General features: G+C 69.0%; 107 protein-coding genes, 2 tRNA genes and 2 pseudogenes (2 of these 111 cut by a window edge). 46 read left to right on the top strand and 65 right to left on the bottom strand.

All coding sequences use genetic code 11. The features are described 5' to 3' along the window. A protein-coding gene (locus ACFYRH_RS27545) for an NADPH:quinone reductase (protein ID WP_387781312.1) crosses the window boundary here: on the top strand, positions 1-598 show its 3' portion. 431 nt of this gene lie to the left of the window's left edge; 598 of the gene's 1,029 nt are visible here — the last part of the coding sequence; the start codon falls outside the window, past its left edge; its stop codon occupies positions 596-598. Here ACFYRH_RS27545 and ACFYRH_RS27540 read toward each other — a convergent pair. Next, positions 590-1,408, bottom strand: coding sequence for an AAC(3) family N-acetyltransferase (locus tag ACFYRH_RS27540; RefSeq protein ID WP_387781309.1), 819 nt, complete (start codon positions 1,406-1,408; stop codon positions 590-592). The genes ACFYRH_RS27545 and ACFYRH_RS27540 overlap by 9 nt on opposite strands. 9 nt (positions 1,409-1,417) lie before the next feature. Further along, positions 1,418-1,897 (bottom strand): NUDIX domain-containing protein, encoded by a 480-nt coding sequence (locus ACFYRH_RS27535; RefSeq protein ID WP_387781306.1) that lies wholly within the window; start codon positions 1,895-1,897, stop codon positions 1,418-1,420. Positions 1,898-1,916: 19 nt separating this feature from the next. Between ACFYRH_RS27535 and ACFYRH_RS27530 the strand changes: the two genes are divergently transcribed. After that, the gene (locus tag ACFYRH_RS27530) at positions 1,917-2,672 is read left to right on the top strand and encodes a hypothetical protein (protein WP_387781303.1); all 756 of its coding nucleotides are present in this window, start codon (positions 1,917-1,919) and stop codon (positions 2,670-2,672) included. On the opposite strand, the gene ACFYRH_RS27525 is transcribed toward ACFYRH_RS27530, so the two are convergent. Next, positions 2,638-3,996 (bottom strand): FAD-binding oxidoreductase, encoded by a 1,359-nt coding sequence (locus ACFYRH_RS27525; RefSeq protein ID WP_387781300.1) that lies wholly within the window; start codon positions 3,994-3,996, stop codon positions 2,638-2,640. The two genes, ACFYRH_RS27530 and ACFYRH_RS27525, sit on opposite strands and share 35 nt — an antisense overlap. A gap of 101 nt (positions 3,997-4,097) precedes the next feature. Between ACFYRH_RS27525 and ACFYRH_RS27520 the strand changes: the two genes are divergently transcribed. Beyond that, on the top strand, positions 4,098-5,330 hold the full coding sequence (locus tag ACFYRH_RS27520; protein WP_387781297.1) for a lactate racemase domain-containing protein: 1,233 nt from the start codon (positions 4,098-4,100) through the stop codon (positions 5,328-5,330). Positions 5,331-5,377: 47 nt separating this feature from the next. Continuing rightward, complete coding sequence (locus ACFYRH_RS27515) at positions 5,378-6,829, top strand: flavin-containing monooxygenase (RefSeq protein ID WP_387781294.1); 1,452 nt, start codon at positions 5,378-5,380, stop codon at positions 6,827-6,829. A 242-nt stretch (positions 6,830-7,071) separates the two neighbouring features. On the opposite strand, the gene ACFYRH_RS27510 is transcribed toward ACFYRH_RS27515, so the two are convergent. Beyond that, the gene (locus ACFYRH_RS27510; RefSeq protein ID WP_387781291.1) at positions 7,072-8,445 is read right to left on the bottom strand and encodes a cystathionine beta-synthase; all 1,374 of its coding nucleotides are present in this window, start codon (positions 8,443-8,445) and stop codon (positions 7,072-7,074) included. A gap of 98 nt (positions 8,446-8,543) precedes the next feature. Between ACFYRH_RS27510 and ACFYRH_RS27505 the strand changes: the two genes are divergently transcribed. Continuing rightward, entirely contained in the window at positions 8,544-9,584 is a 1,041-nt protein-coding gene (locus ACFYRH_RS27505) for an SGNH/GDSL hydrolase family protein (protein WP_387781288.1), read from the top strand. A 188-nt stretch (positions 9,585-9,772) separates the two neighbouring features. Continuing rightward, positions 9,773-10,003, top strand: a complete 231-nt coding sequence (locus ACFYRH_RS27500) for a DUF4287 domain-containing protein (protein WP_387781285.1) — start codon at positions 9,773-9,775, stop codon at positions 10,001-10,003. 55 nt (positions 10,004-10,058) lie between these two features. Here the strand turns inward: ACFYRH_RS27500 and ACFYRH_RS27495 are convergent, their stop codons facing one another. The 3 genes from ACFYRH_RS27495 to ACFYRH_RS27485 form a co-directional block, all read right to left on the bottom strand. Further along, on the bottom strand, positions 10,059-11,150 hold the full coding sequence (locus ACFYRH_RS27495) for a VOC family protein (protein WP_387781282.1): 1,092 nt from the start codon (positions 11,148-11,150) through the stop codon (positions 10,059-10,061). Between the two features lie 108 nt (positions 11,151-11,258). Further along, positions 11,259-12,086 carry a Bax inhibitor-1/YccA family protein gene (locus tag ACFYRH_RS27490; RefSeq protein WP_387781279.1) on the bottom strand — a complete coding sequence of 276 codons (828 nt, stop codon included), beginning with the start codon at positions 12,084-12,086 and terminating at the stop codon, positions 11,259-11,261. A 143-nt stretch (positions 12,087-12,229) separates the two neighbouring features. After that, the gene (locus tag ACFYRH_RS27485; protein ID WP_387781276.1) at positions 12,230-12,979 is read right to left on the bottom strand and encodes a DUF4118 domain-containing protein; all 750 of its coding nucleotides are present in this window, start codon (positions 12,977-12,979) and stop codon (positions 12,230-12,232) included. A 152-nt stretch (positions 12,980-13,131) separates the two neighbouring features. Between ACFYRH_RS27485 and ACFYRH_RS27480 the strand changes: the two genes are divergently transcribed. From ACFYRH_RS27480 to ACFYRH_RS27470, 3 genes are all read left to right on the top strand, one after another. Further along, positions 13,132-13,899 carry a class I SAM-dependent methyltransferase gene (locus ACFYRH_RS27480; protein WP_387781273.1) on the top strand — a complete coding sequence of 256 codons (768 nt, stop codon included), beginning with the start codon at positions 13,132-13,134 and terminating at the stop codon, positions 13,897-13,899. 188 nt (positions 13,900-14,087) lie between these two features. Next, positions 14,088-15,395: an NAD(P)/FAD-dependent oxidoreductase gene (locus ACFYRH_RS27475; RefSeq protein ID WP_387781270.1), complete on the top strand. Its 1,308-nt coding sequence runs from the start codon at positions 14,088-14,090 to the stop codon at positions 15,393-15,395. An 89-nt stretch (positions 15,396-15,484) separates the two neighbouring features. Further along, a complete protein-coding gene (locus ACFYRH_RS27470; RefSeq protein WP_387781267.1) occupies positions 15,485-15,943 on the top strand; it encodes a nitroreductase/quinone reductase family protein in 459 nt (152 codons plus the stop codon). Here ACFYRH_RS27470 and ACFYRH_RS27465 read toward each other — a convergent pair. Both ACFYRH_RS27465 and ACFYRH_RS27460 read right to left on the bottom strand, forming a co-directional pair. Next, entirely contained in the window at positions 15,940-16,599 is a 660-nt protein-coding gene (locus ACFYRH_RS27465) for a response regulator (protein WP_387781263.1), read from the bottom strand. The two genes, ACFYRH_RS27470 and ACFYRH_RS27465, sit on opposite strands and share 4 nt — an antisense overlap. Before the next feature lie 118 nt (positions 16,600-16,717). Then, entirely contained in the window at positions 16,718-17,842 is a 1,125-nt protein-coding gene (locus ACFYRH_RS27460; RefSeq protein WP_387781260.1) for a sensor histidine kinase, read from the bottom strand. 104 nt (positions 17,843-17,946) lie between these two features. Between ACFYRH_RS27460 and ACFYRH_RS27455 the strand changes: the two genes are divergently transcribed. The 3 genes from ACFYRH_RS27455 (at position 17,947) to ACFYRH_RS27445 (ending at position 19,100) form a co-directional block, all read left to right on the top strand. Next, complete coding sequence (locus ACFYRH_RS27455; RefSeq protein WP_387781257.1) at positions 17,947-18,453, top strand: glycine cleavage system protein R; 507 nt, start codon at positions 17,947-17,949, stop codon at positions 18,451-18,453. Next, the gene (gene def, locus ACFYRH_RS27450; RefSeq protein WP_387781254.1) at positions 18,450-18,992 is read left to right on the top strand and encodes a peptide deformylase; all 543 of its coding nucleotides are present in this window, start codon (positions 18,450-18,452) and stop codon (positions 18,990-18,992) included. The genes ACFYRH_RS27455 and def overlap by 4 nt, the downstream gene beginning before the upstream one ends. A gap of 25 nt (positions 18,993-19,017) precedes the next feature. Continuing rightward, positions 19,018-19,100, top strand: a tRNA-Leu gene (locus ACFYRH_RS27445). Positions 19,101-19,114: 14 nt separating this feature from the next. Here ACFYRH_RS27445 and ACFYRH_RS27440 read toward each other — a convergent pair. Then, positions 19,115-20,803 carry a SulP family inorganic anion transporter gene (locus ACFYRH_RS27440; protein WP_387781251.1) on the bottom strand — a complete coding sequence of 563 codons (1,689 nt, stop codon included), beginning with the start codon at positions 20,801-20,803 and terminating at the stop codon, positions 19,115-19,117. A 159-nt stretch (positions 20,804-20,962) separates the two neighbouring features. Here ACFYRH_RS27440 and ACFYRH_RS27435 point away from each other — a divergent pair, with 159 nt between their 5' ends. Continuing rightward, complete coding sequence (locus ACFYRH_RS27435; RefSeq protein ID WP_387781249.1) at positions 20,963-22,855, top strand: alkyl/aryl-sulfatase; 1,893 nt, start codon at positions 20,963-20,965, stop codon at positions 22,853-22,855. Between the two features lie 44 nt (positions 22,856-22,899). Here ACFYRH_RS27435 and ACFYRH_RS27430 read toward each other — a convergent pair whose 3' ends face one another. Together ACFYRH_RS27430 and ACFYRH_RS27425 are read right to left on the bottom strand one after the other, a co-directional pair. Then, positions 22,900-23,730 carry a uracil-DNA glycosylase gene (locus tag ACFYRH_RS27430; protein ID WP_387781246.1) on the bottom strand — a complete coding sequence of 277 codons (831 nt, stop codon included), beginning with the start codon at positions 23,728-23,730 and terminating at the stop codon, positions 22,900-22,902. Between the two features lie 107 nt (positions 23,731-23,837). After that, positions 23,838-25,274, bottom strand: a complete 1,437-nt coding sequence (locus tag ACFYRH_RS27425; RefSeq protein ID WP_387781243.1) for an MFS transporter — start codon at positions 25,272-25,274, stop codon at positions 23,838-23,840. Positions 25,275-25,405: 131 nt separating this feature from the next. Between ACFYRH_RS27425 and ACFYRH_RS27420 the strand changes: the two genes are divergently transcribed. After that, entirely contained in the window at positions 25,406-25,981 is a 576-nt protein-coding gene (locus ACFYRH_RS27420; RefSeq protein ID WP_387781239.1) for a TetR/AcrR family transcriptional regulator, read from the top strand. A gap of 711 nt (positions 25,982-26,692) precedes the next feature. Here ACFYRH_RS27420 and ACFYRH_RS27415 read toward each other — a convergent pair. The 11 genes from ACFYRH_RS27415 to ACFYRH_RS27365 all read right to left on the bottom strand — a co-directional run bounded on the left by ACFYRH_RS27415 (position 26,693) and on the right by ACFYRH_RS27365 (position 41,243). Beyond that, positions 26,693-27,592 carry an exopolyphosphatase gene (locus ACFYRH_RS27415; RefSeq protein ID WP_387781236.1) on the bottom strand — a complete coding sequence of 300 codons (900 nt, stop codon included), beginning with the start codon at positions 27,590-27,592 and terminating at the stop codon, positions 26,693-26,695. A gap of 283 nt (positions 27,593-27,875) precedes the next feature. After that, complete coding sequence (locus ACFYRH_RS27410; RefSeq protein ID WP_387781233.1) at positions 27,876-28,358, bottom strand: DUF501 domain-containing protein; 483 nt, start codon at positions 28,356-28,358, stop codon at positions 27,876-27,878. Then, positions 28,355-28,963, bottom strand: a complete 609-nt coding sequence (locus ACFYRH_RS27405) for a septum formation initiator family protein (protein ID WP_387781230.1) — start codon at positions 28,961-28,963, stop codon at positions 28,355-28,357. The genes ACFYRH_RS27410 and ACFYRH_RS27405 overlap by 4 nt, the downstream gene beginning before the upstream one ends. A gap of 19 nt (positions 28,964-28,982) precedes the next feature. Then, positions 28,983-30,263 (bottom strand): phosphopyruvate hydratase, encoded by a 1,281-nt coding sequence (gene eno, locus ACFYRH_RS27400; RefSeq protein WP_387781228.1) that lies wholly within the window; start codon positions 30,261-30,263, stop codon positions 28,983-28,985. 659 nt (positions 30,264-30,922) lie between these two features. Then, positions 30,923-31,762 (bottom strand): phosphotransferase enzyme family protein, encoded by an 840-nt coding sequence (locus ACFYRH_RS27395; RefSeq protein ID WP_387781225.1) that lies wholly within the window; start codon positions 31,760-31,762, stop codon positions 30,923-30,925. Positions 31,763-31,804: 42 nt separating this feature from the next. Then, positions 31,805-34,615 (bottom strand): AAA family ATPase, encoded by a 2,811-nt coding sequence (locus ACFYRH_RS27390; protein ID WP_387781222.1) that lies wholly within the window; start codon positions 34,613-34,615, stop codon positions 31,805-31,807. Positions 34,616-34,714: 99 nt separating this feature from the next. Further along, complete coding sequence (locus ACFYRH_RS27385) at positions 34,715-35,683, bottom strand: MazG family protein (protein WP_387781219.1); 969 nt, start codon at positions 35,681-35,683, stop codon at positions 34,715-34,717. Between the two features lie 6 nt (positions 35,684-35,689). Beyond that, on the bottom strand, positions 35,690-36,313 hold the full coding sequence (locus tag ACFYRH_RS27380; RefSeq protein WP_387781216.1) for a hypothetical protein: 624 nt from the start codon (positions 36,311-36,313) through the stop codon (positions 35,690-35,692). Between the two features lie 29 nt (positions 36,314-36,342). Further along, a complete protein-coding gene (gene mfd, locus ACFYRH_RS27375; RefSeq protein ID WP_387781213.1) occupies positions 36,343-39,975 on the bottom strand; it encodes a transcription-repair coupling factor in 3,633 nt (1,210 codons plus the stop codon). Continuing rightward, positions 39,972-40,547, bottom strand: a complete 576-nt coding sequence (pth, locus tag ACFYRH_RS27370; RefSeq protein WP_387781210.1) for an aminoacyl-tRNA hydrolase — start codon at positions 40,545-40,547, stop codon at positions 39,972-39,974. The genes mfd and pth overlap by 4 nt, the downstream gene beginning before the upstream one ends. Positions 40,548-40,595: 48 nt before the next feature. Beyond that, positions 40,596-41,243 (bottom strand): 50S ribosomal protein L25/general stress protein Ctc, encoded by a 648-nt coding sequence (locus ACFYRH_RS27365; protein WP_387781207.1) that lies wholly within the window; start codon positions 41,241-41,243, stop codon positions 40,596-40,598. A gap of 293 nt (positions 41,244-41,536) precedes the next feature. On the opposite strand from ACFYRH_RS27365, the gene ACFYRH_RS27360 reads away from it, so the two are divergent. Beyond that, positions 41,537-42,208 carry a DUF3137 domain-containing protein gene (locus ACFYRH_RS27360; RefSeq protein ID WP_387781204.1) on the top strand — a complete coding sequence of 224 codons (672 nt, stop codon included), beginning with the start codon at positions 41,537-41,539 and terminating at the stop codon, positions 42,206-42,208. Next, positions 42,205-42,822, top strand: a complete 618-nt coding sequence (locus ACFYRH_RS27355; protein WP_387781201.1) for a hypothetical protein — start codon at positions 42,205-42,207, stop codon at positions 42,820-42,822. Before ACFYRH_RS27360 ends, ACFYRH_RS27355 begins: the two co-directional genes overlap by 4 nt. On the opposite strand, the gene ACFYRH_RS27350 is transcribed toward ACFYRH_RS27355, so the two are convergent. Continuing rightward, the gene (locus tag ACFYRH_RS27350) at positions 42,815-43,576 is read right to left on the bottom strand and encodes a DUF1932 domain-containing protein (protein ID WP_387781198.1); all 762 of its coding nucleotides are present in this window, start codon (positions 43,574-43,576) and stop codon (positions 42,815-42,817) included. The two genes, ACFYRH_RS27355 and ACFYRH_RS27350, sit on opposite strands and share 8 nt — an antisense overlap. 131 nt (positions 43,577-43,707) lie before the next feature. Here ACFYRH_RS27350 and ACFYRH_RS27345 point away from each other — a divergent pair, with 131 nt between their 5' ends. Then, the gene (locus tag ACFYRH_RS27345; RefSeq protein ID WP_387781195.1) at positions 43,708-44,187 is read left to right on the top strand and encodes a hypothetical protein; all 480 of its coding nucleotides are present in this window, start codon (positions 43,708-43,710) and stop codon (positions 44,185-44,187) included. 52 nt (positions 44,188-44,239) lie between these two features. Here the strand turns inward: ACFYRH_RS27345 and ACFYRH_RS27340 are convergent, their stop codons facing one another. Both ACFYRH_RS27340 and glmU read right to left on the bottom strand, forming a co-directional pair. Beyond that, positions 44,240-45,220 (bottom strand): ribose-phosphate diphosphokinase, encoded by a 981-nt coding sequence (locus ACFYRH_RS27340; protein ID WP_387781192.1) that lies wholly within the window; start codon positions 45,218-45,220, stop codon positions 44,240-44,242. A gap of 29 nt (positions 45,221-45,249) precedes the next feature. Continuing rightward, positions 45,250-46,728 carry a bifunctional UDP-N-acetylglucosamine diphosphorylase/glucosamine-1-phosphate N-acetyltransferase GlmU gene (glmU, locus tag ACFYRH_RS27335; protein WP_387781189.1) on the bottom strand — a complete coding sequence of 493 codons (1,479 nt, stop codon included), beginning with the start codon at positions 46,726-46,728 and terminating at the stop codon, positions 45,250-45,252. A gap of 158 nt (positions 46,729-46,886) precedes the next feature. Here glmU and ACFYRH_RS27330 point away from each other — a divergent pair, with 158 nt between their 5' ends. Continuing rightward, a complete protein-coding gene (locus tag ACFYRH_RS27330; protein ID WP_387781186.1) occupies positions 46,887-47,384 on the top strand; it encodes a DinB family protein in 498 nt (165 codons plus the stop codon). A 111-nt stretch (positions 47,385-47,495) separates the two neighbouring features. Here the strand turns inward: ACFYRH_RS27330 and ACFYRH_RS27325 are convergent, their stop codons facing one another. Then, the gene (locus tag ACFYRH_RS27325; RefSeq protein ID WP_387781183.1) at positions 47,496-47,804 is read right to left on the bottom strand and encodes a hypothetical protein; all 309 of its coding nucleotides are present in this window, start codon (positions 47,802-47,804) and stop codon (positions 47,496-47,498) included. Positions 47,805-47,914: 110 nt separating this feature from the next. Between ACFYRH_RS27325 and ACFYRH_RS27320 the strand changes: the two genes are divergently transcribed. Then, the gene (locus tag ACFYRH_RS27320) at positions 47,915-48,745 is read left to right on the top strand and encodes an alpha/beta fold hydrolase (protein ID WP_387781180.1); all 831 of its coding nucleotides are present in this window, start codon (positions 47,915-47,917) and stop codon (positions 48,743-48,745) included. Between the two features lie 9 nt (positions 48,746-48,754). On the opposite strand, the gene ACFYRH_RS27315 is transcribed toward ACFYRH_RS27320, so the two are convergent. The 4 genes from ACFYRH_RS27315 to ACFYRH_RS27300 form a co-directional block, all read right to left on the bottom strand. Continuing rightward, positions 48,755-49,081, bottom strand: coding sequence for a hypothetical protein (locus ACFYRH_RS27315; protein WP_387781177.1), 327 nt, complete (start codon positions 49,079-49,081; stop codon positions 48,755-48,757). Between the two features lie 53 nt (positions 49,082-49,134). Continuing rightward, positions 49,135-50,139, bottom strand: a complete 1,005-nt coding sequence (locus ACFYRH_RS27310) for a hypothetical protein (protein ID WP_387781174.1) — start codon at positions 50,137-50,139, stop codon at positions 49,135-49,137. Positions 50,140-50,158: 19 nt separating this feature from the next. Then, a complete protein-coding gene (locus ACFYRH_RS27305; RefSeq protein WP_387781170.1) occupies positions 50,159-50,746 on the bottom strand; it encodes a hypothetical protein in 588 nt (195 codons plus the stop codon). A gap of 66 nt (positions 50,747-50,812) precedes the next feature. Next, on the bottom strand, positions 50,813-53,164 hold the full coding sequence (locus ACFYRH_RS27300; RefSeq protein ID WP_387782538.1) for a glycoside hydrolase domain-containing protein: 2,352 nt from the start codon (positions 53,162-53,164) through the stop codon (positions 50,813-50,815). Positions 53,165-53,368: 204 nt separating this feature from the next. Between ACFYRH_RS27300 and ACFYRH_RS27295 the strand changes: the two are divergent. Then, positions 53,369-53,758, top strand: a pseudogene (locus tag ACFYRH_RS27295) (PLP-dependent lyase/thiolase); the annotation flags it as partial. 337 nt (positions 53,759-54,095) lie between these two features. On the opposite strand, the gene ACFYRH_RS27290 reads toward ACFYRH_RS27295, so the two are convergent. Then, positions 54,096-54,578: a GNAT family N-acetyltransferase gene (locus ACFYRH_RS27290; protein ID WP_387781167.1), complete on the bottom strand. Its 483-nt coding sequence runs from the start codon at positions 54,576-54,578 to the stop codon at positions 54,096-54,098. 55 nt (positions 54,579-54,633) lie between these two features. Here ACFYRH_RS27290 and ACFYRH_RS27285 point away from each other — a divergent pair, with 55 nt between their 5' ends. Then, positions 54,634-55,071, top strand: coding sequence for a GNAT family N-acetyltransferase (locus ACFYRH_RS27285; protein WP_387781164.1), 438 nt, complete (start codon positions 54,634-54,636; stop codon positions 55,069-55,071). On the opposite strand, the gene ACFYRH_RS27280 is transcribed toward ACFYRH_RS27285, so the two are convergent. Further along, a complete protein-coding gene (locus tag ACFYRH_RS27280; RefSeq protein WP_387781161.1) occupies positions 55,068-55,601 on the bottom strand; it encodes a hypothetical protein in 534 nt (177 codons plus the stop codon). The two genes, ACFYRH_RS27285 and ACFYRH_RS27280, sit on opposite strands and share 4 nt — an antisense overlap. A gap of 58 nt (positions 55,602-55,659) precedes the next feature. Here ACFYRH_RS27280 and ACFYRH_RS27275 point away from each other — a divergent pair, with 58 nt between their 5' ends. Together ACFYRH_RS27275 and ACFYRH_RS27270 are read left to right on the top strand one after the other, a co-directional pair. Continuing rightward, positions 55,660-56,127 carry an NUDIX hydrolase gene (locus ACFYRH_RS27275; protein ID WP_387781158.1) on the top strand — a complete coding sequence of 156 codons (468 nt, stop codon included), beginning with the start codon at positions 55,660-55,662 and terminating at the stop codon, positions 56,125-56,127. Between the two features lie 43 nt (positions 56,128-56,170). Beyond that, positions 56,171-56,533, top strand: a complete 363-nt coding sequence (locus ACFYRH_RS27270; RefSeq protein WP_387781155.1) for a hypothetical protein — start codon at positions 56,171-56,173, stop codon at positions 56,531-56,533. A gap of 4 nt (positions 56,534-56,537) precedes the next feature. Here ACFYRH_RS27270 and ACFYRH_RS27265 read toward each other — a convergent pair whose 3' ends face one another. Together ACFYRH_RS27265 and ACFYRH_RS27260 are read right to left on the bottom strand one after the other, a co-directional pair. Then, positions 56,538-57,197, bottom strand: a complete 660-nt coding sequence (locus tag ACFYRH_RS27265; protein ID WP_387781152.1) for a Type 1 glutamine amidotransferase-like domain-containing protein — start codon at positions 57,195-57,197, stop codon at positions 56,538-56,540. A gap of 441 nt (positions 57,198-57,638) precedes the next feature. Further along, positions 57,639-58,127: a GNAT family N-acetyltransferase gene (locus tag ACFYRH_RS27260; protein ID WP_387781149.1), complete on the bottom strand. Its 489-nt coding sequence runs from the start codon at positions 58,125-58,127 to the stop codon at positions 57,639-57,641. Between the two features lie 650 nt (positions 58,128-58,777). Between ACFYRH_RS27260 and ACFYRH_RS27255 the strand changes: the two genes are divergently transcribed. Then, positions 58,778-59,302: a hypothetical protein gene (locus tag ACFYRH_RS27255; RefSeq protein ID WP_387781146.1), complete on the top strand. Its 525-nt coding sequence runs from the start codon at positions 58,778-58,780 to the stop codon at positions 59,300-59,302. 305 nt (positions 59,303-59,607) lie between these two features. Here the strand turns inward: ACFYRH_RS27255 and pip are convergent, their stop codons facing one another. After that, positions 59,608-60,645, bottom strand: a complete 1,038-nt coding sequence (pip, locus tag ACFYRH_RS27250; protein ID WP_387781143.1) for a prolyl aminopeptidase — start codon at positions 60,643-60,645, stop codon at positions 59,608-59,610. 292 nt (positions 60,646-60,937) lie between these two features. Here pip and ACFYRH_RS27245 point away from each other — a divergent pair, with 292 nt between their 5' ends. Both ACFYRH_RS27245 and ACFYRH_RS27240 read left to right on the top strand, forming a co-directional pair. Further along, positions 60,938-61,435, top strand: a complete 498-nt coding sequence (locus tag ACFYRH_RS27245) for a hypothetical protein (protein ID WP_387781140.1) — start codon at positions 60,938-60,940, stop codon at positions 61,433-61,435. A 473-nt stretch (positions 61,436-61,908) separates the two neighbouring features. Further along, positions 61,909-63,165: a PIN-like domain-containing protein gene (locus ACFYRH_RS27240; protein ID WP_387781137.1), complete on the top strand. Its 1,257-nt coding sequence runs from the start codon at positions 61,909-61,911 to the stop codon at positions 63,163-63,165. A 145-nt stretch (positions 63,166-63,310) separates the two neighbouring features. Here the strand turns inward: ACFYRH_RS27240 and ACFYRH_RS27235 are convergent, their stop codons facing one another. Together ACFYRH_RS27235 and ACFYRH_RS27230 are read right to left on the bottom strand one after the other, a co-directional pair. Continuing rightward, positions 63,311-63,880, bottom strand: coding sequence for an HAD family hydrolase (locus tag ACFYRH_RS27235; protein WP_387781134.1), 570 nt, complete (start codon positions 63,878-63,880; stop codon positions 63,311-63,313). Then, positions 63,877-64,254 (bottom strand): hypothetical protein, encoded by a 378-nt coding sequence (locus ACFYRH_RS27230; RefSeq protein ID WP_387781132.1) that lies wholly within the window; start codon positions 64,252-64,254, stop codon positions 63,877-63,879. The genes ACFYRH_RS27235 and ACFYRH_RS27230 overlap by 4 nt, the downstream gene beginning before the upstream one ends. Between ACFYRH_RS27230 and ACFYRH_RS27225 the strand changes: the two are divergent. The 4 genes and pseudogenes from ACFYRH_RS27225 to ACFYRH_RS27210 all read left to right on the top strand — a co-directional run. Beyond that, positions 64,199-64,885, top strand: a pseudogene (locus ACFYRH_RS27225) (replication initiator); the annotation flags it as partial. The gene ACFYRH_RS27230 and the pseudogene ACFYRH_RS27225 overlap by 56 nt on opposite strands. 34 nt (positions 64,886-64,919) lie before the next feature. Beyond that, complete coding sequence (locus ACFYRH_RS27220; RefSeq protein ID WP_387781129.1) at positions 64,920-65,357, top strand: replication initiator; 438 nt, start codon at positions 64,920-64,922, stop codon at positions 65,355-65,357. A gap of 14 nt (positions 65,358-65,371) precedes the next feature. Beyond that, complete coding sequence (locus ACFYRH_RS27215; protein WP_387782536.1) at positions 65,372-65,551, top strand: helix-turn-helix domain-containing protein; 180 nt, start codon at positions 65,372-65,374, stop codon at positions 65,549-65,551. After that, positions 65,548-66,804 carry a tyrosine-type recombinase/integrase gene (locus ACFYRH_RS27210; protein ID WP_387781126.1) on the top strand — a complete coding sequence of 419 codons (1,257 nt, stop codon included), beginning with the start codon at positions 65,548-65,550 and terminating at the stop codon, positions 66,802-66,804. Before ACFYRH_RS27215 ends, ACFYRH_RS27210 begins: the two co-directional genes overlap by 4 nt. Before the next feature lie 55 nt (positions 66,805-66,859). Here ACFYRH_RS27210 and ACFYRH_RS27205 read toward each other — a convergent pair. Continuing rightward, a tRNA-Gln gene (locus tag ACFYRH_RS27205) sits at positions 66,860-66,931 on the bottom strand. Positions 66,932-67,052: 121 nt separating this feature from the next. On the opposite strand from ACFYRH_RS27205, the gene ACFYRH_RS27200 reads away from it, so the two are divergent. From ACFYRH_RS27200 to ACFYRH_RS27175, 6 genes are all read left to right on the top strand, one after another. Continuing rightward, positions 67,053-68,051 carry an acyl-CoA desaturase gene (locus ACFYRH_RS27200; protein ID WP_387781123.1) on the top strand — a complete coding sequence of 333 codons (999 nt, stop codon included), beginning with the start codon at positions 67,053-67,055 and terminating at the stop codon, positions 68,049-68,051. 57 nt (positions 68,052-68,108) lie between these two features. After that, entirely contained in the window at positions 68,109-68,750 is a 642-nt protein-coding gene (locus tag ACFYRH_RS27195; protein ID WP_355700712.1) for a TetR/AcrR family transcriptional regulator, read from the top strand. A gap of 165 nt (positions 68,751-68,915) precedes the next feature. Continuing rightward, on the top strand, positions 68,916-70,094 hold the full coding sequence (locus ACFYRH_RS27190) for a sensor histidine kinase (protein ID WP_387781120.1): 1,179 nt from the start codon (positions 68,916-68,918) through the stop codon (positions 70,092-70,094). Further along, positions 70,094-70,759, top strand: coding sequence for a response regulator transcription factor (locus tag ACFYRH_RS27185; protein WP_387781117.1), 666 nt, complete (start codon positions 70,094-70,096; stop codon positions 70,757-70,759). Before ACFYRH_RS27190 ends, ACFYRH_RS27185 begins: the two co-directional genes overlap by 1 nt. 134 nt (positions 70,760-70,893) lie before the next feature. Then, positions 70,894-71,673, top strand: a complete 780-nt coding sequence (locus ACFYRH_RS27180; protein ID WP_387781114.1) for an ABC transporter ATP-binding protein — start codon at positions 70,894-70,896, stop codon at positions 71,671-71,673. A 1-nt stretch (position 71,674) separates the two neighbouring features. Beyond that, positions 71,675-74,137 (top strand): ABC transporter permease, encoded by a 2,463-nt coding sequence (locus ACFYRH_RS27175; protein WP_387781111.1) that lies wholly within the window; start codon positions 71,675-71,677, stop codon positions 74,135-74,137. Positions 74,138-74,180: 43 nt separating this feature from the next. Here ACFYRH_RS27175 and ACFYRH_RS27170 read toward each other — a convergent pair whose 3' ends face one another. Both ACFYRH_RS27170 and ACFYRH_RS27165 read right to left on the bottom strand, forming a co-directional pair. Beyond that, entirely contained in the window at positions 74,181-74,528 is a 348-nt protein-coding gene (locus ACFYRH_RS27170) for a VOC family protein (protein WP_387781108.1), read from the bottom strand. 2 nt (positions 74,529-74,530) lie between these two features. Then, complete coding sequence (locus tag ACFYRH_RS27165; protein WP_387781105.1) at positions 74,531-75,328, bottom strand: methyltransferase domain-containing protein; 798 nt, start codon at positions 75,326-75,328, stop codon at positions 74,531-74,533. Between the two features lie 96 nt (positions 75,329-75,424). On the opposite strand from ACFYRH_RS27165, the gene ACFYRH_RS27160 reads away from it, so the two are divergent. Continuing rightward, positions 75,425-75,922 (top strand): MarR family winged helix-turn-helix transcriptional regulator, encoded by a 498-nt coding sequence (locus ACFYRH_RS27160; RefSeq protein ID WP_387782534.1) that lies wholly within the window; start codon positions 75,425-75,427, stop codon positions 75,920-75,922. Between the two features lie 595 nt (positions 75,923-76,517). Here the strand turns inward: ACFYRH_RS27160 and ACFYRH_RS27155 are convergent. Beyond that, positions 76,518-78,338, bottom strand: coding sequence for an ABC-F family ATP-binding cassette domain-containing protein (locus ACFYRH_RS27155; RefSeq protein ID WP_387781103.1), 1,821 nt, complete (start codon positions 78,336-78,338; stop codon positions 76,518-76,520). A 49-nt stretch (positions 78,339-78,387) separates the two neighbouring features. Between ACFYRH_RS27155 and ACFYRH_RS27150 the strand changes: the two genes are divergently transcribed. Beyond that, positions 78,388-79,236 (top strand): fructosamine kinase family protein, encoded by an 849-nt coding sequence (locus ACFYRH_RS27150; protein WP_387781100.1) that lies wholly within the window; start codon positions 78,388-78,390, stop codon positions 79,234-79,236. Positions 79,237-79,336: 100 nt separating this feature from the next. On the opposite strand, the gene ACFYRH_RS27145 is transcribed toward ACFYRH_RS27150, so the two are convergent. The 9 genes from ACFYRH_RS27145 to ACFYRH_RS27105 all read right to left on the bottom strand — a co-directional run bounded on the left by ACFYRH_RS27145 (position 79,337) and on the right by ACFYRH_RS27105 (position 88,179). After that, on the bottom strand, positions 79,337-81,229 hold the full coding sequence (locus ACFYRH_RS27145) for a GTP-binding protein (protein WP_387781097.1): 1,893 nt from the start codon (positions 81,227-81,229) through the stop codon (positions 79,337-79,339). Positions 81,230-81,376: 147 nt separating this feature from the next. Then, entirely contained in the window at positions 81,377-82,309 is a 933-nt protein-coding gene (locus tag ACFYRH_RS27140) for a 4-(cytidine 5'-diphospho)-2-C-methyl-D-erythritol kinase (RefSeq protein ID WP_387781094.1), read from the bottom strand. Positions 82,310-82,493: 184 nt separating this feature from the next. After that, positions 82,494-83,372, bottom strand: a complete 879-nt coding sequence (gene rsmA, locus ACFYRH_RS27135; RefSeq protein WP_387781091.1) for a 16S rRNA (adenine(1518)-N(6)/adenine(1519)-N(6))-dimethyltransferase RsmA — start codon at positions 83,370-83,372, stop codon at positions 82,494-82,496. A 16-nt stretch (positions 83,373-83,388) separates the two neighbouring features. Beyond that, entirely contained in the window at positions 83,389-84,522 is a 1,134-nt protein-coding gene (locus tag ACFYRH_RS27130; RefSeq protein ID WP_387781088.1) for a ubiquitin-like domain-containing protein, read from the bottom strand. A 216-nt stretch (positions 84,523-84,738) separates the two neighbouring features. Next, complete coding sequence (locus ACFYRH_RS27125; RefSeq protein WP_387781085.1) at positions 84,739-85,353, bottom strand: nitroreductase family protein; 615 nt, start codon at positions 85,351-85,353, stop codon at positions 84,739-84,741. Between the two features lie 21 nt (positions 85,354-85,374). Then, complete coding sequence (locus tag ACFYRH_RS27120) at positions 85,375-85,683, bottom strand: hypothetical protein (protein ID WP_387781082.1); 309 nt, start codon at positions 85,681-85,683, stop codon at positions 85,375-85,377. 89 nt (positions 85,684-85,772) lie between these two features. Beyond that, positions 85,773-86,825, bottom strand: coding sequence for a hypothetical protein (locus ACFYRH_RS27115; protein ID WP_387781079.1), 1,053 nt, complete (start codon positions 86,823-86,825; stop codon positions 85,773-85,775). Continuing rightward, entirely contained in the window at positions 86,822-87,241 is a 420-nt protein-coding gene (locus ACFYRH_RS27110; protein WP_387781077.1) for a hypothetical protein, read from the bottom strand. The genes ACFYRH_RS27115 and ACFYRH_RS27110 overlap by 4 nt, the downstream gene beginning before the upstream one ends. A gap of 26 nt (positions 87,242-87,267) precedes the next feature. Continuing rightward, positions 87,268-88,179, bottom strand: coding sequence for a TatD family hydrolase (locus tag ACFYRH_RS27105; protein WP_387781074.1), 912 nt, complete (start codon positions 88,177-88,179; stop codon positions 87,268-87,270). Between the two features lie 149 nt (positions 88,180-88,328). On the opposite strand from ACFYRH_RS27105, the gene ACFYRH_RS27100 reads away from it, so the two are divergent. Then, on the top strand, positions 88,329-89,270 hold the full coding sequence (locus ACFYRH_RS27100; protein ID WP_387781071.1) for a type IV toxin-antitoxin system AbiEi family antitoxin domain-containing protein: 942 nt from the start codon (positions 88,329-88,331) through the stop codon (positions 89,268-89,270). Positions 89,271-89,326: 56 nt separating this feature from the next. Here ACFYRH_RS27100 and ACFYRH_RS27095 read toward each other — a convergent pair whose 3' ends face one another. Next, positions 89,327-89,743 carry an SRPBCC domain-containing protein gene (locus ACFYRH_RS27095; RefSeq protein ID WP_387781068.1) on the bottom strand — a complete coding sequence of 139 codons (417 nt, stop codon included), beginning with the start codon at positions 89,741-89,743 and terminating at the stop codon, positions 89,327-89,329. 707 nt (positions 89,744-90,450) lie between these two features. On the opposite strand from ACFYRH_RS27095, the gene ACFYRH_RS27090 reads away from it, so the two are divergent. Further along, positions 90,451-92,610 (top strand): discoidin domain-containing protein, encoded by a 2,160-nt coding sequence (locus ACFYRH_RS27090; protein ID WP_387781065.1) that lies wholly within the window; start codon positions 90,451-90,453, stop codon positions 92,608-92,610. Here the strand turns inward: ACFYRH_RS27090 and ACFYRH_RS27085 are convergent. Next, entirely contained in the window at positions 92,582-93,499 is a 918-nt protein-coding gene (locus ACFYRH_RS27085; protein ID WP_387781062.1) for a helix-turn-helix domain-containing protein, read from the bottom strand. The genes ACFYRH_RS27090 and ACFYRH_RS27085 overlap by 29 nt on opposite strands. A 77-nt stretch (positions 93,500-93,576) precedes the next feature. Here ACFYRH_RS27085 and ACFYRH_RS27080 point away from each other — a divergent pair, with 77 nt between their 5' ends. From ACFYRH_RS27080 to ACFYRH_RS27065, 4 genes are read left to right on the top strand one after another with little or no spacing between them, the layout of a single operon-like run. Continuing rightward, on the top strand, positions 93,577-94,905 hold the full coding sequence (locus tag ACFYRH_RS27080; RefSeq protein WP_387781059.1) for a glycoside hydrolase family 36 protein: 1,329 nt from the start codon (positions 93,577-93,579) through the stop codon (positions 94,903-94,905). Then, positions 94,898-95,812 (top strand): carbohydrate ABC transporter permease, encoded by a 915-nt coding sequence (locus tag ACFYRH_RS27075; protein ID WP_387781056.1) that lies wholly within the window; start codon positions 94,898-94,900, stop codon positions 95,810-95,812. Before ACFYRH_RS27080 ends, ACFYRH_RS27075 begins: the two co-directional genes overlap by 8 nt. Continuing rightward, positions 95,809-96,618, top strand: coding sequence for a carbohydrate ABC transporter permease (locus ACFYRH_RS27070; RefSeq protein WP_387781053.1), 810 nt, complete (start codon positions 95,809-95,811; stop codon positions 96,616-96,618). The genes ACFYRH_RS27075 and ACFYRH_RS27070 overlap by 4 nt, the downstream gene beginning before the upstream one ends. Positions 96,619-96,631: 13 nt before the next feature. Next, positions 96,632-97,903 carry an ABC transporter substrate-binding protein gene (locus tag ACFYRH_RS27065; protein WP_387781050.1) on the top strand — a complete coding sequence of 424 codons (1,272 nt, stop codon included), beginning with the start codon at positions 96,632-96,634 and terminating at the stop codon, positions 97,901-97,903. Between the two features lie 38 nt (positions 97,904-97,941). On the opposite strand, the gene ACFYRH_RS27060 is transcribed toward ACFYRH_RS27065, so the two are convergent. Beyond that, positions 97,942-99,123: an RNA-guided endonuclease InsQ/TnpB family protein gene (locus tag ACFYRH_RS27060; protein ID WP_387782532.1), complete on the bottom strand. Its 1,182-nt coding sequence runs from the start codon at positions 99,121-99,123 to the stop codon at positions 97,942-97,944. Between the two features lie 116 nt (positions 99,124-99,239). Between ACFYRH_RS27060 and ACFYRH_RS27055 the strand changes: the two genes are divergently transcribed. Next, positions 99,240-100,151, top strand: coding sequence for a phytanoyl-CoA dioxygenase family protein (locus tag ACFYRH_RS27055; RefSeq protein WP_387781047.1), 912 nt, complete (start codon positions 99,240-99,242; stop codon positions 100,149-100,151). Between the two features lie 118 nt (positions 100,152-100,269). Here the strand turns inward: ACFYRH_RS27055 and ACFYRH_RS27050 are convergent, their stop codons facing one another. The 3 genes from ACFYRH_RS27050 to rsmI form a co-directional block, all read right to left on the bottom strand. After that, the gene (locus tag ACFYRH_RS27050; RefSeq protein ID WP_387781044.1) at positions 100,270-101,187 is read right to left on the bottom strand and encodes an NADP-dependent oxidoreductase; all 918 of its coding nucleotides are present in this window, start codon (positions 101,185-101,187) and stop codon (positions 100,270-100,272) included. Between the two features lie 114 nt (positions 101,188-101,301). After that, positions 101,302-102,867, bottom strand: coding sequence for a methionine--tRNA ligase (gene metG / locus ACFYRH_RS27045; protein WP_387781041.1), 1,566 nt, complete (start codon positions 102,865-102,867; stop codon positions 101,302-101,304). A gap of 22 nt (positions 102,868-102,889) precedes the next feature. After that, positions 102,890-103,729, bottom strand: a complete 840-nt coding sequence (gene rsmI / locus ACFYRH_RS27040; RefSeq protein WP_387781038.1) for a 16S rRNA (cytidine(1402)-2'-O)-methyltransferase — start codon at positions 103,727-103,729, stop codon at positions 102,890-102,892. A 195-nt stretch (positions 103,730-103,924) separates the two neighbouring features. Here rsmI and ACFYRH_RS27035 point away from each other — a divergent pair, with 195 nt between their 5' ends. Then, the gene (locus ACFYRH_RS27035) at positions 103,925-105,487 is read left to right on the top strand and encodes a dolichyl-phosphate-mannose--protein mannosyltransferase (RefSeq protein WP_387782530.1); all 1,563 of its coding nucleotides are present in this window, start codon (positions 103,925-103,927) and stop codon (positions 105,485-105,487) included. Between the two features lies 1 nt (position 105,488). Here the strand turns inward: ACFYRH_RS27035 and ACFYRH_RS27030 are convergent, their stop codons facing one another. From ACFYRH_RS27030 to ACFYRH_RS26995, 8 genes are all read right to left on the bottom strand, one after another. Beyond that, positions 105,489-105,941 (bottom strand): hypothetical protein, encoded by a 453-nt coding sequence (locus tag ACFYRH_RS27030; protein WP_387781035.1) that lies wholly within the window; start codon positions 105,939-105,941, stop codon positions 105,489-105,491. 45 nt (positions 105,942-105,986) lie between these two features. Next, positions 105,987-106,661 (bottom strand): DUF1707 domain-containing protein, encoded by a 675-nt coding sequence (locus ACFYRH_RS27025; protein WP_387781032.1) that lies wholly within the window; start codon positions 106,659-106,661, stop codon positions 105,987-105,989. Positions 106,662-106,724: 63 nt separating this feature from the next. Continuing rightward, a complete protein-coding gene (locus ACFYRH_RS27020; RefSeq protein ID WP_387781030.1) occupies positions 106,725-107,957 on the bottom strand; it encodes an MFS transporter in 1,233 nt (410 codons plus the stop codon). After that, positions 107,954-108,763 carry a Rossmann-like domain-containing protein gene (locus ACFYRH_RS27015; RefSeq protein WP_387781027.1) on the bottom strand — a complete coding sequence of 270 codons (810 nt, stop codon included), beginning with the start codon at positions 108,761-108,763 and terminating at the stop codon, positions 107,954-107,956. The genes ACFYRH_RS27020 and ACFYRH_RS27015 overlap by 4 nt, the downstream gene beginning before the upstream one ends. Before the next feature lie 39 nt (positions 108,764-108,802). Further along, entirely contained in the window at positions 108,803-109,849 is a 1,047-nt protein-coding gene (locus tag ACFYRH_RS27010) for a pyridoxal-phosphate dependent enzyme (protein ID WP_387781024.1), read from the bottom strand. Beyond that, positions 109,846-111,384: an ABC transporter ATP-binding protein gene (locus ACFYRH_RS27005; protein ID WP_387781021.1), complete on the bottom strand. Its 1,539-nt coding sequence runs from the start codon at positions 111,382-111,384 to the stop codon at positions 109,846-109,848. Before ACFYRH_RS27005 ends, ACFYRH_RS27010 begins: the two co-directional genes overlap by 4 nt. After that, positions 111,381-112,154 (bottom strand): ABC transporter permease, encoded by a 774-nt coding sequence (locus tag ACFYRH_RS27000; RefSeq protein ID WP_387781018.1) that lies wholly within the window; start codon positions 112,152-112,154, stop codon positions 111,381-111,383. The genes ACFYRH_RS27005 and ACFYRH_RS27000 overlap by 4 nt, the downstream gene beginning before the upstream one ends. Positions 112,155-112,186: 32 nt before the next feature. Then, positions 112,187-112,976, bottom strand: partial view of an ABC transporter permease gene (locus tag ACFYRH_RS26995; protein ID WP_387781015.1) — the 3' portion only. 149 nt of this gene lie beyond the right edge of the window; 790 of the gene's 939 nt are visible here — the last part of the coding sequence; the start codon falls outside the window, past its right edge; it ends in the stop codon at positions 112,187-112,189.

Raw genomic sequence — 112,976 nt, 5'->3', positions numbered from 1 at the left:
GCCCGACCATCTCGGACCGGGCAGGCTCGCGGGCCGGACGGTGCTGGTGGCCGGTGGCGCCGGTGCGGTCGGCAACGCGGCGATTCAGCTCGCCCGGTGGTCCGACGCGACGGTGATCACCACGGTGAGCAGCCCGGAGAAGGGCAATCTCGCCGCGCTCGCGGGTGCCGATCACGTCATCGACTACAAGCAGCAGGACGTGGTCGCCGAGGTGCATGCGATCGCACCGCACGGCGTGCACACGATCGTCGAGGTGTCGCCGGCGGCGAACGCGGCCATCGACGCCGCGGTGATCGCGCCGCATGGCTCGGTGGCTGTCTATGCGACCGACGGCGGGCCGGCGATGGAGCTGCCGGTGCGCGCGTCGATGGTGCCGAACGCCCGCTGGCAGTTCGTGCTGCTGTACACGGCTCCGGAGTCGTGGCGACCGCGCGCCCTGGGCGATGTCGCGGCCGCGGTCGAGGCCGGCGCGGTGCGGGTCGGTCCGGAGGCCGGGCTACCGCTGCACCACTACTCGCTCGACCGGGCCGCGGAGGCACACGCCGCGGTCGAGCAGAGCGTCGTCGGCAAGGTGCTGATCGACGTCAGCTCAGACTGACGCCAATCGCTGCTGCAGCGCGGCTGCGCAGCGGCACTCCGGGTTGTCGGTGCAGAGCAGGGCTGCGGGATCGTCGAGAACGAGCTGGCGAGTCGCGTCCAGGATGGCCTGTTTGGGGATACGGCGTACCCGTGCCTGCCCGATGCGGACTTCCTTGGTCGCAGGACGCAGTACCGGCTCGATGGCGTCGAAGTGGTGGCTCTCGCCGGAGATGTTCGGGAGCTCGACCCACAGGCCGTCGGCGGATTTCGCGTAACGGTAGAAGCGCGAGCGACCGAGGTACTGCTCGGCGAGATGGATCGTGGTGTTGGACGTGTGATCGACACCGAGCAGCAGTACGTCGCCGTTCAGCGCCTCGATCGGGCCCAGCGGCCAGTCGGGACGCTGCGCCGCCAGCAACCGCTCAGCGGCGGGACCTGCCGCCTGGTAGGCGAACAGCGGATGCGAGGTGCGCAGTGGGACACCCGTCTGCCGGAACACCTCGGGGATCCGCCCCAGCCAGCGGTCGATCGGCAGATCGCTGCGAAAGCTGGTTGCCTGCGACAACTTTTCGTCGAACTCGGCCCAACTCGCCGCGTTCCAATAGGCATTGTTCGGCCGGACCAGCCCGGGCGGCGCCGGCAACCCGGTCAGGTCCCAGCTGCCGGCAGGCATCATCACGGTCCCGCACACCTCGGTCAGCGCCGCGCAAACCGCCTCCGCGCCACCGTCGACGTACCCGAACGCGCTGAGCGACGAGTGCACGAGCACCTCGGACGTCCCGTCCAGCCCGAGCTGCCGCAACCCGTCGACGATCTCGTCTGCCCGCATCCCCGCAATCTAGGACGCCTGGAACATTCCTGTCTTCCGATATTCGGCGTGCAGGCGGAGCACCGTCTCGGTGGGTGGGTGCAGCGGACCGGGCGGCACAGCGAAGAAACCAGCTTCGAGTACTTCGTCCTCGCCGGGGTGCAGCGTGCCGGTCCATCGGCGGGCCTCGAAGCACAGGGCGAAGCACTGCACCACATCACCGTTCGGATAAGTGAGGGTGTGTACGTCGGCCTGCGACACGCTGGCGAACGGGACCAGGTCGGCCTCGTCGACGACCAGCCCGGTCTCCTCCTGGAACTCACGCGCGGCCGTGGACCGGAAGCTGTCGCCGGGCTCGGCGCCGCCCGCCGGGAGCTCCCACAGTCCGGAGTCGCGGCTCCGCTGGAACAGGATGCGGTCGGCCGAATCCACCGCGAGGACCTGAGCCCCGGGCAGCAGCAGGAGCCGGGAGCCGACGTCGCGACGGAGCCGGGCGAGGTAGGAGTCCACGGGTGAGAGGGTAGGACGCGTGGAACTGGTGAGGCGTCGGGCGGGCTGGTTGCTGGGATTGGGGCTCGTGGGCGGCCTGGCGTGGACGACGGTCGTGACGTTGTCGATGCCCGGCTGGTACGACCCGTCCGCGGACTGTGTGCACAAGTTCGTCGGCGCGTCCGGCGACCCGGTGGTCCGCACCACTTGGTTCCCGCCGTCCGCGAGCTGCGTGTACGGCGACCAGGTCCGCCAGTACATGTCGACGACCCGCACCGTCGCCCTCTCGGTCATCGGCGTCCTGCTCCTGGTCGTGGTCGCCGCCGGTCTGATCCTGACCGTACGGCGACTGCGCGGCGACGCCGGACCGATCCAGCCGGTCGGAACCGTCGACCTGCGTCGGCGCCGGATCAATCACCTGCTCTTCGGGGCGCTCGACACCGCCCTGGTGTTCGCCGTCCTGACCTTCCTGAACGCAGCCGCGATCGTGTTCGGCGGGCTCCCGGGCGGCATCCTGTTCATCGTGACGGTGCTCGCCGGCCTGAGCGCGTTCGGCACCACACTCGACCGGCACATGGGTCCGCTCCCCGCCAGCGCCCTCGACTCCCGCCGCCGCGGCACGGTCGCCGGCGTCGCGACGTACGCCGTCGTTTTCGTCGCGACCGCGGTCACCGGCCAACTCCCGTTCTTCCGCTTCTGGGCGGTGCCCCTGGCCGGGATCGCGTACGCCGCGATCGCCGCATGGCAGTGGTCGCGTGCGATCAACAGCGCCACTGAGGCTCAACGTTCTGGTTGAGGTGGAAGACGTTCTCGGGGTCGTACCGGCACTTCACCCGCGCCAGCCGGTCGTAGTTCGCGGCGCCGAACGCGGCGATCATCCGGTCCCGGCCCTCGTGCCCGACGAAGTTCGGGCACACGTGTCCGGTCGACCACGGTTCGAGGTCCTCGCACACGTCGCGCGCCCAGCGGATCACCCGCGCGTCCGAACACGGATGTGTCCAGGCCCCGAACGGTCGCGCCACCCACGCCGCGTCCCGGTACGCCTGCGGCCAGTCCCCCGAACCACGGCGTACGGCGCCACCCCAGGGCAGCATCGCCTGCTGTGACGGTGACGGTACGAGGATCTCGCCGGCCCGATCACAGAACGCCCGTACGGCGGGATCCGGCAACGCGGACAGATGCTCGGCGGAGCAGTAGTTCCGGAACCCGGCCGGGCTGTCCAACGCGGACTGCAGTTCGGCGTACGGCAACTCGGCGAGGAACGCTCCCTCGGGCGACAGCGCGAACATCGGCGCGAACATGTCACGTGCCTCGTCCGCAGGACCGGCGTACACCGCGATCGCCAGGACCACGGGCTGCGCCACCAACGGCTCCGGGACGAACCCGAACGCGGGCGCGGTCAGGAACACCACGCCACCACCGAGCTCCTCGGGCGCGTCCGCCTCGATCAGATCGCGGTACATCCGCAGCACCGACGCACCGGCCGCGGCCGGCCAGACCAGCACCGCCAGTGTCGTCGTCGCGACCCGCGTCAGCCGGAAGGTCAGCGCGGTCGCCACGCCGAAGTTCCCGCCACCACCGTGCAGAGCCCAGAACAGCTCGGTGTTCTTGGTCTCGTCGGCGATCACCAGCTCCCCGTCGGCGGTCACGAGCTCGACCGAGACCAGCGCGTCGGACGCCAGCCCGAGCTTCCGTTCCAGCCACCCGGAACCGCCGCCGAGAGCCAGCCCGGCGACCCCGATCGACGACACCCGCCCGCCGGTCGTCACCAGCCCGTACTGCTGGCCGGCGCCATCCAGGTCACTCCAGGTCGCGCCGCCACCGACCCGCGCGAGTCGCCGGCCGGGATCGATTTGCACGCTGTACATCCGCCGCAGGTCGATCACCATCCCGCCGTCGCTGACGCCGTCCCCGGTGACCGCGTGACCGCCGCCGCGTACTGCCAACTCGAGCTCGTTCGCGACGCCGTACCGGACCGCGGCCTGGACGTCGGCGGCCGTCTCACATTGCGCGATCAGCGCCGGTTTGCGGTCGACCATCGCATTGAAGACCTCCCGAGCCTCGTCGTACTCCGCGTCTGTCTCGCGCAGCAGAACGCCCCCGAATCCGGTGGGTCGCATGATGAATCCCCCCTCACTCGCCGGTCATCCCCCCGGCGATTCCCCGATCGTCCGTCGTCCCCCGGTCCCGGTCAACGTCCGCAGTGGGTAGGGTCGAAGCCGTGACTGGTGCGGCGGTGATCGGTGGTGCGGGTCAGGTCCTGACCGAGGACGAGGTGACGTCGTTCGTCGGGGGTGCCCTCGCGGGCGCCGGGCTGGAGGGACGCAGCGTCTGCGTGATCGTCCCGGACGCCACCCGCAGCTGCCCGCTGCCGCTGCTGCTCAAGGCCGTCACCGGCGCGCTGGAAGGCCGGGCGAGCAAGGTCACCATTCTCGTTGCCCTGGGCACCCATGCGGAGATGACGCCGGAGCAGCTGCGCAAGCACCTCGGCGGTGACTACCCGAACGCGATCAACCACGAGTGGTGGAAACCCGGCACGTTCGCCGACCTCGGCACGATCGGTTCCGGCCGGGTCGGCGAGATCTCCGGCGAGATGCTCCGCGACGAGGTCCCGGTGCAGCTGAACCGCGCCGTGGTCGAGCACGACGTCGCGCTGGTCGTTGGGCCGGTCTTCCCACACGAGGTGGTCGGCTTCTCCGGCGGCAACAAGTACTTCTTCCCCGGCGTCGCCGGCCAGCAGGTCATCGACTTCTCGCACTGGCTCGGCGCCCTGATCACCAGCGCGAACATCATCGGCACGCCGGGTATCACTGCGGTCCGCGCCCTCATCGACGAGGCCGCCGCGCTCATCCCGGCGGAGAAGCTCGCGCTGTCCGTGGTCGCCCAGTCCGGGACCGACTCACTGCACGCGATCGCGTTCGGCGACACCACCGAGTCCTGGGCCGCGGCCGCCGAGATCTCCGCCCAGACCCACGTCCGGTACCTCGAGCATCCGGTCCAGCGCGTGCTCTCCGTGATGCCGCCGAAGTACGCCGACATCTGGACCGCGGCGAAGGGCTTCTACAAGGTCGAACCGATCGTCGCGGACGGCGGCGAGGTGATCCTCTACGCGCCGCACGTCACGCAGCTCGCCGCGATGCACCCGGAGATCGAGGAGATCGGCTACCACTGCCGCGACTACTTCCTCGGCCAGTGGGACCGGTTCCGCGACCTGCACTGGGGGGTCCTCGCGCACTCCACCCACCTGCGCGGCGCCGGCACCTGGGACCCGGTCAGCGGCGAGCACCTCCGGGTCCGGGTGACGCTGGCGACCGGCATCCCCGAGGACGTCGTACGCCGGGCCAACCTCGGCTACCTCGATCCCGCGAAGGTCGACCTCGCGGCGTACGAGGCCGACGACGACACGTTCGTCGTACCGAACGCCGGCGAGACCCTCTACCGCCTGAAGGCGTAGCCGGACCCCATTCCCATCGGGGTGACCCGCCGGTAACCTCTGGCTGTATGGCCGACGTCGTCATCATCGGGTCCGGGTTCGCCGGGCTGTGCATGGGGATCAAGCTGCGGCAGTCCGGGTGTGAGGACTTCGTCATCCTGGAGAAGGCGGACGAGCTCGGCGGCACCTGGCGGGACAACACGTATCCCGGCTGCGCCTGCGACATCCCGTCGTACCTCTACTCGTTCTCGTTCGAGCAGAACCCGCGGTGGACGCGGATGTTCGCGCCGTGGGACGAGATCCTCGCCTACCTGAAGCACTGCGCGGACAAGTACGGGATCGCCGGCAAGATCCGGTACGGCGCGGAGGTCACCGAAGCCGCCTTCGACGAGGCGACCGGTCGCTGGACCGTCACGGTGAACGGCGACGAGACGATCCAGACCCAGGCGCTGGTGGCCGGCGTCGGCAGCCTGCACGAGCCGAAGCTCCCGCGACTCCCCGGACTCGACTCCTTCGCCGGTACGACGTTCCACTCCGCGCAATGGGATCACTCGGTGGACCTGCGGGGACGCAACGTGGCGGTGATCGGGACCGGAGCGTCGGCGATCCAGTTCGTACCGCAGATCGCACCGCAGGTGGCCCAGCTGGACGTGTACCAGCGGTCGGCCCCGTGGGTCACCCCGAAGCCGGACCGCTCGATCGGCACCTGGGAACGCGCGCTGCACGAGCGCTTCCCGGCCGGCCAGCGGACGATCCGCAACGTCATCTACTGGGGCCTCGAGGGCCGCGGCGCCGGCTTCGCGGGCAACCCGAAGCTGATGAAGGGCCTGGAACTGCAGGCGAAACGGCACCTCCGCAAGCAGGTCACCGACCCGGAGCTCCGCGCGAAGCTGACCCCGGACTACCAGATCGGCTGCAAGCGGGTGCTGAACTCGAACGACTACTACCCCGCGCTCACCCGGCCGAACGTGAGTGTCGTGACCACCCCGATCGCACGGGTCACCCCGACCGGCGTGGTCACCACCGACGGCACCGAGCGGTCCTGCGACACGCTCGTACTCGGCACCGGGTTCGCGGTCGCGGCCAACCTGACCCGAATGCCGATCCTCGGCAAGGACGGCGTCGACCTCGCCGAACACTGGAAGCGTGACGGCATCGGCGCGCACCTCGGCATCACGGTCGCCGGGTACCCGAACCTGTTCCTGCTCGTCGGCCCGAACACGGTCCTCGGCCACTCGTCGATGGTGTTCATGATCGAGGCTCAGGTCCGCTACGTGATGCAGGCGCTGCACCTGCTCCGGCGCCGCGCAGCGACGTACGTGGAGGTCCGTGAGGAGGCCCAGGAGCGGTTCGTGGACTCGATCCAGGGCGAGCTCGGCGACACCGTCTGGCAGTCCGGGTGCACCAGCTGGTACCTGGACGCGACGGGACGGAACTCGACGATCTGGCCGGAGTGGACGGTGTCGTACTGGCGCCGTACCCGGCGGCTCGATCCGGCCGATTTCGCCGTCGTCCATTAGGGGATGGCCCGGACTCCTCCAGTAGGAGTCCAGGCCCTCGGATGTACGACCTTGGGATGAAGGAAAGACCGATCCGGAGACCGATGTCCGGCGAGCCTCGCTGAAGCACTCTTGAGGCATGGACATTCTTCAGATCGCAGGAGCGGCAGTCGTGGTGATCGGCATCGTGGTCACCGCACTGATCGCCATCATCCCGTCAGTCGTCGACCGCTGAGCCAACCAGCTCAGTCGGCTCGGTCGACTCAGTCGGCGGACAGATGGACCAGCAGGTCCTGCCGGGTCAGCACGCCCACCGGCTTTCCGTCGTCGAGAACCATCAGGGCGTCCCGGCCTTCGAGCAGCGCGACCGCCTTGGTGACCGGTTCGCCGGCGCCGAGCGACGGCAGCGCCGGGTCCATGTGCTGCTCGACGATGTCCGCCAGCCGCGCCTTGCCGGAGTACAGGGCGTCCATCAGCGTCCGCTCCGACACCGCGCCGGCCACCTCGGCCGCCATCACCGGCGGCTCCGCGCGGACGACCGGCATCTGGGAGACGCCGTACTCCCGCAGGATGGCGACCGCCTCGGCGATCGTCTCGTGCGGGTGGGTGTGCACCAGCGGCGGCAGGCTGCCGTCCTTGCCGGCCAGCACGTCACCGAGGGTGGTGCCCTGCTTGGCGTGCGCGAGGAAGCCGTACTGCGCCAGCCAGTCGTCGTTGAAGACCTTGGTCAGGTAGCCGCGGCCGCCGTCCGGCAGCAGGACCACGATGACGGCTTCGGGGTCGTCGAGCTCCTGCGCCAGCCGGATCGCGGCCGCTGCCGCCATCCCGGCCGAACCGCCGACCAGCATCGCCTCTTCGCGGGCGAGCCGCCGGGTGAGCGCGAACGAGTCCGCGTCCGACACCTCGATGACGCGGTCGCAGATGTCCCGGTCGTAGGTCTCCGGCCAGAAGTCCTCGCCGACGCCCTCGACCAGGTACGGCCGGCCGGTGCCGCCGGAGTACACCGAGCCCTCCGGGTCGGCGCCGACGATCTGGACGCGACCGTTCGACACCTCCTTGAGGTACTTGCCGGTGCCGCTGATCGTGCCGCCGGTGCCGACGCCCGCGACGAAGTGGGTGATCTTCCCCTCCGTCTGCTCCCAGATCTCGGGACCCGTGGTCTCGTAGTGCGAACGCGGGTTGTTCTGGTTCGCGTACTGGTTCGGCTTCCAGGCGCCCTCGATCTCGCGGACCAGTCGGTCGGAGACGTTGTAGTACGAGTCCGGGTGCTCGGGGGCCACCGCGGTCGGGCAGACCACCACCTCCGCGCCGTACGCCTTGAGCACGTTGCGCTTGTCCTCGCTGACCTTGTCCGGGCAGACGAAGACGCACTTGTAGCCCTTCTGCTGCGCGACCATCGCGAGCCCGACGCCGGTGTTGCCGGACGTCGGCTCGACGATTGTGCCGCCGGGCTTGAGCTCACCGGAGGCCTCCGCGGCCTCGATCATCCGGACCGCGATCCGGTCCTTCACGGAGCCGCCGGGATTGAAGTACTCGACCTTGGCGAGCACGAGCGGTTTGGCACCGTCGGTGGTCTTGGACAGCCTCACCAGCGGGGTGTTGCCGACGAGGTCCAGGAGAGAGTCTGCGTAGCGCACAGTCTTAACTGTAGTGATATGCGTGGCCTTCGGTAATTTGGCTTGCTTGTCTGTGACTGCGTGTAATGCTTGTACTTGTGAGTGACCGGGGTGGTGGGGTGGGAAAAGCATTCAACTCAGCCCGGGCAGCGAAGAAGCTGGCCCAGGCCGCGGCCTTCGGGGGCGGGGGACTCGGACTCATCGGTGCCACGTTGTACGGCGTACTGACCGCTGAGGCCGAGTACGCGAAGCGTGTGATCGGACCGATGCGCTACTACCCCACTCCGGGCGACGGTCTGTACGGCCGGCATCCAGGACATCCGATCACGTTCGCCATGCTCGGCGACTCGAGTGCCGCGGGGTACGGCACCGACTCGCCGGACGAGACCCCTGGGGTGCTGCTCGCCTCCGGGCTGGCCGACCTGGCCGAGCGCCCGGTCCGGCTGGTCGACGTCTCCAAGACCGGAGCGAAGTCGACCGATCTCGCCGCGCAGGTGGACACCGCGCTGCAGGCCGGCCCGCACATCGCGGTGATCCTGATCGGCGCGAACGACGTGAAGGCGAAGATGCCGCCGTCGACCTCGGTCCGCCTGCTCTCCACCGCCGTACGCCGGTTGCGCGCCGCGAACTGTGAGGTCGTGGTCGGCACCTGCCCGGACCTCGGCGTGGTCCGCCCGATCGTGCCGCCGCTGCGCTGGGTCGCCCGCTCGCTGAGCCACCGGCTCGCCGCCGCGCAGACGATCGCCGTGGTCGAGGCCGGCGGCCGCTCCGTCTCGCTCGGCTCGCTGCTCGGCGAGGTGTTCCGCACCAACCCGTCGATGTGGGGCCGCGACAACTTCCACCCGTCCGCCACCGGGTACGCCGCGGCCGCCGCCGCGCTGCTGCCGTCGGCAGCGGCGGCGATGGGCGTCGGGCCGGAGTCGTTCGTGCACCCGGAGCCGTTCCGCGGCGAGGCGATCCTGCCGATCGCGGAGGCCGCCGTCCAAGCGGTCCGCCGGGCCGGAACCGAGGTCGCCGCCACCGAGGTGGCCGGTCGCGAGCGGGGTCCGCGGGGCCGTTGGGCCGCGCTGCGGCACCGCCGCCGGCATCCGAAGGCCGAGGTCGACCGCGTCGAGGAGCCGAAGGACGCGTCCCCCGAGACGGTGCCGGTCGGTCACTGACCGGCGTACAACTCGCGTACGACTGGCGCGGAATCCTCCCAATTGTGGGGATTCCGCCGGATCGGCGGAGCTGTTGCTGAACTTGAGCGTCCGCTGAGCGGGGACTTTCCTGTCGGGAGTCTTGCCTCCGGGCTGCCAGGTGGTGCACAGTCGATAACTACGCGGTACCCCGATGACGGGAGGCGAAGATGGGCTTGAACCACTCCGAGGAGACGCATCAGCGTCTGGTGGAGGCCGTGCCCAGATGCACCGGACGCGCAATGACCGAGTGGTTCCAGCTGATGAACGACGGACCGTCGTTCCTGCGCTTCGACGACAGAGTGCGATGGCTCTCCAGCGAGTACGCACTCGCTCATGGGCACGCGACCGCCATCGTCCACGAGTTCGACCTGGTCAGAGCGCACCGGCGAATGGGCTGAGCCGCAAAGGAGACGAGCGTGAAGACCTGCCCTTTCAGGTGGAGGGGCAGGTCTTTCACGGTCGAGCGGCCGTGATCTCCACTTCGTTCCCCTCCGGATCCGCTACCAGGTAAGGGTTTTCGCGCACCACCGTCCCACCCGCGGACAACGCCGCCTCGACCCGCGACCGCACCGCCTCCGCCGGCACGACGAGTTCGAAGCGCAGCCGATTCCGTTGTGCACGGGGCTCGGCGAGCTGCTGGAAGAACAGCACCGGGTTCATCCAGCGCGGGTCGAAGATGTCGGTGACGTGCGGCCGGGTGTCCTCCGCGTAGCCCAGGAACGTCGACCAGAACCGCCGTACGGCGGGGACGTCCATCGCGTCCAGGCCGAACTGCACGAACCGCAGCGGCGCCGGATCCGCCCGCAGCCCCAGCTCCCGTGCCGCGCCCTCGACCGCCTGTGCCAACGCGACGAACTTCGGGTCGGCCCCGTCCTCGCCGCCCTCCCACCGATCCTTCGCACTGTCGACGGTCACGCCCTCCGGCCGTACGTCGATCCGCAGCGCGATGCCCGCGGCGTCGGCCAACTCCGCCACCTTCATGACGAACGGCGCCGGCGTGGACGTCGGGTAGAACACCATCGCGGCGAACAACGCCTGCCAGTCACGCGTTCCGGAGAGCGGATCGCCCGGGACCAGATCGATCTCGTTCCCCTCGTCGTCGGCCACCATCACGCCGAACGCACCGGACGGCTCCCGCCCCGTCGCCACATAGGCCTGGTGGACGACGTCCGCCGGACGCACCACGTCGACGTGGATCCGGTTCCGCAGCGGCCGCGGCGCGTCGAGTCGCCGTACGGCGAAGCTCGGAGTGCGGCGCAGCGGGTCCTGGAGGGTCGCCGGGTAGCCGAGCGCGACCTGCCAGAACGACTGCGCCGCGGCCGGATCCGCAGCCTCGAGCACGACGCTCAGGGTCTGCACGGCCGCCGGATTCTCGGTCAGACCGAGCTCGCGCGCGGCGACGGAGATCTCCGCCAGGTCGGCGCCGGCCGCCTGGACCCGCACTCCTCCTTGCCGAACATCGATCTCCGGCAGCGGGGACGAGAGCCGGGCGACCAGCGACGCTCCGGCGGCGTGCGACGGAGCGTCGTACCAAACATTCGTCATGAGGACACGGTAGAGCCGGAACCGGACGAGCTGCGTCCGGAAAGCCGGAAGGGCCGGCCCACCTGGACCGGCCCTTCCCTGGTTGTTACGGCTCTGCTGCCCGCGGGGTCAGTCGCCGCCGCGGAGGATCGCGAGGATCCGCAGGATGTTCCAGTACAGCCAGACCAGCGTCACGGTCAGACCGAACGCGGCCCGCCAGGCCTCGCTCTGCGGCGCACCCTCGCGGACCCCGCGCTCGACCAGGTCGAAGTCGAGGATCAGGTTGAACACCGCCAGGCCGGCTCCGAGCGCGGCGAACAGCAGGCCCATCGGGCCCATTCCGGAGATCCCCGTGCTCAGGCCGAACAGGCTGAGCAGCAGGTTGACCACGAGCACACCGGCGAAGCCCATCGTGCCGATGATGACCATCTTGGTGAACCTCGGCGTCACCTTGATCGCGAAGTACTTGTACGTCGCCAGCGTCAGACCGGCCGTGATCATCGTGGCCAGCACAGCCTGCACGATGATGCCGGAGTCACCGACCCAGCCCGCGATGAACTTGCTGCCGATCCCGAGGAACACGCCCTCGGCCACGGCGTACGCCATCAGCAGCGCCGGGTTCACCTTGCGGGAGAACGACAGCACCATGGCGATCGCGAACGCGACCAGCGCGCCGGCCAGGAACGCCGGCGAGACCAGGGTGTCCGGGATCCGCCACCACGCGACCGCGGCGGCCGCGACGACCACACCGAGGGTGATCGCGGTCTTGACGATCACGTCGTCCAGCGTCATGGGGCGGCTCGCGGCCGGAGCCCCCTGGTACTGCTGCGGCGGCATACCCGACCCGCCGTAGCCGTAGGGGCCCGGCTGACCGTACGGAGCGGCCCCCGGATAGGCCTGGCCCTGGCCAGGCGCGAACGCACTCGACCGGTTCAGCACCGGGTTACTGCTCTGCATCTCTTCCTCCTGGTGACCCACATCCGGGGCCGTATCGAGATACTACGGTCCCATCCTGAACAACATCTGAGAATCCCGTAGACATTCCGCACCGAAAATCAATCGCTTTCCGATGTATTTCCCGGCAATACAAAGGATCAACGTCAGATGTGCGGGTGGATCGGTTCCTGGGTGGACAGGGCGGCGCCGACCTGATCGGCCAGGGCGACCGCGACCAGGCGTTGCTCCAGGTCGGGGCGGGCCACGCGGGTGGCGGCGGTCAGCAGGAAGCGGCCGCGGGTCTCGCCGGCGTGCTGAACGGTGAGCTCGATCTCGGCGTTCGTCGGCAGGCCGTCACGCTCGACCTTCAGGACCTGCGAGCCGCGCGTCACCGAGCCGTCGGGATTCAGCCGCGGCGCGTGGGTCTGATTGCTGCCGGCAATGAACTTCACGCCGTCGATCCCCAGGACGGCGGTCAGTTCGGCGCGCACCTGCTCGATCAGGTCGTCGGCGGAGGCACCGGTCGCGACCGCCTGCGAGGTGGTGATCACGCCGTCCAGGTAGCCGCGCCGCCGGGACGCCTCGGCCTGTTGCCTGCGGCCCCAGATCGCGATCTGCGTGACCGCGACGCCGATCACCAGCAGCAGTACGGCCTGCTCCACGTCGTTACTGCTGTTGATCGTGAAGCTGTCGTACGGGACGGTCAGGAAGAAGTCGAACCACACCGCACTCGAAATCGCCGCCAGGATGCCGGCCAGCCGAATCCCGAACGCCGCGACTCCGACGATCACGACCACCAGCAACAACGCCGCATTCGCGTTGTCGAAGTGCTCCCGGAACGGAATCAGCAACGCGCACACAGCAGGCGGCGCGAGCACCGAGGCCGTCAGCACCGGAGTGCGGTAGTTCTCCACACCCCCATTGACGCGCACTACCGGTCACGGATCAACAGTTCTCACAGAGGTCTGACGTCCAAAACCCGGTGGTCGGTCCGGTGGCACCCACCTAGGTTGAAGTACGACTGCCTCGGCTCGCGCGGGGCGGCGGTGACGACGAGGAGGACTCGATGGAGTTGTCAAAGGCCGCGGAGCAGAACCAGTTGTGGAACGCGGAGGTGGCCGCCCGGTACGACACGCCGGGGAGCGGGATGTTCGCGGCTGAGGTGCTGGGGCCGACGGTGGATCGGTTGGCGGAGCTCGCGGGCGGTGGCCGCGCGCTCGAACTGGCGATCGGGACCGGGCGGGTCGCCGTACCGCTGGCGGAGCGTGGGGTACCGGTGAGCGGGATCGAGCTGTCGACGGCGATGCTCGACCAGCTCCGGACGAAGGTCGACGCGGAGACGATCCCGGTGGTCGCTGGGGACATGTCGACGGCCCGGGCGCCGGGTGAGTTCACGCTCGTCTACCTGGTGTTCAACACCATCTCGAACCTGCTGACCCAGTCCGAACAGGTCGCCTGCTTCCGGAACGCCGCCCGCCACCTCTCCCCCGGCGGCCGCTTCGTGATCGAGCTCTGGGTCCCCGAACTCCGCCGCCTCCCACCCGGCCTCCCCGCGACGGTCGGCACCGCCGATCCCGGCTACATCCTGCTCGACACCTACGACGTACTGCAGCAGCACGTCGTCTCCCATCACTTCCACTTCGGCGAAGGCACCGACGCCCAGCTCTTCCGCTCCCCCCACCGCTACATCTGGCCCGCCGAACTCGACCTGATGGCCGAATTGGCCGGCTTCACCCGCGAGTCCCGCCACGCCGACTGGACCGGCTCCCCCTTCACCGCCGACTCTCCCTCCCACGTCACCACGTACCGCCTGCCCGACCCGGACACGGCCTAGCTTGCGGTTGGGTTTCAGACCTGGTGGGCACGGGTCCTGAGGTCGACCATGAAGGGATGGCGAGTCCCTCCGGCGGGGGATGTTTCGGTGGGTGAGATCACTCAGGAGAGGGTTTGTGAAATCTTTCACGAGCCCTTAGCGTTGAAGTGAACATGAAGTCGGAGAACCACTCAGGGAGAGTGAACCGCATGACAGCCCAGGTGCCGCACATCCTCGTCGTCGGAGGCGGTTACGTCGGGATGTACACCGCGTACGGCCTGCGCCGCGCGGCCCGGAAAGGAAAGATCCGGGTCACCGTCGTGGACCCGCGGTCGGTGATGACCTACCAGCCGTTCCTGCCCGAGGCGGCAGCCGGTTCGGTGGAGCCGCGGCACGTCGTGGTGCCGCTGCGCAAGACCCTCAAGGGCTGCCGGGTGGTGACCGGCCGGGTGACCGGTATCGACCACGCCCACAAGGTCGCCAAGGTCATGCCCGAGGAGGGCCCGGAGTACGAGCTCGCGTACGACCAGATCGTGGTCGCGCTCGGCTCGATCGCTCGCACCCTGCCGATCCCCGGCCTGGCCGACGAGGCCACCGGGTTCAAGACCGTCGAAGAGGCCATCGCCCTGCGCAACAAGGTCCTGGACCGGCTCGACGTCGCGTCGTCCCAGCCCGACCCGGCGCTGCGCAAGTCCGCGCTCACGTTCGTCTTCGTCGGCGGCGGGTACGCCGGCGTGGAGGCGTTCGCCGAGCTCGAGGACATGGCCCGCTACGCCACCCGTTACTACGACAACATCAACCCCGAGGACATGCGCTGGGTGCTCGTCGAGGCGACCGGCCGGATCCTGCCCGAGGTCGGCACGGATCTCGGCAAGTACACCGTCGAGGAGCTCCGCAAGCGGAACATGGACATCAAGCTGGAGACCCGGCTGGAGTCCTGCGAGAAGGGTCACGTGATCCTCAGCGACGGCGACGAGTTCGACGCCGACACGATCGTCTGGACCGCCGGTGTGAAGGCGAACCCGGCGCTCGCCGCGACTGATTTCCCGCTCGACGAGAAGGGCCGGGTCAAGACGCTGGCGAACCTGCGGATCGAGGGTGTCGACGACGCCTGGACCGCCGGCGACAACGCCGCCGTACCGGACCTGACCAGTGCGAACGGTGCGTTCTGCGCGCCGAACGCGCAGCACGCCGTCCGCCAGGCGCGGCGGCTCGCGGCGAACATCCTCCGCGTGATCGACGGCCAGCCGCCGCAGGACTACGAACACAAGTACGTCGGCTCGGTCGCCAGCCTCGGCCTGCACAAGGGCGTCGCCCAGCTGTACGGCGTGAAGGTGAAGGGCTGGCTGGCCTGGTTCCTGCACCGGACCTACCACGTGTCCCGCGTGCCTACCCTGAACCGGAAGGCCCGCGTCATCCTCGACTGGACCCTCGCGCTGTTCTTCCGCCGCGAGGTCACCAGCCTCGGCAGCCTGCAGACCCCGAACGAGGAGTTCCGCCGGGCGACGCAGTCGTAACCCACCCGATCAGCCGGGGCTCCAACTCGCCGGGGCCCCGGCTCCTTCTTGTGTGCCACCCTTGATTCCACGAGTGTCTGGAGGGGGACATGAGTACTGCGGACCGTGGGGCGTGGCTGCCACCGCATTGGGTGAAGTGGCTGGCCTGGAAGATCCATCGGGGCATCTACACGCTCAGCGGCGGCCGAATCGGTTTGTCCCGCCCCCGGGATCGGCGGTCCGGCACCCTGCGGCTGACCGTGACGGGCCGGCGCACCGGTCAACCGCGCAGCGTCATCCTCGCGTACTACGAGGACGGGCCGAACCTGGTGACGCTCGCGATGAACGGCTGGGAGGAACCCGAGCCCGCCTGGTGGCTGAACCTGCGCGCGCATCCCGAGGCCGAGGTCGTGCTCGCCGACGGCACGCGCGCTGTGCTCGGTCGCGCGGCCGAGGGGGACGAGCGGGCCCGGCTGTGGGCGCGCTGGCGGGAGATCGACCTGCGGCTCGACACGTGGGCGGCGCGACGCCGCAAGCCGACCGCTGTGGTCGTTCTCGAACCGCGTTAGCCGCGCAGCAGGTCCGCGTCGTGGACGAGGAGGGCGATCTGGACGCGGTTGTTCAGGTCGAGCTTGGTGAGGATGCGGGAGACGTGCGTCTTCACGGTCGGGACGCTGAGGTAGAGCGTCGCGCTGATCTCGGCGTTCGACTTCCCCTCGCCGACAGCGACGGCGATCTCGCGTTCGCGGTCGTTCAGCGCCGCCAGCCGGTCGACGGCCTTGGACTTGCGGTTGTCCTGACCCGCGTCGGCGACCCGGGTGATCAGGCGTTTGGTGACCGCGGGTGAGAGAACGGGCTGGCCGGCCGCGACCCGGCGTACCGACTCGACGATCTCGGCGGGTGGGGTGTCCTTGAGGACGAACCCGGCCGCGCCCGCGCGGAGTGCCCGCAGGACGTGCTCGTCAGCGTCGAAGGTGGTCAGGATGACGACCTCGGGCGCGCCCGGACGACGGCGTACCGTCTCGGTGGCGGTCAGCCCGTCGGTGCCGGGCATCCGGATGTCCATCAGGATCACGTCCGGCGCGAGCTTGTCGATCAGCCCCTGCACACCGGAGCCGTCACCGGCCTCCCCGACCACCCGGACGTCCTCCGCCCCACCCAGCATCAACTTCAGCCCGGCCCGCAACAGCGGATCGTCGTCAACGATCAACACCCGAATGGTCATGGGGCCTCCCGGCTTGGACTGAGGAGCGCAGGGAGCGCTGCGACTGGAGCGACGAGGGAAGGCCGGGAGGCACAGCCCCATGACCACGCCGGCGCCGGAGGCCCGGCCAAAAGCACAGTCATGCGGGCCACGGTAACCAAGCGAAGAGGCGGAAGTCGCCTTCAGGCGTGCGGCCGTGTTCGACTCGGCCTTCTACCAGCGCGGCGCGTTCGCGCAAGCCCTTCAATCCTTGGCCGTCTCCTCGTCTGCGGTCGGGGGCCGGGTTGCGCAGCTCCACCGACAATCCGTTGCCGGGGGCACCGGTCACGCTGATCGTGACCGGTTCACCCGGCGCGTGCTTGACCGCGTTGGTCAGCCCTTCCTGCACGATCCGGTACGCCGTCCGTCCGACGTGCTCCGGCAGCGCACCAGGCGCATCGAGCACCAACTCGACCGGAATCCCCGCCGCGCGCGACCCCTCGACGAGCGCAGGCAGATCCGCGAACGCCGGCTGCGGCAGCTCCCCCACCGGAGCCCGCAGTACGCCGATCACCTCACGAAGATCCTGCAGCGCCTGATGCGCACTGGCCCGGATGATCTCCGCGGCCCCCGCGACCTCCTCCGTCGACGCATCCGGCCGGTACGCCAACGCGCCGGCGTGCACGCTGAGCAACGACAATCGATGCCCGAGTACGTCGTGCATCTCGCGAGCGATCTCCTCCCGCGCCCGGAGCTGCGCCTGCTCGGCCTGCAGCGTCGCCACGGTCTCGGCGCGGTCCGCCCGGTCCCGCAGCGTCTGCAGCAGCTGCCGCCGGGACCGGATGTACAGCCCCCAACCCGCGACCGCGACATACATCGCCACCGCCGCGATGATGATCGCCATCGGGTCGTCCGGCTTGTCACGTACGTCCAGGTAGATCAGCAGGGCGACGGCGTTGATCGCGAAGATGAACAGCGTGGTCCTGAGCGGCCGGTAGATGGCGACGCTCAGGATCAGGATCAGACCGGCCGCGCCGGCGGAGTCCGAGAAGGTCGCGATCACTGCTCCGGCCACCGCCAGCTGGACCGGCCAGCGGCGGCGGAACCACAGGCTCAGGCACAGCGCCATCCCCGCGACGAAGTCGAGCGCGAGCAGTCCCGAGCTGACCGGATCCTTGTCGCCGTCGTCGTACAGCATCAGGCCGAGCAGGACCGCGACGACGAAGACCACACTGTCGACGATCCAGTCGCGGGTACTGCGGCGACGGTTCGTGGACACGGTCATGGGTCGAATGTAGCGGTGCGTAAGCGTTCTCCGTGCCGAACCCGGCTGTCCGGATACCGAAGTCGGTGCGGTCCGGTACTTAGGTCGGCGGTAGGTTGCCGGGCATGAGTCAGCTCGCCGTCACCGTCATCGGCCCGGACCGCCCGGGCATCATCGCGGACGTCACCGAGGCCCTGGTCGGTACCGGGGTCAACCTCGAGGACTCCACGATGACGCTGCTGCGCGGTCATTTCGCGATGATGATCGTCTGCGCGGGACCGTTCGACGAGGTGGAGTCGGCGCTGGAGCCGCTGCGGGGCGAGCTGGTCATCACGGTGCGCGCGATCGGTCCCGAACACGAGCACGCGCCGATCGGGGCGCCGTACATGCTGAGCGTGCACGGTGCGGACCGCCCGGGGATCGTGGCGGCGGTGACGCGGATGATCGCGTCCGCCGGCGGCACCGTCACGGACCTGTCGACGCGGTTGAGTGGCGGGCTGTATGTGCTGACCGCGGAGGTCGAGCTGCCGCCGAGCGCCGACCTGGAGACGCTGAACCGGGCGCTCGAGATCACCGCCGAGGAGCTCGGCGTCGGCGTGACCCTGCGCGCGACGGAGAGCGACGAGCTGTGATCACCGACTGGTCGCCTGCCCGGCTGGATGTCGAGGGGCAGGTACTGAAGGTTGTCCAGGCTCCGCACCCGGTGCTGGCCACCGAGGGCGCCGTGGTGGATCCGCTCGACCCGGAGATGATCCAGCTCGCCGCCGACCTGGTCGCGACGATGCGGGTCTCCCCCGGCTGCGTCGGCCTCGCCGCGCCACAGGTGGGTGTTGCCGCGCAGATGTTCTCGATGGACGTCTCCGGGCACCCGAAGACCCGTACGTGTCACGGCGTCTTCGTGCTCTGCAACGCCGTCGTGGTCGAGGCTTCGCGGAACGAGAAGGCCCGGGAGGGCTGTATGTCGGTCCCGGACTTCACCGGCGACGTGAAGCGGGCGAGCCGGCTGACGGTCACCGGCGTACTGCCCGGGACGACTTCTCCGCTCACGATCACGACGGATGCCTTCGAGGCGCGGGCGCTGCAGCACGAGATCGACCACTGCAACGGCAAGCTCTTCCTGGACCGCGTCGCCGGGGCGCACGCCGTGTACCCCCGAAAGGTCTATCAGTAACGAGTACGCTCATCCCGAGCCTCCGGCCCGGGTGGCGGAACGGCAGACGCAGCGAGCTTAAACCTCGCGGCCCTCACAGGCATACGGGTTCGAATCCCGTCCCGGGCACTCGGCGTGACGAGTCAGAGACCACCGTCGCGAGCAGCAGCCACGGCAGCATCGACCGTGCGGTAGACACGGGTCAGGGTGTCGTCCGCGCCGGCTTGGCCGAGCAGGTCGCGCACTTGGCCGATGTCGCGTGCGATCAACAACCTGCCGTCGTGGCGGGCCAGGTCGTTGGCGAGGTCCAGGAGCATCTGGGTCGCGGTGATGTCGATCCACGGCGTCGTCTCGGCGTCGAGCACCACGGCCCGGGCCGATTCGGTGCGGGCGAGCTCCTTGATCCGTTGCCGCACGTGGTCCGCGTTGGCGAAGAACAGGCCGCCTTCCACGCGGGCGACCAGGATTCCCGGGTCGGACCGGGCGTCTGGATAGCGTGCGCGATCCACCCAAGGCTCGGTGTTGCCCTCGAGCCGGCCGAGGACCGCGACATTGGGACGGGACGCACGATAGACCAGCAGCAGGACGGAGGCTGCGATCCCGAGGAACAGGCCGGGCAAGGTGTCGAACACCAGCACACCGCCCAGCGCGACCACGGCCGCCAGGAAGTCGGCACGTACGGCGGGCCCGTAGATCGACCGGAGCCGCGCGGTCCACAACCGGTAGAGCCGGGCCAGTGCCGGGAGGTCGACGAGTTCGATCACCGCCGCGATCACCACCGCGGCGAGGGTCGCCTCCGGGAGCTGTTCGAACAAGCCGGTCAGAAACAGCAGGGTGATGACGGTCAGAACTGCGACGACCAGGCCGGAGACTTGCGACTTTGCGCCGGCACCGCCGTTGACGGCGGTTTTGGACAGGCTGCCGTTGACTACCATCCCGGAGGCGAGACCCGAGCCGAGGTTGGCGGTCCCGAGGCCGACGAGTTCGCGGTTCGGATCGACGTCGTACCCTGCCTTGGCCGCGTAGGTCTTGGCGGCTCCGAGCCCTTCCGCGAAGCCGACCAGTACTACGCCGACGGCGCCCCCGACCAAGGACAGGTAGTCGCTCAGGCCGAGGTCCGGCAGGCCGAGCGACGGCAGCCCGCTGTCGATCTGGCCCACGACGGCGACCCCGTGGTCCTGCAGGTCCAGTACGACCACGGCCAGCACGCCGTACACGACGGCGACCAGCGCGGCCGGCAGCAACGGAAGGTAACGCTTGAGGGCCAGCACCAGCGCGAGGGAGGTGAGCCCGATCGTCAGCGTCCACCCGTTGGTCTGGCCAAGATTCGTGATCAGGTCCCAGATCTTCTCGAAGAAGTCTCCCTCGCCCTTCTCGACCCCGAACAGCGCAGGCAGCTGACCGGCGATGATGACCAACGCCAGGCCGATGATGAACCCCTTCAGCACCGGCTCGGAGATGAAACCGGCCAGGAAGCCCAGCCGCAGCAACCCGGCCAGCACGGCCACCACCCCGGTCACCACCGCGAGCGCCGCGGTCAGTTTGGCGTAGTCCGCGCTGCCCTGGGCGGCCAGCGCCGCAACGGTCGCCGCGGACAGCGCCGCGGTCGCCGACATCGGCCCGACCACCAGGTGTCGCGAACTGCCGAAGATCGCGTACAGGACCAGCGCCGGCGGTGCCGCGTAGAGGCCGACGACCGGAGAGACGCCGGCGATCGCGGCGTACGCGAGCGACTCCGGAACCAGAACTGCCCACACCGTCAGGCCGGCGATCAGATCGGCGCGCAGCCATCCCGCGCGGTAGCCGCGCATCGATGAGAAGACCGACGGCATTCGCACCACCCAAGCGTGGCCGACACCGACCGCGAAGCACTCCCCCGAACAGGATGAAGAGCCGGCGCCCGGTCGGGCGTTCGTCCGGGCCGTGGCAAGAGTTCAAGCTCATCCCTCCCGGGGGAGGACCGGGGGTGCGGGAGCTGGTCAGATGCGGGGATGACGAAACCACGTGAGGTCAGTGCCGCTGTTCGCGAGCTCCATCGGGCCGCGCTGGCGGACCTGCCGATGGACGATACCGCCGACTTCGATGCGACCTCTCGGGGGCTGATCGCCGAGCTGAGTCCGGATGTCGTCCGGTCCGCGAGCGGTGACGTGCTGTGGGACAACGACTCGTACGGCTTCCTGACCGGTGAGGCGCCGGACTCGGTGCACCCGAGTCTGTGGCGGCAGTCCCAACTGGTCGCGCGGCAAGGGCTGTTCGAGGTGGTCGAGGGCATCTACCAGGTCCGCGGCCTCGACCTGTCGAACATCACGTTCGTCGAAGGTGACACAGGTCTGCTCGTCATCGATCCGCTGATCTCGTCCGAGACGGCCGCCGCCGCGCTCGCCCTGTACCGCGAACACCGCGGCGACCGGCCCATCCATGCGGTCATCTACACCCACTCGCACGTCGACCACTTCGGCGGCGTGAAGGGCGTGGTCTCGCAGGACGACGTGGACGCCGGGCGCGTGCGGATCATCGCACCGGAGGGCTTCACCGAACACGCCGTCTCCGAGAACGTCTACGCCGGCACAGCCATGGCCCGGCGAGCCGGCTACATGTACGGCGCAGCGCTCGCGCGCGGGCCGCGCGGGCAGGTCGGCGCCGGGCTCGGCCAGACCACCTCGACCGGAACGGTCACGCTGATCGCGCCGACCGACTTCGTCTCCACCACCGGCCACGAGGAGACCGTCGACGGAATCCGGATGACGTTCCAGATGGCGCCGGACACCGAAGCGCCCGCGGAGATGCTGATCTACTTCCCTGATCGCAAGGCACTGTGTGCCGCCGAGGACGCCACCCACAACCTGCACAACCTGCTGACGCTGCGCGGCGCGCTGGTCCGCGATCCGCACGGCTGGTCGCGCTATCTCACCGAGACGATCGACCTGTTCGGCGCGGACCTCGAAGTCGTCTTCGCCTCTCATCACTGGCCCACCTGGGGCAACGACCAGGCGGTCGGTTTCCTCACGCTGCAGCGCGATCTGTACGCCTACCTGCACGACCAGACCCTGCGGATGCTGAACCAGGGGCTGACCGGCGCCGAGATCGGCGAGCAACTCCAACTCCCGCCCGCCTTGGAGAACGCCTGGCACGCGCGGGGCTATTACGGCTCGGTGAGCCACAACGTGAAGGCGATCTATCAGCGGTACATGGGCTGGTTCAACGGCAACCCCGCCGAGCTCTGGCGACACCCACCGGTCGAAGCCGCCAAGCGGTACGTCGAGTTCATGGGCGGAACCGACGCTGTCGTGGCCAAAGCGAAGGTGTCGTTCGACCAGGGTGACTTCCGCTGGGTCGCGGAGGTGGTCAACCACGTCGTGTTCGCGGAGCCCGATCACGCCGCGGCCCGCGCCTTGCTCGCCGACACCTACGAACAACTCGGGTACGGCAGCGAGAACGGCACCTGGCGCAACTTCTACCTGTCCGGTGCGACCGAGCTACGCGAGGGGAACTTCGGTACGCCGGCGCAGACCGCCGCGCTCGACATCATCGCGAATCTCAGCCCGTCGATGCTGTTCGACGCCCTCGCGATCCAGATCAACGGACCGCGCGCCTGGGACGAGAAGCTCACGATCGACGTCGCCTTCGACGATCTCGACGAGCGCTATCGGCTCAGCCTGTCGAACGGCGTCCTCAGCTACAGCTCGGCCCCACAACGCGGAGCAGCCGACGCAACGCTGACCATGCCTCGAGCGGCGCTGCCGGTTCTGGCCCAGCAGGCCACCGATCCCGGCCAGCTGGCCGCGGCGGGCGTCAAAGTCACGGGCGATTCGACAGTCCTGGGCCGGCTCTTCGGTCTGCTCGACGCCGGCGACCCGAACTTCAGCATCGTCACCCCCGACTAGACCAGACCGCCCGAACAGACCAGACCGCCCGCCCTGGCGAGCTGTCAGAGGCCCGCGAGCGACTTCGCGCGGTTCAGGACCGCGTCCATCATCGGCGCGGTGAGTTTGCCGGTGAAAGTGTTCTGCTGACTGGGGTGGAAGCAGCCGAGGACGGTGACTTCGCCTTGAGGGGTCGGGATCCGGTGTTCCACCGCGTGGCCGAACTTCGGGCGGGGTCTCGGGACGTCTGCGCCGAGTGCGGTGAGGCCGGCGAGCAGAGCGTCGTACCCGAACTTGCCCAGGCAGACGATGGCCCGGGTGGTGGGGAGGACCAGTTCGAGTTCGCGGCGGAACCAAGGGCTGCAGGTGTCGCGTTCGGCCGGGGTCGGTTTGTTCGCCGGTGGGGCGCAGCGGACGGCGGCGATCATCCGGGTGCCGGTGAGGTGGAGGCCGTCGCCGGCGTGTTCGCTGGTGGGCTGGTTGGCCAGACCCACGCGGTACAGACTGGCGAAGATCCAGTCACCGGAGCGGTCGCCGGTGAAGACCCGACCGGTGCGGTTGCCGCCGTTGGCCGCCGGGGCCAGGCCGGCGATCACGATCCGCGGCGCGGGGTCGCCCCAGCCGGGGATCGGGCGGCCCCAGTACGGTTGATCGGCGAAGGACTTTCGTTTGCTGACGGCAACATCCTCGCGCCATTCGACGAGCCGCGGGCAGGCGCGGCAGACCGAGACCCGGGCTTCCAGTTCCGCCAGGTCGTCGGTCGCCGCGAGTTGCACCACCTCAGGAGCATCGTGCGCCACCGGAGTACGGCGTACCGCGGGATCCTCCGGCCACCCGGTGCCGGGCGGCACCGGGCTGTCGAACAACTCACCGGTCAACGGATGCGGAAGCTCCATCCGGCCAGCCTAAGCTGACCACGCCGCCCACGTGGTCGCCGTCGTACCGCTTGCTGTTGGGAAACTTTTCGTCGCTGGTTGACGATTTCTTTCCCAACAGAGGCGGATCAGGCGGCGAGCTCCTCCTCGCGGGGGTTCGGTACTGGGGCTGCGGGCGCGGACGGCGTACGGCGCTTGCCGGGGATGGCAAGGGCCAGTACGACGGCTGCGGCGGCGAACGCGGACAGCAAGAGGAACGTGTTGGTGAAGCCGGCCTCGGCGGGCAGGCCGCTCGGCTGGGTGTGGGCGGTGATGATGGAGCTGGCGAGGGCCGTGCCGATCGAGCCGCCGATGGTGCGGATGTTGGCGTTCATGCCGGTCGCGGCGCCGGTCTGCTCGCGGGGCACGTTCTGGACGATCAGGCTGGTCATGGACGCGTAGGCGAGCCCCAGGCCGATACCGAACAGGGCGGTCGAGACCGCGACCTGCCACGGGTGATCGTGGAACTCGGCGAACAGCAACGCGGCGACCAGGTTCAGCGCGGAACCCCAGACAACCTGCGCCTTCGCGCTGAACCGCGGCGCGAGCGGACCACTCAACGAACCGGTGACGGCCATCGTCACCAGCATCGGCAGCATCAACAGACCGGCCTGCGTCACGCTCGACCCGAAGCCGAAACCGGCCGCCGTGGGGATCTGCAGGAACTGCGGCACGAACGCGTAGACGGCGAACATCGCGGCGCCGAACAGCAGCGCGACCAGGTTCGTGGTCCAGACCGCCGGTACGCGCATCATGCGCATGTCGATCAGCGGGTTCCGCGAGCGCAGCTCGACCGTGACCCAGGACGCGAACAACACGACCGCAGCCGCGAACAGGCCGAGCGTCCGGAACGAGCCCCAGCCCCACGACCGGCCGGCGCTCAGCGGGAGCAGGAGGGCGATCAGCCAGCCGGACAGCAGTGTGGCGGCGATCCAGTCGATGCGGCCCGGGACCCGGTTCGGGGACTCGGGGACGTAGCGCCGTACGGCCAAGGTCGACAGGGCGACCACGATCATCGGGATCCAGAACAGCCAGCGCCAGCCGAGGCCCTCGACGATCGGGCCTGCCAGCACGATGCCGAGACCACCGCCGGCCGCGATGATCGCCGACACGACGCCGACGACCGACGGCACCCGTTCGGCCGGGAACTCGTCCCGGATGATCCCGAACGACAACGGGAACACGGCCCCGCCGACGCCCTGGAAGACGCGGGCGGCGATCAGTACGCCGACGTTCGGGGCGAGCGCGGCGATCAGACAGCCGATCGCGAGCGCGGCCAGCGCGATGAACAGCGTGCGCTCCTTGCCGACCATGTCGCCGATCCGGCCGAGCAGCGGCGTCGCGACGGAGACCGAGAGCAGCAGCGCGGTGAAGACCCAGGTGACCGTGCTCGGGGTGGTGTGCAGGTCGTGCTGGATGACGGGCAGCGCCGGGCTCACCAGCGACTGCAACATCGAGAACGAGGCGACCACCGTGGCGAGCACCGCCAGGGTCAGCCGCGGGTTTCCAGACCTGATGACAGGCATGCAGAAGTCCTTCAGAACGGAGGTTTGCGCGCCGGGACGCCGGCGTGAGAGTTCCCCGGCCTGCTAAAGTCGAGGTATGCCTCCACTATAGCGGAGGGATGCCTCCGGTAACAACTGGCTAAGGTGAGCGAATGGTGAGCGAGCAGAGCAGGCCCGCGCTGCGGGTCGACGTACGGCGGCCGCAACGGGCGGACGCGCGGCGGAACTTCGACGCCCTGCTCGCTGCCGCCCGGGACGCGTTCGCGTCGAAGGGCGTCGACGCGTCACTCGAGGACATCGCGCGCCAGGCCGGCGTCGGGATCGGCACCCTGTACCGCAACTTCCCGAACCGTCAGGACCTGCTGAACGCGGTCTACTTCGGCGAGATCGAGGAGCTCTGCATCGCCGCCGAGGAGGCCGCCGGGCTCCCGCCATGGGAGGCGCTGACGACCTGGCTGCACCGCTTCGTCGGGTACGCCGCGACGAAACGCGCGATCTGGGAGTCGCTGAACCGCGAGACCGAGAGCTTCAAGGCCGCGCGAGAGGCGATGTACGCCGCCGGGACGCCGCTGTTCGAGCGCGCCCAGGAGGCCGGCGAGGCACGCAAGGACGTGTCGTTCGACGACCTGCTCCGCATGGTGAGCGGCCTGACCGCCGCTGGCTTCGTCGACCAGGACCAACGCGACCGAGTCCTCACCATCGCGCTGGACGGCGTCCGCACCCGGTAGCCCCTGGCCCGAGCCCTGGAGCCGGTCCCCAGGAGCCGGTCCTCTGGAGCCGGTCCCCTGGAGTCGGTCTCAGGAGCCGGTCTCAGGAGCCTGTCCCCTGGAGTCGGTCGAGCGTCGGGTGGTTGTGCCCTTTGTGGGGAGCTTGGACAGGTTATTGCCTGTGCACAGTCCCCGGATTCTGTGCGAGCCCCCGGCAGATGGCGGGGGCCGAAGGGCTGGAGCCCGGGCCGAAGGACGGTGATCATGTTCCACGCGAGGACCGGACCTGAGCTCAGCGTGGGTGGTCACACAGGAACCGATGGGCTTGAACAGGTTATTGCCTGTGAACAGTCCCCGGATTCTGTGCGACCCCCCGGCAGATGGCGCGGGGCCGAAGAGCTGGAGCCCAGGCCGGAGGACGGTGATCATGTTCCACGCGAGGACCGAACCCGGGCTCGGCGTGGGGTGGTCACACAGGAACCGGTGGGCTTGAACAGGTTATTGCCTGTGCACAGTCCCCGGATTCTGTGCGACCCCCCGGCAGATGGCGCGGGGCCGAAGGGCTGGAGCCCGGGCCGAAGGGCTGGAGCCCGGGGCCGAATGGTCATGTTCCACGCGAGGACCGGACCCGGGCTCAGCGTGGGTGGTCACACAGGAACCGGTGGGCGTGAACAGGTTATTGCCTGTGCACACCCCCGACGTCTTGTCCAAGCACCCGGTGCGCGGGCGGGGTTAGGCGAGTGAGAGGGCTGTGCCGTCGAGGATGTCGTGTTCTGAGACTGTCAGGGCGTTGACGGGGAGGCGGTCTGTCAGGCGCTGGAGGATGAGAGCACCGGCGCCGATGACGTCTACTCGGCCGGGGTGAATCGCGGGGATGGCGCGCTCCGCGCGGGTCGACGTGGTGAGCCAGGTGGTGGTGGCGCGGAGCTGGTCGGCGGTGAGGCGAGCGTGGTGTACGGCGGTTCGGTCGTACTCCGGGAGCTTCAGCGCGACTGCCGCGACGGTGGTGGCGGTGCCGGCGACCGCGATCAGGCTGCGGGCCTCGGCGAGCGGGACCGTCGTCGCGTCGAGCAGCGCGTCGATGTCGCGGGTGATCGCGGCGAGCTCCGCGGGTGTGGTCGGGTCGGTGGTGACGTGGCGCTCGGTGAGGCGGACGGAGCCGATGTCGAGGGACTCGGCGGCGATGACGCCGGTGGAGTCGCCGAGGACGAGCTCGCTGGATCCGCCGCCGATGTCCGCGACCAGGTACGGCGCGGGCAGGTCGAGGGACGTGGTGGCGCCGCGGAAGCTGAGCTCGGCTTCCTCACGGCCCGAGATGATCTCCGGGCGGACGCCGAGGCGCGCCTCGATGCCGGCGAAGAATGCGTCGCGGTTGCTGACGTCGCGGGCGGCGGAGGTGGCGACGAAGCGGACGCGGGTGGCGCCGGAGGCCTTGATGACGTCCGCGAAGTCTGCGGAGGCGGCGAACACCCGATCGAGCGCCTCCGGCGCGAACGCGCCCGTCGCGTCCACACCCTGCCCCAAGCGGACGATCGTCATCCGGCGATCGACCTCGACGAGGTCGCCGCCGACCAGGTCGGCGATCAGCAGCCGGATCGAGTTCGTCCCACAATCAACCGCAGCAACCCGCACCCCACCCGCCGCGAGACGACCGGCGCCGGCGCCGGCACCCGACGCGGCGTCAGCGCCCGGAACGGAGCCCGAGGCGGGGTCGGCACCCGAAACGGAACCCGACGTCGCACCGACACCCGAGACCGAACCCGACGCCGCGTCAGCGCCCCGAACGGAGCCCGACGCGGGATCGGCACCCGAGACCGAACCCGACGCCGCGTCGGCGCCCGGGGTGGAGCCCGAGGCGGGGCCGGCGGCCGGGGGCGGGGTGGCGTCAGGGGCCGGGATTGAGTTCGGGGGTGTGTCAGACACAGGGGCCTCGGTGGCCCCAGTCGTCGAGGGACTCGAGGGCCTCGTCGCCCAGGGGGTTGACGCCGGGGCCGGCCGCGAGGGAGTGGCCGACCAGGACGTGGAGGCACTTCACGCGGTTCGGCATGCCGCCGGCGGTGATGCCGGCGATCTCCTCGACGTGTTCGATCGACTCGCGGTGCTCGAGGTACGACTCGTGGGCCGCGCGATACCGCGCGGCGAGGTCCTCGTCGGTCGCGAGCCGGTCGGTCATCTCCTTCATCATCCCGGAGGACTCGAGGGTGCCGATCGCGGACGCGAGGCGGGGACACGTCACGTAGTACGTCGTCGGGAACGGCGTCCCGTCGGGGAGCCGGGGCTCGGTCTCGACCACGTCGGGCAGGCCGCAGGTGCAGCGGTGCGCGATGGAGCGGATGCCGCGGGCGGTCCGGCCCAGCTGCTTGCTGACTGCTTCTTGATCGGCGGAGCTGACGGTCACCTGGTTACCTTAGGTGACGGCGTCAGGATCGTCGTCGGGGTGGGTTTGGCCGCGGTCGGCGGCGTCACCGGCGCCGGCGGCTTCCCGGCGCCCTCCACGCTCCCCCAGAGCTTCGTGTACCAGGTCGGCTTCTGCGTGTTCGCCGTACCGTCCGCGGGCGTCGACGGCTCCGGCGGGGCACCGACCGGCTTCCCGTCCGCGCCGATCACGCGGTACCCGACCTCGCCGGGCATCACCCAGCCGAGTCGCTGCCGCGCCTGCGCCTTCACGTAGGCGTCGTCGTCCCAGCGGGCGATCTCGTCGTTCAGTTCCGCGACCCGCTTCTGCCGGTCGGCGATCTCCTGGTTCAGCGCGCTGATCTGCTGATGCTGGTCGAACCACACCCGCAGGCTCTGCGCGTACGACACGATCAGCGCCCCCAGCACGAGCAGTACGACGGCCGCGCGCCCGGTCAGGTTGCGGGACCCGCGGGTGCGCTCGGGACCGGCCTGCGGACCCGCCGTACGGCGTTTCGGCTGGTCGCCCCGGCGGGCCGGTGGACGCGACTGGTTCCGGCTCGACGGACGCGAGCCGGGGCGTGCACCGGAATCCCGACGGGACGGCATACGTGTTCCTCCGAAAAGGTCAGCCCTGGAAGCGCGGGAAGGCCGAGCGACCGGCGTACGTCGCCGCGTCGTCGAGCTCCTCCTCGATCCGGAGCAGCTGGTTGTACTTCGCCGTACGGTCGGACCGGGCCGGCGCGCCGGACTTGATCTGGCCGCAGTTGGTCGCGACCGCGAGGTCGGCGATCGTGGTGTCCTCGGTCTCGCCGGAACGGTGGCTCATCATGCAGGTGAACCCGTTGCGGTGCGCCAGGTCGACGGCGTCCAGAGTCTCGGTCAGCGAGCCGATCTGGTTCACCTTGACCAGCAGGCTGTTCGCCGACTTCTCGGTGATGCCGCGCTGCAGCCGCTCGACGTTGGTGACGAACAGGTCGTCGCCGACCAGCTGGATCTTGTCGCCGAGCTCACCGGTGATGGCCTTCCAGCCGTCCCAGTCCTCCTCGTTCAGCGGGTCCTCGATGGAGACGATCGGGTACGACGCCACCAGGTCGGCGTAGTAGGCGATCATCTCGTCCGCGGACTTCTTGCCGCCCTCGAAGGCGTACACACCGTCGGTGAAGAACTCGCTCGCGGCCACGTCCATCGCCAGCGCGATGTCCTTGCCGAGCTGCAGGCCGGTCTTCTCGACCGCGACCGCGATCAGGTCCAGGGCGGCCCGGTTGCTGTCCAGGCTCGGGGCGAAGCCGCCCTCGTCACCCAGACCGGTGGACAGGCCGCGCTCCTTGAGCACCGCCTTCAGCGCGTGGTACACGCTCGCGCCCTGCATCAGCGCCTCGCCGTACGTCGCGGCGCCGATCGGGGCGATCATGAACTCCTGCACGTCGACGTTGCTGTCCGCGTGCGCGCCACCGTTGAGGATGTTCATCATCGGCACCGGCAGGACGTGCGCGTTCGGGCCGCCGACGTAGCGGAACAGCGGCAGGCCGGAGCTGTCCGCGGCGGCCTTCGCGACCGCCAGGCTGACGCCGAGGATGGCGTTCGCGCCCAGCTTGGCCTTGTTCGGGGTGCCGTCCAGGTCGAGGAGCGCGCGGTCGATCAGGCGCTGCTCGTGGACGTCGTACCCGACGATCTCCTTGTCGATGTCCTCGAGGATGGCGGTGACGGCCTTCTGCACGCCCTTGCCGCCGTACCGGTCCTTGTCGCCGTCACGCAGCTCGACAGCCTCGAACTGGCCGGTGGAGGCGCCCGACGGGACGGCCGCGCGGGCGACGGTGTCGTCGTCGAGCAGAACCTCGACCTCGACAGTGGGGTTGCCGCGCGAGTCGAGGATCTCGCGCGCACCGACGGCCTCGATGGTGGCCACATTGACTCCCAAGTTCTCGATGACGAATCGCTCCGAGCCTAGTCCCCAGACCACCAAGCTCAGTGGACCGCGTCGACCCTAACGATCCCACCTGCAAGTACCTCGCACGTCAGTAACACTCCGTCAGGCGCCCGACAGACCACCAAATCCGCGCAAGCTATAGCTCTGTCGACAAGAACGAGCCCCGCTCGATAGCCGATGCGCACAGGCCGGGGGGACGCGACACAGAATCCCGCAGTACAAGGGGCGCGGTCGCTGGAATGGTTGCCGAGTCACCGCAGATATTCGCGCGCGGAGCCGCACCGCTACCTCTTGGGTCAGTGGGAGAGCGACAGAGGCGGCGGTGCTGCGCGGACTGCGGCGCGCACGGGCGGCCCGCGGTGGCTGGATTTGTTGCTGGTGCTTCGTGGTGTCGCTCAGCACCACGCCACGAGAACCGGGCAGTCCGGTGCCGCACCGGATGCGGCGGCCGGCGTGGCGACGCCCGCCAGGGCCAGGACCACCAGTCCTGCCAGCGTGATCAGCTTCTTCATCGTTCCTCCTTTCCGCGAGTCAGGTGGGCGTCATTCTCGTCACGAACGCGCCGGAACACCATGGCTGAACCCGATCTGGTGCAGTCCACCTCCAGATCCCGCCCGCCCTCCCCTCCTGCACACCCCTCAAACCCCGAACGAGCGGCGGGCGTCGGCGAGGCCCTTCTCGTTCTCCGCCGGTGAGGTGATCCCGACCCGGACGTCCTCGGTGCAGCGCCAGGCGAAGTACGCCGCCTGGACCGCGTACCGGACCCGGAGGAAGGTGTCGAGACCGCGCTCCAGCTCCTCGGCGAGATCGGGGCGGCGGGCAAGGTACGCCGGTACGACGTCGGTCCGGCCGTTGTACATCACCGCGGAAGCAACGTCGTACAGAACCGGACCGTGCGTATCGGCGGCGCCCCAGTCGATGAGCGCGATCCCGCCGTCCGGCTGCCGGAGAAACGCCTCCGCCGCAGGATCGCCATGCAGACCGGACCAGGACAGGCCGTCGAGCGCGAGCGCACCCGACACAGCAGCCTCGCAGGCAGGACGGATCCACGGCTCGTAGTCCAGGTACTCGTCCCACTGCGTGACCACCGAGAGCCACGACCCCAAGTCACCAGGCCCACCCGCCGACAACTCATGAACCTGCCCGAGCAGCTCTCCGATGGCCCCACCGTCGCCGGCACCCAACGGCGTCCCGTCCACGAACTCCAGTACGCCGGCCACTCGCCCCTCGACCCGCTCGGCAACCCGGCCCGCAACACTCCGCACCGGCCGCCCAGTCACCACGCCTCCGTCGGCCAACCGCTCCGCAAGCTCCAGCCCCGGCGCGAAACCGTTGTCCCGCCCGTCCACGGTCTTCACCACCACGCGCCAGCCCTCACCGGCAGCCATCCAGGTGAACGACCCCATCCCGCCCTCGAGCGGCTCCACCGACGCCGGCGTCAGCCCCCAGTGCTCCCGCAGTACCTCGGCGATGTCCATGCCCACACCCTGACAGCCGCCGGCTCGGGGCGCCGCTGAATTTCAGTCGGGAAGCAACCCGGTGCGATGGGCAACGGCCGCCGCCTCGGTACGGGTGGAGACGCCGAGCTTGCGCAGGATGCGGGCCACATGGGTGGCGACCGTGTTCGGCGAGACGAAGAGTTCGCGGGCGATCTCGGCGTTGGACAGGCCGCGCGCGAGGGTTCGCAGTACGACGACTTCACGCTCGGTCAACCCATGCGCCGCGGGCTTCTCCCGGGCCGCGGCGGCGGAGAGACCGGCACGTTCTGTGAGGGCGTCGATCTCGGCGAGCAGCGGGGTCGCCGACAGACCGGTCGCGATCTCCCGCGCTTCGTCGAGGCGGCGGCGCGCCCCCGGTTTGTTGTTCGAGCGAATCGCGGCACCTGCGCCTCCGACCAGCGCCAGGGCCTGCTCGTGCACGTCGTGAGCCACCCGCCAGGCGTCGGCCGCCGTATCCCAGGCCGCGATAGTCCCGAGCTCGAAGGCGTCCCCGGTCCGCAACGCCGCCTCCACAGTCGGCCACCGGTCAGCGTCCGGCAGCACCTTCCGCAGCAGCTCCGATCGCGCAGGCGAGAACCGCCGACGCCCGGCCACCGCACGCTCCAACCGCAGAGCCGCGAGATAGAGCCGCGCCATCACCATGGCATCCGCTTGCGGCCAATCAGGCATGACCGCGAGCGCCTCAGCGAGCAACCGATCGGCCGCCGGTACGTCGTCCCGCCCGATCGCGAGCGCCATCTGAACCGGCAGGCGCTGCAACCCGACCTCGCTGGCCACCGCGGTCGCAGGCAGGTGCGCGAGCTGGTCCGCGGCCGCGTCGTACCTGCCCCGCAGTACGGCGACAACCGCGACCTCCAGCCGCAGCGCCGCGTCGTACCACGGCGGTGGACCGTCAGCGAGCGCGTTGTCCAGCAACTCGAGAGCCTCGTCCCAGCGCCCCAGCGAGATCAACGCCTCCGCCCGGAGCTGCGCCAGCATCGACCCCCTGGCGCGCATCCGGCCCCAGCGCTCCGCCTGCTGCGCGGCCCCCTCGAGCAGAACCGCTGCGTCCTCAGGACGTCCCGCGTCGGCGAGCGCACGGCCCTCCCACTGCAACGACGTCAGGTAGGTGTGCTGATCCCCGCACGCTTCCGCCGCCCGCCGCGCGTCCTGCAGCAGCTGCCGAACCGCATCCGATCCGCCCTCGGTATGCAGCAAGATGCCCCCGCTGACCAGCCGCGCATCGGCCAGCGTCTGGTCATCGCCGACCCGCTCCGCCAGATCCAGCGCCTGCTTCGCATACCGGCCCATCTCCGGTCCCGGTGCACCCACCAGCTCGGTGAAGGCCAAGCCGGACAGCAACCGGCTGCGCAACACGTCGTCGAGTCCCTCCGGCACCAGCTGCACCGCACGAGCGAGGTCGTCGCTCCCGGTGCCGTCGATCCGGCATCGCAACAGGCCACGCAGACGAAGCAGCCCGGCAAAGCGCAGCGGTTCAGCAACAGGATCAACGACAGCAAGCGCGGCACTCGCGTGCTCCACGCCAGTCCGCGAACGACCGGTGGTGTACGCCGCGGCTGCCGCCAACTCCTGTACGGCGACCTGCCCGACCCCGATGAGATCGGACTCGGACCACAACTCGAGCACACGGTCGAGCATGTTCAACTGCTCGTCGTACGCGTGCTGCCGCTCGGCCACCGCGGCCGCCCGCCACGCCGCCACCAACGCCTTGTCCGGCTGCCCAGCGACGCTCCAGTGCTCGGCCAGCGCCGCCGGCGATCCCGGTCCCGCCTCGATCGCCTCCGCGAACCGTGCGTGCAGGCGCCGCCGCTCGCCGGGCAGCAGAGCGCCGTACACCGCCTCCCGGATCAGGTCGTGCCGGATCACGTACTCGGTGTCCCGCACGTAGATCTGGTTGCGCTCGATCAACTCGCGGACGGCGTCGTCGACCGGCTCGCCCGAGACCTCGGACAGGAGCTCGTCCGGAACCGCGCCACCGGCCACCGCGATGGTCGTGAGCACCTTGCGCGCGGCCGGCGAGAGGTCCGCGACCCGCCCGAGCAGAAGGTCGTTCAGCCCTTCGGACGACATCGTGCCGGATGCGTACAGAGCCTCCACGAAGAGTGGGTTCCCGCTGCTGCGACGGTGGATCTCGCTGCTCGCGACGGCATGCGGGGCGCGACCGTCGAGCGCGGCGAGCAGCTCGGTCACCTCCTGCCGGCCCAGCGGTTCCAGCTCGAGCCGAACCACCTCCGCGCGTCGGCCGAGCTCGGAGAGCAGCTGCCGCGTGGGGTGCCCCGAGGGCAGCTCGCCGGTCCGCATCGTGGCGATCAGAAGTACGGCGCAGGCGCCCAGGTTGCGCACGAGGTACACGAGCAGCTCACGGCTGGATGCGTCCGCCCAGTGCAGGTCCTCCACCACCACGACGAGAGGACGTTCCGCAGCCACGCGCTGGAGCAGGCCGAGGACCTCACCGAACAACCGGACGTGACCCGCCGGCCCCTCCGGCAGGGACAGCTCGGGCAGCCACCCCGCGAGCGCCGTACCGCCGGACGGCAGCGCAGCGGTCAGGCGTTCCGGACCCCACTCGCGCAGCAGGTTGCGCAGGATCGCGAGGAACGGCACCCACGGCGTACCGTCGGCGCCGAGTTCGAGGCAGCCGCCGGTCACCACCATGGGCTCACCGCCGAAGCCGTCGATCGCGGTCGCGACCAGGCGTGACTTGCCGATGCCTGCCTCGCCCGAGACCAGGACCGTCACCGGCTCGCCGCCCCGGGCTCGCTCGTACGCGCCACCCAGCGCCGCGAGCTCAGCCCTCCGGCTGATCAAGACCGGACTAACAGCAGCCCCCATGCGGGCCATCCTCGCATCCGCCTGGGGCAGCACCCGATGGCGCGTTGTTTCACCGGTGGCGTCCTGCAACGGGTCATCGGTGAAACAACCCGCCAGCGGTCAGGCCTCGGCCGCGCGGACCTGGTCGGCGAGGGCGGCGACTGCGGTGCGCAGGGCCTGTTCGGCGTCGATGCCGCGGGCGCGGGCCTCGCGGACGATCTCCAGGAGCTGCTCGCCGAGATCCGAATCACTGGCGAGCGGCGGCTCGGACGGCAGCACCTTCGCGGCGCGGCCGAGAACCTTGTCGGCCAGGGCCAGCGCGGGGAGGGCGAGCGGGATGCCCTCCAGGACCGAGGAGCGCTGCTTCTCGGCGGCCTTGATCGTCTCCCAGTTCGCCTCGACCGCGGCCGCGTCCGCGGCGTCGACGGTACCGAACACGTGCGGGTGCCGCCGGATCAGCTTCTCGACGATGCCACCCGCCACGTCGTCGATCGTGAACCCCTCGTCGGGGTCGTCCTCCGCGACCCGGCAGTGGAACGCGACCTGCAGCAACAGGTCCCCCAGCTCCTCACGGAGGTGCTCGCGGTCCCCGGTGTCGATCGCCTCGAGCGTCTCGTACGTCTCCTCGAGCAGGTACTTCGCGAGGCTCTCGTGCGTCTGCTCCTGGTCCCACGGGCAGTTCCGACGCAGGCGGTCCATCACCCGCACCAGGTCGATCAGCCGCGAGCCAGGCACGTCGTACGACCCGTGCAGGATCTCCACCGCGTACGTCGGCTCGCGGACCAGCTCGTCGGACACCACGCGGAGCAGCCCCGGCTCGCCGTCGTCACCGGTGAGCCAGACGACCTGACGCCCCTCGGCGGCCGCCGCGGACAGCCAGGTCCATGCGGCGGAGACGCCTGACTCGACCTGCGTGACGACCAGGCCGGAACCGATCACGGCCTGGACGTCGGGCCGGTCCGGACCGCCCGCGGCGCCGATCTCGTCGGCCTCCTCGAGCGCCTGCCAGGTCGCACGGGTCAGCAGCCCGGGAGCGACGCGAGGACTCGTGAGGACGACCTTGATCCCGCCGGCGGGCTGGTCAGGCATCCGCAATCAGCCCTGGCCCTGCTGCTGTTGCGCGGCGTCCTGGGCGGCCTTGCGCTTGGCCGCGGTCTGCGGCGACTCCTTGGACAGCGAGCCGGAGATGCTGGTGTCCAGGGTGCCGTCGGTCCACTTGCCGAACCGCGGCGCGACGGTCACGTCGATGCTCTTCGACGCCTCCCGCAGCGCCAGCACGCCCTGCTGCAGCTTGGTCTGGTCCTGCAGGTCCTTGATCGAGCCACCGGCGAGCTTCACCGTGACGACCGACGAGGTCCCGACCGCGTTCAGGAAGTCCCGGGTGAGCGGGTCGCTCTGGAACTTCTGGAACGTCGCCTCGTCGTCGCCGACCGCGTTCCGGGCCGCCTGGGAGGTCTCCGCGGGGCTGACCGAGATCGACTTCTGCTGCTGTACCTCCGCGGTCAGCGCGTTGCTGACCAGCGTGTTCAGCGCGGCGTTCGCGTTGAAGTTCTGTCCGAGGGCCGTCGTGACCGCCCGCGAGGTGTTGTCGACGTCGCTGATGCTGATCTCGGTCTGGCCGACCACGGCCGCCGCACCCGGGTGCGTCCCCGCCGCACAACCACTGGCCAGCAGCACCAACGCCGCCACCGCACCGAGAGCCCGAAGCCGTGTGCTCACCGAATCTCCTCGTATCCCACTCGTAAGTTTCACGCCGGCACCACAATAGGTTCGGCGATCACGTCGTCGATCAACCGGGTGCACCACTGCAGCAGCTCCTGGTCGCGGAGCGGCTGCCCGCCGATCTGCCTGGTCGCAGGTCTCGGCACCAGAATGGTATGCAGTTGCGGCTTCACCAGACTCTTCGGGTACAGCCTGTTCAGCCTGAGCACCTTCGAGTCGGGCAGCTCGACCGGCCCGAAACGGATCAGGTTGCCCTGCAGCGTGACGTCGTGCAGCCCCGCCCGGCGGGCGTGGTTGCGGAACTTCGCCACCTCGATCAGGTTCAGCACCGCCTGCGGAATATCGCCGTACCGGTCGTGCAGTTCCTCGACCAGCTCGGCGATGCCCGCTTCGTCGCGGACGGCCGCGAGCCGCTGGTACATCTCCAGGCGCAGCCGCTGTGACGGGATGTAGTCGTGCGGCAGGTGCGCATCGATCGGCAGCTCGATCTTGACCTCGGGCTCCTCGGCCTGGGTGTCGCCGCGGTACTCCGCGACCGCCTCGCCGACCAGCCGGACGTACAGGTCGAAGCCGACGTCCGCGATGTGCCCGGACTGCTCGCCGCCGAGCAGGTTGCCGGCGCCGCGGATCTCCAGGTCCTTCATCGCGACCGCCATACCGCCACCGAGGTCGGCGTGCTGCGCGATCGTCGCCAGCCGGTCGTGCGCGGTCTCGGTGAGCGGCTTCTCGGGCGGGAAGAAGAAGTACGCGTACGCCCGCTCCCGCCCCCGGCCGACGCGGCCGCGGAGCTGGTGCAACTGGGACAGGCCGAGCAGGTCGGACCGCTCGACGATCATCGTGTTCGCGTTCGAGATGTCGATACCGGACTCGACGATCGTCGTACAGACGATCACGTCGGAGCGCTTCTCCCAGAACTCCTGGATGACCTGTTCGAGGGTGTGCTCGTTCATCTGGCCGTGCGCGACGCTGACCCGGGCCTCGGGGACCAGCTGGCGGATCCGCGCGGCTGCCTTCTCGATCGTGTTCACCCGGTTGTGGACGACGAAGACCTGGCCCTCACGGAGCAGTTCGCGCCGGATCGCGGCGGTCACCTGGTGCTCGTCGTACGCGCCGACGAAGGTCAGCACCGGGTGCCGCTCCTCCGGCGGCGTGGCGATCGTGGACATCTCGCGGATGCCGGTGATCGACATCTCGAGCGTCCGCGGGATCGGCGTCGCGGACATCGTCAGTACGTCGACCGCGGTGCGCAACCGCTTCAGCTGCTCCTTGTGCTCGACGCCGAACCGCTGCTCCTCGTCGACGATCACCAGGCCGAGGTCCTTGAACGCGACCTCGCCGCTGAACAGCCGGTGCGTCCCGATCACCACGTCGATCGACCCGTCGGCCAGACCGTCGACGGTGGCCTTGGCTTCCTTGTCGGTCTGGAACCGCGACAGCGGCGCGACGTTCACCGGGAACGCGGCGTACCGCTCGGCGAAGGTCGCGTAGTGCTGCTGCACGAGCAGCGTCGTCGGCACCAGTACGGCGACCTGCTTGCCGTCCTGCACCGCTTTGAACGCCGCACGGACCGCGATCTCGGTCTTGCCGTAGCCGACGTCACCGCAGACGATCCGGTCCATCGGCATGACGCGTTCCATGTCGTGCTTCACGTCGTCGATGGTGGACAGCTGGTCGGGCGTCTCCACGAACGGGAACGCGTCCTCGAGCTCGCGCTGCCAGGGCGTGTCCTTGGCGAACGCGTGGCCCTTGGTCGCCTGGCGGGCGGCGTACAGCTTGATCAGTTCGCCGGCGATCTGGCGGACCGCCTTGCGGGCGCGGCCCTTGCGCTTGGCCCAGTCGCCACCGCCCATCTTGTCCAGGGTCGGCTGCTCGCCACCGACGTACCGCGTGACCTGGTCGAGCTGGTCGGTCGGGACGTACAGCCGGTCGCCCGGTTGGCCGCGCTTGCTCGGCGCGAACTCGATCACGACGTACTCGCGGGTGGCCTTCTGATTGCCCGAGCCGACGGTGCGCTGCATCATCTCGACGTACCGGCCGACGCCGTGCTGTTCGTGCACGACGTAGTCGCCGGGCTGCAGTTCCAGTGGGTCGATGGTCTTCTTGCGGCGCGACGGCATCCGTTGCGCCGAACGGCGTTCGGCCGCCGAGCGCTGGCCGGCCAGGTCGTTCTCGGTGAGCACCGCGAACTTGATGCCCTCGGCAATGAACCCGTGGTCCAGCTGACCCTGCGAGATCAGCACGACGCCGGGCTCGGGGATCTCGTCGATGCCGTCGACCACCCGGGCCGCGAGCTCGGCCTCGGCCAGCACCTCGGCCAGCCGTTGCGCGGGACCGTGCCCCTCGGTGACGGCGACGACGCGCCAGCCGTCCCGCAGCCAGCCCCGGATGTCCTCGATGGCCGCGGCGGTCTGACCGAGGTACGGATCGACCTCGCGCACAGCCAGCTGACGGCTGGTGACCGCTCCGGACTCGGTGTCGATGTCGAACGCGACCCGCTCGCCCATCGAGTCCCGCAGCTCCGCGGTGTCGTCGACCGGCGCCGCCGCGAACGGCGACAGGCTCCACCAGGCCAGCCCGCGGCCCAGCGCCTGCGAGCGGACATCACCGAGCGACATGTACGCCGCCGCGCCCAGGTCGATCGGGGCCTCGCCACCACCGGCGGCCGCGGCCCACGACGCCTCCAGGAACTCCTGGCTGGTCGCGACCAGGTCGTGCGCCCGGGCCCGGACTCGCTCGGGGTCGCTGACCACCACGTGCGTACCGGCCGGCATCAGGTCGACCAGCAGCTCCATCTCGTCGACGAGCACCGGCGCCAGCGACTCCATGCCCTCGACGGCATGCCCCTCGGCGAGCTTCTCGAACAGCTCGGCCAGCTCCGGGTGCTCCTTCGCCAGTACGGCGGCCCGCGCGCGCACCTCGTCGGTCAGCAGCAGCTCACGGCAGGGCGGCGCCCACAGTCCGTGCTCGGCGATCTCCAGCGAGCGCTGGTCGGCGACCGCGAAGTACCGGATCTCCTCCACGTCGTCGCCGAAGAAGTCCACCCGCAGCGGGTGCTCCTCGGTCGGCGGGAAGACGTCGATGATCCCGCCGCGGACCGCGAACTCGCCGCGCCGCTCGACCAGGTCAACCCGGTGGTACGCCGCCGCGGCGAGCCGCTCGACGACGTCCTCGAGCTCGGCCGTGTCCCCGACGTGCAACTGCACCGGCTTCAGGTCCGCCAGTCCGGCGACCTGGGGCTGCAGCACGGACCGCACCGGCGCGACCAGGATCTTGATCGGGCCGGTGGTCTCGTCCGACGGATCCGGGTGCACGAGCCGCCGCAGTACGGCGAGCCGCCGGCCGACCGTGTCGGAACGCGGCGACAGGCGCTCGTGCGGGAGCGTCTCCCAGGCCGGGTAGTAGGCGACGGAGCCGGGCTCGTCGACGAGGCACTGCAGCGCCTCGGTGAGCTCCTCGGCCTCGCGGAACGTCGCGGTGACCGCGAGCACCGGACGATCGGCGCCGTGCTGCCGAGAGGCGAGGGCGGCGAGCAGCACCGGCCGGACCGGACCAGGTGCGCTCAGGTCGAGCGTCGTGACGGCGTCCCCACGGGCATCACGAACGGCCTCGGCGACCACCGGGTCGGTGATCAGCGTCTCGACGAGACCGTTCAGCTTCACGAGTTGTACCGTCCTTGACTGGCTTCGAGGCCGTCGGTCAGCAGGCATTCGACCGCGTCCGCGGTCCGGTCGACGGCGAACGGGAGGTCCTTGCGTTCGGACGCGGAGAACTCGTTCAGCACGAAGTCGGCGGGTGCCTGACGGCCCGGCGGACGACCCACACCGAACCGAACTCGATAGTACTCACCGGTGCCAAGCGACTTCCGCAGCGACTTGAGCCCGTTGTGGCCGTTGTCGCCACCGCCGAACTTGCAGCGCAGGACGCCGAAGTCGATGTCCAGCTCGTCGTGCACGACCACCAGGTTGGCCGGGTCCAGCTTGAAGAACTTCAGCAGCCCCGAGACCGGTCCACCGGACTCGTTCATGTACGCGCGGGGCTTGGCCAGGACCGTCCGCAGGCCGCTGATCCGGGTCTCGATCACCTCGGCCGTGACCTGCTTGCTCTGCTTCCACTTGCCGCCGGTCCGGGCAGCCAGCTCGTCGGCCACCAGGTGCCCGATGTTGTGCCGGGTGCGGGCATAGGAAGGGCCGGGATTCCCCAGTCCGACGACCAACCACACGTCGTCCGCCACGGATCCCGGCCCTCCTGAAGTGTTCTGCGGGGTGCTGCCGCGAGCAGATTACTCGGCGGCGGCGGCCACCGGCTCCTCGGCCGGAGCGGTCGGCTCGTCCTTCTCGACGCCCGCCTCGGCCTCGGCCTCGGAGATCTCGGCGTCGAGCTGCTCGGCGGTCGGCTGCGCGGTGACGTTCACGATCAGGGTGTCGGGCTCGATCGCCAGCGTGGAACCGGCCGGCAGGGTCAGGTCGGAGGCGTGGATCTGGGCGCCGATCTCGAGGCCCTCGATGGAGACCACGATGCTCTCCGGGATGTGCGTCGCCTCGGCCTCGACCAGCACGGTGGCGTGCTCGGTGACGACCAGCGCGTCGGAGACGGCCTCGCCCTCGAGGTGCACGGCGACCTCGACCTGGACCTTCTCGCCGCGGCGGACGATCACCAGGTCGACGTGCTCGATGAAGCCCTTCAGCGGGTCGCGCTGGACCTGCTTCGGCAGCGCCAGGTGCGACTCGCCGCCCTCGACCTCGATCATCAGCAGCGCGTTCGCGGTCTTCAGGGCCAGCATGGTGTCGTGACCGGGCAGCGTGATGTGCACCGGGTCGGTGCCGTGTCCGTACAGGACGGCGGGAACCTTGTTGTCCCGGCGGATTCGGCGGGCAGCCCCCTTGCCGAACTCCGTGCGCGATTCGGCTTGGATCTTGACCTCGGCCACGACTGAACTCCTCAAAAGCGTTGCGGTGATCTGTTGTCTGGGTAACTCGGCTGCGGCCTCAGCGGGCGCCTGCTGACCCCGGAGAAGGCGTCAGGCAACGAACCACCGCGTCGATCACGGAGCCGCGCCCAACAGTTCTCGGGGGGCGTCCCTCGCCGAGGCAACCAAAACAGTCTACCCATGAGCGCGGCCAGACGGGAAATCCGTACAGCGCAGGTGCTTTGTCCCGGGCGGGACGGCGTACCTGGTGAGCGGTTTTCCCGGGCGGACCCTTGCTTCGATACGTTGCCTGCGTGGTGTCCTTCCTGTTCGTGTTCTCCCTGCTCATCCCACTGGTCATGCTGTGCGGCGTGATCTGGCTGGTGGTCTGGTCGCAGCGGCGGCGCCGGCAGGCGGCGATGCAGCGCGCGGCGCAGGTCGCGGCCGTCGGCTGGTACCTGGTGCCGCCGAACCCGTGGCTGGTACAGGTCGCGGGCACGCTCTTCCCGTCCAACGGTGAGGTCGCGGCGGCGTACGCCGGGGAGTTCCGCGGTCGCGGACTGTGTGTCTTCGACTACACGTACGTGACCAGCAACGGGAAGACGCAGCAGACGCACACCGTGCAGTTCGTTGCCCTGAACCTCCCGGTCGCGCTGCCGTCGGTCACGGTGATGCACGAGACCGGCCTCCGGCGGATGTTCCGCGGCCACGACCTCGAGCTGGAGAACGTGGAGTTCAACGAGCGGTTCCGGGTCGAGTGCGACGACGACCGGTACGGATACGCCGTCATGCACCCGCGGATGATGGAGTGCGTGATGCTGAACCCCGGCCTGGAGTGGCTGATCGCCGGGAACGCACTCGTCAGCTGGGGACAGGGCGCGTTCCAGGTGCCGGACGTGCTCGCGCGGGCCGAGGCGATGACGCGGCTGATCGAACTGCTGCCGCCGTTCGTACTGCGTGACTACGGGCAGCCGACGTACCGATGATCGTCACGGTTGTCGTTGTCTGCCTGATCGCGATCGGGCTTCTCCTGTTGTACGTACGGTCGCTGCGTCGGCGCCGTACCTTCCTCGACGAGCGGCTGCGAGACGCGGCCGGGCATGGCTGGTACCCGGCACCGACCGATCCCTGGCTGGCCGGACTCGCCGGCCGGCTGTACTCCGTGCAGGGCTCCGCCGAGCGGATGGTCGCCGGCCACGGGATCCGCGCGCTGGACTTCACCTACAGCGCGAGCAGTACGGCGACCGCGGCCAAGTGTCACGTGATCGCGTACGACCTGCCGTGCGCGCTGCCCTCGCTCGCGGTACTGCAGAAGAATCCGCTGGTGGCGAGTCAGGAGTTCGAGAGCACGCGGTTCAACCAGCAATTCACGGTCGAGGCGGACGATCCGCGGTACGCGAGCGCCGTCGTCAACCCGCAGTTGATGGAGCTGCTCATCGACCGGTTTCCCTACGTGCAGTGGCGGATCGAGGGGCGCGCCCTGATCACCTGGGGGCTCGGTTACTGGACCACGCCGGCGGTCGCCGAGGCGGCGTACCTGTTCGGCCGGATCGTCGACCTGATCCCGCCGTTCGTGATCGAGGACTACGGGATCAGGTGAGCTTGGTCCACACCTGCCGCAGCGCCCGGGCCGCGTCGCCTTCGAGGCCGGCGTCGTCGAGCGTCTCGGCGAGCTCGTCGAACTCCGGCCCCCAGCGCCACGCCACGCTCCGCAGCCGCTCCGGAAGCTCCGGATCCCGCAGCGATCCCGCGTCCGCACGCACCTGCTGCGCCGTCAGCGCGTCCGTCACACCGTGCTTCTCGGCGAGCTGGAACGCCAGCACCGCCAACGCCGCCTTGCCCTTGTTGTAGAGCGCGTACGACGACTTCGCCGCGCTGGCCGCACCGGGCTCGGACCCGACCACCATCGGTGTCACCGCAGTGCCGGCCCACAAGCCGGCGACGTCGTCGGCCTGCGCTCCCGACAACATCAGGTGCGTCGGACTCGGCCCGCCGGTCGGCGGCGGGCCGACGACACCAGCGTCGACGAAACTCGCTCCCGCCACCGCCGCTCGGGCTTCGCGCAGCGACGCCGGGGACAACGGGTTCGCCTCGACGTACAGACCGCGGAAGCCCGCGGCGCCCACCTGCTTGGCGATGTCCACCGCGCCTTGCGGTGCACACGAGCAGAGGATGACGTCGGCGAGTGCGATCGCGTCCGCGAACGGCGTACCGATCAGACCGGCCTCGTCGGCGCGGGCTTTCGACGCGTCGCTGCGGCCGCCCGGGACCCAGTGCACCTCGTGCCCGGCAGTCACCAACTGCCCGGCGAGCTTCGAGCCCATGGCCCCCGGATGAAAGACAGCGATTCGCATCTGGCGTCCGATCCTCGATCCGGTCAGTCACCGCCCAACCTATGTCAGTGACCGTGCGCCCCGAGCCGTTGCCATCGCATCGAGTCGCGCGCAGCGTGGAGGACAAGAGCGACTCTCAGGGGGAGGGTGTCATGAGTGAGAACTCGATCGGGCGCCGGCAGGCGCTGAGGGGTGCGGGAATGGCCGCGGGTGGTGTCGCGGTCGCCGGTCTGGCGACGGCAACGCCGGCGTTGGCGGACAGGTCGGACAGTGGGCCGTCGGGTAGCTGGCTGTGCGTGCGACAGGACACCGGATCGAAGGACAAGGTCCGGCTGGTGCTGAGTTTCGCCGGCGGTGGCGTCTTCGTGTCGCACGACATCAGTCCGGCCGGGCCGCCGTTCACCGGGACGTGGGCGTCGCGGGGCAATCGCTTCCAGGCGACTTTCTGGACCGGGACCGCGGGCTCGACGCCGAACTCGGTGGGACAGACGATCCGGGTACGGCTGCGGGGCTCGGTGTCACACGGGAAGCTGTCGGGGACGTATCAGTTCACGGTGTTCGCGGCAGGAAGTGAGACCAAGGTCGCGGACTCCGGCACCGGAACGGTGACCGGGCGCCGGATCAGCGCCTGACCACACACCGCTCGGCGCCGGCCCTCCGGGACCGACGCCGAGCGGGCGGTGCTCAGGCGCGGCCGTCGAAGAGGCTGGTGACCGAGCCGTCCTCGAAGACCTCCCGGATCGCGCGGCTGATCAGCGGCGCGATCGACAGCTCGGTGAGCTTGTCGAACCGGCGGTCCTCCGCGATCGGCAGCGTGTTGGTGACGATCACCTCGCTGGCCTGGCAGTTCTTCAGCCGGTCCACCGCCGGGCCGGACAGGATCGCGTGCGTGGCCGCGATCACGACGCCTGCCGCGCCCTCGGTGATCAGCGCGTCGGCTGCCTTGGTGATCGTGCCGGCGGTGTCGATCATGTCGTCGACCAGGATGCAGACCCGGCCCTTGACCTCACCGACGACCCGGTTCGCGACCGTCTCGTTCGGCCGGTCGATGTCGCGGGTCTTGTGGATGAACGCCAGCGGCGCGCCGCCCAGCCGGGCGGACCACTGCTCGGCGACCTTGATCCGGCCGGCGTCCGGCGAGACCACGGCCAACTGCTGGTCGCCGTACTTCTCCGCGACGTAGCTGCTCAGGATCGGCAGCGCCATCAGGTGGTCCACCGGACCGTCGAAGAAGCCCTGGATCTGCGAGGTGTGCAGGTCCACGCAGATCAGCCGGTTGGCGCCCGCGGTCTTGAACAGGTCGGCCATCAGCCGGGCCGAGATCGGTTCGCGGCCGCGGTGCTTCTTGTCCTGCCGCGCGTACCCGTAGAACGGGAGCACCACGGTGATCCGCTTGGCCGACGCCCGCTTCAGCGCGTCGACCATGATCAGCTGCTCCATGATCCACTCGTTGATCGGCGAGGTGTGGCTCTGGATCACGAACGCGTCGCTGCCCCGGACCGACTCCTCGAACCGGACGTAGATCTCACCGTTGGCGAAGTCGTACGCCTGGGTCGGGACCAGCCCCGAACCGAGCTCCTCCGCGACCTCCTCGGCCAGCCCGGGATGGGCCCGGCCGGAGAAAACCATCAGGTTCTTCTCGGTGGTTCGTTTCATCCCACTCATCGCCCGCGCCTCCCGTTGTGCTGTCGCGTCTACTGCTGATCGCCGGACCGGTCCGGCGTACCGGACTGGTCGCCGGCCTGCTCGGCCAGTGCCGCCTCGGCCGCCGCGGCCGTCTTGGTGCCGGGCCGCTTGCGCTCCACCCAGCCCTTGATGTTGCGCTGCCGCCCGCGGGCCACCGCGATCTCGCCCGGGCCGACGTCCTCGGTCAGCGCGGTCCCGGCCGCCAGGTACGCACCGTCGGCGATGGTGCGCGGCGCGACCAGCACCGAGTTGCTGCCGATGAACGAGTGCTTCCCGACGTGCGTCGGGTGCTTCGCGACACCGTCGTAGTTCGCGAAGATCGTGCCGGCGCCGATGTTCGCGCCCTCGCCGATCGTCGCGTCCCCGGCGTACGTCAGGTGCGGCACCTTGGCGCCGTCGCCGATGGTGGAGTTCTTGGTCTCGACGAAGGTGCCGATCTTGCCCTTCACGCCGAGCTTGGTACCCGGGCGCAGGTACGCGAACGGGCCGACCGAGGCACCGTCGCCGATCACCGCGAGTGACCCGTGGGTCCGGATGATCGTCGCGTTCTCGCCGATCTCCAGGTCGGTCAGGGTGGTGTCCGGACCGATCGTCGTACCGCTGCCGACCGTGGTGGCGCCGTGCAGCTGGGTGTTCGGCAGCAGGGTGACGTCCGGCGCCAGGTCGACGGTCTGGTCGACCCAGGTGGTGTTCGGGTCGACGATCGTCACGCCCGCACGCATGTGCTTGGTGAGCGTACGGCGGTTCAGCTCGGCACGGAGCGTGGCGAGCTGCACCCGGTCGTTGACGCCCTCGGTCTGCATCGCGTCGTCGGTGATGTGCGACCCGACCCGCTTGCCGTCGCTCCGGGCGATGCCGAGGACGTCGGTGAGGTACAGCTCGCCCTGGGCGTTGTCGGTGGTCAACCGGCTGAGGCCGTCACGCAGGGTAGCCGCGTCGAACACGTAGATGCCGGCGTTGATCTCGTCGATCGCCCGCTGCTCGGGGGTCGCGTCCTTGTGCTCGACGATCGCGGCGACGGTGCCGTCCGCGGCCTGCACGATCCGGCCGTACCCGGTCGGGTCCGGGACCCGGGCGGTCAGCACGGTGACCGCGTTGCCGTCCTTGTCGTGCGCGGCGACCAGGTCGTGCAGCGTCTCCGCCTCGAGCAGCGGGACGTCACCCGACGTGACGACGACCGAACCGTCGAAGCTCTCCGGCACGGCGGTCAGACCCGCGCGCACGGCGTCACCGGTCCCGAGCTGTTGCTCCTGGACGGCGGTCCGGGCGTCCGGGTCGACGTTCTTGAGGTGTTCCTCGACCAGTTCGCGGCCGTTGCCGACCACGACGACGAGGTGTTCGGGGTTGAGTGCCCGGGCGGTCACCACGGCATGCCCGACGAGACTGCGCCCGCCGATCTCGTGCAACACCTTCGGCGTCGCCGATTTCATCCGGGTTCCCAGACCAGCGGCCATGATGACGACCGCCGCGGGGCGATGGGAAGTCACGCGGTCTTCTCCTCGAGTTCCCTGCGAGTTTCTTTCGACAAGTATCAGCATGGGCACCCGATGCAGTGCCCGCGCAAGCCTACTTGCTCATCGGATGAGCCTCTCCCCGGGTACAAGGAGAGCGATTTCACTGTTCACCACCGGGAAGGATGAGCCGTATGGAGCGCATCGATCGGCCCGCGAGCGGGCCGGAGCGGGACGTCGTGGTCGGCTGGCTCGGGTTCCACCGCGACGCGCTCCGGTCGAAATGCGACGGCCTGGACCCGGAACAGCTGGTACGCCGCGCCGTACCGCCGTCGGCGCTGTCGCTGCTCGGTCTGGTCCGGCACATGGCGGAGATGGAGCGCGCGTGGGGCGGGTACGCGCTCGGGCCGGAGACCGAGATGGTGTCCGTGTGGGGCGACTACACCGACGACGGGCCGGACTGGGACTTCGACGTGAACACCTCGATGGTGGACGAGTCGATGGCGGTCTGGGCCGCGGAGCGTGCCCGGACGGATGCGGCACTGGCGGCGCACGGCGATCTCGACGCGGTCCCGCCCGGGAACGGGATGAACGTGCGGTGGAACCTGCAGAAGCTGCTGCAGGAGTACGCGCGGCACAACGGTCACGCCGACCTGCTCCGCGAGGCGATCGACGGCCAGACCGGCGAGTGACGGTCAGTAGCTACTCGAGAAGAGTTTCGACTGCGCGGTTGTTGAAGAGGCTTGCGGTGAGGGGTACGCCGCTGTCCCGGTTGTACGGGTCTTCGTCGTGGGCGTTGGCGATCACGATCGAGTGGGCGCAGCGGTAGAGCAGGAGTTGTCCGGCGTCGTACCCGAGTCGGGTCGCGAAGGTCTCGCCGAAGGATGAAGCCCCAGCATCCGAGGAGTACGAAACGGGAGTCGTCCGTCGAGTGCGGCGTACAGCTCCCCCAGCCGCCGCAACTCGGTCTCGCCGGCATGGAACCAGATCTTCGCGACCCGCTCCCGACCCAGCCGATAAACCGCCCCCTGCATCCCGATCGCGATCTGCTCCACGTCGGCGTACCCGAGCTCGCGAAGCTGCACTTCCAGGACGGTGTCCGGCAACGACATACGTGACCCCTCCCTGAGCAGCTGGCCCGTGTGACCCTAGCCGCGGACAACCCCCACGTCCTGCCGATTTCGGTCCGAGGATTGTCGGAGCGATCTGGAAGCCTTCGGGGATGGGTGAAGCGTTCGTCGACGTCGGGGATGTCACGTTGTTCGTGCGGGAGCTCGGCGTGCGGAGCGCGAAGCCTTCGGTGGTGGTGATTCACGGCGGGCCGGATGTCGGGCACGGCTATCTGGTGCCCGGGTTCGAACCGTTGGCCCCCAACCACCATGTCGTGCTCTTCGACTTCCGCGGGTGTGGGCGGAGCACGCGCGGACTGCCCGCGGACGACCTCCAGCCGGAGTATGTCGTGCGGGATGCGCACCGATTGATCGACAGGCTCGGGCTGGGGGCAGTCGACCTGGTCGGGTTCTCGACGGGCGGGCGGGCGGCGATCCAGTTCGTGGACAAGCATCCGGAGCAGGTACGCCGGTTGGTGCTCGCGTCAACGTCGGCGTACAGCGCGGCGGACCACGCCCGTTACCTCGCGGACTTTGACGAGTACCACCGTCGCCAGGCCATCGAGCACGCCGCGAACGGTGCCTTGCGCAACTCGACCGTCTTCGTGTGGGATCTCGACCTCGCGCCGGCGTACCTGCGGCTGCTCGAGTCTCTCGGCACGGACCTCGGCGACTGGTCCTTCGAGCGTGCCGTCCAAGGCCTCATGCATCCGTGGTTCACCGGCGACCCCGAGCAGATCCTTCGCGACTTCGCGAAACCGGTCCTGATCCTGCACGGCGAGCAGGACATGGGTTTCCCCGTCCAGGTCGCGCATCGCCTGCACGTCGCCGTGCCCGGGAGTCAGTTGGCTGTCATCCCGGGCACGGCGCACATGTGTCACTTCGAGCAGCCGGCGACGTGGGCGAACCACATCGCCGCGTTCCTGAACGCCGACGACTCATAACGACTGCTGTCAGCTCAGGAAGGCGCGCAGGTCGTGATTCCCTTCCTGGAAACTGGCGTGCAGCCAGCGTTGCTGATCCTCGTTCAGACTGCCCCAGGCGGATTTCAGCACCTGTGTCGGCTGATGCTCCGGATCTCGCGCGAGCCCCGGCACCAGCGCGGCGCAGATCTCGGCCAGCCGCCGGATCTGCTCCTGGTATTCGTCCGTCGGAAACACGCCACTCTGCGTCGGCTTACGTTTGTACGACATCTGCCCGATCGCCGTGACGGCTTCTTCAACTGCGTACGCAACCGCGGCCGCAGCCGCGTCCTCCCAGCGTCGCTCTTTCCTCCCCATCCGCCCATCGTCAAGCCCGCACCCGTCCCCCGCAGGGGCTTGAGCCGGCGGGGTCAGGCAGGGGCGAAGCGGGCTCGGGTGTCCGGGGAATACGCGTCGTCGTGCCTGGTCTGGGATTCCTGCCCGGTGAGGCGCTGAGGGGTCGAGGACTTCTTGGGTGGGAGGAACTCGACCAGAGGCGCGTCGACGTACTCCAGCGGGTCCTGCAACGAACGGAACGTGGGCGTGCACGTCAGCGTGATTCTGCTGCCGGCCGTGATCGCCGTGTGCAGGGTCCAGGTCGCGACCGGATGGTTCACCAGCGTGCCCCGCCGCCCGACGCCACCGATCCGCTGACCGTTACTCCCGCGGGCCGAGGTCAACTGCACCGACTCGAACACCTGCCGGTCCAGCGTCACCCGCACCCGCGAGCCCGCAGGCACCACGCCGGGGCCGACCGAGTGCACGGTGACGAGTGCCGGGCACCACGCGTAGTACCCCGCACCCCACTCGAACTGCTGCCATCCCGCGCCGATTTGTGCACCCCACGGCAGGCCCTGTGCGCTCATCGAGCGGCTCAGCACCTGCGCGGTCACACTCCCGGTCGCTTCGCTGAGCTTCACCTCGGTCGGTACCGGGTCAGCGATCAGATCGGCCGGAAAGCGAGCAGGCGCCATACCGCCCGCATGCACTGTGTACGTGCCAGGCGCCAACTCGGGCAGCGCGACCTCGATCGCCCGCTGATGCGTCGTACCGATCCGGGACACCCTCGTCTGTAAGGGAATCGCCTGCGCACCACGCACCAGTACCGGGCGCGACGCGACGGCGTACAAACGGTCGTCGTACGTCAGCACGACTCGAGCGCGGGCCGCCGGCGATCCGACCGTGATCCGCACGCCCAGATCCGCAGGCACTCGCACCGCCTGTCCGGCCGGACCGTTCACGAACCGTGTGGCATCCGGCCCGGCCGGCACCACACCGCCGCGCGGAGCGGCCAGCGCTTCATTGCCACCAGCAACAGAAGTCGCCGTCACCACCGAGCCGGCGAGCGCCCCCTGCAGCACCGTACGTCGTCTCATCGCCCCACACTCCTCGTCGTCATCGGGGTGCTCCCTGGAAGATCGGCAGCAGGTACGAGTTCCACACGGCGTGCTGGAGAGCCAGCCCGCCGAGCAGCACCACCAGCGGCACGAGCGCCCGCGCCCACCACGGGGACCGCTTCGCCAGCAGTGCCATCACGACCATCGAGAGACCGGTGAGGATGCCTGGCGCGGCCATCGCGGCGGTCTGCTGGTGGAGCGGCCAACAGGACGGATACGTGCACCCGTCGTCCGGTCCCATGAAGTAGAAGTAGCCGAGATCGGCCACCAGCGCCTCGACCGCGATCACCACCCCGCCGATACCTTGCGCGACGGCACCCCGGGTCGTGCCTCGAGAGCTCCACAGCGGACCCCGAACCGGCAGGCCCGCGAAGAGCCCCACGACGACCACGGCACACAGCAGCGCAAGCGCAGCAGTTGTCCCGAGCGGATCGCCGTACCTGGTGATCCCTGCGCTGACCTGGCTCGGATCGACTTCCGCCAGCAGTCCCCGGAGGACGAAGAACGCCACGAACAACGGCAACAGCCCCAGCGTCGCGACGACCAGCGCACCGATCTCCAGTCGGTCCCGCAGAGTGCTACGCACCAGTGGGTCAACTGTTCGATCGCCCGTCATCGCAGATGCCTCCTTGGCCAGGTGAGCGGTCACCGTTCAGCCTTGAGTCTGCATCAGCCGCGCGTAGGCGCGCCCACAGGTCCGCGCCTCGTCGGGGCTCGGAAGGCTCTGAGCGTCGGCGAACTTCTCGAGGACGAGGTCCGGTGGAAGGCGCAACGACCCGTTGTCCGCCAGCTTCGCGAACGCATCCGCGACGTTCTGCTCGGACCCACCGAAGCGGTCGTTGTAGAACTTGGCGACGCGCTGCTGGGCGCTCAGCTTGAGCAAACCACGCGCGGCTCCCGACAGCGAGGTCTGGTTGTCCTGTTTCGCCCGCCAGAGCAGGTACGCGTCGGCATCCGCGACAACGTCGGCCCAGTCGAATCCGCCATCCGCGCCGACGACTCCGATCCTGGCCTGGAGATACTGTGTGAGGTCGAGCGTCGGGCTCTGCTGCAACGCCCGCTGGTACGAGCCCCACAGCTGCAACAGGTCGAGCGCCCAGCCACCCAGATCGCCGAGACCGTAGTCGTTCTGATCCCCGGGCAGTCCCCACACCTCGTATCCGCGGACCGTCGCGGCGAAGTGGGCGATGTCCCTGGTCGAGTCGGGTTTGGCCGGCGCCAGCCGCCCCAGTTCGTCCTCCGCTGCCAGCCGGGCGTTGACGGCGTTGCCTTGGTCCAGCAGCGGGGTATAGAGCGGCCAACCGATCTCGTCGCCCCAGTACTCCGGCTTCTGCAGCCAGTGCATGATGAAGGAGGGGATGAACGCGGCGTACGGCTTCAGCGGCACGAGGACGGTGCTCTGTTCCACCAACGCCCGCTCGCACGCCACCTCGGCGCGGACGAGCCACTCGAAGAACGCGTCGAACCCGGTGGCGCTCGGGGAACCGTCACGTTCCACCGGCGGGGAATCGACCTGTCCGAGATCAACCGGCGTTGATTTCGAGGAGACGATGTCCTTGTCGATCCCCGGTGCACCGGGGTACGAGCCGGCGGCCAGCTCGACGATCTGGCTGTAGTGCCAGCCGACCGGCATCGGGAAACCCATGTTGCCCGAGTACCCGGTCGACATCCCGGCGACGAACGCCGCGTCCGCGAGGTCCTTGTCGAGCATCGTGCCGCAGACGTTGCGCGTGCCGTACACGCCGACCTTGTAGTCGCCGTTGATCGTCGTGTCCATCGAGGCCTTGACCCCACGGAAGTAGTCCGCGACCGGCCCGTCGATGGTTTCCCCGAGCGCATCGAAGTCGACCGAGAAGAAGACCACGCTTCCCGCCGGCAGGCCGAGGGTCCGGCATCGCTCGACGGCCTCGATCCCGTGCGTACGACCGTTCGCCTCGGTCATCTCCGCGGGCGAGTCGTTGAACCGCTGGTGAATCGGGAACAGCTTCAGGCCGGCCACCCGCAGCGCGTCCAGCTCCGGCGCGGTGATGAACTTCCCCGAACCGACCGTGTAGCGGCCGACGTGCGTGTACCCGGCCGCGACCGCTCCCTGAGCCTGCGCGAGGGTCAGCTGCTTGTTGGTGTCGAAACCCTTGGTCGCGATCGTCGTGTCACCGGAGGAAACCAGCAGCGCACACCAGGTGCTGTAGTTGCCGACACCGTCGACCGGGAGTTCCATGAAGCCCTGGAAGTCACGCGTCAGCTGCGCGGTCTCGCCATCGAAGGTGCCACTGAACGGGCTGTCGTACCGGTTGAAGCGCAGTACCGCTTGATACAGGCGGACGAACCGCTTCGCCCCGTCCGTCATCCCCTCCGAGACGGTCGCCTGGGTCCGGATCCCGTCCCGCGTCCCCGGACCGAAGTTGCCGTTGGCGGTGCCGTCGGCCATGCCGATCTCGTACTGGAGCCCGAACGTCGTCGCGGTCTGCACCGCGCGCGAGTAGATCCCGTCGCACGGAACGAGCGCGAAGTCCCGGCGCCCGATGTACGTCGCATTCAGCCAGCGCTGCACATCGCGCACCTGCGTCGTACCCGGCCCGAGCTTGACGTAGGCGTCCATCGTCAGCAGCGAGGCCATCAGTTTCACGTCGACGTACGGGTCCGCGGAACCCAGGCCGAGGTCGTCGCGGACGCTGCCGACCGAGGCGCTCAGGTTGGCGAACGTGACGTCCTGACCGCCCCACAGCCCCGGATATCCCTTGCACCACAGGGCCGCGCTGAGGATCGTCAGCAGATTCACCCAGCTGGTGTTCGCGTCGATCCGGCCGACCTGCGCGACGTACGCCGCGGTCGTCGCGGGACCGAAACCCGAGCTGACCGGAGTGATCCCGAGCTCCGCTTGCAGTGCGCGCCGCAGCCCGTACATCACGGACCAGCCGGTCATGCCGTCTTCCTCGAGCGGCACCCAGCCGGCGACCCCGCCGTACGTCGCGTTCAGCCATTGCTGCGCAGCGAGCACCTGCATGTCCACTGAACAATCCCCCCAGCCTCGTCCCTCGGGGGCCATCGTTTCCCGGCGTCTTCACGCTCCGCAACAGAACTGCAACAACCTGCATGTTTCTTGCCTCCGAGGTCCACGTGTGCTGACCAGTGCGTAGGCTCCCGTGTCGTGCAGGCGACGCGGCTCGATCTGGATCGGATTCGTGCGGTATGACGGCTTGTCGACCCGGTGTTCCTCGACACTCCGCTGTACCGGTGTGAAGCGCTCGAGCTGAGCTGCGAGCTCAGCATCAAACTCGAGACGGCGAACCCGGTGCGCAGCTTCAAGGGGCGCGGGACCGAGGTCGTCGCGAGTCAGCTCGCCGCCGGCGACTCGCGCGCTGTGGTCTGCGCGAGCGCCGGGAACCTCGGACAGGCGCTCGCGTGGTCGGGACGCGAACGCGGCCTCGACGTCACGGTCGTCGCTTCCCGCTACGCCACCAAAGCCAAACTCGACCGCATCCGCTCCCTCGGCGCCACCCTCGAACTCGTCGACGGCGACCACGAGCTGGCCCGCGACCGAGCCGCCGGGATCGCGCAGTACGCCGGCATCCGCCTCCTGGAAGACAGCCTCGACCTGGAAACCTGCGAAGGCGCCGCAACCATCGCCCTCGAACTCGTCGAGACGTGGTCAAACGTCGACAACCGCCCCAGGACCGACGAGGCGCGGTCAACGGTCGACGACCGCCGGACGACCGACGATGCCCGGGTGGCGTCGGACGGGAGGTTGCTCGCGGACGGTGCGGCCGGGCGGCCCGTGGTGTTGGTAGCGCTCGGGGGTGGAGCGATGGCGACGTCGCCGCAATCCTCGAGGACCCCACCCGTTTCACCGACCGCCCCGTCACCACCATCATCTGCGGCAACAACGTCGACCCCGACACGCACCGCCGCTGGCTCACCCTCTGACGCCACGGCTCCTACTGACCTTCGATATCGACAGTCGGTTTCCATAGGCGTACTTCGTCGTACAGCAGGCCGCCGCGGTCGTGGAACCCGTTCGGCATCCGCCCCCACTCGCGGAACCCGAGACCGACGTACGCCCGCTCGGCATCGGTTCCGCCGCGGCAGCTGACCTCGAGGACCGTGCAGCCCCACGCGTTCGCCTGCGCACCGGCCGTGTCGACGGTCCGCCGCGCGAGCCCGGTTCCGCGCGCCGCCGGAACGATCACGAACCCACCGAGCGTCGCCCGATGCCGGCACATCCGATGCGTCAGCCGCTCCACCGTCGTCATCCCCAGTACGCCGCCCCCGTCCTCCGCAACGAGGAAGCAGTGTTCGTCACCGCCCTCCAGGTCGACCGCCGCCCGCACCAACCCGGCGGTCTCCTCGATCGTCAATCCACACAAGCGATTCTCGTGAAGACTCTCGACATCCTCGAGCCGCACCCGACGAACGATCATCCACCCGACGATAACCGCTGCGGACAAGGTCACGCGCTGCGGCAGACTAGGGCTCGTGCCTGAACAAGACGTTCGCATCCGTCCGGCCCGACTCGAGGACGGCGAGCACGTGTGGCCGCTCGCCGAGGCGTTCGCCATGTCGTTCACTCCGGAACGGGCCGCCTTCGACGCGACGTGGAAGCAACTGGTCGACGTACCGGACACGCTTCTGCTGGTCGCCGAGACCGCGGATGGCAGGATCGTCGGCTACCTCCTGGGCAACTGCCACCTCACGTTCCTCGCCAACGGCCCGGTCGCGTGGGTCGAGGAGATCATGGTCGACCCGGACCTGCGGCAGTCCGGAATCGGCCGCCTGCTCATGGACCACGCCGAGCGATGGGCGCAGGCCGCGGGCGCGCCGTACATCGCCCTCGCCAGCCGCCGAGCGGGACCGTTCTACTTAGCGCTCGGCTACGAAGACTCGGCAGTCTTCTACCGGAAGACGCTCGCCTAGCTGACGGGCCGCCGGCTTCCCCACTCCCGGTGCCAGTACTCCGCGTCGCTGCTTCCCACCCGCAGGATCGCGTCGGGCCGCGCGGGCGCCGGCCACAGCTGGAGGAGGTACGCGTCCACGGGCCCGTCCGCGAACTCACCGTCATGCCCGGCGTCACGCCCGCGAGCACTCACCCGGAGCCGGTATTCACCCGCGCCCACCCCGTCCAACACACCACCGTCGCCATGCCACGACACCCACCTGACCTGAGTCCCCGACGGTACGTCGATCGACACCTCGACGACGTCCTCCCACGAGCTCCCGGACTCCCCCGGAGCCTCGTCGATCAGCACGATCCGAACCGGCGACCCACCGGATCGACGGCCGAAATGCAGGTACACGCCATTGGCGCGTGCCGCCCCGACCAACCCGTTGACCTGACCGGCGAAGTACCGGTCGGCGTCCCCGTCGAACCCGAATCCGTCACCCCAGCCCAGATCGAACTGCCCGTAGTCGGTGAACACCACCTCGTCCAGCAGCACACGCTCCATCCCGGGACCTTAGCCAGCGTCCCGGCCATTGCGGCGATTCATGGAATACTCGCGGACTGTGGAGGAGCTCCTGGCAGCGGACGCCGACGGGTCGGCGCTGCTCAGCTTCGGTCGGCTCAGCGAGGACGAGCTCGCTGGCCTGGATCCCGCCGTACCGTTGACGGCATCGCTCGTGGTGCTGTGGTGTCGTGGCGAGTGCCTGATGGTGTTCAACACGTTCCGGAAGGCGTGGGAGCTCCCCGGCGGGATGCTGGATCCCGGCGAATCGGCGCGGGACGCCGCGATCCGCGAGCTCGCCGAGGAGAGCGGCCAGCGAGCGGACTCCCTCGAATTCGCCGGCGCCGCGCGGATCCGGGTGGCACCCGACCAGCGACTGGAGTACCTCGCGATCTACCGCGGCGAGATCGCCACCCCGCAGCCGTTCACGCCGAACGACGAGATGTCCGACAGCACGTGGTGGAACCCGGGCGAGCCCCTTGAGAACCTGCTCCCCATCGACGCAGCCCTCGCGATCCTCTGCGCCTGAAAGTCCCGCGACAGAGCGGAGACTGCACCGCGATGATGGTCCGATGCCTGAAAAACACTCACGCCTCGTGCCCGGCGGCCGTGCCTTCTACCTGACCGAACGCCTGTGGGAGCTGTCCGCCGGCCTTCCCGTCGAGTCGGTCCCGATCGACACCATCAAGGCGTTCGACGAGGACTGTTGGTTCGGAGGCGCCGCGGTCACCTGCCGCATGGTCGCCCGCCACGCCGCCCTCATCCAGAAAGCCGACCTCAGCTACCCGGTGATCCTGTCCGCCGACGGCCGCCTGATGGACGGTGGCCACCGCATCTCGAAGGCCTGGATCAACGGGCAGACGACGATCAACGCGGTCCGGTTCGAGGTCGATCCCGAACCGGACTGGTTCGAGTGGGACGCTCCCAACGCCTGAAGGCCTAGGCGGGGAAGGCCTTCCACTGGCCTTCGGAGATGACCTCCACGGTGCCGTCGACCACCTTGATGGCGGTCTGTTCGTCGATGGCGTACGACGGCACGCCGAGGCCTGCGGCCCACCGTTCCGCGTCAGCCGTGGTGTTCTGCGGGAACGCCTCCAGATGCGGGAAGATCGAGAAGTCGACCACTCCCAGCGTCCGGTCATCCGGCGCAGACGGCCACTCGACGAAGTCCGCCCCGATCCGCGGCGTCATCACCATGCTGCCGGCGCTCACCCCCACCCACACCTTCTCGGGCATCGAATCCAGCAGTTCGGCCAGCCCCGACTCCCGCATCCAGTGGCACAGGTACGTCGCATCGCCACCGTCCACCAGCAACACATCGGCCTCACGCACCCACGGCACCCACCGCTCCGCGCCCATGCTCGGCAGCGCGGTCAGCTCGAGCACACCCACAGACCCCCACCCAAGCCCGGTCAGGTGAGACGGCGGCTCGCCGGTCACAAAGCGCCGTACCGAAGCAGGCCCACACATCGGGTGCCCCCACTGCGCCGTCGGAACGCACAACGCCCCAGCCTCAGAAATCGGCTTCCCCAACAACCCCACCAACGCTTCCCGAATACTCGCGTTCGTAACCCCACCCGACGTAAGCAACAACTTCACAAGTCCTCCAACGAATCCGTCCGTAGCCCCTCAACAGCCCACCACTCACCCCCACAACGAACCCACCCCACCCAATCCGACACCCACCACCAAAGATTCTCGGCCCACGGTGTCGCGCATGCCGGGTGGGGCTCAGCGGCCAGGGGTTGTGGGGCCAGACCAGGGGTACGACGGGATTCGAGACCGAGACTCCGGAGGTTCATTGCAACCAGCCATGCCCACGGTCCGGTACGGCGGCACGCCGGCCCGAGCGCGAGCCAACCACGCGAGCCTTGCGAGCAGCTCCGCGCAGCGGAGAGGAAGGCCGGCACCAGCCGGGGCGGGTGCGAGCGAGTGGAGCGGGCGCGGCGAGAAGCGGAGCGACGAACGTAGCGCCCGCGCAGAGAGCGCGGGTGCGGCGTACAAACTCCCGCCTCTGGTTTCGATCCAGGTCTTCGAGATCTACCTCAGCTGCTTGCGCATCTGGGTGCACATCGCCTCGTGGCGGGTGATCGAGCCGTCAGGGTTTTGCTGGTCCCAGGACTCGAGAACCTCGTCGTAGGCGACATACCCCAACCGTTCGTAGAGGGCACGGGCTCGCGGGTTGCTCAGCTCGACACCAAGCTCGGCCCGGCCATGACCTCGGGCCAAGATCCGCTGCTCAGCAGCGCCGATGAGCACAGTCCCGATCCCGCACGACTGCAACGCTGGATGCACGGACAACTGCCACAACGACCCCGCACCGGGGTGCGGCATGTAGTCGACCCCGCCGATTGCTACGGGCAGTCCGGTCTTCGTGCAGACTGCGAGGTAGTCGACCTCACCACGACGTGCTCGGTCGAACTCCTTGGCGACCTGGGCCAGGTGGAGTTCGCTGCAGGCAAAGCCACACGCGGCCAGATCGGCGTCAGTCAGATCTCTCAGTGTCAGATCCAGTACGACTGCGGTCATCCGCACCACCTCCTCGTGCAGTCTCGTGTGGGACGCCGAAGACGACAACGGGTTTCCACCCGCCGCAGCTCGCCAGGTGTCATCCCGAAGTCGTGGCTGATCGACCGAGCGACCGCAGCCCGTGACAACAATCCCGGTACGGCGGGACGCCGACCCGAGCGCGAGCGTGCCACGAGCCAACCAGGCGAGCCTTGCGAGCTGCTCCGCCCGGCGGAGAGGAAGGCCGGCGCCAGCCGGGGATGGTGGGAGCGAGTGGAGCGGGCGCGACGAACATAGCGCCCGCCAGGGCCGGTGCGACGTACAAGCCTGCGGGGGCGCGGGTGCGACGTATAAGCCCGCGTCGTGGAGCGCGAATGCGACGTACTAGCTCCCTCGCCAGGTTTTGATCCTGGTCTTCGAGATTCAGAGTTGCTGATCCACCGCCGACCGGGGCTATGCCCTGCGCTGGCGGGCAAGATGTCCGCGTGCCTACGACCCGAACTACGCTGCGGTCCACACTGGGCACCGGTCTGCTCTCGGTGCTGGGCCTGCCTCGGTTGCCTGAGCAACCACCGCTAGATCCGGCGAACCGCCGTGCGTATGAGGAGTTCACCAGGAGCTACGTCGACCCGCCCGGCTCACTGGAGCGACTGCAGCCGCCAGGGCAGACGATGACCTACCTGCGATGGCTGGCGACACACCGGCAAGTGCTGTTCCATGGCAGCCAGCGCGACAGCATCAGCGAGCTGAGACCGGACCGCGAGTCCGACGACAGTACGGCGTTCGGTAGCCAGCGCGCGGTTTTCGCCACGGACGATCCGGCGTGGGCGATGTGGTTCGCCCTCCTGACGCGTGGGCATGGCTTCCGCTCCACGCGCAATGGCGTCTGGTCGATACGTGACGACACCAAGAACCGGCAGTATTTCTTTTCGGTCGACAGTGACCAGCCTGACGCGGAACTGCTCACGGATGGTTGGCTGTACGTAGTGGGCCGAGACGGATTCACGGCTGAGCCCGCCGTCGCAGGAATGCTGCAGTCGGGCCAATGGGTCAGCCCCAACCCGGTCAGGCCACTCGCCCGGATTGCGGTTGCCCCTGCTGACTTCCCGTTTACCGGTGTCATCGGACGCCACAGCGGCCGCGAGTCCATGTTTCGCACCCTCCGGAAGGCGCGTACTGCGTACCGCCGCCGATGACTCCACCGCGACAGCGTGCGCGCCTCGCGTCCGCCCGCTCCGAAGAGCCGGCCAAATCGGGTCGTCCTCCCGGAGTCGTGAGGCCCCCGCCGGAAGCAAATGCCATTGGCTGGGAAAGCGCCCCAAGCGCGACTTGATCCATAAGAGCCCAATTCGGCAAGCGCCCAGACAGGCGGGCTGTGCTCCGTCGGCTGATCGGCGGCGCCTGTCCGCCAGCTGATGCGCGACACAGGGGTCGTGTCTGCCCGGCACCACCCGTTGGGAGCGGAGTGGGCCGAGTCTTCTGGGGACGCTTCGCCCCGCTATCAGGAAACGGGGGACTTGGCGAAGCGGTCGGCGGCGGCGGTGACTGCTTCTGCTGTTCCGGTGGCGTGCGTGCCCTGCTCGACGATCACCAGTTCGGAGCCCTGACAGGCGTGGTGCAACACCCACGGTTTGCCGGTAAGCGCGCCGAGGTCGAGCTGCCCATGCACGATCACGCCGGGGATGTCCTTCAACACGTGCCCTTTGCGGGCCAGCTCGTCGTCTGCCAACCAGCAGCGGTTGCTGAAGTAGTGCGTGACGAGGCGGGCGAAGGCGAGTTGGAACCGGGGTTCCCAGGGCTCGTGCTCGACGTCACGACCGGGCGGGACCGTCGCGATCGCGTCCTCCCAGGCGCACCAGTCGTCGGCTGCCTTGCGGTGCACGGCTGGGTCGGGATCCATGAGCAGGCGGTGGTAGGCGGCCGAGATGTCCTCGCCCGGATCGGGGACGCCGGAGAGGAAGCGCTGGTAAGCCTCGGGGGCCAAGCCGCCGAAGCCGCGGATCAGCCACTCGACCTCGCAGTGCCTGCCGGTGGCAACGGCGGTCACGATCATCTCCGAGACCCGCTCCGGGTGGCGCAGCGCGTAGGTCAGCGAGAGCACTGAGCCCCAGGAAACGCCGAACAGCAGCCACTTGTCGATGCCCAGGTGTTCTCGCAGCTGCTCCATGTCACGGATCAGGTGGTCGGTGGTGTTGGTGGACAGATCGATCCCCGGCTCGCTGGCGTGCGGGGTGCTCCGGCCGCAGTTGCGCTGGTCGAACGAGATAACGCGGTAGACGGCCGGGTCGAATTGGCCGGCGGAACGCGCACCGCACCCCGAGCCAGGGCCACCGTGCACGTACAGCGCAGGCTTGCCGTCCGGGTTACCGCACGCCATCCAGTACACGTGGTGCCCGTCACCGACGTCGAGCATGCCCTGGTCGTAAGGATCCACCTGAGGGTACATCCGTCTCCCGTCAGAAATGACAGCACTTATATAAATGCGGTGAGTCTCGCGGACAGGACGGCAGCACGCAACGCCTTTCAGCCACGGGTCCATACATGGTCGAAACGGGGACCGATGATGCGGAGCGTTACGGCGGAGCGACTGAGTAAGAGGCGATAGCAAAACCCCGGCTCAGAGGGTCCCGAGCCGGGGTTTGCGCTGCTCCCCCGCCAGGTTTCGATCCTGGTCTTGCCGCAGCCCCGTCCGCACCGGTCCACACGAGGCCGCTGGCAACCGTGCCCTGAGCCTCAGCCTGGCCCAGCTCGCGCCTGGTCGTCCACCCCGATCCACACCGTTTGTTAGCAAATCCGTTAGCAAACCGCTTCGTCCAGCTAGCATGATCGGCGTGAGTGGATGGGCCCTGGCCGTGTCATTTCTAGCCCTCGTCGTCTCGCTAGCCGCCGCCTGGTTCGCATACGAACAGAAGGAGGCAGCGACGGCCACCTTGAAGGTTGAGAGTGACCGCCTGACCGATGAACGAACACCCTCTTTCACTGCGGACGTCGTGACCCATGACGGAGACCGAAGCCAGTGGCACCGAATCATCCTCACCCTCGAAAGCCAGTGGGCGTTGGCGAAGGTTCACGTGAAGCTGCCGGAACACCACGGCATCTCGTTCACCTCAGATCAGAGGGGGATCACGGCTGGCACTCCGTCACCCATCCTGACTGCAGACGGCGGACCACTAACCGCAGGTCGCGACCTGAGCTGGCGGATCGCGCTCGACGAACAGTACTCGCGCAACGTCCGGCTTCAGGTCCTCTGCTCCGATCGCGACGGACGGCATTGGACGGTGTCTGTCCCGCTCACCTTCCCAAAGGGGCGCTTCAAGATCATCGTCTGATCAGACCTCGCCCTCTGTGTCTTCCCGTCTACAGTTCAGCCCACGCGTAGCGCGATTAGGAGACGCCAGAGGGGCCAAGATGGAGCGCCCTACCGGACGAACGATCTGGCCCCTCTGGCGTCTCCTGATAGGTCCTGACTGGGCTGAGCGGCAGGCGGGAAGACACCCCCGGCCCGACCAACCGCCGGCCGATTCGGCCCCGTCATCCCGGAGTCGTGAGGCCCCCGCCGGAGGCAATGCCTTGGGCTCTCCAGAAAGACACTGAGAGCGGGCGCGGCGGTGAACGGCCGGAGGCCGCATGCGCACGCCGCGCCGCGCGCCGAAGGCGCGCCTTGATCCATAAGAGCCAAATTCGCCAGAGGTCCGCCAAAGCGTCAGCCAAAGCGACGGGGCCCCTCGTCCAACGCTGGGGGCAGAACAGTGGGATGATCCACCTCGCGCGGACCGTGGGGGGACGCACTGAATCTGAAGGAGTGCCCGACTTGAAAGATGTCCTTGGCGAGTTCTACCGCCCAAGCGCCGGAGACCTGAAGCGGTATGTCACCGAAGCCACCGTCGTTCTCGATGCCAGTGTGCTACTGGATCTGTACCGGCTCGGAACATCTGAACGAGCGCAGGTGTTCGACGTTCTGGACATGATTGAAAGCCGCTTGTGGATTCCCTATCAGGCGGGCTTTGAGTACCAGCGGAACCGGCTTGGGGTGGTCGCGGCGCAGGCGAACGCTTACGAGGCACTCAGGAGCCTTCACGGCGCGCGCGACACTGAGCAGATGAAGAAGGCCTTGAAGGGTCTCAGCCTCCCGGACGAAGTTAGAGGCCAGGTCGGAGCACTACTGCCGGATCTCGCGGATCAACTGATCTCTGCCGTGGCGGACTACCAAGCGGCTATCACCAAGCTGATCGACGCGCACGTAGTGACGACAGCTCAAGCGAGGTCGGCCGACCCGGTACGAGCCAGGCTCGACGCCTTGCTGGTCGGGCGCGTGGGCACGAAGCCAGACCGAAAGACTCAAGATGAGCGGGTCAAGGAAGGTGTGCGCCGGAGCAACGCGGGCATTCCCCCTGGCTACAAAGATGCGGACAAGGACGGAGACAGCTTCGTAGCCGGGGACTACCTCGTTTGGGCCGGGATCCTTGAGTATGCCAAGGAATCCGAGACGTCTCTGCTCTTTGTGACGAAGGACCAGAAGGAGGATTGGTTCGAGCGGAGCGGTGGTGAGATCACCGGTCCACGTACGGAACTCGTGGCCGAATTCGCTGAGCAGAATGCACATGGCTATCACCAACTGACCCTGGGCAGATTTCTGACTCTCGCGAACGAGTTCCTGAGCGCCCAGGTTGACGAGGCTACGATCGAGCGCGTTTCGGAGGCCTCTCCGCCCACTGGATTGGAAACCCGGCGCGCGTGGCAGATGCTGGCCGAGTTGCCACCCGAATCACTGGAGGCGTGGCGCCAGTCAACCCTGCTGCCACCGGGAACACTGGAGGCGTGGCGCCAGTCAACCCTGCTGCCACCGGGAACACTGGAGGCATGGCGGCGTGGGATGGCCCAACTCTCGCCTGACACCCTGCGCGCATTTCAGAACTTGGCGAACCAGACCTACTGGCAGAGGATGCGAGACGCGCAACGCGCGGCTGCCGACCAAAGCGACCCCGGGCAAGAATCTTCTGATTACGAGGCTCCAGACGACTCCGCGAGCACGGACGAGGACGATGAGGACCCGCAATAGCAGAAGGGCTTTCACACAGACCGTGGTTCTAAGCAGACCGGACTGCTCGCGTCAGTTCGTCCATGTCGGCGATGACCGCGTCGGCTCCAGCTGCGGTCAGGTCGTCGGACTTGCCGGGTTTGTTCGCGTACCCGATGCTCGCCGCTCAGATGGCCTGGGCGGCTCTGACGTCGGTCGTCTGGTCACCGATGAGGACGCATTGGTCAGGCACCGTGGACAGTGCCTCGGCGGCTCGCTTGATCAGGTGAGGGCTCGGCTTCATGAGAGCGGGGTCGGACGGGTCGCGGGCCTCGATGTGCTGGACGAAGCCCGCCAAGCCCTCCCGATCGAGATAGGCCCTGACGGACGCGCCGGTGTTGTTGCTGACTATGGCGAGCGCTCGCCCGGCTTCACGGCAGGCAGCTAGGAACTCGTCCACGCCCGGAGTGGGGGTAGCGCTCTCGACGGCCTTGATCTCGGCGACCTGCAGTGCTGCCTCTACCTGGCCGGCCAGCTCGGGCGACTCCTCGGCCGCGATGGTCAGGAACTCGTGAGGGCTCGTCACCTCGCCTAGGGCTCGCGGCAGCTCGCCGACCAGGTCGACGGCGAGCGCTCGAAGCTCCTCGGTGATCTGCGGTGCGGGGTATCCCGCGAAGACCGAACAGACCGGTCCGTCGAAATCGAGGAGGATGACCGGGCTGCGGCGCAGGATGGCGGCCAGCGCTTCGGCGGTCACGGCTCGTAGGTCCGACCGAGCGTGCCCCAGAGACTGTCGAACCAGCGGTGCGCCTGGTCGACGTACTGCGATCCCGTGGCGTGGTCATCGTCGCTCACCGAGTGATGGAAGAGAACGGTGTCCTTGCCAACGGCATCGAAGATCGCAACGTTCTTGCTCCCGATCTTCACCTCTCGTTCGACGACCGGGTAGAAGCCGAAGAACACCTCCTCCTCGTTGAGGAGGTACATCTTGAACATCATCGGTAGGGGAATCGCCCGAGCCTCAACCTCGGCCTTCTGGACCAGGCCGAGCTCGCCGAGCTCGCGGACCGCCTCCATGATCTCTCCGGCCGACCGACGCGGCCAGACGTACCGGCCGTCGATGTTCCTCACCCTCACGCTCCCGTCCTACGGGCGCGTCGGCTCGGACGGCACACCGCTCGACCCCGAGTCGTATGACTACCACCGGGCCGCGATGGATGCGCTGCACTTCCCCAAGCTGGTCGACCGGTTCTGGCAGAATTTGCGCCGCTGCGCCGGGTACAAGGTCCAGTACTTCGCCACGGTCGAGGCACAGCGCCGCCTCGCTCCGCACCTGCACGCCGCCGTCCGGGGCGTCATCCCACGCCAGACCGTCAAGGACGTTGCCGCCACCTACGCCCAACTGTGGTGGCCGCAATGCTCCCAGCCGGTGTACGTCGGCGACGACCTGCCTCGGTGGGACGAGTTGGCCGGCCGATTTGCTGACCCGGTCGACGGCTCGCCGCTGCCAACATGGGATGAGGCGTTGGACGCGATCGGGGACGACCCATCCGCACAACCCGCGCGCGCGGTGAAGCTCGGGACCCAGCTCGACTATCAGGGCATCCTTGGCACGGCTGCGGACAAGGTCGGCAAGGCGATCGGGTACCTGACCAAGTACCTCGCCAAGTCCATCGCCGACACCTACGGCGACGACGACGAGATCACCACCCCGCAGGCGATCCACCTGGACCGGCTGCACCGCGAGGTCCGCTGGCTGCCCTGCTCCCCGACCTGCTCGAACTGGCTCCGGTTCGGTGTCCAGCCTCAAGGCGCGGAAGCTGGGATGCGGCCCGGGTGGCTGCTCCTCCAAGGCCCACGACCGGCACCACCTGGGGCTTGGTGGGCGGCGGGTCCTGGTGTCGCGTCAGTGGACCGGCAAGACCCTGTCAGAGCACAAAGCCGACCGAGCCGAGGTCGTCCGCCAAACCCTCGCCGCTGCCGGTGTCGACATGCCCGACACGGACCGGTGCGCCGCCACCGCCGAGCTCGAGGACGGCACACCCCGCTTCATCTGGGAACCCGTCGACCGGAACAACGACGACGATCTGCCCACCTGGCACGGACTGATGACCAGGGGCATCAACGAACGCATCCGCTGGCGAACCGACTACGACGAAGCCAAGCGCGCCGGACCCACCACCGACAACACCCAATCGGCGACCGACCACGAACCCGCCAACACGGCGGCATAGCGAGGGGAACGACGATGCCAGACAAGCTGCTGTACCGAGTCGCTGAGGTTGCTCCGATGCTGGGCCTCAGCCGGGCCAAAGTGTTCCAGCTCATCCATTCGGGCACGCTGCGCTCAGTCAAGATCGACAGCTCGCGGCTCATCAAGGCCGCTGACCTCCGAGAGTTCGTGGACCGACTGGGGGAGGCGGCATGAGCAAGGTCAACGACGGCCTGGTGAAGCGGGGCAAGACCTGGTCGTACGTCATCCGTGTGACCGACCCAGTGACCGGTCAGAGCAAGCCCAAGTGGGTCGGCGGCTTCCCGACCGAGAAAGCCGCGAAGGAGGCACGCGACGATGCGCGCCGGGCCGCAAGCCGAGGTGAGTACATCGAGAAGAGCCGGATCACGGTCGAGCAGTACCTGACCGGCTGGCTGGATGGTCACGCATTGGAGATCAAGCCAAGCACCCTGGCTGGGTACCGAGAGTGGCTCGCTCGGTATGTCTTTCCCCGGATCGGCTCCATGCGCCTCCAGGCCGTCCGTTCGGCAACTCTGACCGCGATGTACAAGGAGTTGTCGACCTCCGGCGGTCAGGGCGGCAAGGGGCTGTCGAGCCGGAGTGTGGAGTACATCAACGCCATCTTGCGGAAGGCGCTGAACGATGCGGTCAACGCCGACCGGCTGATCCCATCCAACCCGTGTAAGACGGCCAAGCGTCCCCGCCGAGAGGTCAAGTCCATCGGCACCATCTGGGCAGCTCACGAGCTGCGGACGTTCCTCGGGCTGGCTGAGTCTCACCGGCTCTATGCGTTCTACCGACTGTCGGCGTACTCGGGCGCTCGTCGCGGCGAGCTGCTGTTCCTGCGTTGGTCGGATGTGGACTGGGCGACTCCCGCCATCCACATCCGGGGAACGGCTGGGATGGTCGGCGGTCAGCGGACTGAGGGAACCCCGAAGAGCGGCCGTGAGCGCACGGTCTCCCTCGATCCGGAGACTATGGCCATCCTGCGTGAGCACCGAGGCCGTCAGAAGGCTGAACGGGAGATCGCGGGAGATGCCTGGGTCGAGGGCGACTACGTGTTCACCACCGGACTCGGTAAGCCGGTTCCGCCTGACACGGTCACGAACCTGATCGCCGTACTCATTCGGCAGTTCAACGAGCCCGCGATTCCCGGCACTCGGAAGACTCCTCGGCAGGAGCTCCCTCGGCCGCCGAAGCTGCTCCCTCCGGCTCGTCTGCATGACCTACGTCACGTTCATGCCACCATGCTCCTGACGGCTGGCGTGCCGGTCCATGTAGTCGCCGAGCGGCTCGGGCACGCTGACCCGGCCATCACTCTCCGGGTCTACGCACACGTGATCCGGAAGCACGCGGACGGCGCCGCCACCTTCGCCGCTGCGGTTGACGGCACCACTCCGCCGGTCACCGCAGAAACCGACGACGACCCGGCCTTAGTCGCTTGTTAGCAAATCCGTTAGGAAAACCCCGGCTCAGAGCGTCCCGAGCCGAGGTTTTGCGCTGCTCCCCCGCCAGGTTTCGATCCTGGTCTTCGAGATTCAAAGTCTCGCGGGCTGCCGATTACCCCACGGGGGATCGTGGTTGCCGGGACAGTTTGCCACGAGTGGGGTGGATGACACGCTCAGGGGTTCCTTACCTACGGGTCCGTAGGTTACGGTGGCGTAGGTAAGGACCCCCTGAGCCGAGGGAAGAACACATGACTCCACCCGCCGTTGCCACGCCGGAGGCGCCCACCCGGACCGCGCCCGCCGTCGAGGACGTGCACACCGGGACGCTCGGTGGTGAGCAGAAGAAGCCGTGGGAACAGGTCGCGCTGGCGCTGTTCATCGCGGTGCCGTTCCTGGCGGTACTGGCAGCGGTGCCGATCGCGTGGGGCGGGTTGCTCGGCTGGCGGGACGTGGTCCTGGCGGTGGTGTTCTACACGATTGCCGGGCACGGGATCTCGATCGGGTTCCACCGGCTGTTCACGCACAAGTCGTTCAAGCCGAACCGCGCGACGAAGTACGCGCTGGCGATCGCCGGCTCGCTGGCGATCGAGGGGCCGGTGATCCGCTGGGTGGCCGATCACCGCAAGCACCACAAGTTCTCCGACCGCGACGGCGACCCGCACAGCCCGTGGAAGTACGGCAACAGCCTGGGGGCGCTGACCAAGGGCTTCTTCCACGCGCACGTCGGCTGGTTGTTCGACACCGAGCAGACCCCGCAGCGGCAGTACGCGCCGGACCTGCTGAAGGACAAGGACATCGTCAGGGTGTCCCGGATGTTCCCGCTGCTGGTCGCGGTCTCGCTGCTCGCGCCGGCGGTCATCGGCGGGCTGTGGTCGTGGTCGATCGAGGGTGCGCTGACCGCGTTCTTCTGGGCCAGCCTGGTCCGGATCGCGCTGCTGCACCACGTCACCTGGTCGATCAACTCGATCTGCCACACGATCGGCGACCGGCCGTTCAAGAGCCGGGACAAGTCCGGCAACGTGTGGTGGCTGGCGATCCTCAGCCAGGGCGAGTCGTGGCACAACCTGCACCACTCCGACCCGACCTGCGCGCGGCACGGCGTACTCAAGGGTCAGCTCGACACGTCGGCGCGGTGCATCTGGTTCTTCGAGAAGATGGGCTGGGTCAGCGACGTCCGCTGGCCGGTCAAGGAGCGGCTGGAGGCCCGCCGGGCCGACGCCTCGCCCCGCACCCTGAAGGCGGCCTGACCGTAAAACCCGCGCCCGCAACACCTGAGTACGGCATGATGCTGACGTGATCTCGACGTGACGGAACCCAAACCGCGGCGGTCCGGCCGGATCCGGATGACGAGTGCCGAGCGTCGCGAGCAACTCATCACCATCGCCCGCGGCCTGTTCGCCCAGAAGGGGTACGAGGCCACCTCGGTGGAGGAGATCGCGGCTCGCGCCGAGGTCTCCAAGCCGGTCGTGTACGAACACTTCGGCGGCAAGGAAGGCCTGTACGCCGTGGTCGTGGACCGCGAGGTACGGGCGCTCCTCGACGGCGTCACCCAGTCGCTGACGGCCGGCCGGGCGCACGAACTGGTCGAGCAGGCCGCGCTCGCCCTGCTCGACTACATCGAGAACAACTCCGACGGTTTCCGGATCCTGGTCCGGGACTCCCCGGTCGGCTCGGCGACCGGATCGTTCATCTCGATCCTCAGCGATGTCGCGACCCGGGTCGAACACATCCTGGCGGAGAACTTCAAGCGCCGCGGTCTGGACCCGAAGAACGCGCCGATGTACGCCCAGATGCTGGTCGGCATGGTCGCGCTCACCGGCCAGTGGTGGCTGGACGCCCGGAAGCCGAAGAAGCCGGACGTGGCCGCGCACCTGGTCAACCTGGCCTGGAACGGCCTGTCCGGCCTGGAGGCCAAGCCCACGCTGTCCACCCGCCCGCACAAGTAGCGGATCTCCAGCACTCATCAACTGCTCCTCGGCGGACCCACTGAGCGGGGCGCCGCCGGAGGAAGTGCGATTGATGAGTGCTGGAGATCCGCCTACCCGGGTCGTACGCCGACATCCGACCGGAGAATGACCCGTGCCGGACGGCGCCCCCGTACCCTGGCTCGCATGACGGGGATCTTGACCGCGCGGCCGCTGCCTGCCCGGAGCAGGGCGTTCGACCTGTTCCTCGCCGGCGGGCTGTGTATGACGTTCGGGTTCCTGTCGCTCGCCCAGGCACACTTCGGCGGCCTTCTCGCGTTCGGCATGCTGGTTCCGCTGATCTGGCGCCGCACACACCCCGAGCTGGTCTTCTTCGGCGTCTGCTCGGTCGCGCTCCTGCAATGGCTGGCCGACGTCGAGCTGCAGTTGGGCAACGTCGGCCTGCTGGTCGCGCTCTACGCGATCTCCGTGTACGGCGACGTCCGCCTGAGCCGGATCGCCCTCGGGATCGGCGGTCTCGGCGTCCTGATGGCGACGTCGAGGTATTGGGCGAACTCGGACTGGAAGCAGCAGGTCACGATGATGGTCGCGCTCGGCGCGGTCGTCTTCGGCGTGTGGGCGTTCGGCGAGCGCCGCCGTACCCGCGGTCTGTACGTCGCTCAGCTCGAGGAGCGAGCCGCCCAACTCGAGCGGGACCGCGACCGTGAGGCGAAGTTGGCCGTCAGCAACGAGCGGACCCGGATCGCCCGCGAGATCCACGACGTGGTCGCGCACGGTCTGTCGATCATGATCGTCCAGGCCGACGGTGGACTGTACGCCGCCGACCAGTCCCCCGAGGCGGCGAAGAAGGCGCTGGCGACGATCGGCGACACCGGGCGCGCCTCGCTCAGCGAGATGCGCAAGATGCTCGGCCTGCTGAAACAGGACGAGCAGAACGAACTGGACCCGAACCAGCCCCGCCCGCAGCCCGGCGTCTCGTCGCTGCCGGAGCTGATCGAGAACGTCCGGGAAGCCGGGCTGACGGTCGGCTACGACGTGACCGGCGAGCCCCGCGATCTGCCGGCACTGCTCGGTCTCACGGCGTACCGGATCGTGCAGGAGGGGCTGACGAACACCCTGAAACACGCCGGGCCGGGAGCGCGCACCTCCGTCGCCTTGGACTTCGGTCGCGAGATGCTGACCGTGGTGGTCACCGACGACGGTCGCGGCGCCGGCGTCGCGCCCAGCTCGGACCCGGGTCACGGCCTGGTCGGGATGCGGCAGCGCGCCTCGGTCTCGGGCGGTACGGTGAGCGCCGGACCGAAGGCGGGCGGCGGTTACGAGGTGATCGCCAAGCTGCCGTACAACCTGCCGACTGGAGAGTGATGGACGACGTGATCCGGGTGTTCCTGGTGGACGATCAGGAACTGGTACGAGCGGGATTCACGATGCTGGTCGACTCCCAGGCGGACATGCGCGTCGTCGGGCAGGCGGGTGACGGTGGCGAGGCGGTCGAGAAGATCCAGGTCACCGCGTGCGACGTCGTACTGATGGACGTCCGGATGCCGCGGCTGGACGGCGTCCAGGCCACCCAGCAGCTGCAGTCGTTGCCACAGGCCCCCAAGGTGATCGTGCTGACCACCTTCGACCTGGACGAGTACGCCTTCGCCGCGATCAAGGCCGGCGCGGCCGGCTTCCTGCTCAAGAACACCCCGCCCGCGGACCTGCTGAACGCGATCCGCCAGGTGTACTCCGGTGACGCGGTCGTCTCCCCGAGTACGACGAAGCGGCTGCTGGAGCACTTCGCCGGCGCCCTGCCCGACACGCAGACCGAACGGCCGGACCTGGCCGAGTTGACCGCCCGCGAGCGTGAGGTGCTGATCGAGGTCGCCCGCGGCCTGTCGAACACCGAGATCGCCAAGCTCTTCACGTTGTCCGAGGCAACGGTGAAGACGCACATCGGCCGCATCCTCGCCAAGACCGGCCTGCGGGACCGGGTCGCCCTCGTCGTCCTGGGCTACGAGACCGGGCTGGTCCGGCCGACGAAGTAGGACCCGGACGATGTAAGACCCAGGGGCCGACGTACTACCCAGGTAGGACGTGGAGTCCCCACTCTGGTCCGACGTACGCGGGCCTCGTGATCACTAACTTTTGGTTCACCATCGGGTTTGAACCAAGGAGTGACATGAGTTTGCAGACCGGGCAGCTTGCGGCCGGGCGGGTGCCGCAGGACGGCCAGCCGCGGACCGCGATCCGGGCGCACGAGCTGCGCAAGGTGTACGGACAGGGCGACACCGCGGTCGCCGCGCTCGACGGCGTCTCGGTCGACTTCGGCGTCGGCCGGTTCACCGCGATCATGGGCCCGTCCGGGTCCGGCAAGTCGACCCTGATGCACTGCCTGGCCGGGCTGGACACCCCGACCGGCGGCCAGGTGCTGCTCGGCGAGACCGAGCTGACCCAGCTGCCGGACGCGGAACTGACCAAGATCCGCCGGGACCGGATCGGGTTCGTGTTCCAGTCGTTCAACCTGCTGCCGATGCTGACCGCGAAGGACAACATCCTGCTCCCGCTCGAGCTCGGGAACCGCAAGCCCGACCAGCAGTGGCTCGGCACGCTGATCGACGTACTCGGGTTGCAGGACCGGCTGACGCACCGGCCGTCGGAGCTGTCCGGTGGTCAGCAGCAGCGGGTCGCGGTCGCACGTGCCCTGGTCGGCCGGCCGGAGGTCGTGTTCGCCGACGAGCCGACCGGCAACCTGGACTCGCGGTCCGGGGCCGAGGTGCTCGGCTTCCTGCGCCGCTCGGTGCGCGAGTTCGGCCAGACCGTGGTGATGGTGACCCACGATCCGCTGGCCGCGTCGTACGCCGACCGTGTGGTGATGCTCGCCGACGGCAAGCTGGCCGGTGAGCTGCAGCAGCCGACCCCGGAGAGCGTCCTCGACGCGCTGCGCCGGCTGGGGGCCTGACGTGCGACGCTCCATCCTCTCCTCGCTGCGCGCCCACCTGGGCCGCCTGATCGCCGCCTGCCTGGCGATCGTCCTCGGGGTCGGCTTCGGGTCGCTCGCGATGATCGTGCACGCGTCCGCGTCACACGGCGTCGACGAGACGATCGGCGCGCAGTACAAGGGGGTCGACGCGGTCGTCGCCACCGGCAACGCGACGATCTCGCCGGACGACATCGCGAAGGCGCAGAAGATTCCGCAGGCCGCCTCGGTCGTCACGCTGACCACGGCGTTCCTGCAGGCGTCGTACCCCGGTCTCGTCCGCCCGACGTCGCTCCCGATCGACGCGCTCTACGACACCACTCACATCGCCGGTCCCGGGACGTCGTCCGGCCGGTTGCCCACCGCAACCAACGAGATCGCGCTGCCGGCCCGGACCGCCGCCAAACACAAGCTTTCCGTCGGCCAGACGCTGCGGATCAGCTCGTACGACGGCAAGTCCTGGACCGTCACCGTGGTGGGCCTGCTCGACGACTCGAAGAACGTCGGAACCGCCTCCGCGGTCGCGACGCCCGCAGCGCTGAAGATCTTCGAACCGGGCGCGTACACCCGCGCGATCGCGATCGCCGGCAAGCCCGGCGTCACCGAGCAGCAACTCGCCGACGCCGCGCAGGCCGCGGTGTCGAAGGACCTGCGGACCTACACCGGTACGGCGTACATCCAGCACGAGGTGGAGGGCTTCACCCACGGCATCGACGTGCTCGGTGGTGTGTTCGGGATGTTCGCCGTGATCGCGCTGTTCGTCGCCTGCCTGGTGATCGGCAACACGTTCACGATCGTGATCGCGCAGCGCACCCGCGAGATGGCCTTGCTGCGCTGTGTCGGCGCGTCCCGGCGGCAGGTGTTCTCCTCGGTCCTGGCCGAGGCGGCCGTGGTCGGCGCGATCGCGTCGGCGATCGGTGTGGTCTTCGGGGTCGCGCTGTCGGCGCTGTCGCTGGCGTTGTCCCGCGAGTTCGACTGGGGTATCCCGGCCGTCCCGCTGCATCTCGACCTGTCGTCGGTGTTCCTGCCGTTGCTGCTCGGGACGGTCGCCACGCTCGTCGCCGCCGTCGTACCGGCGCGGCGCGCGACCAAGGTGGCCCCGCTGGCCGCGCTGCGCCCCGAGGCCGCCCCGGCGGCCGCGTCGAAGGCCGGCGTACTGCGTCTGATCCTCGGCTTCCTGCTGCTCGCGGGAGGCGGTCTGCTGCTCGCGGCAGGAGCGTCGCAACACCAGGTACTGATCGGTGTCGCGGGTGGCGCGCTCTCGTTCCTCGGGATCCTCGCGATCGGTTCGCTGCTGGTGCCGGCGTTGATCCGCCTGATCGGGGCGCTCCCGGCCCGAGGTGGCGGCGTACCCGCCCGGATCGCCGTCGCGAACGCCGTCCGGAACCCGAAGCGGACGGCGGCCACCACGTCCGCCCTGCTCATCGGGGTCACGCTGATCAGCCTCACCTGCGTCGGGATCGCCTCGGTACGCAAGACGTTCGACGTGTCGATGGACGGGCAATACCCGGTCGACCTGATGGTGACGGCCTACAACGAGAAGATGCCGGCCGGCGCGGAGCAGCAGCTGCGCGACATCAAGGGCATCACGCAGGTCGTCCCGATCAGCAAGGTGACGGTGAAGGCCGGCGGCCAGGAGCTCCCGGTCACCGGCATCGACCAGGCCGCGGCCGGCTCCGTGATCCACAACCCGGAGCTGGTCAACCAGCTCGTGCCGGGTACGGCGTTGCTCGACTACCCGACGATGAACCTGCTGAAGGCCGAGAACGGTACGCCGCTGACGATCGTGTCGGGACAGCACAAGCTCACGGTGAAGGCGCAGCTGGCGACCGGGCTCGACCCGATCACCGTGGCCTCGACCGATCTGGCGAAGCTGGCACCGAACGCGCCGGTGACCGGGTACTGGCTGGCGTCGGATCCGAAGGCGAACGGCTCGCAGGTGATCGAATCCGTCCAGCAGTCGATCCCGACCGTGAAGGACCTCGGCGTCGAGGGTGGTCTGGCCGAGCGGACCAGCTACACGAAGATCTTCGACGTCCTGCTGATCGTCGGGATCGGTCTGCTCGGGGTCTCGGTGCTGATCGCGCTGGTCGGCGTCGGGAACACGCTCAGTCTGTCGGTGCTGGAACGGACGCGGGAGAACGCCCTGCTCCGGGCGATGGGGCTGTCGCGCCGTCAGCTCCGCCGGATGCTCGCGGTGGAATCGTTGCTGATGGCACTCGTCGCGGCCGGTCTCGGGATCGTACTCGGCCTGATCTACGGCTGGACCGGGACGAGTGCGCTGATGGGCGGCCAGACCGTCGACGGTGGCGTCGAGTACGCCGTACCCGGAACGCTGCTGATCGCGATCGCCGCCGTCGCAGCGGTCGCGGGTCTGCTCGCCTCGGTACTGCCCGCTCGTCGGGCAGCGAAGGTCGCCCCGGCCGGCGCGTTGGCCACCGAGTAGAAGCCGGCGGCTCGCCCGGCTCGAGGGGGCCGGGCGAGCCGCTTCAGACGATCTCGATCCGGTTCCCGTGGCCGTCGGCGGTGTGGAACCGCCGGCGGCCCGGGATCGTCTCGTTGTCCCACTTCACCGGGAACCCCAGGCTCTCCAGCTTGGACGCCAGCGCATCCAGATCCTCGACAGCCAACGCCGGATGGGCCTTCTTCGCGGGCGTGAACCCCTCCTCCACTCCCACATGGATCTCCGCCGCGCCGGCCTTGAACCAGCACCCGCCACGCGCCTTCAGCAACTCCGGCTTCGCCACCTCGGTCATCCCGAGCGCGTCCCGGTAGAACGCCCGCGCCACGTCCTCGCCGCCCGGCGGGCACGACACCTGCACGTGATCCAGTCGCATCGTCAGCCCTTCTGCTGCGCGATCTTTTGGGCAACGGCGAAGATCCGGCGGAACGGCAGCACCGTCCCGTAGTCCTTCTGCGGGTACGCCTCCGCGAGCCGAGCGCCGTACTCCGCCTCGAATCGCGGCCGCAGGTCGTCGGGCAGCGACTGCAGCACCGGCCGTGCGCCGGTCCCCTTCACCCATTCCAGTACGGCGTTGTCACCCGACAGCAGGTGGAAGTACGTCGTCTCCCACGCGTCGACCACGCACCCCTCGGCACTCAGCGCGTCGACGTACTCCGCCGGCCCCGGTACGTCGGGACGCAGCGACGCGTCCTTCGCGTACTCGGCGTACGGCTCGGTGCCGGCGAGTTCGCGCAGGATCGCGTGCGACGGGGCGTTGCCGTTGCCGGGGATCTGGATCGCCAGCCAGCCGCCCGGCCGCAGCGCGCGCACGAACCCGGGCAAAAGGTCGAGCTGTTCCGGGACCCACTGCAGCGTCGCGTTGGTGACGATCACGTCCAGCGAGCCCGGCTCGGGCGCCCACTCGCGCACATCGCCGAGCTCGAAGCTCAGGTGGTCGTCGGCGTACTCCGCGGCGGCCTCGAGCATCTGCGGTGAGCTGTCGATCCCGCGGATCGCGGCCTCCGGCCAGACCTCGCGCAGCGTCGCGGTGAGCGCACCGGGACCGCACCCGAGGTCGACGACGGTCTGCACGTGGTCCGCGTGGACGCGGTCGACCAGGTCGCGGAACGGGCGGGCGCGCTCGTCGGCGTACGTGCCGTACTGCACTGGACTCCACACCGGTGACGTGCGCATCGGTCAGCACCTTTCTCGCAATTTATCTTGACGTCGAGATACTCTGCTGCACCAGGTGTCTTGATGTCAAGAGTCTTGATGGGTACCCTCGACTGCATGGAGGACGAGGTCGACCGGCTGATCGAGGCCTGGCGCCGCGAGCGCCCCGATCTCGACGTGGCGCCGATGGAGGTGCTGTCCCGGGTCAGCCGGCTCGCGCGGCACCTGGATCGCGCGCGCAGTCAGGCGTTCGACGCACACGGCCTGGAATCGTGGGAGTTCGACGTCCTCGCCGCCCTCCGCCGCGCGGGTACGCCGTACCAACTCTCCCCCGGCAAGCTGCTCAAGGAAACCCTGGTCACGTCCGGCACGATGACGAACCGGGTCGACCGGCTGACCGCCCGCGGCCTCGTCGAGCGTCTCCCCGACCCGAGCGACCGCCGCGGCGTGCTGGTGCAGCTGACCACCGCCGGCCGGGACAAGGTCGATGCGGCGATGGCCGACCTGCTCACCCACGAGCGCGCCCTGCTCGGCGGCCTCAGCGACCGCGACCAGCAGAAGATCGCCCGGGTACTGCGTGAGCTCGTCCGGCCGTTCGACCTGGAAAAGCACTAGAAAACAGTCGGTTTGTCGCCGTCGGCAGATTCTTTCCGGCGCCGGCAAACGCACGACGGAATTGTGTCGGAATAATCCGAAAAGACGACCCGTCACTTCCCCCCGGTCCCAATCGTTGCTAGTTGCAACGAGATCGTGAGACTGCTGTAGCCGACGACTATCGACACTGGTGAGGGCCACGACTAGGGTCATCACCGTCGGTGGCCAATCGACTACAAAACGTCAGAACAACGTCAGAACACGGTGACTTCGGCGGCAAGAGGTGGTCCGCCGAAAGCGGTCGACGGTGTCCGGGGCTCGGGGCCCGAACAACGCCGGCCGGCACGGGGCCCGCTCACCCACGAGCTCGGCGCACCCCTCCGAATCACAGGGGATCGGAGGGTGCGCCGCGGCTCACGCCCCTCCCAAGCCCCCCCGCCCCCGCCCAACGCCCTCTCGCCCCGCCCCCGCCCTCGCAACGCTCCCCGCCCCACGCCCCCGCCCCCCGCGCCTTTCATGGGTTCACCCCTCAATTGCCCCCTTCGCCCCGCGCATACGCCTGTGGAACGGCGCATCTGAAGGGTTAACCCCTCAAATGGTCAGCGAGGGGAGTCGGCTACTCGGCGCGTTCCGCCGCCTCGAACCAGGCGGTCTCCAGCTCGCCGCGCTCGTCGGCGAGCTTGCGCAGTTCGGCGTCCAGCTCGGCCAGCCGCGCGTAGTCGCTCGCGCTGGCGGCCAGCTGGTCGTGCAGTTTCGCCTCGGTCTCGGTGAGTTTGCTGAGCTGCCGCTCGATCCGGTTCAGCTCCTTCTTCGCCGCCCGGGCCACTGCCGCGTCAGCCGTCGGACGTTCAACGACCTGGCCATTTCCGGCGGCCGTCAAATCACTGGACATCCCGGCCGCCGGTGTCGACGCATTTGCCGCCGCCCGCCGCGGAATTCCGGCCTCGAGTTCCTCGAGATACTGATCGACGCCACGCGGGAGATGCCGCACCCGGCCGTCACCCATGATCGCGTAAACCATGTCGCTGACCCGCTCCAGGAAGTACCGGTCGTGGGTCACGGTGACGACCACGCCCGGCCAGCTGTCGAGGAAATCCTCCAGTACGGTCAGCGTCTCGACGTCCAGGTCGTTGGTCGGCTCGTCGAGGATCAGCACGTTCGGCTCGTCGAGCAGGATCCGCAGCAGCTGCAACCGCCGCCGCTCACCACCCGACAGGTCGGAGATCCGCGTCGTCAGCTTGTCGCCGGTGAACCCGAACCGCTCCAGCAGTTGCGAGGAGGTCAGCTCACCGCCCCGTCCCGCGAGGGCCGCCGTACGACGGATCGCGGTGATGTGATCGAGCACCGTGACCGTGCCGTCGATCTCGTCGAGGGTCTGGGACAGGTTTGCGATCCGGACGGTCTTCCCCTGCTTCACCAGGCCGCGGTCCGGCGCGAGCTGACCGGTGAGGACCTTGAGGAACGTGGTCTTGCCGGCGCCGTTCGGGCCGAGCAGGCCGATCCGGTCCGCGGGGCCGAGGCGGAACGTGACGTGGTCGAGCATCTTCCGCTCGCCGAAGCTCAGGCTGACGTCCTCGACGTCGAACACGTCCTTGCCGAGCCGCGAGGTCGCGAGCTGGGACAGCGCGAGCTTGTCCCGCGGCGGCGGCTCGTTCTCGATCAGGGCGTTCGCGGCGTCGATCCGGAACTTCGGCTTGCTGGTCCGGGCCGGAGCGCCGCGACGCAGCCAGGCGAGCTCCTTCTTGAGCAGGTTCTGCCGCTTGGTCTCGGTGACCTGCGCGGACCGCGAGCGCTCGGCCTTGGCGAGTACATACGCGGCGTACCCGCCGTCGTATGACGAGACCTGGCCGCCCTGCACCTCCCAGGTCTCCGTGCAGACCGCGTCCAGGAACCAGCGGTCGTGGGTGACCACGATCAAAGCGCCGGCACGGTCGACCACGTGGTCAGCGAGCCAGCTGACCGCCTCGATGTCGAGGTGGTTGGTGGGCTCGTCGAGGATCAGCAGGTCGACCTCGGTGAGCAGCAGCCTGGCGAGTGACGCCCGCCGGCGTTCACCACCGCTCAGGCTGCCGACCAGCGCCTGATGGTCGACTTCACCGAGCAAGTGCTCCATCACCGACCGTGCCCGCGGGTCGGCCGCCCACGTGTAGGTCTCGACATCGCCGAGCACCGCGTGCAGCACGGTCTGCCCTGGGTCGAGGTCGTCGCTCTGCCCGAGGTACCCGAGCCGCAGGTCGCGGTTGTGTGTGATCCGGCCGCTGTCGGGCTCCGCACGGCGCGCCAGGAGCTGCAGGAGCGTCGACTTGCCGTCGCCGTTGCGCCCGACCACGCCGACGCGCTCACCACGGCCTACGCCGAGGGAGACGGAGTCGAGCAGGGTACGGGTCCCGAAGCCCTTCGAAACAGCTTCCAGATTGACCAAGTTAGGTGCCGCCATAACGCGCCCAAGGGTAGCCGACCGCGACAGCCGTGCCAGGATCGTCCAGGTGCTGACTACTGCCTGGGTCGAAGGCCTGTCCTTGGGCGACGCCGTTTCGGCGGATCCGCTCGAGGGTGGGTACGCGAGCAAGACCTTCCGCGTGCGTACGACGCTGGGTCGGTCGGTGGTCGTGAAGACGCAGGACGACCTGCCGCCCGACCTGTACGCGCTGGAGGCGGAGGGCCTCGACGCGCTCCGAGTGGCCGGCGGATTCGCCGTACCCGAGGTGCTGCGGGTGGCGCCGACGTTCATCGTGCTGTCCGACCTGGGTACGGCGGAGGCGTCGCCGACGTACTGGGAGGACGCCGGGCGGGCTCTGGCCCTGCAGCACCGGCAGACCGCGGACCAGTTCGGGTACCACCACGACAACTACCTGGGGATCCTGCCGCAGCGGAACCCGTGGACGAGCGACGGGCACGCGTTCTTCGCCGAGCACCGGCTGCTCCGTTATCTCGAGGTCCCGAACTGTCACAACCAGCTCCCCGAGGTGGATCGCCGGCGCCTCGAACGCGTCGCGGGCCGCCTGGCCGACCTGGTCCCCGCCCAGCCGCCGTCCCTCCTGCACGGCGATCTCTGGCACGGCAACCTGCTGCCCGGGCCCTCGGGCAACCCCGGCATGATCGACCCGGCCGTCCACTACGGCTGGCCCGAAGCCGACCTCGCCACCCTGCTCATCTACGGGCACCTCGCCGAGGAGTTCTTCACCGCTTACGAGGAGTTCCACCCGCTGGAGCCCGGCTGGCGCGACCGTCTCCCGCTCCTCCACCTGCGAGAGCTCCTCTCGATCACCGCCCACACCCCCGACGTCACCGACACGGTCGAGGAGATCCACACCATCCTCGAACGCTTCGACTAGAAAGCGGACCGCCACCACTCACCAACCCCCAATCGCACCGGCCTGCCAGGCGGCGGGCGTGGGCGAAGACGTCGGTTGATGAGTGGTGCATGTCCGCCTCCTACGCCTGGTTGAGGTGCAGGAGGTACTGCTTCTCGTTCAGCGGGTTGCCGTCCGTCCGCGCCCGGGTCGGTGCGGGACCGGCGACGGGCGTGTAGCTGTGGAAGCTGGTCGCGAGCATCCCCTCGCCCCGCGTGAGAGGCGGGAGGTGGGACTCGAAGGCGTGCGTGGTGGCGGCCGGGACGGTGCCTTCGAGGTGGGCCTGCGTCGGCGTGAGCGTGGTCTCCAGGACGACGCCGCGGCACTCGGCGACGTGCGCCATGATCCGCGAGACGGTGTCGGACGGGACGTCCAGCTCGAAGTGGTTCACGGGCTCGAGGACCGTCGTACCGGCTTGCTGGATCGCCTGCGTCAGGATCAGCGGGACGAGCCGGCGGAAGTCGGCGGCGGTGGTGGCGACACTCGAGTACGCCGTATGCGTGAGCGCGACGTGGAGGTCCGGGATCTCCCAGCCGTACAGCCCTTGGTGCAGCGTCTGGCGGACCGTCTCCTCGATCGCGGTGTGGAAGGCCCGCGGCATCCCGCCGAGCTCGACCTCCAGCTCGTATTCGATGCCCTCGGCAACCGGTGACACCCGGAAGCCGACGCCGGCCGGCCACAGGTTCTCCGGCGCCCCCATGTCGCGCATCGCCGCGCCCGTCCCGTTGAGCCGTTCGACATGGATCGGTGTCGTCTCGCTGAAGCTGACGTCGACGCCGTACTCCGTCGCCAGCAGCGAGGCGATCACCTCCTTCTGTACCTCGCCGTACAGGCTCACGGTGATGTCGTCGGCCTTGCGGACCCTGATCAGCGGGTCCTGCTCGGCGAGTTGGGTCAGCCCCTGGAACAGCTTCACCCGGTCCCGCGCCCTCACCACGGTCTCGAGCGTCGGCGGCGCGAACAGCTGCCCGACCCGCTTGCTGCGGACCCCGAGCTGGTCGCCGATCCGGACGCTCTTCAGCCCGCGCAGCGCCACGATCTGCCCGGCTTCGGCCCGGTCGACCGCCTCCCGGCCGCCGTCGGAGAACACCTCGATCCCGGTCGGTCGCGCCAGGTACTCCGTCCCGTCGACCGGCTGCACCGGAACCGGCGTACGCGCAGGCAGCATGCCGGTGACGATCCGCGCCGACGCGATCTTCTGCCCCGCGGCGCCGCGCTCGACCTTGAACACCCGCGCCGACAGTTCCTCCGCGGGCGATCCGGTTGCTCGCGGCAACCAGGTTCGGATGCCGTCGATCAGTTCCGGTACGCCGGTCCCGATCAGCGCCGAGCCGAAGTACACCGGGTGCACCGACGCCGCCGCGACCTGCCGCGCGAGCTCGTCGGCGGGATCGACGTCGGCGTCGTCGAGGTACCGCTCCAGGAAGTCATCGTTGCCTTCGGCAAGCAGCTCGGCGAGCACCTGGTTGCGCACTGGCAGCGGGACGTAGCGCGCGGAGCGCTGCCCGAGGTCCGTCACGGTCCCCATCGGTACGGCGGCCGGGGTCAGCAACCGCCGGATGTCCGCCAGTAGGTCGTCGTACCGGGCGCCGACCCGGTCGATCTTGTTTACGAACAGCAGCGTCGGGATCCGCAGCCGATCGAGGGTACGCATCAGCAGCCGCGTCTGCGGCTGCACGCCCTCGACGGCCGACAGCACCAGCACCGCACCGTCCAGCACGGATAGCGCGCGTTCGACCTCGGCGATGAAGTCCGAGTGCCCGGGCGTGTCGATCAGGTTGACCGGCAGGTCACCGAGGGCGAAGGCGACCACGGCGGAGCGGATCGTGATGCCGCGCTTGCGCTCCAGATCCATCGAGTCGGTCTGGGTGTTCCCGTCGTCGACCCGGCCGACCCGGTCGATGACGCCGGCGGCGTACAGCAGCCGCTCGGTCAGGCTGGTCTTACCGGCGTCGACATGCGCAACAATGCCCATCGTCAGAGAGTTCAAGAGTCCTCGCGAATGCGTCGAAACGATCAGTACCGATGAGGTAGATCGATGCGCGGCGCATCCCGGTCTCCTGTCTGTCGATGCGGATCCCCGGACCGTAGCACCGGCCGCGGCCGGTGGACGAGCGATTTTCTAGCGGCTGACGATTGCCGGCAGGATGCGGGCGCCGGGGACCGGGCCCTCGGCCTGGCGCACCATCCGGCAGAGGCCGGACTCCGCGAGCTCCACGGCCAGGTCCACCGCGCTGCGGCTGTCGGCGGCCAGGAACAGGCAGGTCGGGCCGGATCCGGAGATCTGCGCCGCCAGCGCGCCCTGGTCGAGGCCGAACTGCAGCGTGTCGGCCAGCTCCGGGCGCAACGACAGCGCCGCGGCCTGCAGGTCGTTGCTGAGCGCAACCGCGAGCGCCCCCGGCTGACCGGACAGCAACGCCGACATCAGCTCCGGACGGACCTGCGGTGGCTCGACGCGGCGGAGCGGCCGCAGCCGGTCCAGCTCGCCGTACACCTCCGGTGTCGACAGGCCACCCTCGGCGATCGCGAACACCCAGTGGAAGGTCCCTCGGGACATCACCTCGGTGACCTGCTCACCCCGCCCCTGCCCGAGCGCGGTGTGTCCGACCAGGCAGAACGGTACGTCGCTGCCGAGCTCCCCCGCGTGATGCTGCAGCTCGGTCTGCGTCAACTGCAGCCCCCACAGCCGGTTGCAGGCCACCAGGGTCGCCGCCGCGTCGGTCGAGCCGCCGGCCATCCCGCCGGCCACCGGAATCGTCTTCCGGATCGTCAGGTCGACACCCTCGTCGACGTCGTACTCCGCCTGCAGCAGGCGGGCCGCCCGCACCGCGAGATTGGTCTCGTCGGTCGGGACGTCGTCCGCGAAGTCCCCCAAGATCTCGACCGAGACCTCGCCGTCGTCGTCCCGCACCGCGGCGGTGACGTCGTCGTACAGGGCAACGGCCTGGTACACCGTGGCGACGGGATGGAACCCGTCCGGGCGCGGCGGACCGACCGACAGACCGAGATTGATCTTGGCCGGCGCCCGCACCGTGACCTCAACAGAAGGTGGCACGTCGCACAGGCTAGGGCATGTCGCGGTTTTCCGCGCCGTCGCGAGCAGGTACTCGGCGGAGTGCCTCGCGGTGCTGGGGCGGAGGTCGCGATGCTCTAGCATCGTGTCCTCCGTCACAGTGCCGCGAGGTGCCCGCCGAGTGCCGCACAGTAGGCGCGGAAGACCGCGACATGCCCTAGGTGCCTTACACAGTCCTGGCTGCACCCGCGAGCGCGGCGAACTCTGTGATCCCGAGCATTTCGCCCCGCAACCGCGGGTCGATGCCGGTCGCGCGGAACACCTCGTCGAGCCGCTCGCGGTCCGGCATCCAGCGGGCGAGCGCGGAACGGATCGTTTTCCGGCGCTGCGAGAACGCGGCCTCGATCACCGCGAACACCTCCTCGCGGGTGGCCGGCGTCGCCGGCGGGTCCCGGCGCTCGAAGGCGACCAGCCCGGAGTCCACATTCGGTGCCGGCCAGAACACGTTCCGGCCGATCGGGCCGGCCCGGCGTACGTCGGCGTACCAGGCGGCCTTCGCGGACGGTACGCCGTACGTGCGCGACCCCGGCGGGGCGGCGAGCCGGTCCGCGACCTCGGACTGCACCATCACGAGTCCGTGCCGTAGCGAGTCCGACACCTGGAGCAGGTGCAGCAGGACCGGTACGGCGACGTTGTAGGGCAGGTTGGCGACGCAGGCGGTCGGTTCGCCGATCTCGGCCGGTCCGACCTCCATCGCGTCGGCCTCGACGACCGTCAGGTCCTTCGCCTGCTCCGGCGCGTACGTCGCGATCGTCGACGGCAGCGCCCGCGCGAGCAGCGGGTCGATCTCGACCGCGGTGACCCGGTGCCCGTCCGCGAGCAGCGCCAGCGTCAGCGACCCGAGCCCGGGCCCGATCTCCAGCACCGTCTCACCGGCCGTCAGCCCGGCGGCCCTGACGATCCGGCGGACCGTGTTCGGGTCGATGACGAAGTTCTGCCCACGCTGCTTGGTCGGGCGGACCCCGAGAGCAGCGGCCAGCGAACGCACATCAGCCGGACCGAGCAGTCTCGGTCCGGCTGATGTCGATGAATCAGACGAGGTCACCTCGTCAGTGTTTCACTCAGGCCTTCTTGCCACAGACGGGCCACGCGCCGTAGCCGCCGCGGTCGGCCTTGACCTTCTCCGCGATCGCGATCTGCTGCGCCTTCGACGCACCGTTGGCGTTGTTCGCGTACGCCGTACCGCCGTACGCCGCCCAGGTGCCGTGGTCGAACTGCAGACCGCCGTAGTACCCGTTGCCGGTGTTCGCGGCCCAGTTGCCACCGGACTCACACGCGGCGATCCGGTCCCAGGCGCCGCTGCCACCGCTCGGCGCCGCCGGCTTGCTGGTGTCGGTCGTCGTCGTGGTCGGCTCGGCCGGCTTCGGCTTGGTGCCGACCAGCACCTGCTCGTCGACCGCCTTGGTCACCAGCTTCGCCCCGACCACCTTCGTGGTCGACAGCTTGCCGTCCAGGTAGGTGTACAGGTACGTGACGGCCTTCGCGCCGTCGGTGCCCTTGGTCGTGGTCTTCGTGGTGCCCTCGAGCAGGGTCGCCGATTCGGTCTTGGCGGTGCCGTGCGCGATCGCCTCGTTCTTGGTGACGGTCTTCTGCACGACCTGCACGAAACCGACCTTGTTCACACCGAGCTTCAGCGGAGTCGCCGCGGCCGGGGTGATCCGGTCGTCTTTGTCCCACGCGATCTTCGCCTGCGTCAGGGCCTGGCCGACGGTGCCGGCCAGCGACTTGATCGTCACGGTCTTGCCCTGGTGCACGATCTGCACCGTCTTCGGCGTGGTGACGGTCAGCTCCAGGCCCTGCCGGCCGAGCGGCGCGCTCCGGCTGGTGGACAGCTGAGCTCCGTCGTACCGCAGGCCCAGGTCGGCCAGCGCCTCGTTCACGCTGTCGGCCGTGGTCCAGTAGGCCTTCTTGGCGCCGTCGGCGTTCACGGTCAGCTGCCGGCCGTAGAGGACCGAGATCTCCTGGCCGTCCTTGAGCTTGGAGTCCGGAGCCGGCGCGACCAGGTCGTGGTCTCCGGTCTGAACTTTCTCGGCCTTCAGGGCGTCTGCCACGGTGGAGCCGAAGGTATGCACCTTCCGCACCTGGCCGTCGACGGAGACGCTGACCGTCTTGCTCTTCACGGCATATGCCACAGAGCCGCCCGCGACGGCGAACGCAGCCGTCGCACCGACGGCCGCGATGATGGACTTACGCACTAACGCTCCCAGGTAGGGCTACCCGGGCACGGGGTCGGACAGCACAGGCACCGGCCGCGCACGCCAGGTTGGCTGCCTGGAATGAGGGGTCAACGCCGAGGGGCGTGCTGCCCGGGATCTTCCCCGATCCCGGCCAACATCACGGGACCATAACGAAGAAGTAGCGGAAGTGCCAATCCCCTGGTCGGCGAGTCGCGAAAAGGTGTAACGGGCCCCTTACTCGGCGTGATGACCCCACTGCCCCCGATGCACCACTTCGGCGGTCGTCCGGCGACCCCTTTTCAGTGATGGCGACCGCCTGTCCGGGGCCCGGTGACCGACCGACAGCAACCCGACCAGGTCGAAGCCCTCGGGTACGCCGAACTCCTTCAGCAACCGACCCACTTTTTCCGCGGGAGGCCCGAAAAAGCAGGCTCCCAGGCCTTCGTCGACGACTGTCTGGAGCATCAGCAGGACGGCCATTCCGGTGTCGACGTACCAGTACGGCGCGGTCCAATGGGCCTCGTCGCGATCGGTCCAGCCCTTGTCCGGTTCGGTGTACCGATCGAGGTACGCGTCCTTGTGCGCGAAGGCCAGGATCAGCAAGGGCGCCCGGCGCAGGCCTGTGATCCATTCAACATACTTCGGGTCCGGATCCTCGGCCGCGATCCGCCAGTACCGCTCCCGGTCCGGGCCTTCCAGGGTCAGGAACGCCCAGCCCTGGCTGAAACCGCCCGAAGGGGCCCGCAGACCGTTCTCCAGGATGCGTTCCCGGACCTCGTCGGACACGGGCCGGTCCGGGTCGTAGTTCCGCACCATCCGCCGACGCCGTACGACCTCACTGAACTCCATGCGGTGTGTCTACCAGCAACCTCACCCGACGTCGTCGCCGACCTCCAGGTGCCGCCAGTACTCGACGGTCGGCTCGGTCGTCACCCCGGCCGCGGTCATGATCTGCTCGATCTGCGGCCCGGAGTGCTTGAAGAACGCCTCGAACGACGCCTCGTCCGGCCACTCGTCGACGACCAGAAGCTCCCGCTCGTTGCCGTAGAAGTGATGCGAGATCAGCCCCCGGCTGGTCGCGTCGGCCACCACCTCACGGAACATCGCCCCTTCGTCGGCCGCGAACTTCTCCACCGCCGTCGGATCCCCGCTGACGCGCATCGTCATCAGAACACTCATGGCCCCTCCCCTCGAGGCCGGCACCGGATCAGCGCCGGCCCTTTCAGCCTGCGCTTCCGCACAGCCGCCCGCAACGCTCCAGAGAAAGTTCACGACGAGCGTCCGGGCGACTGCGGCCGGTCGGTCTGCTGCCCGCGATGTTGCCTGCGAGGCAGGCCCTTGGTGGCCTGCTCCGACGGCGCCCGGTCCGTACTCCACTTGGGCGCCCCGGAAGCCGGCGCCTGAGCATCGGTCAACCCCCGCAGACGGCTGAGCTCGCTGGATTGTTTCTGCTCGGCTTGGTATTTCCGCTCGATCTTGTCGAGCTCCGTGTCCAGCCCGGCGATCGCCGTCCGGGCTGCCTCCGTGGCCGCGGCGGACCTCGCGTCGTCCCCGAGCGACTCGTCGGCTTCGACCGCCTCCAGCCCGGACAGTGCGGCGTGTATCGGGGCGATCAACTGCTTCCGGACCTCGGACCGCTGGGCTTCGGGCATCAGACCCGGCTTGACGAGGCGTTCGTCGATCACCAGGTCGACCGCGACGTTCCAGCGCTGGGTGTCGTCGGCAAGGATCAGCTTCTGGGTGACCTCGGTACTCGTCAGTCCACTGCGCTCAGCCAGCGCCTGATCGAGGTCGCGGGCGGCGGGGGTGTAGGCGGGATAGGCGTCGATACTCGTCTCGGCCAGGACCTCAGCCGCCACCGCTTCCAGCCCGGCATGCGGGAAGACGTCGTGGATGACACCGTCGAGGTTGACGAGGGTCCAATGCTCGGTGCGGCCCTCGTTGTCGGCCTCGGCCGCGGCGTCGAACGGGTGGGCGTCCGGTGCGGACCCATCGCCGGACTCCGCCAGGAGGTGCACGGCTTCGTGGGTCAGCGTCGCTATCGCGTCGCGAATCTCCAGGACCTCGCCGCCCGTGAGTGACCGATCGAGATCCCTTGCCTTGCGCAACGGTTCGAGGATGTTGCCGTCCGAGACCCACAGGTTGCCGTCGTCATCCACGGCACCGAGGAAGTCCGGATCGGTGTCCACGAGCACTCGCCCGTTCCACCGGGTTCGCGGCGCGGCCGCCGTACCACCGACACGCTGATCGACGACGGCGACGACCGCGGCGACCAGCCGGTACTCCCAGGATTCCCGAGAAATCTCGACGGGGCCGGTCACGATCCGCCGGCCGGTCCTTCGGCACGGCGGCGCTCGATCAGGCGCTTGAGGGTCGAGTTCATCCGCAAGATCGTGCGGAACTCGCGTCGCGGGGCCTGCCGGGCCAACGTGCCGATCTCCCGGATCGCGCGCTCGGCGTGAGCGATCTGATCGGCCGGCGAGCCGCTGTCGTTGACCACCTGCGTGACGAGGCTCGCCGCACGCCAGTACTGCGGACTGGTACCCGCCTTCGGCCCACTGATCAGCTCGGGGAGCTTCTCCGCCCTGATCAGGGCCAGCCCGCGGGAACGCTCGTCGTCGATCTGTTCCGCCAATGCCTTCAGCCGCGCGACCTCGGCCGCCACGGTGGCCTCGTCGGCGTCGCGCAACGTCTCGGCCAGCGCGATCACCTGAGCGTCTACCGTGTCGAAATCCACCGGCTCAGATTATCCGGCCCGGGTGGTTACCAGGGGCCGCCGAAGGCTTGGTCGGCGTTGGTGTTGAGGGCTTCGCAGAGTTCGGCAACGGAGATGTTGAGGACGTCGGCCATCTTGCGGACGGTGTGCGGGATCAGATACGACGCGTTCGGCTTGCCGCGGTACGGGGACGGCGTCAGGTACGGCGCGTCGGTCTCGACCAGGATGCGGTCCAGCGGGGTGACGGCGAGCGCGTCCCGTAGCGACTGGGCGTTCTTGAAGGTCACGACGCCGGCGAAGCTCAGGAACGCGCCGCGGTTCACGCACTCGCGGGCGAACTCGGTGTCGCCGGAGAAGCAGTGCATGACGAGGCGGTCCGGAACACCTTCGCGGTCGAGGATCCGGAGGATGTCCTCGTGCGCGTCCCGGTCGTGGATCATCAGCGTCTTGTCCAGCCGCTTGGCCAGGTCGATGTGCGCGGCGAACGACTCGTGCTGCGCCGCCTGCCCGTCCGCGCCGGTACGGAAGTAGTCGAGCCCGGTCTCACCGATCACCCGGACCTTGTCCGAGCTGGACGCCAGCCGCTCGATCTGGGCCAGCGCGCTGTCCAGCTCGCCGGCATCCTTCAGCTTCGGCGCCTCGTTCGGGTGCAGGGCGACGCCGGCGATCAGGTTCGGGTACTGCGCGGCTGCCTCCACCGCCCACACCGCGCCCGGGAGGTCACACCCGACCTGCACGATTCTGGTGACGCCGACCGACGCCGCCAGCTTGATCGCCTCGGCGGGGCCGAGCCAGTCACCGTCCTCGCCGTCCGCGATGTCGAGATGGCAGTGCGCGTCGACCACACTCATCGGCAACGGATCCGGCACCGCCGGCCGGCTCCGGTCCCGCGACCGCCCGTCCTCCCCCACCGCGGCCCGCTCCCGAGTAGGTCGCCCCACCTCCACACCATCAGCCATGGAAGCCAGATTACTGACCGCCGGTGACGGCTTGTTTCACCAGTGGCGGGTTGCAGCACGCCAGCGGCGAAACAACCCGCCACCGACCGCCATCCACAGGCCGGGGAATGCCGGTCCGAGAGGGTGGGGATCGCGGCATGTTCTTTGGCATGAACAGGAAGTTGGCGGTGCTGGCCGCTCGGCGGGGTGGGTGGTTCTCGCGGCGGGACGCGCTCGCGGCGGGGTACTCCGACGCGGACCTGCGTGGACGAGTCGCGTCCGGGCGGTGGTTACGTCTCGTCCGAGGGGCGTATGCGGATCCAGGGCCGGCGTACGGCGGTCTGGCGCCGTGGGAGCGGGCGGTTTGGCTGCATGTGCGCGGCGCCCGAGCGGTGTACTACCAGTTGAGGGGTCGCGTGGTCGTGAGCCACCAGTCCGCCGTACTGCTGCGCGGCGTTCGGGTGTCGGAGCTCGACCTGCGGCGTGTGCACGTGACGAAACGGCACGGCGCCGGGCGATCCGGTACGACGGTGTGTCAGCACGGATCGAGTCCGCCGGTCGACGCGGTGTCCGATGTCGACGGCGTACAGGCAACCGTCGGCGCGCGGGCCGTCATCGAGACGGTGCAGGCAACCAAGTACCCGATCGCGGTGTCCGTCGTGGACCAGGCGCTCCGACTGCGGATCGCCACCGCCGAACAGTTGACCGCAGCCCTCGAGCCGTTCGCCGGAAGACCAGGCAACCGGATGGCGCGGCGCGCCGTCGAGTTCGGCGACGACCGGGCCGAGTCGGTAGGTGAGTCGCATCTGCGCGTACTGCTGGCCGACCTCGGCCTGCCGCCGCCACTTCCCCAGGCCGAGATCCGCGACCGCCACGGCTCGTTCGTGGCCCGGGTCGACTTCCTCCTCGAGCCGTACGCCGTGATCGTCGAGTTCGACGGTGCGCTCAAGTACGGCGGCGGGTCGCCGGACGCCCTGATCGCGGAGAAGGCGCGCGAGGACCGGCTGCGCGACCTCGGCTACCAGGTTGTCCGGGTGACCTGGTCAGACCTCGCCGATCCCGGCGGGCTGCTGCATCGCATCCGCCGCGCGATCGCCCGCGCACACCGATAGCGGGTTGTTTCTCCGCTGGCGGGTTGCAGCACGCCAGCGGTGAAACAAACCGCCACTCAGGCTTCGGCGGCTGCCTTTACCTTGGCGACGAGCATTTCCCACATGGCTTGGGAGTGGGTGGCTTCTTCTTCGGAGGCGTTGTTGTCCTGCTGGAGTTGCAGGTGGGTGTTGGCGGTCAGGGTGTAGGTCAGCGTGTGGTAGTTCTCCGGTACGTCGGGTTGGCCGGTCAGCGGGCTGAAATGAGTCAGCTTCAGGAGGCGCCCGGGCTCGACGGCGAGGATCTCGCCCTTGTCCTGGTACGGCTTGCCCTCCCATTCGCCGGTCCAGGTGATCGGGCTGCCGACCTGCCAGTCGGTCTCCACGACGGCCCCGAACCACAGTTCCTTCAGCTGTTCCGGACTGGTCAGCACCTCCCACACCCGTTCGGGTGACGCGGCGATATCGGTCTCGGCAGTAGCAACGAACCCAGTCATCGTGAACTCCTCTCTCCCCCTGACCGTACGGTTCCCCTCAGTCATGCGCTTGTAGAAAAGCGTCAGCGGACCGATTTGGAGCTCCGAAGGATCCTGGAAGTAGCACAGCGAGGCGCGCGGCTTTGGGGGAACCATGTACGCGAACAAGCGCCGCCCACACACACCTGCCGTCCAACCGGCCGCTAAACCCATCCGCCCGCGTCGCTCACCGGCGGCCTACCGCGGCCAGGCCGTCATCCACCAAGCCGTCGATCGCACCGCTATCGACCGTCCCACCGGGCCGCCGATCCGGTTGGTGGTCGGACCGCTACCGCTCCGCATCTGGCGTGGGATCTGGAGCGCGGTACGCCGGCCGTTCGGCAAACCCGACGTACCGCGGCCGGTGCAAGCGGCCGAGGCTGGGCCCAGGTGCCTGCACTGCAAGGGCAGGATGGCGGAGACGTTCCGCGAGCGTCCCGAGCCGTACGGTGTCTGGGCGGTCTTCAGTTGTCGCGCCGCGAGCTGCCCGGTGTGTCAGGGGCCGTGCCGGAGTCAGTCCCGGATATTCCTGCCGTCGCACTGGCTGACCGGCCCACCAGGGGCGATCAGATACCTCTGACCAGCGCCAGCCGGATCGTGCAGGAAGTCAGCACGCGGGGCCCTGTCCGCCCGTGCTGATCGGCCAGTAGGTTGCGTCTCGGTTCCGCCCCGACCGACAGGAGCACCCGATGCCCAGGAAGTCCCGGATCAGCGCAGCGCTCGCCCTTCTCGGCCTGGTGGTGGGATCCACCGCGCTGCCAGCTGCGACCGCCGCGCCGGCACCGATCCCGGTGCAGATCCTCAGCCTGACCGACCTGCACGGCTATCTCTCCGAGACCGAGAACCTCACGATCGCGGGCCCTTCGGGGACCCAGCAGGTCGGCGGCGCCGGGTACCTGAAGGCGCACCTGGACCAGCTCCGGGCCGGGAAGCCGAACAGCTTCCTGATCGGCTCGGGCGACCAGTTCAGCGGCTGGCCGGACTACACGCAGGCGTTCGCGAACGAGCCCACCATCGAGGTGCTGAACGCGTTCGGGATGGACTTCGACGTGGCCGGTAACCACGAGTTCGACCGGGAGTTCCCGTTCCTGCGCCGGATGACCACCGGCGCTTGCTACGGCAAACCGGGGTTCGACAGCTGTTTCAAGGACTCCACCGGCCGGAACTTCCACGGCACCGACTACGCGTACCACGCCGCGAACATCGTGAACCCGAAGACCAAGCAGCCGGTGCTGCCGCCGTACTGGATCGCGAAGGCGGGATCGCAACGGATCGGGTTCATCGGCCTCGGCTTCCCCGGGACGCCGACCGAGACGCTCTCGATCAAGGGCTCCGGCTTCGAGTTCCAAGGTGTCGTCGACGCCGCGAACCGGGCCGCCGCGGAGCTCAAGGCGCAGGGTGTGAACGCGATCGTGGTCAGCATGCACGAGGGCGGCCAGCAGGGCGGGTTGTACGACGAGTGCAAGAACCCGACCGGTCCGATCTTCGACGCGGCCCGAACGCTGTCACCCGATATCGACGTGATCCTCGGCGGTCACTGGCACACCGCGTTCAACTGCATGATCCCGGACCCGAACGGCGTACCGCGGCCGGTGCTGGAGGCGAGCAACCACGGGCGGGTGCTCGGCGAGGTGAACCTGTCGCTCGACCCCGCGACCGGTGAGGTGGACCGCGCCGCGACCACCGCCATTAACCACGCGGTGACCAAAGACGTGACGCCGGATCCGGGGATCCAGAAGATCGTGAAGTACTGGATGGACAAGTGGACGGCGCGGCAGAAGGAGCCGCTCGCCACGCTCGACCGCGATCTCGACTTCACGCCGACGGCAGAGAGCCGCACCGGAAACCTGGTCGCCGACCTCTACAAGAACGAAGCGGACGGAGACTTCGCGCTGGTGCCGGCAGATCTGGGCGTCGACGTGATCGCCGCGGGGCTGAAGGCCGGGACCGTCTCGTACGGCGCGGCGTGGCCGGTGGCCGGGATCTCGCCGATCACCACGCTGTCGATGAAGGGCTCGACGGTCGAGGCCGTTCTCGAGCAGCAGTGGATCCCGCCGGCGTACGGCTGCAGCCGGCTGTCGTCGCTCGCGACCTCCGCGAACTTCCGCTACACCTACGACCTCGGCAGACCGGTCGGCGACCGGGTCGATCCGGCCAAGGTGCTGATCGACGGCAAACCGTTGCAGCTCGGCAAGACGTATCGCGTGACGACCAGCGCCGCGATGCCGTTGCACGGAACGCAGTACGGCTATCCGGGGTTCCAGCAGTACTCCGATCTCGCCCGGGCGCCGCGGATGGGGCAGGAGGTCTTCCTCAACTACCTGCGGACGCATCCGTCACTCGAGACTCCCGGGCTCGGCCGGGTGACCGCGATCCCCGGGACGCCGCCGCCGTCGGACGGTCCGTTCGGGCCGCTGAACCTGCTGCCGCGGGGCGAGATGACCGCGACGGCGACCAGCCAGGGCGGGGCGGCGTACGGCGCGGCGTCCGCGATCGACGGCAACTGCGCGACCATGTGGCACTCGAACTGGAGCCCGCACGCACCGCTGCCGCAGTACATCACGCTCGACCTGAAGGGCCCGCGGGCGATCGAGGCGCTGGTCTACACGCCGCGACAAGACGCCGACGTACCGAACGGGCGGATCTCGTCGTACGACGTCCAGACGAGCACCGACGGCGTCACGTTCACCTCGGTGACGAAGGGCTCGTGGGACGGCAGCATCGACGCGAAGATCGCCAGGTTCCCGGCCGGTACGACGGCCCGCTACGTGCGGCTCGTCGGGCTCGCGGGCGGTGCGGACTACGCGGCGGCGACGGAGCTCAATATAGCTCTAGCTCCGGCTTCCTGACCGCGCTCCGGTGGGCCGTCGGGGACATCCCGTACCGGCGGCCGAACTGCCGGCTCAGGTAGTGCGGCGAGTCGAAACCGACAGCGGCGGCGATCTGCGCGACGGACATGTCGGTCGCGCCGAGCAACTCGGCCGCGCGCTGCAGCCGGAGCGCGAGGACGACGTTCATGATCGAGTCACCGACCTGCTCCTTGAACAGATGTGCCAGGCGCGAGACCGAGACCTGCGCGAGGCCGGCCAACGAGGTCAGCGTGTGCGGGCGGGCCGGGTCGGCGGTGATTGCCTCCAGCACCAGATGGACGCGCGCATCGAGGTGCTGCGTCTCGCGGCGCAGGCTGGCGACCGCGGTCAGCAGCACCTCCTCGATACCGTTCATGGTCAGCTCGGTGGCGACGCTCTTCTCCAGCAGGTGCAGCTCGGTGTCGCCGGTCGGAGACAACCCGGCCCGCTGCGCGTCGCGGTGCAGCCGGTCGAACGCGGACACCACGCGATCGGTCTCCGACGACCTGGTCAGCCGCACGTACGACAGCCCGGGCATTGCCTGCGGCAACGACAGCCACGAGTGCCATTCGCGCCGCGGCTGGAAATGCGCCCACCAGGACTCCCAGTAGGTGCCGACAGTGCCGTAGTCGTGCGGCGTACCCGGACTGACCAGTACGACGTCTCCGTGGCGCAGCATCAACCTGTTCTCGCCCAGCAGGTACCGGCCTGTTCCGGACGCGGTGTAGAGCAGGTACCAGCTGCCGACGCCGTCCGGCCGGACGACCCGGTAGTCCCCGCCGCTGTGGAAGTGGCCGGTCACCAACTTGCTCGGCGGCGGGATCTCGCTGTACAGCTCGATCAGCACCTGGGTAGCAAGATCGTGCTCGAAGTCAGCAGGCTCCGTCATGGTGGATCTCCTTGTCGGCGCCTCAAGATTAGCGGCACAGCAGCAAGATCCTGCACCTCCATCGAATCGAGGATTCTGTGCCCTTCCGCCCAGTCGCCGAGCTCGACCACGATGCGTTCACGGTGGTCTTCGAGCACGGCTGGCAGTCCTGGAGCCCGAGCGGCTGGTACCGGCTCGACGCGCGTCCGCCCCGGCCGACCGCTCCCAACCATCACGTGATGGCCTACCGCCCGGGCGTCGACGCCGACCGGTTCCAGGGTGAGGGTCTGCTCGCGGTCGCCAACGGCAGCGATGTCACCGTGGTCGCCGCGCTGACGCCCGACGTCGTACCGTCGATCCGCGCCGAGGTCCACGGTGACAAGCTGGTGATCACGGCCGACGGCGAGATCCAGGTGACCACGAGCACCCAGAGCAACCCGAACCAGGCACTCGCCGACTGGGCCGACACCTTCGCCGCCGGCGCGCCCGCGGTCCGGGTCTTCGGTCCGTCGTGGTGCAGCTGGTACGCGTACTGGGGCAAGGTCACCGAGCGGGACGTGATGAGCGACGTCCGGCAGTTCGACGAGCACGATCTCAGCGTCGACCTGGTGCTGCTCGACGAGGGCTACCAGTCCGCGATCGGCGACTGGCTGACGCCACGCGACGACTTCGGATCCACCGTCCGGCTGGCCGCCGACATCCGCAAGGACGGCCGCCGCGCGGGGATCTGGGTCGCGCCCTTCCTCGTCGCGGCCGGCAGCGAGACGGCCCGCCTGCACCCCGAGTGGCTGGTCCCCGGGATCAGCGCCGGCACGAACTGGGGCGAGGAGCAACTGGTCCTCGACGTCACGCACCCCGGTGCCGCCCGGCACATCCAGGACGTGTTCACCGAGCTCTGCCGCCAGGGCTACGACCACTTCAAGCTCGACTTCGTGTACGCCGGGGCGATCGACGGACCGCGGCACGAGCCGCTCGACGGCATCGCGGCGTACCGGCTCGGGATGCGGCTGCTCCGCGAGGCGGTCGGGCCGAACCGGATCCTGCACGGCTGCGGCGCGCCGATCCTGCCCAGCCTCGGACTCGTCGACTGCATGCGGATCTCGCCCGACACCGACCCGTTGGTCGAACCGCCGTCCGGCGACATCAGCCAGCCCGGTCAGCGCGGCGCCCGCTCGACTTCGGTGGCGCGCGAGTTCCTGCACGGCCGGTGGTGGGCGAACGACTCCGACTGCCTGATCGTGCGGCCCGACGTCCAGGAGCGCGAACTCTGGGCGCGGCACATCGAGGCGGGGCCCGGTCTGCGGATGTCCAGCGACCCGATCGGCGCCCTCGACCGGTGGGGGCTGGACCGGACCCGCGAGCTGCTGATCCCGAGCTCGCCGAAGCCGCATCCGCTCAAGAATCCGCTGAAGGATCCCGATGCTTAGGCCCGCGCCCCGTCGTACCCGCCGGATCGGTCAGGGCCGGCAGACCGCCGCGGCGTACGCGCTGCTCGCTCCCAGCCTGGTCGGCGTGCTCGGCTTCCTGCTCGCGCCGGTCGTCATCGTGCTGGTGGTCAGCCTGTTCGACTGGAAGCTGCTCTCGACGCCGGAGTTCATTGGACTGGCCAACTACCGCAAGCTGTTCGCCGACTCCGACGTCTGGCACTCGCTCCTGGTCACCCTGTACTACGTCCTGATCTGCGTCCCCGGTACGACGATCCTCTCGCTGCTGCTGGCCGTCCTGGTGGACCGCAAGCTGCGCGGGATGAAGTACTTCCGGGCGCTGCTGGTGATCCCGTGGATGGCGACGCCGGTCGCTCTCGGACTGGTCTGGAGCTGGATCTTCGACCCGGGTCGCGGGGCCCTGAACCAGTTCCTGGGGCTCTTCGGGATCGACGGTCCGGCCTGGCTGTCCTCGCCGTTCCTCGCGATGCCGAGTGTCGCCGCCGTCCACATCTGGCAGTTCGCCGGGTACAACATGTTGTTCTTCCTGGCCGGCCTGCAGAACATCCCGGCCTCGTTACGCGAGGCCTCGGCCCTCGACGGCGCGTCGCCGGTCGCGCACTTCTTCACGATCACGCTCCCGCTGCTGCGGCCGACGATGCTGTTCGTGCTGATCACCAACGTGATCGGTTCGTTCCAGGCCTTCGACACGATCTTCGTGATGACCGAGGGCGGGCCGGGTGACAGCACCGAGGTCGCGACGTACCTGATCTACGACGAGGCGTTCAAGAAGTTCGACTTCGGCTACGCCTCGACGATCTCGGTGCTGTTGTTCGCGGTGGTGCTGATCGCGACGATCTCCCAGTTCGTCTACTTCGAACGCCGTACGACCTACGAGGTGTCCACATGAGGCTGCGCATCGTCCCGTACGCCGTTCTGGTGGTCGGCTGTGTGCTGTCGATCTTCCCGTACTTCCTGACCGTGCTCACCGCGTTCAAGGGCCCCGGGCAACTGTCCGAGACGATGCCGTGGGAGCCCGGCCTGCCACCCAGCACGGCCGCGTTCCACCGGCTGTTCGCGTCCGGGTTCGGGGGCTACCTGGTGAACACCGCGCTGGTGACGGCCGGGATCACGCTCGGCCAGGTGGTGTTCGCGATCCTCGCGGCGTACGCGTTCGCGCGGTTGACGTTCCCGGGCCGGGACGCCCTGTTCTGGGTGTATTTGTCGACACTGATGGTGCCGCCGGTGGTCACGATGATCCCGCTGTACCTGATGATGCAGAAGCTCGGGCTGGTCGACACCTGGGCCGGTCTGATGCTGCCGACGATGCTCGGTACGCCGTACGCGATCTTCCTGCTCCGGCAGTTCTTCCGCGGTATCCCCGCGGATCTCGAGGACGCGGCCCGGATCGACGGCGCCGGGCGGGTCCGGACGCTGGTCTCGATCATCCTGCCGTTGTCGAAACCGATCCTGGTCACCGTCACCACGCTGGCCGTGGTGGCGAACTGGAACAGCTTCCTCTGGCCGCTGATCATCACCAGCAGCGAGGACAAGCGGCTGCTCTCGGTCGGGATCGCCTTGTTCAAGGGGGAGATCGGCGTCGACTACAACGCCGTGATGGCCGGCAGCCTGATCGCGCTGGCGCCGCTGCTCGTGCTGTTCATCGTCTTCCAGCGCTTCATCGTCCGCTCGGTCGCCGTTACCGGGCTCAAGTAGTACGGAGGCTCTCATGTCTTTGTCCAGAAGGACATTTCTGATCGGCGCGGGGAGCGTGCTCGCGCTGGCCGGCTGCGGTTCGTCGAACGACAAGGCGAGCGGCAGCGGCGGCAAGGTCGAGCTCGTGTACCGCCTCTGGGACGAGCAGCAGGAGGTCGGGTACAAGACCGTCTTCGCGGAGTTCACGAAGGAGAACCCGGACATCACCGTCCGGATGGAGGTGCTGCCCTGGGACCAGTACTGGACCAAGCTCACCACCGAACTCGCGAGCGGCAAAGCGCCGGACGTGTTCTGGCTGACCGTCGACTACTTCCCGGACTTCGCGAGCAAGGGCGTGCTCGCGCCGCTCGACGACCTGATCTCGAAGGCCGGCCTGAAGCTCGACTCGTACCACCCGAACGTCGTTCAGTCGTACAAGTTCGAGGACAAGCAGCTCGGGATGCCGAAGGACCTGGGCATCGTCGGCCTGCTCTACAACAAGACCCTGGTCCAGAAGGCCGGCATCACGATGCCTTCCGAGCTGACCTGGGCACCCGACGGATCCGGCAGCTTCCTCGAGGTCGCTCGCAAGCTGACCGTCGGCAAGCAGTGGGGGTTCTGCTCCTGGAACCACAGCCAGACCCAGTGGCTGAACTGGATCGCCTCGAACGGCGGTCACGCGATGGACAAGCCGTACGGCACCTTCGACTTCGCCGGCGACAAGTCGGTCGAGGCGCTGCAGTTCGCCCGCGACCTGGTCTTCAAGTGGAAGGTCTCGCCGGACGGCACCCGGACCAATCCGCCGACCGGGCAGGCGACCGAGATGTTCTACCGCGGTGAGGTCGCGATGTTCCCGGCCAACAACGCGCTGCTGCCGTTCGCGCTGCCGGAAGTGAAGTTCCCGATCGGTGTGGTGTCGATGCCGGCCGGCCCGGCCGGCCGCACCGTGGTGATCAACGGACTCGCCGAGGCGATGTTCGCCAAGACCAAGCACCCCGACGAGGCCGGCAAGCTGGTCCAGTTCCTCGGCTCCGAGAAGGCGCAGCGGCTGATGGGCGACGCCGGCTACATCATCCCGGCACTCAACGACGCGGGCGCCGGGTACCAGGCGTTCTGGAAGAAGAAAGGCATCGACGTCCAGCCCTTCATCGACTCGGCCGCCGGAAGCACCGTCAACCTGCCGATCGCCGAAGGCTGGACCGCCAAGTCCCCCGAGATCAACAAGGCCGTCAACGACCTCTACCTGAACAAGGTCCCGGTCGCCGACATCGCCAAGTCGATGGACAAGATCGGAAACGACAATTGACGTCCTCCCTGGCCGTGAAGACCGAGGGATTTCACTCACTACAGCGAGGTAGCGAGCTGAGGTTCACGCTTCGGCGAGACCCGTACGGGCACCTCTCGGCGTACGCTGACGGCCCGTCCGGCCGCGATGTTCAATGCTGCGTTCACATCTGCGTGTGCCTCCCGCTGGCACGACGTACACCGGAACACCGCTTGGCTCTTGCGGTTCTCCGGCGCACGATGCCCGCAGGCATTGCAGGTCTGCGACGTGTAGGCGGGATCGATCCTTTCGACCCGTCCGGCTGCCTTGTCCTCAAGACGGCGTACCAGCAGCCCCCAGCCGTTGGCGAGGATGCCGCGGTTGAGCCCCGCTTTGGCTCGTCGACGGTTCGGCAGATACCTTCCGGGACGTTCGGGATCAGGCTGGGGCCGGGGACGCCTGGACATCGAGGCGATACTCAGATCCTCAACGCGGATCACGTCGAAACGACGCGCGAGATCTGTGCTGGTCTTCTCCACCCAGTCCTTTCTTCTGTCCACGATCTTCGCGTGCATTCGCGCAATCGCACGCTTGACCTGCACCCACCGCTTGGAGCCGCGGCGGCCACGGGCCAGGCGGCGTTGAAGCAACGCCAGCCGCGCCCGCATCGCTGCCGACCAACCGGGACAGATCAGGAGTTCGCCGGTCGACAGCGCCGCCGACACCTTGACGCCACGATCGACGCCGACGACTGCCCCCGTGCCAGGCGCGGGGATGGGCGGCGGTACGACGGTAAACGCGATGTGCCAGCGCCCTGCTTTGTCGAACGTAATGCGATACGAGTTCACCTCTGGGACACGACGCGACAGCCGAAACCGCACCCAGTCAACCTTCGGCACCAGCACCCGCGCCCACTTCCGGCTCAGCTTCTCGGTCCGGGAAGCCTGAGAGCCCGCGATCCGGAATCCTTCGCGCCTGCGGGCCTTGCGCCACGTCGGTCGCCCGCGACTTCCGGCGTAGAAACACTTGACGGCCTGGTCGAAGTCCCGCAGCGCCTGCTGCTGCACGGTCTGCGAACCAGACCGCAGCCACTCACACGATGCTCTGGCGTCAGTCAGTTGCCTTGCCTGCTCGACGTACCCGGGCGTCGGGCCCTTGTCCCGCGTCCACATCTTCCACTGCTCGAGCGCCAAGTTCCAGACGTATCGAGCGTGTCCGCACTGCTCCAGCAACGCAGTCTGTTGGCTTGGAGTCGGATACATCCGGAACCGGGACACGAAGTCCACCCAACCAGCCGGGACCGACAGTCCCTGATGTCCGAAGGGAGGGAGTCGCGGGCCCTCCGCCCCTACGGAGGCGGCTGCCTGCGACCAACTTCATGAAAGAACTGACTGACTCGTACGGCGTGCTGTCGGATGCGGGTGTGCTGCGGGAGCGACTCGCGGGTGAGGGGTATTTGTTCTTCCGGGGGTTGTTGCCTCGGGACGTGGTGGGGGACGTGCACGAGCAGTTGGCGCGGATCCTGTACGACAGCGACTGGCTGGCGCGGGATGCGGATCCCCGGGAGCTGGTCGCGTCGGGGCGGGCCGTCGAGGAAGGGTCGGCGGGGTTCTTCGGGGCCTACACGGCGATCCAGAGCACGGAGGCGTTCCATCGGCTCGCGGTCCGGCCCGAGCTGTTGTCGTTGACGAGCCGGTTGCTCGGTGAGGAGACGTTCGCACATCCGGCGCACATCTGCCGGATCGCGCCGCCGTCCCCGGGTGCGAACCCGACGCCGATCCATCAGGACTACCGGTTCATCCAGGGCTGCATCGACACGCTCACCACTTGGCTGCCGTTGAGCGCGGCGCCGCCGGAGATCGGCGGGCTGCGGGTGTTCTCCGGGTCGCCGCGGCTCGGGGTACTCCCGGTGAAGGCGTCCGACGGGCCCGGGATGATGCGGGCCGAGGCCGACGAGGACCACCCGGAGTGGCGTACGACGTCGTACCAGCCTGGCGACGTGCTGCTGTTCAGCAGTCTCACCGTGCACGGCGCGATGCCGAACCGGACGAAACGGCTGCGGCTGTCGGCGGACTTCCGGTACCAGGCGCTGAGCGCGCCGATGGCCCGGGACCTGCTCGGCACGGGCAAGCCGCACTACCACCCAGAGGTCCCGGACTTCCCGACGCTGACCCGCGGCTGGACCTCGACGGACTGCGTCGAGATCCCGGCCGGGGTGAACTTCGTGGACCGCTGGGATCCGCGCGTGGACGACGTACCGACGCCCCCGTCGAGGTTCGCCTACGTGTGAGGGCCGGACCTGCACCACTCACTAACCGGGCGGCGGCTGCCCGGCGCGCGCTTGGCTGCGGCGCCGAACCGTCGCCGGAGCGAGGTTGGTGAGTGGTGCAGGTCCGCCTACGCGCGGGTCATTCCTGGGGCAGCACGATGATCTTGCCGCGGGCGTGGCCGGACTCGCTCAGTTCCTGAGCCTTGGCCGCGTCCGCGAGCGGGAACGTCCGCGCGATCCGGGTCGTGAGCTTGCCGTCCGCTGCGGCCTGCAGCTGGGCGTCCAGCCCGGCCCGGATCTGCTCCCGCGAACCACCCCCGCCGGACACCTGCACGCCGAGCTCACCGGCCGCCGCGTAGTCCGCGATCGTGACGATCCGCTCCGGACCGCCGAGCAGCTCGATCGACTCCGGCAGACCGCCCTTGCCCGCGGTGTCGAACGCCGCGTCGATCCCCTGCGGAGCCACCGCGCGGACCCGCTCGACCAGACCGTCGCCGTACTCGACCGGCACCGCGCCGATCGACCGCAGGTAGTCGTGGTTGGCAGCCGACGCCGTACCGATCACGGTCAGACCGGCGGCCTTCGCCAGCTGGACCGCGATCGAGCCGACCGCTCCGGCCGCGCCGTGGATCAGGATCGTCTCGCCGGACTTCACACCGAGCAGATCGAGCACCCGCTGCGCGGTCTCGCCGGCCACGGGGAGGCTGACCGCCTGCTCCCAGCTCAGGCCCGCGGGCTTACGCGCCACGTTGCCGCCGAGCGCGAACTCGGCGTACGCACCGCCCTCGGACCAGCCGACTACCTCGTCGCCGACCGCGAACTCGGCACCGTCACCGGCCTCGTCGACCACACCGGCCACCTCGAACCCCGGGATCGCGGGCAGCACCGGGTCCGCGAAGTCCCGCGTCCAGCCGCGGCGGACCTTGAAGTCGAACGGGTTCACCCCGGCCGCGTGCACCTTGATCCGCACCTGCCCGGGCCCGGCGTGCGGCTCCGGCCGGTCCGCCACCTTCAGAACCTCAGGCCCCCCGAACTCCTCGAACACCACCGCACGCATCGGAACCGCCTCCAAGAAAAGGTTGATGCTTCACACAAGCCAACGCCGCCGCCCGGGCATTCCCGGACGGCGGCGGCAGTTATGTTGCAGTTACCCCTCTTCGAGACTGCGCGATCAGGCCTCTTCGAGGCGGGGGAACAGCGGGTCGCCCTTGGTCAGCGTGGACCCGGCCGGCAGCTGGCCCCACGTGCCGGCGTCCTGTACGCGCTGGTCGGCCAGCGCGCCCAGCTTCTCCTCGGCACCGAGCAGCTCCCAGAGCTTCGCGGACGTCTTCGGCATCGTCGGGTTGTGCAGTACGGCGACCGCGCGCAGCACCTCCGCGGCGGAGTACAGGATCGTCGCCAGCCGGTCGCGCCGGGACTCGTCCTTCGCGACCTTCCACGGCTCCTGCTCGGTGACGTACCCGTTCACGGCGCCGACCAGCTCGTTCACCGCGGTCAGCGCGTCCTGGAACGCGAGCGTGTCGATCGCCTTGTCCGCGGTCGCGACAGTCTGCGCGAGCTTGTCCGCGAGCGCCTGCTCGGCCGGCCCGTGATCAGTCGGCTCCGGCAGCGCGCCGTCGAAGTACTTGCCGACCATCGCCGCGATCCGGCTGGCCAGGTTCCCGAGGCCGTTGGCGAGCTCGGAGGTGTAGACCGCGCTCAGGTGCTCCCAGGAGAACGAGCCGTCCGACCCGAACTGGATCGTCCGCAGGAAGTAGTAGCGGAAGGCGTCCGAGCCGAAGTGGTCGGTGATCTCGTGCGGCGCGATCGCGGTCAGCTTCGACTTGCTCATCTTCTCGCCGCCGACCAGCAGCCAGCCGTGCGCGAACACCTGCTTCGGCACCGCGACCCCGGCGGCCATCAGCATCGCCGGCCAGATCACCGCGTGGAACCGCAGGATGTCCTTCCCGACCAGGTGGACGTCGACCGGCCACAGCTCCTCGAACCGTTCCGGGTCGGTGCCGTAGCCCGCGGCCGTCACGTAGTTCAGCAACGCGTCGATCCAGACGTAGAGGACATGGTCCTCGTCCCACGGGACCGGGATACCCCAGTCGAACGTCGACCGGGTGATCGACAGGTCCTGCAGGCCCTGCTTCACGAACGCGACCACCTCGTTGCGCGCGCTCGACGGCGCCACGAAATCGGGCTGCGCGTCGTACAGCTCCAGGAGCTTGTCGGCGTACGCCGAGAGCCGGAAGAAGTAGTTCGTCTCCGAGACCGTCTCGAGCTCGGTGCCGTGGATGATGCAGCGCTGCGTGCCGTCGGAGTCGGTGCGGATGTCCGTCGGGAGCTTGAACTCCTCGCAGCCGACGCAGTACAGGCCCTCGTACTCGCCCTTGTAGACGTCGCCCTTGTCGTACAGCGTCTGCCAGAACTCGCGGACCCGCTCGGTGTGCCGCTGCTCGGTGGTCCGGATGAAGTCGTCGTACGCGATGTCGACGTCGACCCAGGCCGGCTTCCAGGACTCCTCGACCAGCTTGTCCGTCCACGCCTGCGGGGACATGCCCTGCGCCTCGGCGCTGCGCATCACCTTCTCGCCGTGCTCGTCGGTACCCGTCAGGTACCACTTGCGCTCACCGCGTTGGGCGTGCCAACGGGTCAGGACGTCCCCGGCCACCGTCGTGTAGGCGCTGCCGATGTGCGGCGGAGCCGTGACGTAGTAGATCGGGGTGGTGACGTAATAGGCCTTCTCGGACATGCGTAAAGGGTAATGCCCCGGGCTAACCCGGTTTCCGCGCGGCCAGGACGGCGTCGTACACCGTTCGCTTCGGTACGTTGAAGCGCTTCGCGACGTCCGCGATCGCCTGCTTGCGCGGCGTACCCGCGTCCTCGTCGGTGGCGACCTCGCGGGCCAGTTCCTCCGGGGTCAGGATCCGGGCCGGGTCGGCGCCGGCGACCACGATCGTGATCTCGCCGCGGACGCCGTCGGTGGACCAGGCCACCAGGTCGCTCAGCGGTCCGCGTTTGACCTCTTCGTACGTCTTGGTCAGCTCGCGGCAGACCGCCGTACGCCGGTCCGCGCCGAAGGCGTCCCGCATCGCCTCGAGGGACGCGGTCAGCCGGTGCGGTGCCTCGAAGAAGACCATCGTCCGCGGTTCGGCCTTGAGGTCCTCGAGCCGCCGCCCGCGCTCGCCGGGCTTCCGCGGCAGGAACCCCTCGAACGTGAACCGGTCCACCGGCAGCCCGCTCAGCGCCAGCGCCGTCAGCACCGCCGACGGCCCCGGTACGGCGGTCACCTCGACGTCGGCCTCGATCGCGGCCGCCACCAGCCGGTACCCCGGGTCCGACACGCTCGGCATCCCCGCGTCCGTCACCACCACTACGGTCTGCCCGTCGACGAGCGCCTGCAGCAGCTCCGGCGTCCGCTCCCGCTCGTTCCCTTCGAAGTAGCTGACCACCCGGCCACTCAGCTGGATCGCCAACTCCGACGTCAGCCGCCTGAGCCGCCGCGTATCCTCCGCCGCCACCAGATCCGCCCCGGCCAGCACCCGCCCCAACCGCGGCGAAGCATCCGACACGTCCCCAATAGGAGTCCCCGCAAGCACCAATCGCCCGGTCACCGTGACATCATCCCAGCCCTCCGGACCGACGCCGGGAGGCGGTGGTACCCGGGCGTCCGTACGATGGCGGGCGTGGCTGCTGTGATCGAGGACGGGACTGCGCGGCGGAGTGACACCGGCGAGGAGCGGGAGACGCTCGGCCGGGACGTGCTCGGGAGACGGCTGCCGCCGCTCAAGGAGCGGTTGTACCCGGCGATGCCGAAGGACTTCGACGGGGGCTGGATCGCGACGCTGGCGATCACCGTGCTGGCCGGCGTCCTGCGGTTCTGGAACCTCGGCAATCCGGTGAAGTTCGTCTTCGACGAGACGTACTACGCCAAGGACGCCTACAGCCTGCTCAAGTTCGGTTACGCGCGGCAGTTCATCGACCAGCCCGAGGGAGCCGCCGACAAGGCGATCCTGAGCGGCAACCTGGACGTCTTCAAGCCGACCCCGAGCCTGACCGTGCATCCCGAGGTCGGCAAGTGGATGATCGCGGCCGGCGAGCAGCTGTTCGGGATGAACACGTTCGGCTGGCGGTTCATGCCGGCCTTGTTCGGCACCCTGACGGTCCTGCTGCTGATCCGGACCGTACGGCGGATGACCCGCTCGACCCTGATCGGCGCCATCGCCGGCCTGCTGCTCGCGGTCGACGGCCTGCACTTCGTGATGTCCCGGGTCGCGCTGCTGGACATCTTCCTGGCGTTCTGGCTGGTCGCCGCGGTCTCCTGCCTGGTCGCCGACCGTGACTGGACCCGGCGCCGGCACGCGGACTCCCTGGACACCCCGGTCGCGGACGGCAGCCGCCGTACGATCGGCCGCTGGCTGCTGATCCGGCCATGGCGGATCGCCGCGGGGATCTGCTTCGGGCTGGCGCTCGGTACCAAGTGGTCGGCGGTCTGGACACTCGCCGCGTTCGGCGTGCTGGCGTTCGCGTGGGACTTCGGGGCGCGGCGCGCGCTCGGCGTCCGGTTCGCGTTCGTGAAGTCGGCGCTGGTGGACGGCATCCCGGCGTTCGTCAGCCTGGTGCTGGTCGCGGGGGTCACGTACGTCGCGACCTGGACCGGCTGGCTGCTGCACGACAACGCCTACGACCACAACTGGGCCGCGAGCAACCCGGCGCACGGCGTGATGAAGGTGGTCCCGGACGACTTCCGGTCGCTGCTGGCGTACCACAAGGAAGTGCTCGCGTTCCACACCGGCGACTACATCAAGCACGCCACCCACCCGTACCAGTCGAACCCGGCGGGCTGGCCGATCATCGCGCGCCCGATCGGCTTCGACGCGGTCAACGACATCAAGCCCGGGACGCCGGGCTGCAACGCGCCCGCCGGTACCAACTGCCTGCAGGTGATCTCTGCCCTCGGTACGCCGCTGCTCTGGTGGGGCGGTGCGCTCGCGCTGATCGCGGCGCTGGTGCTGTGGATAGGCACGCGCGACTGGCGATTCGGCGTACCGATCGTCGGGTTCGTGACCTGTTGGGTGCCTTGGTTCGCGTTCGACACCAGACCGATCTTCTTCTTCTACGCGGTCACGATGATCCCGTTCACCGTGATGGCGCTGGCGCTGATCCTCGGCAAGATCCTCGGCCCGGCCCGCGCCGCCGTCGGTTCGGTGATGGGTACGGCGTCCCCGCGCCGCCTGATCGGTAGCGCGGTGGTCGGCGCGTTCGTCGTCCTCGTGGTGCTGAACTTCGCCTACATCTGGCCGATCCTGACCGACAAGGTGCTCCCGCACCCGGCCTGGCTCAGCCGCATGTGGTTCAAGTCCTGGATCTGAGTCAGCGCGGAGCGTAGTCGACGGTCGCGAACGGCCAGCGGGTCGCGAGCCAGTCGCTGACGGCGCCGTACAGGACGATGTCCAGCTCGGCGCGGTCGGAACGGACCCACGACCGGACGTCGGTGACGGCCGGATCCTTCCGCGACGGGTAGATGTACAAGCAGCCGATCACGTCGCCGCCGGTCTCCAGGACCGTGTAGGTGAACCCGCGGCGTGCGACGAAGTCGTCCGCGTGCCGCTGGAGATCACCGAGATTCGCCTCCGGCGTCATCGCGTCGGCGGGCGGCCAACTGCCGCCGAACCCTGGCGTCGAGCGAATGTGCTCGATGCTGCTGGTCCAGGCGGCGTGGTCCGCGACGTTGTGCTCAGGTCCGAGCGGTTCGAGCCGGAAACGTTGCGTGCGCAGCTCCCGAGGGACGTCGAAGTCAACAGGAACGAAGGGCTGGTCGGCCATGACCGCAGGCTACGGGCGGCTGCCCGCGGTCGCACCGCAATTTGGTCAGTGCAGCTCGTGGTGGCCTTTGTCCTTGCGCTTCTTGCCGTGCCGCTTGGCCGAGGACTGGCCGCCGACGCCACCGAACAGGGCCAGGCCCTTGATCACGACGGTCGGTGCGTTCGGGTCCGGGTCGTCGGAGCCGTGCGCGGCGAACCCGCCGAAGATCCCGACCCCCTCGTTGCGCACCGCCACGCCCTCTGGGACGGTGATGTCGATCCCGCCGAACACGGCGAACGCGTAGATCGTCACCTCGCGCCCCTCGAACACCGCGTCCGTCATGTCGAGGTCGTGCCCGCCGAACACCGCGACCGCGTTGGTCCGCCGCTTCACCCGCCAGCGGCCCTTCCGCTCGCCGCCTCCGAAGATCGCCAGCATCGTGTCGAAGCTCTGGTCCGGGTCGGCAGGCTCCTCGATCGGGACCAGGCTGCCGGCCGCGGCCGGCCGTACGGCTTGCGCCGCCGGCATCGCCTGACCGGGTACGACGAGGTCGCGGGTGATCGGCTCGAGTTCGCCGAGGGTCTTGGCCTGCAACGCCTGCTCGAGCCGCTCGGCGTGCTCGTCCTGCGACAACCGGCCCGACATCAGCGCGTCCCGCAGCACGTCGACGACCTGGTCACGATCGACATCGGACGCCCGCAGGTGTGCGTGCGGATGCGGGCGGTCGGGCAGATTCTCCATAAGACCGAACGATATATCGAGAACGGCCCGCTGAGGACTCCGGTAAACCCCCGATCCCTACCCTTACCGAAGGCCGTCTCGGCGGTGGACTCTCAGGGCGCAGAGCAGCGCGACGAGGGTGATCGCGGCGAAGGTGATCGCTGTGCCGGTGAAGCCGGCGAGGCCGAGACCCAGGCCGCCGATCCCGGCGCCGAGGAAGGTGCCGAGGCTCATGCCGGCCGCGTTCACGCTCAGGGCCGAGCCGCGGAGGTCACCGCTGCGGCGTACCAGCAGCGTGGTGACGCAGGCGGCGACAGTCGCATGGCCGGCGCCCATCAACGCCGTGAGCAGCAGCGTCAGCGGCAGTGACGGCGAGAAGTAGAAGGCAGACACCGCGATGAGCGCGACCGTGATGCCGACGAGGAGCATCTTCTCCGGGCTGATCCATGGCCGCTCGGTCGCGATGTAGCGCCCGGCGAGCAGGTTCCCGAGAAAGAAGGACGCGCCGCTGAGCGACCAGACCAGCGCGAACCACCCGGGAGCGAGATCGAACTTCTCGTCGTAGAACGCGGCGAGGTAGGCGAGGTACCCCATGAAGGCAGCGGTGCGGAGCATGGCGACCGCGAGTAGCGGGAGGGCGCCGGGGACGCGCGCGAGTTCGCGGTACGTCGCGAGGTAGCTGATCCGCTGTCTCGTGGCGATCGGCGCCTTCCGCCCACGCCCGCGCCAGAAGAAGGCCGCGGACAACGCGATCGAGACCACCGCCGCCGCCAGCAGGTTGCCCCGCCAGCCCCAGATCAGCCCCGGACCGGCCAGCACCGGGGCCGCAAGCATCGCCATCGCCGACGTCGTTGCCGACACCAACGTCGCAGCACGCCCGGCCGCGGCCGGAGACGAGAACCGGTCCGCGGCCGCCGCGCCGATCGACGGCGCGAGGATCGATGTCGACGCTCCGATCAACAAGCAGAACGCAGCCAGCGCGAACACGTTTCCCACCGCCCCCAACGCCGCCGAAACACCCAGCAACGCCAGCCCACCGGCGGCCACCAGCTCACGTGGCATCCGATCCATCAACGGCGCCAGCGAGATCCCCACCGCCAGCGCCGCGAGCCCGCCGAGGCCGCGCAGTCCGCCGATCTCGGCCACGCTCCCGCCGGCCGCATCCGCGATCGGAACCAGGTACATCCCGAAGACCGTGAACGGGATCAGGCTCACCGTGGACGCGATCAGGAACGGCCACAACCGCCGCGCCATCCGGAAGTCGCCGGGGACCGCCGCCGGAGGCGCGGCGAGGGCTGGGTTCTGCGAGGTGCTCATCTGTCCGTCCGGTAGCGATAGAGGCTGCTCGGGCGGGAGCTGAACTGGGAGAAGGGGAACGGCTCGGCCGACAGCGCGGTGACGCCGTGGCCGAGGAAGGCACGGGCCACCGCACTGCCGGTCTGCGCGTAGATCGCGAGCGGCTTCGATTGCTCACGGCAACGAGTGAGGAGGATGTCGAAGCTGCCGTTGGACAGCGTCATCCCCGTGGCGACGACCGCGTCGGCGGCGTCGACCACCTTGGTCATGTCCTGGGAGACCGGCAGGCCGGAGGCGGTCTCGCGGAGGTTGAAGTCGCACGGGAGGCAGATCCCGCCGCGGTGCGTGATCGCGTCGACGAGCGGGTTCACCACGCCGATGAGCGCGACCTTGGTGCCGTCGGCAACATCCAGGAGACCGGCCACGGCGGCGTCACGGGCCCGCGCGCGAACATCCGGCGTACCGGCGGGGAGGACGACCTCTTCCGCGTTCGCCGCCGTGTGGTGCGGTGCGACTGCGGCGAGGTACGCGTCGAGGGCGGCGATACGCACCGGGAGCGGTTCGTCGGCGGACAGTACGTCGGCCAGCGTGCGGCCGGAGGTGTCGGCGCAGTACGACGGATCCAACTCGCCGGCCTCGAACGAGCAGGCGCCGAAAACCTCGCCCACCCGGAGCAGCACGTAGTAGTTGCGGTAAGTGACGTCGGCGCCGGGCAACCGAGTCGTGTGGTGCAGCCAGAAAGCGCTGATGATGTCGAGGTCTTCAGGCGCAGGGCCGAACGAGCCGCCCAGGACGGATGCGGTGAGCTCAGCTACTGAAGCGGACATGGCAGATCAGCCGGCCTTTCGGGGGTTGTCATGCAGATCTTAATGCGACGGGGTCGCAGATGGAAACTCTTCACGACGGGTCCGCGTGGAGTCCCGCCGGTCCCACGACATCGCCGACCACGGCACCGAGAGCTGGTCCAGCGAGTCGATCTCGCGCGGCCGCATCGACGCCATCGGCCGCGCCTCGGCATGCCGGGCGAACGCGGACTCGACGTAGCGCGTGCCGGTGTCCGCGGCGAGGAACACGTGCCGGCGGCCGCGGTCGCAGTTGTGCTCCCACAGCGCCGACAGGTACGCCGCCCCCGCGGACAGCCCCGCGAACACGCCGGACGTCCGGAGCAGATCCACCGCCGCCGACATCGCGTACTCGAACGAGACCCAGTGCAACCGGTCGTAGAGCTCGTGCCGCACGTTCCGGAACTCGATCGAGCTCCCGATCCCGGCGATGATCATCTCCGGATCCTGCGTGTGCCCCGCGCCGAACGTCACGCTCCCGAACGGCTGCACGCCGACCAGGTTCACATCCCGTCCGCATTCCCGCAGGTACGCCGCGATCGCGCCCGTCGACGCGCCCGTCCCCACTCCGCCCACCAGACACAGCGGGCCGGTCGGCACCACCTCGGCCACGAGCTCCGCGACCGCGCGATACCCGAGGTAGTGGATGTCGTCGTGATACTGCCGCATCCAGTGGTACGTCGGGTTGTCGCGCAGGATCTCGCCGATCCGGCGGACCCGGAGGTTCTGGTCGAGCTGCAGGTTGTTGGACGACGGCACCTGTTCGACGGTCGCGCCGAGGATCTCCAGCTGGATCTTCAGCGTCCGGTCGACGGTGGTCGAGCCGACGATGTGGCACTTCATCCCGTACCGGTGGCAGGCCAGCGCCAGGGCATGTGCGTAGATCCCGCTCGAGCTGTCGATCAGCGTGTCCCCCGGCCGGACTCGTCCGGTCTCCAGGAGGTGCCGGACGGCGCCGAGCGCGGAGTACACCTTCATCGTCTCGAACCTGAGGCAGATCAGATCATCTCCGACCCTGATCGGGTCGGGATCCTTGATGGCCTCCGCCAGGTGGTCGTGCAGTCGCGTCATCGGCGCGGTTCGCTCCTTGTGTCGAGGGATAACACGGGCGGAGGTTCTTGGTCACCGAGTCGGGCGGCTGCGACCAGCCGTTGAGTCAGTGGGTGCTGCGGCGCGGTCGTGAGCGTCGCGGGCGGGCCTTGCTCGACCACGCGACCGCCGTCGAGGACCAGCACCTCATCGGCGAGGGCGGCGACCAGACCGAGGTCGTGGCCGATCCAGATCAGGGCCGCCCCGCGGCTCTTCAGCTCACTCAGCAGGTCGAGGACGAGCGCCGTCCCGCGATCGTCGAGCGCCGTGGTGATCTCGTCACAGATCAGTACGTCGGGATGCGCGAGGACGGCCCGCGCGAGAGCCGCGCGTTGCAGCTCGCCACCGGACAGCCGGCTCGGCGGACGGGCCGCGGTGATCGCCGCGACACCGAGCCGGGCGAGCGTGGCCACCGCCTCGGCGTGGGCCTGGTCCGGAGCGAGGGCGCGCAGGCGTTGCGCCGTACGGGCGACTTGCTGGTCGACCGGGCGGCGTTCGTCGAAGGAGCCGCGGACTTCCTGCCAGACGTACTGGACGCGACGGTGCTGCTCTCGGTTGCGTTTGCGGAGGACCGGGAGCGGAGCGTCGTCGAGAAGGACCGCGCCGGCCATCCGCTCATGCAGGCCCGCGAGGCACCGAGCGAGCGTCGTCTTGCCACTGCCGGAGCGGCCGACGACGCCGAGGCAGGCGCCTGCCGGGACAGCGAGATCGACGTCGCGCAGGACGACGTCGCGACCTCGGGGCCGCAGCGCGGCTGACACGTTCATTGCCTTTAGCAACGGTCGCCGATCGCCGGAGGTTCCCGGTACGGCGTGGTCCGGCGCGGGCGGGAGGACCTCTGTGCTGCCGGAGGTGACCACCCGGCCGGCATCGAGGATGACGACACGCGCGGCCAGGGCGCGAACCAGGTCGAGATCGTGACTGAGTAGCAAGATTCCCAGCCCGGTGGCTGCCAGGTCCCTGAGCTCGTGGACGAGTTGGAGCCTGGTGATCGAGTCGAGGCCGGTACTCGGTTCGTCGAGGACGAGTACGTCGGGACCACAGGTCAACGCCTGGGCGAGCGCGACGCGCTGCCGCTGCCCACCCGAGAACTGATGCGGAAAGCGCTTCAGGGTCGCGCGATCACCGGGCACCTGCGCGGCCCGGACAGCCTCGTCCGGGTTGCCGGCGTGGAGCTTCGCCAGCTCGCGCAACGTCGTACCGATCCGGCGGGCGGGATTCAGGGCACTTCCTGGATGTTGTGGCATGTACGCCACGACACGTCCACGCATCCCGGCCGCGGCCGCGGTCACTCCGTTGCCGTCGACAACTGCCTCGCCGGCCACCTCCACGCGGCCGGTCAGCCGTACGCCGTCGCCGTGGTCACCGAGCAGTGCCAGCGCCGACGTGGTCTTGCCGGACCCGGAGGCTCCGACGAGCGCCGTCACCTCGCCCGCGACGACCTCGAACGAGACGCCGTCGACGAGATAGGTGTCGCCTGCGGTCGCGGTCAGGTTGTCCACTCGCACCAGGCTCATGGGGCCACCTCGACCAGCCGACGGGACCGGTGCACCAGACGGTCGGCGAGAAGGTTGAAACCGAGGGTGAAGGAGACGAGCAACAGAGCGGGTGCGAGCACCGACCAGGGTTGCAGGAGGAGCCCTTCGCGGTTTCGGGACACGCTGACCGCCCAGTCGGGTGCGGTCGGGCTGAGCCCGAGGCCGAGGAAGTTCACCGAGGCGACGAGGAAGACCGCGAGGGTGATGCGGGTGCCGAGGTCCGCCGCGACCGGGCCCAGGACCGAGCGTCCGACGTACCCGATGTGGATGGCGAACCAGGACTCGCGTTGCATGCGCAGGGCTTCGACCACCGGGCCGCTGGCGGCATCGAGCGCGGCGGCGCGGACGAGTCGCGCGACGGTCGGGACGTTCACCATCGCGACAGCGACCGTGATCGCGAGTGCGGAGGCCTGCCAGCCGACGGCCACCACGCTGATCACCAGCAGGGACGGCAACGGCAGGAGTACGTCGAGGGGTCGCATCAACCCTTCGTCGAGCCAGCGATGGCGGGTCGATGCCGCGACCAGCCCGATCGCGCCGCCGACCAGATAGGCGATCAGGACGGCGCCGAACGCCATACCCAACGCCGTTCGTCCACCGGCCAGCAGGAGTCCGGCGACGTCTCGGCCCAGCCCGTCCGTCCCCAGGAGTCCTTCGGGCGCGTACGGCAGTCCCGCGCGCCCGTCGTACGGGACGAGCGGGCCGAACACCGCCACTCCGAGCGGCACCAGGACCAGAACGGCGGACACACCAACCGCAATCCGTTCGCGCGGGGCCGGGGTCATCGGAGCAGGGCCGTTCGAGGGACCAGGCGGTTGCAGGTGAGGTCGGCGGCCAGGTTGATGAGAAGAGCAGCCACGGCCAGGGTCAGCGTGAGGGCTTGGACGACCGGGAGGTCACGGGTCTCCACGCCGTCCACCAGAGCGGTGGCGAAGCCCGGGATGGCGAAGATGGCCTCGACAACCAGGACCCCGCCGAGGAGCGTGTCGCCGGTTCGGGCCAGTTCCTGGACGCCGGGGACCGCGGCGTTGGGCAGGACGTGACGCAGGAGCAGCCGGCGCCGTGGAACACCGAGCCGGCGGGCCTGGGCGACGTACTCGGCGTTCAAGGCGGAGATGGTGCCGGCGCGGACCTGGCGGGACAGGAGACAGACCGTTCGGCCGAGGAGAACGGCGACCGGGAGGACCAGCAGGACCGGCGAGGTGAGCAGGTTGCCGCCGACCCACGTCGCGGGCAGCCAACCCAGCTTCAGCGAGAAGACCGCGACCAGGACCACTGCGATCACGAAGTCGGGGACGGCGGACAGCGCCAGGGTGACCGAGGTGATCGCGCGGTCGATCCGGCCGTTCTCGCGGGTTCCCATGACGATGCCCAGGGCAACAGCCAGCGGGACCACAACGGCGAGCGTCGCCAGCGTGAGTACCAGCGTCGCGCCGATCGAGCTGCGCACGATCCCGGCCACCGGTCCCCCGCTGATCAACGACGTCCCCAGATCGCCGCTCAGCACGTTGCCCATCCAGTGCACGAACCGCTCCGGCGCCGGCTGATCCAGCCCGAGCTCGGCCCGCAGC

Source organism: Kribbella sp. NPDC004875 (assembly GCF_042873375.1).
GTDB lineage: Bacteria > Actinomycetota > Actinomycetes > Propionibacteriales > Kribbellaceae > Kribbella.
This window is presented reverse-complemented; position numbering and strand designations above follow the sequence as displayed.

Bases quoted from the DNA above. Each gene is read 5' to 3' on its own strand.
- ACFYRH_RS27540 (WP_387781309.1), bottom strand. From the start codon at position 1,408: ATGCGGGCAGACGAGATCGTCGACGGGTTGCGGCAGCTCGGGCTGGAC.
- ACFYRH_RS27525 (WP_387781300.1), bottom strand. From the start codon at position 3,996: ATGCGACCCACCGGATTCGGGGGCGTTCTGCTGCGCGAGACAGACGCG.
- ACFYRH_RS27515 (WP_387781294.1), top strand. From the start codon at position 5,378: ATGGCCGACGTCGTCATCATCGGGTCCGGGTTCGCCGGGCTGTGCATG.
- ACFYRH_RS27500 (WP_387781285.1), top strand. From the start codon at position 9,773: ATGGGCTTGAACCACTCCGAGGAGACGCATCAGCGTCTGGTGGAGGCC.
- ACFYRH_RS27495 (WP_387781282.1), bottom strand. From the start codon at position 11,150: ATGACGAATGTTTGGTACGACGCTCCGTCGCACGCCGCCGGAGCGTCG.
- ACFYRH_RS27490 (WP_387781279.1), bottom strand. From the start codon at position 12,086: ATGCAGAGCAGTAACCCGGTGCTGAACCGGTCGAGTGCGTTCGCGCCT.
- ACFYRH_RS27480 (WP_387781273.1), top strand. From the start codon at position 13,132: ATGGAGTTGTCAAAGGCCGCGGAGCAGAACCAGTTGTGGAACGCGGAG.
- ACFYRH_RS27475 (WP_387781270.1), top strand. From the start codon at position 14,088: ATGACAGCCCAGGTGCCGCACATCCTCGTCGTCGGAGGCGGTTACGTC.
- ACFYRH_RS27470 (WP_387781267.1), top strand. From the start codon at position 15,485: ATGAGTACTGCGGACCGTGGGGCGTGGCTGCCACCGCATTGGGTGAAG.
- ACFYRH_RS27465 (WP_387781263.1), bottom strand. From the start codon at position 16,599: ATGACCATTCGGGTGTTGATCGTTGACGACGATCCGCTGTTGCGGGCC.
- ACFYRH_RS27460 (WP_387781260.1), bottom strand. From the start codon at position 17,842: ATGACCGTGTCCACGAACCGTCGCCGCAGTACCCGCGACTGGATCGTC.
- ACFYRH_RS27455 (WP_387781257.1), top strand. From the start codon at position 17,947: ATGAGTCAGCTCGCCGTCACCGTCATCGGCCCGGACCGCCCGGGCATC.
- ACFYRH_RS27440 (WP_387781251.1), bottom strand. From the start codon at position 20,803: ATGCCGTCGGTCTTCTCATCGATGCGCGGCTACCGCGCGGGATGGCTG.
- ACFYRH_RS27435 (WP_387781249.1), top strand. From the start codon at position 20,963: ATGACGAAACCACGTGAGGTCAGTGCCGCTGTTCGCGAGCTCCATCGG.
- ACFYRH_RS27430 (WP_387781246.1), bottom strand. From the start codon at position 23,730: ATGGAGCTTCCGCATCCGTTGACCGGTGAGTTGTTCGACAGCCCGGTG.
- ACFYRH_RS27425 (WP_387781243.1), bottom strand. From the start codon at position 25,274: ATGCCTGTCATCAGGTCTGGAAACCCGCGGCTGACCCTGGCGGTGCTC.
- ACFYRH_RS27420 (WP_387781239.1), top strand. From the start codon at position 25,406: ATGGTGAGCGAGCAGAGCAGGCCCGCGCTGCGGGTCGACGTACGGCGG.
- ACFYRH_RS27405 (WP_387781230.1), bottom strand. From the start codon at position 28,963: ATGCCGTCCCGTCGGGATTCCGGTGCACGCCCCGGCTCGCGTCCGTCG.
- ACFYRH_RS27395 (WP_387781225.1), bottom strand. From the start codon at position 31,762: ATGGACATCGCCGAGGTACTGCGGGAGCACTGGGGGCTGACGCCGGCG.
- ACFYRH_RS27390 (WP_387781222.1), bottom strand. From the start codon at position 34,615: ATGGGGGCTGCTGTTAGTCCGGTCTTGATCAGCCGGAGGGCTGAGCTC.
- ACFYRH_RS27385 (WP_387781219.1), bottom strand. From the start codon at position 35,683: ATGCCTGACCAGCCCGCCGGCGGGATCAAGGTCGTCCTCACGAGTCCT.
- ACFYRH_RS27355 (WP_387781201.1), top strand. From the start codon at position 42,205: ATGATCGTCACGGTTGTCGTTGTCTGCCTGATCGCGATCGGGCTTCTC.
- ACFYRH_RS27350 (WP_387781198.1), bottom strand. From the start codon at position 43,576: ATGCGAATCGCTGTCTTTCATCCGGGGGCCATGGGCTCGAAGCTCGCC.
- ACFYRH_RS27345 (WP_387781195.1), top strand. From the start codon at position 43,708: ATGAGTGAGAACTCGATCGGGCGCCGGCAGGCGCTGAGGGGTGCGGGA.
- ACFYRH_RS27340 (WP_387781192.1), bottom strand. From the start codon at position 45,220: ATGAGTGGGATGAAACGAACCACCGAGAAGAACCTGATGGTTTTCTCC.
- ACFYRH_RS27330 (WP_387781186.1), top strand. From the start codon at position 46,887: ATGGAGCGCATCGATCGGCCCGCGAGCGGGCCGGAGCGGGACGTCGTG.
- ACFYRH_RS27325 (WP_387781183.1), bottom strand. From the start codon at position 47,804: ATGTCGTTGCCGGACACCGTCCTGGAAGTGCAGCTTCGCGAGCTCGGG.
- ACFYRH_RS27320 (WP_387781180.1), top strand. From the start codon at position 47,915: ATGGGTGAAGCGTTCGTCGACGTCGGGGATGTCACGTTGTTCGTGCGG.
- ACFYRH_RS27315 (WP_387781177.1), bottom strand. From the start codon at position 49,081: ATGGGGAGGAAAGAGCGACGCTGGGAGGACGCGGCTGCGGCCGCGGTT.
- ACFYRH_RS27310 (WP_387781174.1), bottom strand. From the start codon at position 50,139: ATGAGACGACGTACGGTGCTGCAGGGGGCGCTCGCCGGCTCGGTGGTG.
- ACFYRH_RS27300 (WP_387782538.1), bottom strand. From the start codon at position 53,164: ATGCAGGTGCTCGCTGCGCAGCAATGGCTGAACGCGACGTACGGCGGG.
- ACFYRH_RS27290 (WP_387781167.1), bottom strand. From the start codon at position 54,578: ATGATCGTTCGTCGGGTGCGGCTCGAGGATGTCGAGAGTCTTCACGAG.
- ACFYRH_RS27280 (WP_387781161.1), bottom strand. From the start codon at position 55,601: ATGGAGCGTGTGCTGCTGGACGAGGTGGTGTTCACCGACTACGGGCAG.
- ACFYRH_RS27270 (WP_387781155.1), top strand. From the start codon at position 56,171: ATGCCTGAAAAACACTCACGCCTCGTGCCCGGCGGCCGTGCCTTCTAC.
- ACFYRH_RS27260 (WP_387781149.1), bottom strand. From the start codon at position 58,127: ATGACCGCAGTCGTACTGGATCTGACACTGAGAGATCTGACTGACGCC.
- ACFYRH_RS27255 (WP_387781146.1), top strand. From the start codon at position 58,778: ATGACCTACCTGCGATGGCTGGCGACACACCGGCAAGTGCTGTTCCAT.
- pip (WP_387781143.1), bottom strand. From the start codon at position 60,645: ATGGACCCGTGGCTGAAAGGCGTTGCGTGCTGCCGTCCTGTCCGCGAG.
- ACFYRH_RS27215 (WP_387782536.1), top strand. From the start codon at position 65,372: ATGCCAGACAAGCTGCTGTACCGAGTCGCTGAGGTTGCTCCGATGCTG.
- ACFYRH_RS27210 (WP_387781126.1), top strand. From the start codon at position 65,548: ATGAGCAAGGTCAACGACGGCCTGGTGAAGCGGGGCAAGACCTGGTCG.
- ACFYRH_RS27200 (WP_387781123.1), top strand. From the start codon at position 67,053: ATGACTCCACCCGCCGTTGCCACGCCGGAGGCGCCCACCCGGACCGCG.
- ACFYRH_RS27190 (WP_387781120.1), top strand. From the start codon at position 68,916: ATGACGGGGATCTTGACCGCGCGGCCGCTGCCTGCCCGGAGCAGGGCG.
- ACFYRH_RS27185 (WP_387781117.1), top strand. From the start codon at position 70,094: ATGGACGACGTGATCCGGGTGTTCCTGGTGGACGATCAGGAACTGGTA.
- ACFYRH_RS27180 (WP_387781114.1), top strand. From the start codon at position 70,894: ATGAGTTTGCAGACCGGGCAGCTTGCGGCCGGGCGGGTGCCGCAGGAC.
- ACFYRH_RS27170 (WP_387781108.1), bottom strand. From the start codon at position 74,528: ATGCGACTGGATCACGTGCAGGTGTCGTGCCCGCCGGGCGGCGAGGAC.
- ACFYRH_RS27165 (WP_387781105.1), bottom strand. From the start codon at position 75,328: ATGCGCACGTCACCGGTGTGGAGTCCAGTGCAGTACGGCACGTACGCC.
- ACFYRH_RS27160 (WP_387782534.1), top strand. From the start codon at position 75,425: ATGGAGGACGAGGTCGACCGGCTGATCGAGGCCTGGCGCCGCGAGCGC.
- ACFYRH_RS27155 (WP_387781103.1), bottom strand. From the start codon at position 78,338: ATGGCGGCACCTAACTTGGTCAATCTGGAAGCTGTTTCGAAGGGCTTC.
- ACFYRH_RS27145 (WP_387781097.1), bottom strand. From the start codon at position 81,229: ATGGGCATTGTTGCGCATGTCGACGCCGGTAAGACCAGCCTGACCGAG.
- ACFYRH_RS27125 (WP_387781085.1), bottom strand. From the start codon at position 85,353: ATGGAGTTCAGTGAGGTCGTACGGCGTCGGCGGATGGTGCGGAACTAC.
- ACFYRH_RS27120 (WP_387781082.1), bottom strand. From the start codon at position 85,683: ATGAGTGTTCTGATGACGATGCGCGTCAGCGGGGATCCGACGGCGGTG.
- ACFYRH_RS27105 (WP_387781074.1), bottom strand. From the start codon at position 88,179: ATGGCTGATGGTGTGGAGGTGGGGCGACCTACTCGGGAGCGGGCCGCG.
- ACFYRH_RS27100 (WP_387781071.1), top strand. From the start codon at position 88,329: ATGAACAGGAAGTTGGCGGTGCTGGCCGCTCGGCGGGGTGGGTGGTTC.
- ACFYRH_RS27095 (WP_387781068.1), bottom strand. From the start codon at position 89,743: ATGACTGGGTTCGTTGCTACTGCCGAGACCGATATCGCCGCGTCACCC.
- ACFYRH_RS27090 (WP_387781065.1), top strand. From the start codon at position 90,451: ATGCCCAGGAAGTCCCGGATCAGCGCAGCGCTCGCCCTTCTCGGCCTG.
- ACFYRH_RS27085 (WP_387781062.1), bottom strand. From the start codon at position 93,499: ATGACGGAGCCTGCTGACTTCGAGCACGATCTTGCTACCCAGGTGCTG.
- ACFYRH_RS27075 (WP_387781056.1), top strand. From the start codon at position 94,898: ATGCTTAGGCCCGCGCCCCGTCGTACCCGCCGGATCGGTCAGGGCCGG.
- ACFYRH_RS27070 (WP_387781053.1), top strand. From the start codon at position 95,809: ATGAGGCTGCGCATCGTCCCGTACGCCGTTCTGGTGGTCGGCTGTGTG.
- ACFYRH_RS27065 (WP_387781050.1), top strand. From the start codon at position 96,632: ATGTCTTTGTCCAGAAGGACATTTCTGATCGGCGCGGGGAGCGTGCTC.
- ACFYRH_RS27060 (WP_387782532.1), bottom strand. From the start codon at position 99,123: ATGTATCCGACTCCAAGCCAACAGACTGCGTTGCTGGAGCAGTGCGGA.
- ACFYRH_RS27055 (WP_387781047.1), top strand. From the start codon at position 99,240: ATGAAAGAACTGACTGACTCGTACGGCGTGCTGTCGGATGCGGGTGTG.
- ACFYRH_RS27050 (WP_387781044.1), bottom strand. From the start codon at position 101,187: ATGCGTGCGGTGGTGTTCGAGGAGTTCGGGGGGCCTGAGGTTCTGAAG.
- metG (WP_387781041.1), bottom strand. From the start codon at position 102,867: ATGTCCGAGAAGGCCTATTACGTCACCACCCCGATCTACTACGTCACG.
- ACFYRH_RS27035 (WP_387782530.1), top strand. From the start codon at position 103,925: ATGCCGAAGGACTTCGACGGGGGCTGGATCGCGACGCTGGCGATCACC.
- ACFYRH_RS27030 (WP_387781035.1), bottom strand. From the start codon at position 105,941: ATGGCCGACCAGCCCTTCGTTCCTGTTGACTTCGACGTCCCTCGGGAG.
- ACFYRH_RS27025 (WP_387781032.1), bottom strand. From the start codon at position 106,661: ATGGAGAATCTGCCCGACCGCCCGCATCCGCACGCACACCTGCGGGCG.
- ACFYRH_RS27020 (WP_387781030.1), bottom strand. From the start codon at position 107,957: ATGAGCACCTCGCAGAACCCAGCCCTCGCCGCGCCTCCGGCGGCGGTC.
- ACFYRH_RS27015 (WP_387781027.1), bottom strand. From the start codon at position 108,763: ATGTCCGCTTCAGTAGCTGAGCTCACCGCATCCGTCCTGGGCGGCTCG.
- ACFYRH_RS27010 (WP_387781024.1), bottom strand. From the start codon at position 109,849: ATGACGCGACTGCACGACCACCTGGCGGAGGCCATCAAGGATCCCGAC.
- ACFYRH_RS27005 (WP_387781021.1), bottom strand. From the start codon at position 111,384: ATGAGCCTGGTGCGAGTGGACAACCTGACCGCGACCGCAGGCGACACC.